We start from the raw sequence: 83,828 nt of genomic DNA, 5'->3' as shown, positions 1-83,828 counted from the left end.
CCGAAGGAAAAAAACGAAAAAAAACAACTTTCAATGAGCGTCCAAAACAACAACCTTCGTTGTTTTTCGGGCTGCAAATGTAACACCATTTCCCATCCCCGCAACTATTTTTTCAAGGTTTTTTTTAGGTTAAATTCAAACTAACTGAAAAGCAACACGTTAATCAGAAAAAAACTTTCTACTATTATGAAAAGAAGTTCCAAACCAAACCAAATCGGATTACAAAATCGCGATAAGGATAATTTGGGGCGGAGTAAAAATCATTGGTTTCTCCCATAGAAGAATTAAAATGTTCTGCCTTTAAATAGATCCGTGTTTGCTGCACGCGGGCATTGATAAAGAAGTCAAGCATAGGATAAGCCCCAAGTTTTTCGATATTCTGAATATAAAATTCACCCAAAAGCGGATTGTATGCATCCATATGATAGGATGAAAAATACTTTAAGGTCACACCTGTTTGCAAGTACATAGCTTTTTTAAATACATCTGAAGAAAAATAAAGTGTATTTCTAGTTACGAGCTGTGGAATGTTCAATACCTGATTGGCTTGTGAGACGTTTTGGTACATGACCGTATTGTTCAGGGCCCATTTACCCAACTTAAACTCCTTTAGATACTTAATTTTAGTGTGATTGAGCACATTTGATTCCTGAAACGGTTTTACGATGGAGGTTTCATTGGTTGTGGCGGCTGTCAAATCTGGCTCCTCGCCAAAATAGGTGTAGTTATCCACCGTGGTATAATCCAAGGTAAGCTGACCCCACTTTCTGGATTTGACCCCAATGTTGACCGAATAAATCTGTTCCTTTTCAAACTCTTCAAGATTGTACCAGTTGTAATTGGAAAAATCACTTTGATTCAATAGAAAATTGAAATTGGGCATTTGAGACGACACTTGCGCCCCTGCATTCAATTCTAACTTATCATTTAAATTATAGCTTGTGGAAGCTCGTAGTAGATTCCCGCCCAGGTACCCTGAAATATTATATTGTCCGGAGGCCCTAAAATCAAAACCCTTTATCCTTTTTTCATATTCAGCCCCTACAGCTACCTCCTCCCCTTTTAAACGATTGGGAATTAAACTTCCGTCTTCCGTAATCAAAAGGCTATTGAAGAAATAATTGTAATTATAAAGAGAAATATTCCCTTCTAACCTACCTAAAGTCTTATTGTAAAATTGTGCATTAACTTGATTATACATTGTTTTTAAATTGGCCCTATCCGATATTGGTGTTACCAGTTCATCACCCAAATAGGAAGAAGCAGCCGTCTTATTAAAACTATGATATTTGGTCTGGTAGGTAAATTCGTGACCAATACCCAAAGAGGTTTTCTCAACCCTGCTGGAGTCATTATTCTTCTTTACCAATTTATATAAATGGTCCAAGTAATACCTTTTACCCAAAATTCTGTTTAGGGCATCCCTAAAACGTACGTCTATGTTATTTCTAGTGGAGAAATCAGGATCTTTACTTTCAAACTGAGTTTCTGCATTGGATAAGCCACCGTTTGCTTGAAGGTCTATATTCTGTGCAGCCACATGCGCCCGTAGACTGTAACGTCCATTTTGGGTCACATAATTGGTGGTGGTTCTAAAATTACCGGACTCCGCCTGGTTATAGGCATACTTACCAAGAGAGCGAAATCCTTTGTAAGCGATGGAAAAATTGAGTCGGCGAGAGGTATTGAAGGCCAGGTTAGCATCCAATAATTGCCCTTGGTCAAAAGTGGTTTTGAACAATAGATCGGACATGGGGGTAGCTACATTATAATAATCAATATCTGCCACTTCCATATAATTATAGTGCAGCGCAGATGCCCCCAAAGAAGGATAAAAGGTCTTCCTCTTCAAATCTACACCCAATTTGTTATAAGGCTGGCCAACATTGGCAAAGGGCATAAGCTCAAAATCATCTTTTCGTAAATAGTTATACTTATATTCTTTCTGAATGGTAAGGGTGGTATCCAGATAGGTAGTATCCCTTTCATAGGAGATAATCTTATAATTCTTAATTGTAATTTCCTTCTGTGTTGAATCTGCCCCAACAGGCATGCGGTCAAAATTTCGTTTAGAACTATCGACTTTTATAGAGTCATTAGAACTTGGTGGAGGACCATTCCTTCTTTGGGAAAATGCATAGGAGCCTAGAAGGCAAAACAAAATTATACTTAGAAATCGACTCATTTATGAAGATTACGGCCGTAAAGTTAATTTTTTTAGTTCGTAATTAAATGTGAAAGTTTAAACTACGGGATTAACGTTTTTTTTAGTTCCATAATAATGGTAAGTTGCTTGCATTTATTTTCAACCACATCCTATGTTGTTACCTTATCATCACCTGAAGAATTTAGAGGCTGGAACCGATGAGGCCGGGCGTGGCTGCCTTGCGGGACCGGTCACCGCAGCCGCTCTTATACTACCGGACACCTTTAAAAATGCTTTACTAAACGACTCCAAGCAACTTTCACACACCAAAAGAGAAATCTTAAGACCTTTAATTGAATCCGAAGCACTCTGTTATGGTGTTGTACATGTATATCCAGAAGAAATAGATCAAATCAATATTTTAAATGCATCCATTTTGGCCATGCACCGGGCGCTAAAAAAACTAATTGTATCTCCGCAGTTTATAATAGTGGATGGCCATAAGTTTAAACCTTTTTCAAATATACCTCATGAATGCATTATCAAAGGAGATGGAAAATATATGAGCATTGCAGCAGCCTCGGTATTGGCCAAAACACATCGAGATGCCTATATGGAAAAAATTCATGAAGAATTTCCCATGTACAATTGGAAAAAGAATAAGGGTTACCCTACTAAAGAACATCGTGAGGCCATCATAAAATATGGAATCTCACCCTATCACCGAAAAAGTTTTAGACTACTTCCTGAGCAATTAAGTCTTGAGCTTTAAAGTTTTCCTACAAAGGCAAAAGTCTAATTCACAACCATTCACACAAAAAAATAGGCCAATTATACAATTATTAGGAGCCGATTGCACAAGATTCCTTTCGACGCCTAGCATAAAACTTAGTTTTGGTGTTAACCTATGAGGTTGATTGTTCATTAACTAGTGAGAGCTGATTGGGATTTTCCCCCTTCGATTCCTCCACGAAAATTTCACAACACTAAAATTATGTAACAATGAAACGCTTGCAACAAATTATCAAATGTACCCTCACCTTATCTCTTTTTGGATGTATGATGCCTCAAGCCAATGGGCAAATTCTTAAAAGGCTGGGGAAGGCAGCGGAAAGAGCTGCGGAAAGGACTGTTGAACGTAGGGTAGAAAAAGAAACGACTGAAAAGACAGACCAAGTTCTTGACAGTATTTTAGAGCCCGGAAGTTCTAAAAAAACCAAGCCTCCAAAACATAAGGCTCCGAGTACGAATTCAGATACAGAATCCGTAGACATCAGGGAAGTTGAAAACGACCCTTCTGCAGTCCTAACTTCCACGGACCCACAATCAATAAAAATCTATAGCAAATTTGATTTCGTTCCCGGTGATGAAACCCTGTTTTTAGACGCCTTTGAAAATGATTTTGTGGGCGACTTCCCCAGTAAATGGAACACCAACAGCAGTGGTGATCTGGTAACGATTGATGGGCATGATGAAAAATGGTTGAAAATTCTACCGGGCTTTAAAACGGCCTATATACCTGATGTAACCGAATTACCCGATGATTTCACCTTGGAATTTGATGTGATTGCCCAAGGGCTCGACAAAAAAACCTCATCCCAATCTTTTTTGGAAGTAATGGTCAGTGACACCAACAGTTTTGATGAGGGTGCTAATTGGGGCTCGGTTTCGTATTCCTTTTGTCAATTTATCGATGTTGGCATTGTGGTAGAAAACCACATTAACGGGGCCCGTGTTATAAGAAACACCATCGCAGCAGATTTAAGACCTACCGTTTTGGATAAACATCATATTTCGGTGGCCGTAAACGGACAAAGATTCCGGTTTTGGATCAATGAAAACAAATATGTAGACGTACCGAGATTGCTTCCGGAAGGGGTACAAATACAGGGAATCAAATTTTCCCTTAGGGGAATTGACACCAATAAAGAAGGAATTTACCTGAGTAATTTCAAAATTGCCAAAGGTGGCGTTGACCTAAGAAGAAAGCTATTGGCAGATGGAAAAATATCCACCAACGGTATTTTATTCGAAAGTGGCTCGGCCAATATTCAACCCATGTCAATGGGCGTTATACGTCAAATCTATCAAGTGCTTCAACAAGATAAGTCATTAAAACTAAGAATTGTAGGCCATACGGATAGTGACGGCGATGACCAGAAAAACATGCAACTTTCCCAAAAGAGGGCAGCATCCGTAAAGAACGCCCTGGTCTCCATTTATAATATATCAAGTGATAGGCTAACTACCGAAGGTAAGGGTGAAACCCAACCGATAGGTGATAACGGTTCTTTTGAAGGGAAAGCGCAAAACAGAAGAGTAGAATTCATCAAAATATAATTATTGAAATACATTATTAAAATGAAAAAGACAATTTTAGGATTTATAGCACTTATCATTACTACCGGACAAATTATAGCTCAAGATAGCTGTAGTAAGTTTTATCCGCTTACAGAAGGCAGTTCTTTTGAATATACCAGCTATAATAAAAAAGGAAAGGAAGACGGTGTCATTAATTATACGATTAGTGAAGTGCGCTCGGAAGGCGCTGCAACGGCGGCCACTTTTGATATGAAATATACGGACAAGAAAGGTAAAGAAGTATTCGCTACCGATTATTCGTTTACCTGTGAAAACGGACTGGTGAAAATTGATTATGAATCGTTATTTCCCTCGCAGATGATGCAGCAATATTCTGAAATGGGTCTTGAAATGGATATTTCAGGCACCGATATTGAATTGCCCAATGATTTGGAAGTAGGTCAAGAACTGTCAGATGCCAACGTAAGCATGGCCATGAACATGTCTGGTATTAAAATGAACGTAAGCGTTGACCAAACTGATAGAAAGGTTGAGAAAAAGGAAACCATCACCACTCCTGCAGGTTCTTTCGAGTGTTATCTTCTAACGGAAAACAGCACCGCAAAAACCATGGGCGCTACCATTGAAACAAAATCTAAATTGTGGCTTGCCGAAGGTATTGGCATGATCAAACAAGAAACCTATAAAAGCAATGGTAACTTGATGAGCAGTACAGAGCTTACGAAATTTACTAAATAACAAACCTTAAAATATCAACACTGATGAAAACCAAGTTAATTTTCTTAACGGCCTTAGTTATCGGCTTATCTTCCTGTGATAAATGGCACTACGGAAACGATGGTGGCGAAGACCCTATTGATAATGATGTTGACCCCGATGCAATTATTGTAGATGAGGGCGCTAGTAGTGAAATGGATAAAATTACCCTTTCACCCAACGAAGTAATAATATCATATGACGGAGTGAGTGAACAAAGAAAAACGGAAATTAGGGATAGTGTATCCACCGAATACCCTGGCTTAGAAATTTTGAAATGTGCTTGTGGCAGTGACGATATTGAAATGTGGCAATTTGACCCCGCTACACCAGATGTGGAGGTCATAATTGAGGGAGTAGTCGACCGGTTACCAAGAAGAAGCCCTAGAAATAGGATAGAAGGTCAGCAATCGTTTATAGTCTCTTTACCCGTGATGCCTTCATATGCGGCACAAGGACAAAGTGGTGGAGAACCTGATTTAATTGCCCCGATTGACGAGAACTCAGTCAACATCGCTATTCTTGATACTGGTGTTGATTATTTTCGACCCGAAATTGTCTCTTCTTCAAGAAACGTTCTTTACCCCAGCAGCACCTATAGTGATTGTATAAGCACCCAATCTGGGTGGAATTTCATCGAAGGCAATCAAGATATTTTAGATGAAAACGGCCATGGCACCTACGTAACTAAAATTATTACTGACATTCTCGATGCTGAAGATGACCCTGTGAATTATCAAATACTACCTCTAAAAGTTTTTGATGCTAGTGGAAATGGTTCTTACTGGAATATATTATGTGCTTTGGCATACGTAAAATCTATCAACGAGAATGGGGGTAATATTGACATTGTAAATGCCAGTTTCGGCGGCGCGGTCGATCGTGAATATTTCAGCTCTGGCAATAATATTTACGCCCACTTGTTAGGTGAGTTGAATGACCTCGGAGTTCTTGTGGTAACTTCGGCAGGCAATGAGGGTACTGATAACGATAGTGGTACTGAAGGTCACTTTCTTTCATCTTACAGAAGTCAAAATATGTTATCTGTAGCCGGTTACAATGATGTTGACGATGATACTTCTGAACCCAAGCTGCATGAAAAATCAAATTTTGGTATTGAAAGCGTTCAGGTCGCTATGGCCTTTAATGGGTATGAAATTTCACTAGGAGACGCTAGTGGTTCGAGTCAAACCATATTATTGGATGGTACATCATATTCTGCTGCTGCCATGACCGCTCTTGCGGCCATTACGCATCGTGAAACCGGTCTGGTATCAGAAAGTTTGAAATCTCAAATTTTAGATTTGCCCATAGTGACCAACTCCTCTGAGCTAGATGGAAAAATAGAAGAAAGTCGCGTTATTGTTCGCGAATAATAATCTTAGCTTATAATTAATTGGAGTCCCTTGGTATATAACCAGGGGACTTTTTATATACAATATGGAAATGCCTTATGCTCTTTTTGCCTGCTCAAATTAACTTATTTCCTTGCAATTATTGTATTTTGTAGGCTACATTATGTTATAAATGTTTAAGCAAGGCCCTCCGTATTTGTTTCTCGTCTTTTGGAGCATCACACTTCAACTATTTTTTTATCCAATAGTAGCGATATCGCAACAAGATGAATTGTTGAAAATCATCAATAGTCAACAACCCCAAGATTCCATTGAAGCCCATCTTACCCTCTTTTTCAATAAATACAAATCAAGGCTTAACAATAATGATCTAGCAGATTGTTATCATGACGTGGCAAGCAAATGGTACTACGAAAATTGGTGGAACGATGGCAATGATACAGACCTTGATAAAGCCATTACATTTACAGAGAAAGCACTAACATTAAAAAAACAAATCGATGAATTACCAATTGGGTCACTTGAAAAAACGGCCTATAACCTTGGTGCTTTTTACCACATAAAAGGGGAAGTTTTTAAGGCCGAAGAAGCCTTTCTCTATCTTGTAAATAACGGACAGGATGTTTCTAAAATAGAAAATGCAAAGGTAGAACTTGGCACAATATATCTTGAAACAGGGGACTTTTACAAAGCCCTAGAGCAATTTGACCAAATTATCATCTCAAATTCCGAAAAAGAAATTTCAGAAAACCTTATCGATGCCCACATCATAAAAGCCGAGATTTTTTCGATAATGGGTATTGCCCAATTTTCAAATCAAATTAGCGCCAATCTTAACACGGCAGATTCTTTATTAAGCAGTTCAGGAATAGAAGATAGCTATTATTATAATAGAATTTACCAAACTGAAGGTAATCGGTTAATTGAGCTTGGCAAGTACGAAAAGGCCTTAGAATACCATAAAAAAGTTTTGTCAGATTCATTGGCCCTCTACCCTAATGAATTGGCCAGAGTATACAACAGTCTCGGTTTTTCGGAAGTGAAGCTCAACCATTATGATATTGGGGAAATCTACCTAAACAAATCAACTAGCTATGACCCTAATTATTCCCTCCCTTATGAAAACTTAGGCGACCTATATTTAGCGAAAAAGGATTTTAAAAGGGCAATGAACAATTACCAAAAAGCCATTTTCTGGCTCATTGACAAATCACCACCGATTGATATTACCATTTTACCTTTGATTAAGGATATTGAAGTAGTACCCGATAAGATTTACCTGTTGAACCATTTGATTACCAAGACCAATGGATGGTTAAGTTACTACGAAGAAGAGTCCAATGAAGACTTTTTGCAATATGCCTTAGAAACGGTACGGCTGTCCGATCAATTGATCGACTTGATTAGAAACGAGAGTTCGGAAAACCGTTCTAAATATTTCTGGAGAGAAAAGGGAGCATCTCTTTATTCAAAAGCTGTGGAAGTCTGTTACATGCTGAACCTGACCGAAGAAGCCTATTATTTTATGGAGCGTAATAAAGCCTTACTGCTCTTAGAAGATATCAGCGAAGAACAGGCAAAGGAACTTGCTCAAATACCTCAAGAGCTTTCACAACGCGAATTTCTTCTTAAAAAGGATATTTTCCTGTTTGAAAATCAGCTTCAGAACGAAACAGATGCGGCTTTAAAAGACTCCCTAAAAAAAATAGTTTATGACGTAAAGCAGGGGTATCACCTTTTTGCCGATTCTTTAAAAAAGGCTTATCCTGAATATGAAAATTTAAAGAGACAAATTCAAATCTTACCTTTTGAAAGCTTCAAATCGAAGTATGTAAAAGAAAACCAGACCGTACTTCAATATATACTGAACAAAAATCAGGGCTATGGGCTATTGAACAGCCACGAATCGACGGCATTCTTTAAAATTGAAAATCCGCAACAACTCGAAAAAGAATTAATCGACCTCTACGGTCAGATGACAGACCTTGAAGTATCCCGACCCAAAATGGAGCGGTATAAAAACAGCTCCCATAAACTATTCACCAAATTGATACCTCCCTCTGTTTTTGAAGAGCTGGTTGATAAAAAAGTAATCATAGTAACCGATTACCTCTTACAACAAATTCCTTTTGAGGCCTTTGTTTCTGACATAGACACTTCTCGCTATTTAATTGAAGACAGTGAAATTTCGTATGCCTACTCCATCTCCTATTTGGATGCCAAGCAGCAGGTAGAAAATAAACCCACCCATGATTTTTTAGGTTTGGCTCCTGTTGAATTTAAAAATCTTGGTCTTCAAAAATTACATTTTAGTCCCTTGGAAATCGATGCCGCCCACGCACATTTTAAAGGCGACACCTACTTAAACGATTCCGCAACTAAAAATATCTTTTTGGAGAACTTACCAGACTACAAAGTAATTCACTTATCTACCCATGCAGATGTCGGAAATGACGGAAACCCTTGGATTGCCTTTAGTGACAAAAAGGTTTATTTAAATGAGTTATACGCAACCACAACAGAGGCCCAAATGGTCGTTTTGAGCGCCTGTAATACTTCTATAGGAGAGTTAAGAAAGGGCGAAGGGGCCATGAGTTTAGCGAGGGGCTTTTTTCATGCAGGAGCCAAAAGTGTTATTTCATCGCTCTGGTCGACCAACGACAAAAGTAGTAAGGAAATCATGGCCCGATTCTATGAAAATCTTGATCAGGGATTTAGCCAGTCGAAAGCTTTACGGGAGGCAAAACTTGACTATTTACACGCGAACAAAGACGCCAATTTCGGACCGGGCTACTGGGCTGCCTTGATTGTAATCGGCGACAATGCCCCATTGGTACAAAGCACAAATAAATGGTGGTTATATGGGGGCTTGCTCTTTGCCCTTTCCATTACACTTGCGGGATTTATTGTAGTACGCAAGCAAAGAAAACATTAATCAATCCAGCTCATTTACAAGACCGGTAGCTTCCGTTTTTTTGTACCTACCATCTTCAACAAGGGCATTCAAGCTTACAAGTGCCTTATCTTTCTTCTTCAATTTTAAATAAGCCAGTGATTTATACCACAGTGCCTGTGGCTTGAATTCCCCATTTACTTGAATAACCTTGTCTAACAAGGTAATGGCTTCTTGGCTTTGGTTTGCTTGCAAATATGATTGTGCTAAGTAAAAGTTGACCGTTTCAGAGTCCTCTTTTTGTTGAAGCCTTGTAAAAAGTGAAATAGCTTCATTGATATTATCGGTTTCATAGGCCACAAAGGCTTCCCGTTTCAATGTATCTTCATCAGTTTCACCTCTGGTGATGGCATATGCGGTATTCGGGTAATTCTGAAAATTCTCCTCGTAAAGTCGATTATAGTTTGGTCCGGATAAATTATCGAATCCCAGATAACCCAATCCCATTAAAAGGGCAATTGAGGCGGCAATCATCCATTTTTTATAACTATTGAAGCTACCCTCTGGCTTTAAAGTAACCACTTTCTCATCTGTATTGATTTCACTTTCAAAACCTTTTAACTTCTTTTTTAAATCAGATGATTTTTGGTCTCGAATTACTTCTTGCACACTCCGCTCAAAATCGAACTGCTCTTTAAATTCAGAATCGGTTTCCAAGAGCGCATCAAAGGCTTCCTGTTCTTTAGGTGTCAATTGATTTGAGAAATATTGATAAAGTAATGTTTCTTTATCCATGGCTAGTAGGTATTAGATTTGATTTTGTCCTTCAACGTTTTCATACATCGCGATTTAGCGGCTTTCACCACATTTTCGCTGTTGTAGTTTTCAGAATCCATTATTTCTTGGATCGTAAAACCCCGGTAATAGAATAGGGTAAGCAACTGCTGGCATTTTTCTCCCAAACTTTTAAAGTGTTGCTGTAAAAGTCGCTGTTCATGGCTAAGTACGGGCGCATTCAATTCAAAGGAATTTACCTGTTCGTCGGCATCACCCACCCTACTTAGGTCGTACGTACCTGAAACCGATTTTTTGTTCTTTCTCATTCGATCAAAGATTAAATGTTTTCCAATAGAGATCAAATAGGTAGAAATACTACTATTTAAACTCTCTAGCTTGCCCGACATTATATTGTTGTAAAAAATGATATAGGCATCTTGATAAATATCTATGACATCGTCATTAGGCAATTGATAGCGTCGCGCAAAGTTTAAAAACTTGGCTCTGTTGTCTTCGTAGATTTTCTTAAGGTCTTTATCTGCACCTTTTCGCAATTGATCTAAAGAAATGTCTACCAGTTCGTTTTTCATTTAATGTATATCTAATGAGAAGGTTAACAGGGTATTTAGCTAAAATAATATTTTTTTGGCACCATCATGCTGTCGATTGGTCCGAATAGCCCTCTGCATAAGGCTTTGTAGTAAACCTACTACACTAAAATTTTCTGGTTTTTTCTTCCAATGTTAACCTTCTACTTCATTCTACATAAAAGATTGAACCCTAAAAATTGAAAATGATGGAAACGTATGAACGATTGGAAATTATTAAGTGGCTGCTCATTATTGCCCTAGTGGCAGTTCTCGCCTTGTATCATAAAATCTTACTTTAGAGTACGCCTCAATTATTTAAAAAACATTCTTCTCAATGTTAACCCTTGGGTGAATAGAACATAAAAAAGCATAAAATAAAAAATACCTCACTATGAAAACATATAAGACCACACTATCAGTTCTACTTATTTTTTGGTGCCTGTGCAGTTTTGGGCAAGAGACCAAAGCCAATAAAAGAGAACAAAGCTACGACTCTGAAAATCTAATGGATATGCAGGCCAATTTTTTAACGGACCTATTCGGTTCAGACCTTTCAGGAACACCAGATGGCCAACGCCTAGGCTATCTAGAAATGTTGGAAAACTCAGATTTGCCCGAAAAAGAAAAACAGGGTTTAAGAAGAATGTATTATCTACAATCTGGGCATCTTACCCAAAAGCAAAAAGATTCTTTTTCCCTTGCACTTCATAAAAAGATGCAAAAGGCAATGATTAACAACCATTAAAACTTAGGACAATGAAAACTTTAAAATTGATAGCCATTAGTATTATACTCCTTTGCATTTGCTATTCTTGTGATAAGGATGAAGTGGAAAAGGAAGAGGCAATTATAGTGGAGACTGAAAACAAAGGCATACCGAAAGGTCCTGCTGCAACAGAAGGCGATTCGGTTGTTCTAGACATTACGGTGGAGACATTTGAGGATCAAATGGGGAGTTTTTGGGATAATGGCATTGTAGAATTTAACGATAAAGTATGGGCCATAGCTGGACACAACGGTTATAGTAAACTGTACAGATGCGGTATGGAATAGTGACGATGGGGTTAATTGGGGAAGTGTGGCCTACAATGGATTTGGAGCAAGACGGGCGCATGCTACCGCCGTTTTTGGCGATAAAATTTGGGTCATAGGTGGCATCAATACCGACGTTGACCCATGGGTGGAATATGACGATGTGTGGTCCTCGACCGATGGTGAAAATTGGATTCGGGAATTAGAGCATGCACCATTTGGGCATATGTTTTACCCAACTTTGACGGTTTTTAACAACAAATTGTTTCTTATTGGGAGAGCACGTTCTTCCACAGTATCACTTTGGCCAATGCAAGTATGGTCCTCGACCGATGGCACGACTTGGACATTAGAAGTTTCCAACCCTTTTCCCGAGAGAGAAGGACATAAAACCTTGGTCTTTCAAAATCAACTTTTTGTTATTGGAGGTACAGCCGCTGGCATTGATTATGCTGATATATGGACTAGCCAAGATGGGAATAGTTGGTCACAACTAACATTAACAGGTGATTTATTTGAAGGTAGGCACCACCATGGAGCCATAGTTTATGATAATAAAATTTGGGTTATGGGCGGGGCACAAATATTAGGTACAGGTGGTTACTCAGATCACTTTTATTCCTCCAATGGCACCGAGTGGTATGAGTATACCGACCTAGGCACCGACCCTGATATTTTAACAAATTTTGGGGTACTTAACTATAATGACGCTATTTGGGTTTTTGGCGGTTATAAAATAGGTGACAGTGGACCTACAGGCGAAATAGTCAGTTTACGCATAAGGGAATAAAAGTCTAGACTTTTAAGAGTTAATCTTTCACCTCAATAGAGATAAATAGAAAATTCACATTCAATAAAAATAACTATTATGAAACCTAACATTTATCTAAGTACAATTTTATTCATATGCTGTTTCTATTTACACGCCCAGCAACTAAAACCTAACGAAATAAAAAAACTCTCCAGCTTAGATTTGCAATATGATATAGCGGCTTGGCATGATAATCAGGTTTACCTAGATTTTAAAAAAATTATGAGGTATGACAAAAAGACTAAAGGAAAGAAAATAGCAGGATTTGTTGTTGGCGGTGTGGGCGCAGCAGCCCTTGCAGGTTCTTTATCCATATTAAACAGTAAGGTCACCAATCGGGATACTGGTGAAGAGGAAACTCCTCTTACCGCCAGTATTATAGGTGCCCCCATGTTAATTGTTGGTGCCGGTTGAATTGGCACCTCAATTCCGCTCTTTATCTCATCGAGCAGGTCAAAAAAGCGAAGGGATAAACTGATAGCATCCTATAATCAATTAGACCTACAAAACACCTGCGAATTCCCTCCAACATTTCAAAAACAATGATTAATAAAACCTCGGCCTAAGTCGAGGTTTATTTTACCCCCATGTTAACCTAAGTGTTTTTCTACCATTAAGTGATATAACTAAAAAATAAGATTATGAAAAATTCAGTCTTTTTAATCGCCTTTGTCATTCTTACTTCTGTAATGTTCACGAATTGTAAAAAGGATGATGATTCACCACAACCCGTAATTGAAAATACCTCTCCGGAAGAAACAACCGAAGAAGAGATACCTGAAGAAGAACCGCCTAAAATTGATGGTACTTGGGCCGTTAGCTCCAGTGACTATTATGGGTATAAAAACACCAGTTACTTTATCATTAACCCAGACAACACCTTAACCATACTTAACGAGAATGAAATGGGCTTTAGAGACCTGAGCAATGCCAACTACACCCATGACGAAGAAAACAGTCAAATTACCATCAATTTTGGTTATGGCTCTTCCTTGGCCAATTATACCTTAACGGAAGAGGAGTTGGTATTAAGTTTTCCAGATGGTTCAGTAACACTAAGTAAAAATGAAACGATTGATGACAGCCAATGGGTAGAGGAGCTTACCATTCTCGAAGAAGGTGATGCTCCGTGGACCGATAGAGTTGATATTGCTTGGAACGGTAGTCAAATTTTGATAGGCAATGGATATCAAGCTGAGGACATAGGCCTCGTAAACCCTGAAACCTTTGCTTTAGATGGCACAATAACTACCACAAGGAGTGCTTTTGCTGTAGAAATCGAAAAATATGACGACCCAGCAAAATACATCTTTCAAACTGACAACGGTAGTTCTAAGTTCTTTATCTATTCAGAATCCGACAACTCTTTTGAAAAGGAGTCCATAAATCTAGGATCTTGGCTTTATGGATTAGCTTCAGTGGATTTTCAGAAAATTTGGGCCGCTAGCGGTAACGAAGATGCCCTATACCTCTACAACTACAATACCGATACCATTGAACAAACCATTGAACTAGATGGCACAAGACCATACGGCCTCGATTATCAAGACAATCATCTCTATATATGCACCGGTTACATGTTATATAAATGTGATGTTAGCGATGGTTTAAAAGTGGTCAATTCATACACCATACCTGATGTTCGAATATACGGTGTGGCCTATGACGGTTCTAATTTCTGGGTCTATGGCGAACGAGGTAATGAAGGCAAGCTTATAAAAGTTGATCTCTCCATTTAAGTGGAAAAGTCTTTTTAAAAGGGCTTTAAAAGCGACTACGATAATTAATTTATAATGTTTAATTAAAAGAAGTACTTATGAAAACAGTTCAAATGATTGTGGCCGTATCGTTATTGATGATAACACAGGCCTGTGAAACAGAAATACCGGAAACCGATGTTGACCCGCCCACTTTCTCCATAAAAATAACCGGAGACGGCTTTGACGAAACTTTTGATCAGGACACTGATTTTGACAGCTTTCAATTAAACCTACGGGAAGGCACGGAATATACCTTTCTTATTTCAGGTGGGGACAGTGGCGGACTCAAACGATTTGAGGTATATTTTGCCCCAGACTACATTCAAATGAACCCCAATCTAGGAGGTAACTGGGCGCGCACCAGCTTAAGTGGCCTTACCGATATGCTTTACTGGACCGGCAATGCGTCATCACCGCTTACTGGCACCTTACTGAACGGAACCTTTATAGCCGATGGAGATTCCGTATCTTCTCCGATAACTTTTTACTTAACCGATTTTGGAGGTAGCGAAGGTAGTTCCAATGCCACAGGAGCCTCTTTAAATGTTTACTCTGGTAATCATACCACAGAGGTAATCTACTTCTAGCCCATAGCAGCCTCTAGAAAGGTATTTTTACCTTCATAGAAGACCTGTTTTCAAACCTCAGTAGCTACTGAGGTTTTTTATGCACATATGTTAACCTTTACTTTCTGTAACCATTAAAGGGAAACTAAAAAAATTTATTATGAAAGCTATAATTAAAAGTTCACTTTTTCTTGTTCTAGGCATCATCCTAATCAATACATCTTGCTCTAAAGATGGTGATGTAGGACCAATTGGACCCGCAGGACCGCAGGGTGAACAAGGTATTCAAGGTATTCAAGGTGAGCAGGGGCCTCAAGGAGAACAAGGACCCGCTGGGGAAGATGGCCAAGACGGATTTGACGGAGAGGATGGGAAAGATGGAGAAGACGGCAACGCAGAAGTGTACTACAGTGAATGGATACCTGCCAATTTTACCGGAGACTCAGAAACTAGTAAGTATATGAGAATCGATTTTCCTTCCCAGATGGAATCCGCTTTTTCGATTAAAAACACCCATATCGTTTTAGTTTACTTCACCGGTTTTGGCGATGGCAATGTTTACCAACTACCTGTTCTCAATTTTAGAGGTGCCCAATTCACTTTTGGTTACGGCTCCGGTGGCGCGGTTTCAAAGGATATCAACATATATGCAAAATCAACAAGTACCAACGCCCTAAGCGAATACGCCATAAGCCCAGATCGGGGCAACAGATTTCGTTATCTTATCATTCCTCCGAACATACTTATCTCTTCAAAAGGAAACAAACCCAATTTTTATGACATGACCTACGAAGAAGTTATACAGTATTTTGGCATGCAATATTAAAGTGTTTTCTAATCAAACAAAAAACTTCGGTTACACCGAGGTTTTTTGTTTTTCTATCATTTCAGCCTCAAAAAGCGCCGCAAAATGTTGAAGCAATTTTCCCTTAACCTCATCCAAATTAACTTCTTGCTGTCCTAACTCTACATTTAAAGACGTAACGGCCTTATCCTTGATTCCACAGGGAATCATTAAATCAAAATACCCCAAATCTGCATTTACGTTCAAAGCAAAACCGTGCATAGTAACCCAACGGCTGGCCCGCACACCCATGGCACAGATTTTTCTAGCAAACGGAGTACCCACATCCAGCCAAACTCCGGTTTCTCCTTCGGAGCGTTCTGCTTTTAAACGATACTCCCCCAAGGTGAGAATCACCATTTCTTCCAATAAACGGAGGTATTTATGAATATCGGTAAAGAAATTATCCAAATCTAAAATGGGGTAGCCTACTATTTGTCCGGGGCCATGATACGTGATATCACCCCCCCTATTAATTTTATAGAATTGGGCATTCTTGGCGGCCAACTCTTCTTCATTGACCAGAAGATTCGATAGGTCGCCACTCTTTCCCAACGTATATACATGTGGGTGCTCTACGAACAAAAAATGGTTGGGGGTGGGTGTATTTTCGCCCTGTCTACGATTGTTGATTTTTAAGTCTACGGTCTGCTTAAAAAGAGCCTCTTGGTAATCCCAAGTTTCCTTATAATCCTTTAGCCCTAAGTCTTCTAGAAATACCGTTTTGTTCATCGTACAAAGATACGAAATCGTAACGGCTATTTTTCTAGCTCTACTTCTATCAAAAATGCTTCTGGGTCTTTGGACATTTCCAAGAAGTTCACCTCATAAATCATGGTCTTTCCATCCATGGAAAAAGTAGCGTCTTCCACATTGGTGGCTTTTACCCGTTTGGGAAAGTGATATTTAAAGGTATAAGTTGAGCTTCCTAAAAACATTTCTGAACCGGCCAAACTGTCCAAACTTTTTTGAAAGGCCTCGCGATCGGTAATTTCAATTTTACGGGTAAACTTATTTCGCTTAAAGGAATAATTTACTTGGGTCCCCTCTCCTGTTGGCCCTGCCTGCATACCGCCCGTATTACTATTGGGCCCTATGGAACTGGCTTCCTGAAAGGCGGAAAAAGCATCGTTTACTTCAGCTACATCCTTAAAATCGGTAAACATATTAAACTTCATTTCCCCTTTTTCGGGGTCCATCAGCATGTGAAGACTAAATGGTTCCAACCTTTTGATGGCAGCTTGCTCCTCGGGTGACAATAAGGCGATACTGTCTTTCTTTTCCCGAATCAAATCCTTAAAAACCATGGTAGAATCCACCTTTTCCTCCGTACGTATGGAATCGGACTCCGGCATCATTTGCATCATTTCGCTCCCATCCATACTTATGCTTAGTTTTCCGCTTCCATTTTTATTAAAATGGATTTCCTCCGTAAAATTGCAGGCGATAAAACAAAAGGTGACCAAGAATACTACCGAGATTTTCAATAACTTCATTACGAGCGAATTATTTGGGATTATTCAAAATGACCAAGGCGGCTATAACACCGGGCACCCAGCCACAGAAGGTCAAAAGTAGTACAATTAAAAAAGAGCCACAACCTTTTCCGATGACCGACAAGGGTGGAAAAATAATGGCCAATAAAACTCTAAAAAAACTCATTTTTGATGATTGATTTAATGATTGATGAATGACTAATACTACTGGTAAGACGCTTTTTTATCAACTTCGTTACAAATACCAAACCAAACCAAGGCAACTTATTTACGTAATTAGGGTATGAAAACATCCATTTTAAAATATATGGGCAGTTTGTTGGTTATTTGCAGCTTATTTTCTTGCAGTAAACGGACCTTGTCCCCAGACCCGGTTGATGATAACAAGGCCTTGGAAGAAACCGATCCAACACCCTCTGGTAATCTTACCTATGTAGCTTTGGGCGATAGCTACACAATTGGCACGAGTGTAGCATACCAAGACAATTATCCCTCTCAATTAAGTGCCGCATTGGAAGGTGAACTAAAACGCCCCATATCACTAAAGATTATTGCAAAAAATGGATGGAGGACCGATAACCTTTTAGAGTCCCTAAAAACGGAACAACTTGAGCCTAACTATGATCTGGTTACTTTATTAATTGGCGTAAATAATCAATACCAGGGCGAACCACTTAAGAAATACGAAAAAGAGTTTACCCAACTTTTGCAACAGGCCCTGGAATTGGCAAATCAAAAAACAGAGCGGGTCTTTGTCATTTCAATTCCCGATTGGGGCTTTACGCCCTATGGTAGCGGGTGGGACCAACAAAAAATCAGCCAAGAAATAGACGCCTACAATTCTTTTGCAAAAGAAACGGCCGAAAAGGAAGGGGTTACCTTCATTGAAGTTACGGATATTACCAGAAAGGGTTTGGATGATATGGAATTGGTTGCCTTAGATGGACTCCACCCCTCAAAAAAAGCCTACAAACTATTTGTGGAAAGGATGTTGCCAATTATCACTTCTTCATTGAAAAATTAACGCATATCAGTTATATTTGCGGGCTTAATTCATATGCACATGCAACTTTCGGAACAAGAACAGATTAGAAGGGAAAAATTGACCAAATTGAGAAGTATGGGTATTGACCCGTATCCGGCAGCATTGTATCCGGTGAATGCCACTTCAAAAAGTATAAAGGCCGATTATTCCGAAGGAAAAAAAGTAATTATTTCCGGAAGATTGATGTCGCGCAGAATTCAAGGAAAGGCCTCCTTTGCAGAACTTCAAGATAGCGAAGGTAGAATACAGGTTTACTTTAACCGCGATGAAATTTGTCCTGGCGATGATAAAACGCTCTATAACGACGTCTATAAAAAGTTGTTGGATATTGGGGACATCATTGGTGTGGAAGGTGAACTTTTCACCACCCAGGTAGGGGAAATAACAGTAATGGTGAAGAATTTTAGCTTGCTGAGCAAATCGCTTCGCCCATTGCCCTTACCTAAAAAGGATGCCGAAGGAAATGTGTTCGACGAATTCAATGACCCCGAGCAGCGGTACCGTCAGCGCTATGTAGATTTGGTAGTGAATCCTAAAGTAAAGGAAAACTTTATCAAGCGTACCAAAATTACGAACACCATTCGCCAGTTTTACAATGAAAAAGGATATTTGGAAGTAGAAACCCCTATTTTACAGCCCATACCCGGGGGTGCTGCGGCAAGACCTTTTTTAACGCACCACAATGCCCTGAACATTCCGTTATACTTACGCATCGCCAACGAGCTTTATCTAAAAAGATTGATCGTAGGTGGTTTTGATGGGGTATATGAATTTGCAAAGGATTTTAGGAACGAGGGTATGGACCGCACCCATAATCCTGAGTTTACCGTAATGGAACTCTATGTAGCCTATAAAGACTACAACTGGATGATGGAAACCACAGAGCAGCTTTTAGAAAAAGTGGCCTTGGAAGCAACCGGAAGTACCAAAGTAACCGTTGGCAAAAACGAAATAGAATTTAAGGCTCCGTATCCCAGAGTGCCTATTTTAGAGGCCATTAAAATTCATACCGGAGTTGATGTTTCTGGTATGGAGGAAGACGAGCTTAGGGAAACCGCCAAAAAATTAGGTATTGAAGTAGATGATACCATGGGCGTTGGTAAGTTGATCGATGAGATTTTTGGCGAAAAATGTGAGCACCACTACATACAACCTACCTTTATTACCGACTACCCGAAAGAAATGAGTCCGCTTACAAAGGCACACCGAAGCAAACCCGGACTCACAGAGCGTTTTGAGTTAATGGCCAACGGAAAGGAATTGGCCAATGCCTATTCTGAGCTGAACGACCCCATCGATCAACGCGAGCGTTTTGAAGACCAATTGAAGCTTTCTGAAAAAGGGGATGATGAGGCTATGTTCATTGACCAAGACTTTTTACGTGCCTTGGAATATGGTATGCCCCCAACTTCTGGTATCGGAATCGGCATCGACCGCTTGGTCATGTTGATGACCAATAATTCTTCCATTCAAGAGGTATTATTCTTCCCGCAAATGAAACCGGAGAAAAACAAAGTAGAACTTACCCCTGAGGAAAAAATCATTCTGGATTTGCTAAAACCGGCCGGAGAGATGGATTTGAACGAGTTGAAATCAAAGGCAGGACTCAGCGGCAAAAAATGGGATAAATCGATGAAAGGCCTTTCAAAAAATGGATTGTTGAAGGTCAATGTAGAAGGTGCTGATAAAACGGTTGTTTTAAATTCGTAATTTAAGAATAATGCATATCTTCAGAGGGGCCAAATGGCCCCTCTACTATTTTATTTGGCATGGATTTTTCAGAAATTATAAAAAATTTAAAACATCCAGGAAAAAGCTCATTCAAGTATAGCCATCAAGAATTTTCCTTCCTAGGGGAAACTTTTAATGCAAAATCCATAGGTAGCATGGTCATTGAAATCGAGTTTCTTAATTGCATATTCAGGGGAGCAGAGTTGTTTTTTGAGAGCATTAAAAATACACGGCTAAGTATTAGGTTTATTGATTGTAGGTTTGAATGTAAGATTGAATTCAATAGTTGCATTCTCTCCTCTCTTAAATTTATTGACACCAAAATAAGCAAGCATCAACTAACAATTACTTGCAATACCATAGACCACTTCTTCCTTAAAAATCGAAACAAAAAAACGGAAGATTCATTGGATGGAGATATCAGCATTACATTAAACACTTTCAAGCAACAAGTGAACCTCGATAACCTTAAACATGTCAATGGTAATTTCGAGTTTCATGACAATGTAATGGAAACAGATGTTCGAAAAAAAGGAAACCATAGAATCATTGTTTCCTTTAAAAACAGCCGATTTAACAATGCAGATTTTTCATTGAATAATTTCGGTGCTGAAGCTAGTTTTGATAACATGCAATTATCTGGGAATTTAGGAGAAAATAGTTTTCAAGATAATACTTTCGGAAATGTCTATTTTAATAATACTAACTTTGGAAAGCATGCTTTTTTTAATGGAAGCATATTTAATGGTCTCACTCTTTTTGTTGGCTGTCGAAATTTGGAAACAGAAACGGATTTCTCCAGTATAACTTTCAATAGCGACGTTTATTTTGACAAATCAAATTTTAAAGACCTAACCATTAAAAACACTGTCTTCAAGCAAAAATCTTCATTTGAAGACACAACATTCGAGAGTGTTAGTTTTAGCCAAGTAATCTTTCAGAGTCAAGCGTTCTTCCAAAACATTAAAATCAAACAAATAAAACTTTGTAGCCGAAAAACAATTCGAGCAATCAAGGCTCAGCTACAAAAAACCGACAATCGAATAGATTACAACAGATTTAAGGCATATGAATTAGACGCTTACCGAAGGGAACTAAAACCAAATCAATGGAAAGAAAAATTTATTCTATGGCTGAATTCTATTTCATCTAATCATGGACTTGATTGGACCAAGAGTGTTGCTTTCACCTTAGGGGTGGCACTCCTATTTTATCTAATATACTTCTATTCCGAACATTATTTATATGACTTGGATTTTACTATAAATTCTATCAATAGATTTGTAGTAGGATACCTTAAGTACCTAATTCCTTCATACAAATCACCTTTCGAGCATGGATTCTCTAAATGGTTTCAGTTATTAATTTATATGGTTGGTAAAATTTTCATTGCCTATGGCATTTATCAAACAATCGTATCCTTTAGAAAATATAGAATTTAACTTTTTCATATCACACCTCTATTGTAAATGGAAAAGAAAATAGGCAAGCGTTGATTTTTAGGGCAAAGGGTTCTTATTTTACCGAGTTCCATTCAGCAAAGTCTTTCAAAAAATACCATTACCAAGCCTTTTTTTATTACCGATATCGGTTTTTACCCAAGAGCCGAAGGTCATTTTATTCATCGTAACCAAGGGTCTAAAGAGTACATTTTCATCTACTGTGTAGAGGGCAGTGGAAGAGTTACCTTTGAAAATCAAGATTTACATCTTCAGCCCAATAGTTTTTGTATAATTCCTATTGCGACGAAGCACGAATACGAGGCTACTAAAAATGACCCGTGGAGTATTTATTGGATGCATTTTAAGGGCCATCTTTGCCCAAGCCTATACGAAAGACATTTAGAAGTAAATGAATACGCCCAGAAGATACCTTTTGATAGTGAGCGTATTGCCATGTTTGACCGTATCTTTCAAATGCTTTCTAACGAATATGCATCCCAGCAATTAGAGTTCGCCAATATACTGGGGCTGCATTTTCTATCTTCCTTTATTTATTTATCCGTGGATGGATTAAATACACATTCCAAAAGTAACCTCATCGAAAACATTATCGCCTATCTGGACCAAAATCTTGATAGTACCTTAAGAACGGAGGACATAGCCCAAAAGTTCAACTACTCTACTTCGTATGTACTCAACCTCTTTAAAAAGCACACAGGATATTCACTTATACAGTTCTTTAACTTAAAAAAAATGCAGAAAGCTTGTGAATATTTAAAATACAGTGATTTGAGCATTAAAGAAATCAGTTTCAAACTTGGCTTTCAAGACCCTTTTTACTTCTCACGGATCTTTAAGAAAACAATAGGGCAATCACCCAGTGAGTATCGGGAAGATGTCTAAATCCGCTCTCTTATTTTATCTAAGTTTCGGAATATATCCTTTCCTCAGTAAATCTGAAAATCCTTTATATTTTTTGTAAATTGAAACATGCATAATTGAAATAACCATACCTGAAAAAGTATTATCCATTATAATTGTAAAATTTACATTTAATTTTAGGTCCAATTTTTCAAGCCATCACCGTTTGTCCCTACCAAGGGACATTAGTTCAAAACCAAGAATGAAGATTAATATTCTCAAAATAGGTCCGTACCCACTTTTCTTTGCTTTGTTGATAGTTCTCCAATCCTGTCAAACAAAAGAGCAAGTAGATTTTAATGCCCAAATAAAACCCATACTTAATAAAAGATGTATCTCGTGCCATGGCGGCGTCAAAAAAAGTGGAGGATTTAGTGTCTTATTCGAAGAAGAAGCATTTGCAGCTACAGAATCTGGAAAACCGGCCATCATTAAAGGCAATGCGTCGGCAAGTGAATTTATAAAAAGGTTGCATTCTGATGACCCTGAGCTTCGCATGCCCTATGAAGCAAAAAAATTACCCGAAGAAGAAATCGAATTGCTGACCAAATGGATAGACCAAGGTGCTGAATGGGGCGAACATTGGGCATATTCACTTCCCGAAAAAGTAGCGGTGCCTGCTATTACTGCAGAGGCCAGTTTTGTTCCCGAGGATGCGTCCGATTTTCTCAAAAATGACATCGACCATTTCATTTTAGCCAAACTAAACACTAAAGATATTTCTCCCAATGGCCCGGCCCCAAAAAACGTTATTGCCAGAAGGGCGGCTCTTGATATTATCGGCCTACCTCCGTCAGAGAAAGAATTACAAGATTTTGAAGCCGGTAACATTTCATACGAAACCTTAATAGATTCTTTATTGAACGATTCTGCATACGGGGAAAAATGGGCGACTTGGTGGTTAGATTTGGCCAGATATGCCGACTCCAAGGGGTATGAAAAAGACCGAGGAAGAGAAATATGGAAGTATCGTGATTGGGTCATTGATGCCTTAAATCAAGATATGCCCTATAATCAATTTACCATTGAGCAACTTGCGGGAGACCTCTTACCAGACCCCTCTGTTGATCAACTAATTGCTACAGCTTTTCATAGAAACACCATGAATAATGATGAGGGAGGTACGGATGATGAGGAATTTAGGGTAGCCGCGGTTATGGACCGTATCAACACTACTTTTTCTGTTTGGCAGAGCACCACCATGGAGTGCGTTCAGTGCCACAGCCACCCCTACGATCCCTTTGTGCATAAAGAGTATTTCAACCTTATGGCATTTTTTAATAATACCAGGGACGAGGATGTTCCTACTGAATCTCCTGTCCTAAAAATGTACACACCGGAACAGCAAGATAAAGTAAATAAGGTAGTTGACTGGATTGCTAATTATGGCGATAAATCTAGAGTCAAAAAAATAAAGGATTTTTTACAGTTTACAGAACCCGTTTACAAATCGCATTTCTTCAAGGAGTTCAAAAACAGTGTATATGATGACCATGCCTCGGTAGTTTATTGGGATGACGGCAGCACCATTATCGAAAATGCCTATACGGAAGAAGCTAGTTTTGTATATCTAAATTATCGCTCTCATTATAATGGTACTAAAATGACCATTAGAAAAGGAGATGCCAACGGACCTATATTGGGTCAGTTTTCGATCAACAAAGCTAAAAACAACACCACTTCCCGATTTCCTATTAAACCGATATCCGAAAAAACGAATATCTACATTGAAACGCAAAATAATTCGGTAGCCAAAGAAGTTAATATCCTAAACCTCTATTGGGTGGGTTTTATTCCTGATATACCGGGAAAAAATGAGTCTGGTTGGAACAACATAAATGCAGACTTCCTAGAACTCTTGAACACAAACCCGCTCACCGTTCCCATTATGGCCGAAAACCCGGAGTATATGAAGCGAACTACGCAGTTGTTCGACCGAGGAAGTTGGCTCACCAAGACCGATACCGTGGAACCCGGTGTGCCAGCAAGCTTAAATGCCTGGAACAATGACTGGCCCGACAATCGACTGGGGCTTTCTAAATGGATGGTAGACAAAAAAAATCCGCTAACGGCCCGTACTTTGGTGAACCGCGTATGGCATCAAATTTATGGCCGGGGAATTGTATCTACGGTAGAAGATATTGGTTCGCAATCCGAACCTCCCTCCCATCCGGAACTTTTAGATTGGCTCTCCCTCCGGTTTATGAACGAAATGAACTGGAGCCTTAAAGCACTTATAAAAGAAATCGTCATGTCCGGAACGTACCGCCAAAGTTCTGAAAGCAGCCCCGAAATGTATCAAATAGACCCGGAAAACGAATTGTACTCCCGTGGACCTAGAATTCGTTTAGGGGCGGAACAAATTAGAGACCAGGCTTTGGCCGTAGCCGGAATTTTAAGTGATAAAATGTACGGTCCAGGGGTTATGCCCCCACAACCTGATGGCGTTTGGCAAACCGTTTACAATGGTGCTAAATGGGTAGAAAGCAAAGGCGAAGACCGTTACAGAAGAGGGGTTTACACCTATTTAAAACGAACAAGCCCCTACCCTTCTTTTCTCACCTTTGATGCAGGCTCACGAGAAGTTTGTACCATTAGAAGAACGGTAACCAATACACCTTTACAAGCACTGGTTACACTCAACGACCCCGTGTATTTAGAGGCTTCCTACCATTTAGCAAAAAATAGTTTTAATGTTGCCGATATTGAAAAAAGTATTGGCACAGCGTACGAAAAAGCTACCCTTTCCAAAATAGAAGCTCAAAAACTAAATGCCCTTGTGGAGCTTTATGAAAGTTCTCTCACAGAGTTTAAAAAAGACCCTACCGCGCACGAACTCTTTTTACATTTTGAGGAAAAGCCAAGCCCAGAACTGAGTGCCCTTACCGTTGTGGCCAATGCCATAATGAATTTGGATGAATTTTTAATTAAAGCCTAAAACTAGAAAAGTGAAACACCATACCGATATCGTAAACAGATTATTACGGGAAAAGCTCGAAAGAGAAACCCAAGCCAAGACCAGAAGGCACTTTATCAAAAGTTGCGCCCAAGGCATGGGTGGTTTGGCCTTGAGTTCTATTTTTATGGGTTGTGATCCGCTGCAAAAACCAAAAGCAATTGCCCAAAACAGTTTCACAGAAAGGGATTTGAATCCACTTGCTACCTTGGCTCCTCATTACGGACCTAAAGTAAAATCGGTAATCTACTTGCACATGGCCGGGGCTCCTTCGCAACTGGAAATGTTCGATTACAAACCGCAACTGCAGAAATACCATGGGCAAGATTGTCCGCAATCCTTACTGGAAGGTAAAAAGTTCGCTTTTATCAAGGGTACCCCCAAACTAATGGGGCCTCAAGCCGAATTTAAACAAGAAGGCGAATCAGGCAATTGGGTGTCCAACTTTCTGCCGCATTTTAAAAAGGTAGTTGATGAAGTAGCATTTTTAAAAGCGGTGCATACAGATCAGTTCAATCACGGTCCCGCACAATTGTTCATGCATACGGGTAGTCCAAGATTGGGCAGGCCTAGCATTGGTGCTTGGGCAACATACGGTTTGGGTTCGGAGAATCAAAATCTGCCGGGTTTTGTGGTGTTAACCTCAGGTGGAAACACCCCGGATGCGGGTAAAAGTGTTTGGGGAAGTGGCTTTCTACCCTCCGTTTATCAAGGCGTGCAATGTCGCTCTAAAGGCGACCCAGTGCTTTATATTGATGACCCGGACGGAATTTCCCGAAACCTAAAGAAAAGCACTATTGATGCCATTAATAAAATCAATAAAGAGGAATATGCAAAATACGCTGATCCGGAAATTTTAGCGCGTATTAATCAATATGAAATGGCCTACCGCATGCAGATTGCGGTTCCAGAGGTCATGAACATTAACAATGAACCCGAGCAAATTAAACAAATGTACGGCGTGGAGCCCGGAAAAGAATCGTTTGCTAATAACTGTTTACTGGCCAGAAAATTGGTTGAAGATGGAGTACGCTTTGTACAATTATTCGATTGGGGATGGGATACCCACGGTAACGTCCGTGAAGGTTCTATTGATTTGGGATTACGCAATAAATGTCGTGAAATTGACCGCCCTATGACGGCTTTAATAATGGATTTAAAGCAACGAGGCCTTTTAGAAGACACCCTTATTGTTTGGGGAGGCGAATTTGGTCGTACGCCAATGCAGGAGAACAGAGGTAACAAAGAAATGGCCTACAAAGGTAGAGACCACCACGGTGATGCTTTTACCATGTGGATGGCCGGCGGAGGCATTAAAAAAGGTGCTTCGCACGGTGCTACGGATGACATTGGGTTTTCTGGAATAGAAGGCCGGGTCTCCGTGCACGATGTACATGCCACCATTCTACATTTACTTGGTTTTAACCATGAAGAATTTACTTTTGATTTTCAAGGCAGACCCTTTAGATTGACCGATGTAGAGGGAGAAATTATTAAAGAAATACTGGCATAGACTACTCACTAAACCAACCAAAACATGATACTTAAAAAGATTTTGACAGCTTTTGCACTGTCGTTTTTTACCCTTTTGGGGATGGCACAGTCCACAAAAAAAGTACGTTTTTTTCAAACGGACTGGGGGCGTTCCGTTTCTTGGGATGCCTTTTGCGAAAGAACAAAAGCCTCTGGTTATGACGGACTGGAAACTTGGTTTCCCAACAACGAAAAAGAGCAAAAAGAGTTAAAAGCCGCTTTAGAAAAATATGACCTGTTGGTTGGTTTTCTAAACGGAACCAATAAGTCCATTCCCTTTGAAGAAAGTTTATCGGCGTACACTAAAAACTTTGAAAAAATTGCGGCTTGGAAACCTGCCTACATCAATTGCCATACGGGCAACGATTTTTATTCTTTTGAACAGAACAGGGCTTTTATTGAAGCTGCAAACGAAGCCGCAAAAAAATATAATATACCCGTATACCACGAAACCCATAGAGGTAGATTTAGTTTTAATTTGGTAGATACCAAGAAATACCTAAAAGCCATCCCTGAACTAAAATTGAATCTTGATATTAGCCACTGGATGGTGGTGCACGAATCCCTCTTAAATGCTCAAGAAGACGAGCTTGAGGATGTGATGAAAAGAACCCATCACATTCATGCCAGAGTTGGCCATGCAGAAGGTCCCCAAGTTAGTGACCCACAAGCCCCGGAATGGAAAAAAGCAGTGGATAGGCATCTAGATATTTGGGAGAAAATCATCCGAAGTAAATGGAAAAACCAAGATACCTTTACGGTAACAACCGAATTTGGACCACCAAACTATATGCCCACTTTGCCCTATTCCCATTTACCGGTTACGGACCAATGGGAGGCAAATGTGTACATGATGCAAGCCCTAAAACAACGTTTAGATTTGGAGTAGCTTGTTTATGGAAATGATGCAACAATTACTCGGGCGCTTGCACCCCTTAATCGTACACCTACCCATTGGGTTTATTATTTTGGCGCTGCTTCTGCAATGGTATGACCGAAAAGCGAATGATTGGTCAAAAATTATTTCTCTCGTTTATTTCTGGGCAGGCATTTCGGCAGTAATGGCTTGTATTTCTGGCTATTTGCAATACCAAAGCGAAGGATATTCCTATGACTCCGTAAAATGGCATTTATGGTCCGGGATTATAACTGCTATTTTTTGTTTCGCCATGCACCTAAAACTCGTCCCGAAGAAAGGAGCTAATTTTTTGGTCGAGGCACCCATTTCTATCTTAAGTGTTGTGGCCTTTATTTTAATTTCCTTTACGGGGCACCAAGGCGGTAACATTACCCATGGCGAAGAATATCTGGTAGAACCATTGCCTAACGCGGTAAAATCTATGTTAGGCTATGAGGTGATTGAAGAAAAAGAATTGGCACTCACCGAAGAAAACTGGGAAAAAGCCCTCGTTTACGAGGAAGTGATTCAACCTATTTTAAGCAGTAAATGCGTTAGCTGCCACAATCCTAAAAAAGACAAAGGTGGCTTGCTGTTACATTCCAAGGAAGGTATTCTAAAAGGTGGTGAAAGCGGAGATGTTTTGGCATCGCATAGCGAAGAGAGCGAACTGTTCGCCCGTATGGTATTGCCCATGAAAGATGATGACCATATGCCGCCAGAAGGCAAAAAACAACCTACCAAGGAAGAAATTAAATTGATAGCCGCTTGGATGGATGCTGGGCATCCGTTTGAAGGAACCGTAAAAGAAAGTGGGTTAAAAAAGGACCTTTTCACCTCCTTTTTTCCTAGTAAAAGCTATAAAGGCCATCCGGAAATGGAAGTTCTTGAAGCATCGCAAGACAGTATTCAGAGCATTGAAAAATTCGGAATTTATGTGGATCCTATCAGCGAGTCTACCCATTTTTTAAGCGTATCCTGCATCAACAAACCTGATTTTAAAGATGAAGATTTTGAAAAATTAATCCCGATTAGACAACAAATTGCCCAACTCGATTTAGGAGGAACACAAGTAACGGATGCCATCTTTGAAAAGTTGGTACAACTCCCTAACCTTTCCACCCTAAAACTGGACAATACTTCACTAACAGGCAATGGTATAGTGGCTTTAAAAAATTTAGAACACCTGCATATCATCAACTTATCCGGCAGTAGTTTTGACCAACCAACGGATATTTTTAACTCCTTTAAAACTTTGGAAAAAGTCTATCTATTTGAAACGAAAGTGGACAAGAACGGACCGAAGTCTTTAAAAGATGGGCAAATTGTCTTGGATTACGGAGGATACGATTTACCGCCTATTCCATCAGATTCTATCATCTATTAAAATCAGGCTTTTATAAGAAAGAGAAAAAAACTAGTTTAGGGGACTTATACTGCCAACTATGGATTTAAGTAAAAGAATCGGCTTATTTATCGGCCCCCTATTGTTTTTCATCATCTTATCACTGCCCTTTGAAATGGTCTCCGAAAATGGTGACCGCGTGATTGCCGTTGCCGTTTGGATGGTCACTTGGTGGATTACGGAGGCTGTAAGCATTTCAGTTACCGCATTATTGCCCCTACTGCTGTTTCCCATCCTTAAAATCATGGAAATCGGGGACGTAGGAGCCAATTATGGGAGTCCCATCATCTTTTTGTTTTTTGGAGGATTTGTACTGGCGTTAGCCCTAGAGAAAGTAAATCTTCATAAACGTATTGCACTCAACATCATCAGAATTACGGGTACCACGCCCAACAAAGTGGTATTGGGCTTTATGATAGCCACGGCATCCTTGAGTATGTGGATCAGTAATACCGCCACCACGGTAGTGATGCTGCCCATCGCCATGTCAGTTATTGGACTGCTAGTTAATGATGCCGACGGGTTTACGAAAGACGATAGAAATTTTGCACTGAGTGTGATGTTGGGCATCGCATTTTCGGCCAATGCCGGTGGCGTTGCCACCGTAATTGGCACTCCGCCCAACTCCGTAATGATCGGACTGTTGGAAAACGAGTACAACATTGAAATATCCTTTCTAAAATGGATGGTCATTGGAGTTCCCTTTTCAGCATTAATGATTTGGATCAGCTATTTGGTATTGGTAAAATGGATGTACTCCAACAAAAATTTAAAATTTTCAGCCTCTAGAGAAGTTATTGATCAAGAGCTAGAGAAATTAGGTCCTATGAGCGGAAAAGAAAAGCAGGTCTTGGCCATTTTTGGCGTAACTGTCTTTCTTTGGATTTTTAGGACCGTGATCAACGGAATATTTCCGGTTTTGAAATTGAACGACACTATGATCAGTATTGCAGCCGCTATCGCCATGTTTGCCATTCCCTTTAACCTGAAGAAAGGGGATTTTATTATCGAATGGAAGGACACCTCAAAATTGGCATGGGGAATTTTAATCCTTTTTGGCGGCGGACTCGCCTTGGCAAAAGGGATGTCGGTAAGTGGTATTGTAGATATGGTTTCGGGTGCCATTGGCGAGAGCCATATCAGCATCTTCTTTACCGCCGTTCTACTTATCACACTCATGTTGTTTATGACCGAACTCATGAGCAATGTAGCGCTCATAGCCGTTTTGGCTCCCGTAGTGGCCGGTATTGCTATTGGCCTAGACCTACCAATTCTTTATCTTTTAATACCAGTGACCATAGCGAGTAGTTGTGCTTTTATGCTGCCCATGGCCACCCCGCCCAATGCAATAGTCTTTGCAAGCGGCTACGTAAAGGTTAGTGAAATGGCCCGTGTGGGTGTCATATTAAATATAATTGCCATCTCTATTTTGGTGGTAATGTTTCAGTTTATATTGCCGATGGTCTTCTAAAAACAAAACCCCCTGCCTTTTAAAGGCAGGGGGTTTTAAGCTTATTCAAATATCGAGACAAATTATCTCTTTATATACGGGTTAAATCCTTCAGGTAGATTTTCTTTGGTGTCAAAATTTAATTTTACCTCATCTAAAGCATCGATATAATTGAAATCGGCCACATGACTAGGATATGCAAAAGCGTCAAAACCTTCCGGAAGGTATTTTGAAGTCTTTATTTTAAAGGCTTCCTCTTCCTCGATAAAATCGATAGCCTGCAAATCCACATACATTTTATAGGGATCAAAATCTTCAGGTAAATAATCGGCAGTATCGAAACCTAAATCAAAATCGGTTTCCTCTTCGATATAATCTACAGAATCGAGTACCAATTCATCTATTTCACTTATTGGGGTACTGGCAAATGCTGCATTCGCCACTAAAAGACCCATTATTAAATTCGTTTTCAAACTCTTGCGTTTCATAACATTGTAGGTTTGTTGTATGAGTTTATATAACGCCCTATTATCTCATTATTGCATTTCTTATTTTCCTTTTAGATAAATAAAAGTGGCAAAGGATGAAAATGTTAAAATAAATGAATTCAGGATATAAAATCTATATTTTAAAGCTTGGGTTATTAGCATTTTAGCACTAAAGTAAGGTTATTTTTATGCCGCCATTTTTCAAAATTTTCAAGCGATTTCTAAGAGGAATGATCTTTAGTGACCATTCATCCGATTTTTCGGGCATTTATTTTCACATAAAAAAAATAAAGCCATTGCAATGCAACGGCTTTATACCCCACTAATCTAAATAGTAATAAATGATAATTACTATTCTATGAGACTTATTAGATGTGATTTTGTTACAATATTACCTACTTGAATTAGTACCTTACTTTCTTTGGAAATCGATTTGAATAGATTAGGTTATGATTTAGTTAACAAAAACTTAAATTAATTTTTCAGTTCTTTGAAAATATCAATTTTATTAAACTAAGACCAAACTTCTTACGCATGTTTAAATACATTATTGCGCCTTTGGCCCTTTTGTTGTTTTTCTCAAATAGTACAACAGCCGAAGCCCAGATTTTCAAAAAAAAGAAAACGGAAAACTCCAATAAAAAAGGAGGTGATAAAGATGAAAAGATAAAACCTTATGATAAGGTTATTACCAAAGAGGCTACCACGGACCAAGGACTTTTTAATGTCCATATGGTCAAGGATGACCATTTTTACGAGATTCCAGATTCTCTTTTTAATAGGGAAATGTTGATGGTCAGTAGAATTAGTAAGACTGCAACAGGAATAGGATTTGGTGGTGGAAAAATAAATACCCAGGTTTTACGATGGGAAAAGAAACCCAAAAAAGTATTGCTGAGGGTGGTTAGCCATGACATTTATGCCGCAGATTCCTTACCCATTCATGAAGCCGTCGTAAATTCTAATTTTGAACCGGTTCTTTATGCTTTCGATATTAAGGCATTCAAAAAAGATTCTGTACATCCAGCGACGGTCATTCAGGTAAACGATTTTTTTGAAAAAGATGTTCCTGCTTTAGGAATGCCGGACGGCTACCGAGAAAATTATAAGGTTTCTCGACTGGATGAACCCAGAAGTTACATTGAAAGCTTAAAAAGCTACCCGCTTAACGTTGAGGCAAGGCACGTAAAAACCTATCTGGCAAAGGAGTCTCCTAGCAACGGCAGTTTGGGTTCTATTTCCATAGAAATTAACAATTCTATGATCCTACTGCCCAGAGAACCAATGAAAAGAAGGTATTTTGATGAGCGCGTTGGGTGGTTCACCAGTGGCCAAACAGATTACGGACTGGATGTACAAGAAAGTAAAACGGTTACTTATTTGGACCGATGGAGATTAGAAGTAAAAGACGAGGATTTAGAAAAATTCAAAAGAGGCGAACTGGTAGAGCCCAAAAAACAAATTGTCTATTATATTGATAGGGCCACTCCCAAAAAATGGGTGCCCTTTATAAAGCAAGGTATTGAAGATTGGCAAGTTGCCTTTGAGGAAGCCGGTTTTAAAAACGCTATTATAGCAAAAGACCCACCCTCTGTGGAAGAAGACCCGGAATGGAGTCCGGAAGATGTTCGTTATTCCGTGGTGAGGTATTTGGCTTCTCCCATACCCAATGCCAACGGACCTCATGTGAGCGACCCAAGAAGCGGGGAAATATTGGAATCGGACATCAATTGGTACCATAATGTGATGACCTTATTACGTAACTGGTTTTTTGTCCAGACTGCGGCAATAAATGACGAAGCTAGAGGTATAGCCTTTAAGGATGAAATTATGGGTAGGTTAATTCGTTTTGTGTCGGCACATGAAGTAGGTCATACTCTGGGTCTTCCCCATAACATGGGGAGTAGCGTTGCTTATCCCGTAGATTCATTGCGTTCGGTGTCCTTCACTAAGAAATATGGCGCTGCGCCCTCCATCATGGACTATGCAAGATTCAATTACATAGCGCAACCTGAAGATGGAGACGTAGCCTTAATGCCAGATATAGGCATTTACGACAAATACGCCATTAAATGGGGCTACAAGCCCATTTTAAATACTTCTGCTGAAGACGAGGAAAAAGTTTTGGACCAATGGATTCTAGAACATGCCGGTGATCCTCTATATAGATTCGGGCACCAGCAAGTGGGCGATGTAGTAGACCCCAGTTCCCAAACAGAAGATTTAGGGGATGATGCCATCAAAGCAAGTGCTTACGGAATTCAAAATTTAAAGCGGATAGTTCCCAATTTAATCACTTGGACACAAGAAGATGGTAAAACATATAAAGACCTTGAAAAACTATATGAGCAAGTAATTGCCCAATTCAACCGCTATATGGGTCATGTTTCCAATAATATTGGAGGGGTTTATGAGCATCATAAAACATACGATCAAGCAGGACCGGTATACACAGCAGTTTCAAAAGAACATCAAGAAAACTGTTTGTCTTTTCTACAAGAGCAACTTTTTGCTACCCCGGAATGGCTTTTGGACCAAAACATTTTTAATAAGGTCCAATATTCCGGATTTGTAGAGGATGTTAGAAAAATGCAAGTTCGTACTTTAAACAATATCCTATCGTTAGGAAAACTACAACGCCTTATTGAAAACGAAACGGCTAATGGTGCCGAGGCATATACATTGGTAGAAATGATGAAAAACCTACGTGACGGAGTGTGGTCTGAATTACGTAATGGTAAAACCATTGACACCTACAGGAGAAACTTGCAGAAAGCGCACGTAGATCGATTGGAATTTTTAATGACAACCGAAAACCAGAACAAGCAACCTGATTTTGGTGGATATCAAAAATCTACTGTAGTAAACACTAGTCAATCTGACATTAGGTCAGTGGCCAGAGCAGAACTAAGCAATCTTCAGCGAAATATAAAAGGTGCCATTAGCAGAACCCGGGACGCTATGAGCAAATACCATTTGCAAGATGTTGAAAAGAGAATTGACTTAATTCTAAACCCAAGATAAACTAAGCATTCACCTTAAAACTAAAGGAAAGCCATGTGAACATATTTATTCACATGGCTTTCTTATTAACTTTCACCACAAAACACCCTACCCAAACTACCGAAATATCGATGAAATACATTTTTTAAGGATGTAAGAAATATCTTAACCACATTTTTGGCATTCTTGACCACACAAATACCTCCCTACACAACAACTTGATATTTTGAGTCTTCCTTTTGCCTAATTTAGTATCAGAATTAAAAAACACATCCCATGTCTGAAAGATTAAAAAGTTCCCTGTACTTAGCCGCATTTATAGTTGCATCCTTAGTTTATTATAACGAAACTACAACTGAACAGCCAGAAGCCACGCAAATGGCTTCCGCAGATATTGAACAGATTACTACCGCAGAAGCAGTAGATTAAAAATACACAGAACAACCTACTTATAGAGGGTGTGAGCAATCACACCCTTTTTTTGTGGTCAAAAACGACCATGAAGTTTTGTTAAACAATTGATAAATAATATATAGCGATTAAACCTAATACCGCATTCAATGTCCTATTGGTGTAAACATTTAAAAATAAACTAATGAAAAGAGCAATTTTAATTTTAATGTGTCTAGTTGGATTCACGGCCATGGCACAAAAAGGAGAAAGACACCAAGGCAAAGGAAAAATGGACTTAACACCTGAGCAAATAGCAACATTACAGACCAAAAAAATGACTTTGGCCTTGGATTTAGATGAAAAACAACAAAAGAAAATCATGTCCATGAATCTGGAGCGCGCAGAAATGAGAAAAGCCAAAATGGAGGAGAGAAAAGCGGCCAGAGATAATGATGAAGCAAAAAGGCCTACGGCGGAAGAGAAATATGTCATGCAGAATGAGCGTTTGGACCAAATGATTGCACATAAGGCAGAAATGAAAGATATATTATCTGAGGAACAATTTCAAAAATGGGAGAAAATGAGGCACCACCAAGGTAGAAAAATGAAAAAGCGAAAAGACGATAGAAAAGAACGTCATTCCAGAAGATAATGAAAACCGCCAAGAAGGCGGTTTTTTTTATTGTGTAAAAATAAAACTAAGGTTTTGGTTTTATTTTTGACCAACATTAGTATGTTTAATGACAAATTAAATTGATTTATGAGAACCTTTGTTCGAATCTTAGTTCTTGGGTTTATAATATCCGTCATCTCTTGTGCCTCGCATTCCAAAAATTCTTCTTCGGCTTTATTTGAAAGCCAATGGGAGCTACAATATATTACGGGACCCAGAATTGCCTTTAACGGACTCTACCCCAATAAAAAACCAAAAATTAGTTTTGACCGAGCCACTAAGATTGTTCAGGGAAACAATAGTTGTAATGGGTATCGTGCCGATTATTCCTTGGATGCCTTTAAAATAAGCTTTGGAGAACCTGGTCCTACCACGATGATGTACTGTGGCGAGGGCGAAAAAGTTTTTCTAAACATGATGAAGAAAGTAAATGCATATGGTTTTGATACTTCCGGGAATTTGGAATTGAAAATGGACGAGGTAGTTTTGATGCGTTTTTCCAAATCACCCAAATAACTGATTGCAAACCTGACAAAGCTTGACTATACATGAAAAACATTCTACTTATTACTGTGCTTGCTATGGCTATTTCCTGTGGAAATATAACTCATTCCCATATTAACTTTGTAATAACCAATGAAACTACAGAGGCGATTCAAGATTTAAAGTTTTATACGTCAGAAAAAGTAGATACAGTTGTAATTGAAATGTTAGAGGAAAGGAATACTCTCTCAGGAAATCTTACTATGGAAAACAATAAAACGGACGGACATTACATTTTGGAATTTAAAAGGGAAAACGGTCAACCAGTTACATTAAACCACGGCTATTACACCAATGGTCAGCCGCAAGAGAATAAAATTGTTTATACCATTCAATCGGATACGGTACTAGTAAAATTTGAATAATTTAGTAGCATCAACCTCAAATTCCTGTTATGCTAATAAGAAGTGCCACCGAAAAGGATCTTTCGGCTATTCTGAAGATTATCAATCACGAAATTCTCTATACCACTTCACTTTACCATTATGACCCTAGAACCGAAGCGCAGCAGTTGCATTGGTTTCGAGAAAAACAGGAAAACAACTTCCCTATTATCGTAGCTGAAATTGAAAACGAGGTAACAGGTTTTGGCTCTTACGGCACCTTTAGACCTTGGGCCGCTTATCGCTTTAGTGTTGAACACTCCATTTATGTTCATAAAAATATTCAGGGTAAAGGAGTGGGAAAAGTTTTAATGGCCCATCTGATAGAGTTGGCGAAAAAAGAAGGCTACCGTACCATGCTGGCAGGTGTAGATGCCTCCAATGCCGCTAGTGTGGCATTTCACAAAAAATTTGGCTTTGAGGAAGTAGGCATATTTAAACAGGTAGGTTACAAATTTGATAAATGGCTAGACCTTAACTTCTTACAACTTATTTTAGAGGAGAAACCAAGTAGTTAATTGTCGATTTTCTTAAAAAACATCTAGTACAATTTGGTAAACTAATTTATTTAATCGTAATATTGCAATGTAATAATAAAGGAATGGGATTAGCCAAAACAGAAATATTTACCGATGAGCAAAACCAAATAGCTCTTTTTGCCAAGGTATTTGGTCATCCTGCCCGTGTAGCCATTTTACAGTATCTATTTAAATTGAACACCTGTATCTGTGGAGATCTAGTAGAGGAAATTGGTTTGGCACAACCGACCATTTCACAACATTTAAAAGAGCTTAAAAACTTGGGGCTAATCAAGGGAAATGTTGAAGGTACCAGTGTTTGCTATTGCATTGACCATGATAATTGGTCTAAAATGAAAGAGACCATGCAAAATTTTCTTGATCAGGATATCTCTGGACAAGGGGATTGCTGCTAAAAAAATTTAAATTCATTCATCGTAAAATTACAATAAAACAAATTATATGAAACTTTCAGAAATCAAAACCCATTTGAACGGCCTTTCTAAAATAGCTTTTCAATTACCTAATGGAGAATTAGTCCCCAATCACTTTCACGTAACGGAAGTTGGCAAGGTTACCAAACATTTTATCGATTGCGGGGGCACCGTAAGAAATGAGGAAGTCGTTAACTTCCAACTCTGGAATGCCGATGATTATGACCACGAGCTGCACCCAGAAAAATTAGTTCATATTATTGAACTATCCGAAGAAAAACTCAACATTGACGACCTTGAAATAGAGGTGGAATATCAAGGTGGAACCATTGAAAAGTTCGCCCTTGATTTTGACGGTACCAACTTTCTTTTGGTCAGTAAAGAAACCGACTGTCTGGCCAAAGACCAATGTGGTGTACCTGAAAGCAAACCGAAACTGAAGTTCGCAGATTTAAGTACGGGCGATTCGTGTACTCCCGGAAGCGGCTGTTGTTAACCTCTAATTTTAAAAAAAATGCCTTTATTCCCAACTATTTCAGACGCTATTTCATCATTTAAAATTGATAGCGTAAGTGAAGAGCGAAAGCAAACCCTTCAACCTCTTGTTGCTTATATTCAAGAAAAAGTGAGCTCAGATAAGCCTATTAGAATCAACTTTATCTGTACGCACAATTCTAGAAGAAGCCATTTATCACAAATTTGGATGCAGGCAATGGCAAGTTATTTTGCCTTGAAAAACGTTACCTGTTATTCTGGTGGTACGGAAAGTACGGCACTTTTTCCCATGGTAGCCGAAACCTTGCACAAAACAGGATTTCAGATTGATAAAATTGCTGAAGGCGACAACCCGATTTACAGCATTAAATTCACTGACAATGAGCATCCAGTCATTGGTTTTTCTAAAAGGCTGGATAGTGATTTTAACCCGAAAAGTGAATTTGCCGCCATCATGACCTGTTCACAGGCCGATGAAGGATGCCCTTTTGTACCCGGTGCCGAAAAACGTATTCCTATCACTTTTGAGGATCCAAAAGCTTTTGACGGCACACCACAACAAGCGGAAAAATACGAAGAGCGGAGTACGCAGATTGCTACCGAAATGTTTTATGTCTTATCACAAATCCAGAAGTAAATGGCAGCAAAAAAACTAGGCTTTTTAGACCGCAACCTCACCCTATGGATTTTTGCCGCCATGGCCATAGGGGTTGGTTTGGGCTACTTTTTCCCAAACTTCCCGAACTTTGTCAATTCATTTAATAGCGGTACCACGAATATTCCGATAGCTATCGGACTAATTCTTATGATGTACCCTCCTTTGGCAAAGGTGAATTACGCATTGCTCCCAAAGGTGTTTAGAAATGTAAAAATCCTCTCTATTTCACTGGTGTTAAACTGGATTATTGGCCCTGTCTTGATGTTCTTTTTGGCCATCACCTTTCTATCGGACTATCCTGAATACATGGTAGGTCTTATCCTAATTGGTCTCGCCCGCTGTATTGCTATGGTTTTGGTTTGGAACGATTTGGCCGAAGGAAGCAGCGAATATGGGGCGGGCTTAGTGGCTTTGAACAGTATTTTTCAAGTTTTTGCTTATAGCTTTTATGCCTACATTTTTATTACGGTGCTGCCTCCCTATTTCGGTTTTGAAGGGGCCATTGTAGATATTTCCATAGCCACCATTGCCGAAAGCGTAGCTATCTATTTAGGGGTGCCATTCGCCTTGGGTATTTTAAGTAGGCTAGTTTTGGTAAAATTAAAAGGTGAAGATTGGTACACCAACAAATTCATCCCAACGGTATCCCCACTCACCTTGATAGCACTATTATTTACCATTGTCATTATGTTCTCGTTGAAAGGCGAATTGATTGTTCAAATTCCGATGGATGTCCTGATTATAGCCGTACCACTACTTATTTATTTTACGTTGATGTTCATTATTGGATTCTTCGTTACAAAAGCCGCGGGAACAGAATATGATAAAACAACTTCTGTAGCCTTTACAGCTGCCGGAAATAATTTTGAACTGGCGATTGCCGTAGCGATTGCTGTATTCGGACTCAATTCTGGGCAAGCATTTGCGGGTGTCATTGGTCCCTTGGTAGAAGTACCGGCACTAATACTTCTGGTAAGAGTAGCCTTTTGGTTGCGAAAAAAATATTATCCAAAGACCGTAAGCGCTCATTAAAATTTAAATACATAATTTTTAATTGCATCCGGCTAATACCCAATAGCCGGATTTTTTTGCTCCAATTGACAAGATTGTACGACAACATCATAAGTCATTAAAAATCTTATCTTTATGTAATCGATTATCTAAAACCACTAAACTCCACTCTATGAAACGAAATTGGGTATTATGGCTCCTAGTAGTTATTTCATCGGGAGTTCATGGCCAAAAAACCATGGGTATTTTCACCAATTCCCAAGATATTGGCGCAGTACATAAAACAGGAACCACAACGTACGATGGAAACGAGCAAATATTTGAAATTTCCGGTGCAGGTGCCAATATTTGGTTCGACAAGGATGAGTTTCAATTTGCTTACAAAAAGACTTCCGGAAACTTTATTCTAAGAACTCGAGCCAAATTTATTGGTGAAGGGGTAAATCCGCATAGAAAAATGGGCTGGATGGTTAGAGAATCCACAGATACCGATGCCGCCATGGTCTGTGCAACAGTTCATGGTGACGGACTCACATCGCTGCAGTACCGAAAGGAAAAAGGGGGACAAGTAGAAGAAATACTTTCTCCTATAAAACATCCTCAGATAATTCAGCTCGAAAGACGAAGCGGAAGTTTTCTAATGAGTGTGGCTAAATCGGGCGACCCTTTTTGGACGGTAGAACTCCCGCATTTACAATTCTCGGAAGAAATGCTTACTGGCCTTTTTGTTTGCTCCCATGAAGAAAATGTGGTGGAAAAGGCACTATTTGAAAACACACGCATTGTCATACCTGCCCCAAAAGAATTGGTTCCTTATCGCGACTATTTAGGAAGCCACCTTGAAATTATGAACGTTAAGACCGGAAAACGAAAAATTCTACATTCGGTAACCAATTCCATTCAAGCTCCTAATTGGACGCCGGACAGTAAAACGTTGATTTACAATTCCGAAGGTCTCCTTTTTAAGTACGACCTGGAATCCGGCGAGATTGAAAAACTAAATACCGATTTTGTACAAAGCAACAATAACGACCATGTACTCTCCTTTGATGGTAAAATGTTAGGAATTAGCAGTGCAAGTGGAGAAGAGGAATACGGCTCCCTTATTTATACAGTTCCTGTGGAGGGCGGAACCCCAAAAAGGATTACTCCCATTGGCCCCAGTTATTTGCACGGTTGGTCTCCCGATGGCAAATGGCTTACCTATACCGGTGGCAGAAACGGGGTTTACGATATATATAAAATTCCTACGGACGGCAGCGGCAAAGAAATTCAACTTACCCAACAAACTACCTTGGACGACGGGTCAGAATACAGCCCCGACGGAAAGTATATCTACTTCAACTCAGCAAGAACAGGCTCCATGGAGCTTTGGCGTATGCTTCCGGATGGCAGTAAACAAGAACAATTGACCCAAGACGCCTATCAAAATTGGTTTCCCCATATTTCACCAAATGGAAAGAGTATCGTCTTTATTTCCTACATGCCAGAAGTACCGGCAGGTGACCATCCTTTTTACAAGCAAGTATATTTAAGAAGTATGCCTATTAACGGAGGTCCCATAAAAGTTATCGCCTATCTCTACGGAGGCCAAGGAACCATTAATGTTCCTAGCTGGTCTCCAGACGGTAAATACATCGCCTTCATCAGCAACACTCAATTATAAAACTACCACAAATGACCCGACCGACATACCTTTTATTGATCCTCCTTTTTATGGCACCCTTCCAACTTATCGCTCAAGACAATATGCTATGTGTAGGCCGCTATTGGACGGAAGATGAGGGCAATCTCATGTTGAAGGAATTCGCTTTAAAATGGAATGACAAAGCATCTTGGGAGGCAAGGGCACAGACCATCAAAAAAGGAATAATCGAAGGCATGCAATTGGATAAGATGCCCAAAATAAAGGGTGATTTCAATGCCATTTTAAGGGATAAAAAGGTAATGGACGGCTACACCATTGAGAATATAGCCATTGAGAGCTTCCCAGGTTTTTACATCACCGGAAATCTATATCGCCCTACCGAGGAGCGAAGTTCCTATGCCGCCATTCTTTCACCACATGGTCATCTGGCCAATAAGAGGTTTACGCATTATATGCAAAAAAGAGCGGGGGTTTTGGCCAAAATGGGCGCTATTGTTTTCGCCTATGATATGGTAGGCTATGGGGAAAGTATACAGGTAGAGCACAAAATGCCTATTGCGCTGTTGCTACAGACCTATAACAGCCAACGGATTTTGGACTACCTATTGTCCTTACCTGAAGTAGACCCTGAACGAATTGGGATGACCGGTGGTTCCGGAGGAGGAACCCAAACTTTTGTTCTAACGGCAATTGACGACCGGATCAAGGCATCGGCACCGGTAGTACAGGTTTCGGCACATTTTTTTGGAGGATGCGTTTGTGAAAGTGGCATGCCCATCCACAAAAGTGAAGATCATCAAACCAGCAATGTAGAGATTGCCGCCCTTTGCGCCCCAAGACCTCTGTTAGTGGTTTCCGATGGAGCGGATTGGACCCGCAATACTCCGAGAGTGGAATTCCCATACATTCAGAGGGTCTACAGCTTGTACGATGCCCAACACAAAGCCGAAAATGTGCATCTTCCCCTTGAAAAACACGATTACGGATATTCCAAAAGGGCCGCCGTTTACAACTTTTTTGGTCACCACCTCAACCTACGTATAGGCAATGTGCCCTATGATGATGGCTACCAAGAAGACTTTATAAAAGTTTTAGAAGCCGACCAACTAAAAGTCTTTTCCGAAGCCAATCCCATGCCATCCAATGCTTTAAATGGCAATCAAGCAGTTATGGACTACCTCAAGATTTCCGGGCCTTATTAGATTATAAATCCAAGGAGTCTAATGCCGCAATGGTGGTATCCAAATCCTCATAGCTAAGGGCATCGTTTAAAAAGTAGCTCTCAAATGCACTTGGAGGCAAATAAATACCTTGGTCCAGCATTCCGTGAAAAAACTTTTTAAAAGTTTCATTGTTTCCCTTTGCCGAAGAGTTGAAATCAACCACAGGTTCATCTGTAAAATGAACGGAAATCATACTCCCGAATCGGTTGATCTGGTAAGCGATGCCTTTTTTATCCAAAACCTTTTGAAAACCTTCATGTAGGTATTCCGTTTTTTTGGCCAAGCTTTCAAATACTTCAGGATGGTTATCAAGCTCCGTTAACATGGCCAAGCCTGCGGCCATGGCCAAAGGATTTCCACTTAGAGTGCCAGCTTGGTACACCGGACCTTCAGGAGCCAAGTGCGACATGATTTCGGCCCTAGAGGCAAAGGCGCCCACCGGCAAACCTCCACCAATTACTTTTCCAAAACAAAGTATATCCGCATCCATTCCCAAGGCCTCTTGAGCCCCACCCTTTCCTAAACGGAAACCGGTCATCACCTCGTCAAAAATGAGGAGAATCCCTTTTTCAGTACACAGCTTCCTCAATCCCTGAATAAATTCATCCGTAGGAACAATACACCCCATATTGCCAGCGACGGGTTCAATTATAATAGCCGCAATTTCCCCTTCATTGGCCTTTACCAATTCTTCAACCCCTACCAAATCATTGTAATTCGCCAACAACGTATCTTTGGCCGTGCCTTGGGTAACACCGGGACTATTAGGTGACCCAAAAGTGACCGCTCCGCTACCTGCTTGAATTAAAAACGAATCAGAATGTCCATGATAACATCCGGCAAATTTGATGATTTTATCCTTTCCCGTGTATCCACGAGCGAGCCTAACTGCACTCATACAAGCCTCGGTACCACTATTTACAAATCGGATTTTATCAATATTAGGAACCATGGAAACGGCCAATTTGGCCAAATGGGTTTCAATTTCCGTAGGCATACCAAAAGAAGTACCTTTTTTCGCCTTAGCAACTACGGCATTGATAACCGGTTCGTAGGCATGACCTAAAATTAAGGGTCCCCAAGAAGCAATAAAATCAATCAATTGGTTACCGTCTTCATCAAACAGATAAGCTCCTTTTGCTTCTTTGACGAAAATAGGGTCTCCTCCTACGGCCTTAAAAGCCCTTACTGGGGAATTCACTCCACCAGGAATTACTTTTTGGGCTTCTTTGAATAGGGCACTACTTCTTTGATAGATCATAAAGGTTTGAGAAATTTTAATGGATTTTTAAATACTTTTTCAACGAGAAAGTATCTTACTATTTATTGTAGGTTTCCGTCTTAACGGTCAATTTTTGCCCCACGGCAAGATCCGTGTTGTACATATAATTCCAACGCATTAAATCATCCACAGAAACGGCGTATTTTTTGCTTAGGGAATACAGAGTATCGCCGGGCTGTACCACATGGTAATCATTTTTAGCCTTAGCAATTACCGGTTCTATACTTTTTTTACCATAACCTTCTGCAATGACGGACTTGTCATAATTGAACAATTGGTGACGCTCAATAAGTGCAATTAGCTTTTCAGGATAGCGTCTGTCCGTTGCATAACCCGCTTTTCGTAGCCCTCTTGCCCATCTTTTATAGTCATCAGAGGCATAATCGAACAAAAAGGCGTAACGAGACCTGTTTTTCAAAAAGATACTGTGGTCGCGATAGGAATACATGGGGTGATTGTATTTGCGAAAACATTCTCCTTTTTCGTCATCGTCATGAAAATCATAATCGCCTTGCCAACCGGTGTGGCACTTGATACCAAAATGGTTATTGGTCTTCATGGCCAATTCCCCTTTTCCAATACCACTTTCCAATAACCCTTGGGCCAACGTAATACTCGCAGGAATACCATATGCCTTCATTTCCATTTGAGCTATTTCAGCGAAAGTTTCCACATATTCTTGGGGCGAATTGATATCAAACCGAATAAACTCCCCGGTATCCTCCGGCATGGGATACAAGCCATCATCCTTCTTTTTTTCTTCCTTCTTACTCGCTACAACCGTTGGGCGGGGTTTTTCACGATGGGTACGTTGTGAAACGGTTCGCTTGGTTTTACATCCAACAAAAAAAATCGCCATTAAGGCCAATGGCAGCAGTCTACGTATTAAACGCATAGCAATGGAAGGTTTTTCTTTTTCAAGTTCTCGTTCATTCCCTTTATACCTTGAAGTCCGCCGGTATGAACGGCCAGTATTCGTGAGTTTTCCCTAAAAAACCCTTTATTGACCATATCTAAAATACCGTACATCATCTTCCCCGTATAAATGGGATCTAGGGGAATTTCAGTCTCCTTTTTGAAATCATTTATAAAGTTTACCAAGTTTTCATCTACTTTGGCGTAGCCCCCAAAATGGTAGTTTTCAATAAGTTTCCAATTTTCCCTTGGCGCAAATTTACAAATATCTTCTTGTAAAAAATTGCCTTTAAGGGCCGGAAACCCTAAAACCTTTTGATGGGAAAATGCCGCGTTGCTCATACCGGAAATAGTGCCCCCAGTGCCAACCGCTACACAGATATAATCGTAATCCCTATCCGCATCGGAAATAATCTCTTCACAACCTTTGATCGCCAAGGGGTTGGTACCGCCTTCTGGAAGCAAATAAAACGCACCGAATTCCGACTTCAATTTCTCAATAAATTCCGGTTCATTTTTTAAACGGAATTGCTGTCTGCTCACAAACTTGAATTCCATTCCATTCTCATATGCCTGCATCAATGTTGGATTTTCCCTCCATGAACTGGCCAATTCTTCACCCCGAATGACCCCAACTGTACTTAAACCATATAACTTTCCGGCATAAGCCGTGGCTGCAATGTGATTGGAAAAAGCCCCTCCAAAAGTCAAAAGTCTCTTAACCCTTTTCTTCTGGGCTTCTAAAATGTTGTATTTAAGCTTTCGGTATTTGTTCCCCGAAATTTGTGGATGTAGTAAGTCTTCCCTTTTAATCCACAGGGATACCTTTGCCTTTTTTAATGGAGGTAAATGTATTTCTTGATTTTCGGCTTTCACTTGGGCGTTTAGGAAGCCCAAAGGTATTTAATAAAACTAAAAGCCCTGCGTTCTGACGTATAGTCTAGATTCTTTTCGTTCTCATACGCCTCTCGCTCAAAACTTATGTTTTGATAGGCTTTATAACTATCAAAATACATAACTGTTCTTATGAGCCATTCGGCGATGTAAAAAATATAGAAGAAAACCACCAACAATTCCAACTGCTGTCTCAAATGAATGCGTTCGTGGTTAATGAGGACCATATCTTCCTTTAAACCATGATGCTTTATAAAAATAAAGGGCCAAAGAGATAGGCCCACGTAATTTTTATAAAAGAAATGTCTAAAGACTAGAATCATATCACTGTTTAAACGAATTCCCCTACCTATAATTGTAAAAGATTCAGTTTTTTACCAAACACAAAACTACGGTCGAAGATTGTAATCATTCGTTAAAATCACCATAAAAAACGATGACCTACCTGTCTATGATGTTAATTTTGGGGCATTTCCATAAAAATCCAGTAACTTAAATTTGCAAAGACGATTGTGGACATTTCCTATTTAAAGGGTTAAGAAATCTTTTTATAAAAGTGCTTTCATCGACTTTATTTGATTAAAATGAAGAAAATAATTCCGGTTGAGGATGGAGATTTCTATTTCTCCAAAGAAGGATATAGGGTATTTACCGAAAAATATCATCTAAAACGGGGGTATTGCTGCGAAAGTGGTTGTAGACACTGCCCTTATGGTTTTGATATTACAAAAGGCGGTTGACTTTTATTTCTTTCGGCATGATTTTTGAGCCTGTTTTAAAAGAAAATTGTTCCTTAACTCCAAACAATTAATGTTATGAAAAAGATTAAATTTTTAGTTGCTCCCTTATTGGTTTTGCTGTTTCTAAGTTCTTGTTCTTCAGTGCAAGTATTATCTGATTATGATAGGGAAGCAGATTTTAATACCTATAAGTCCTATGCGTTTTATAAAACAGGGATAGACAAGGCACAAATTTCAGATTTGGACAAGAAGAGAATTTTAAGAGCTATAGAATCTGAAATGTCCAAAAGAGGATTTGTAAAGTCTGAAAACCCCGATATCCTGGTGAGTATTTTTACAAAGGAAAAAGAACAGGTTGATATTTATAACAATTACTGGGGCGGAGGCTTCGGTTGGGGATGGAGCCCTTATTACTGGGGTGCCGGATGGGGACCTGGCTGGGGAGGCAACAATGTTAGCACCCGCACGGAAGGCTCTTTGTATATTGACCTTATAGATGCGAATAGTAAAGAACTGGTTTGGCAAGGAAAAGGTGTTGGCAATCTAGGTAACATTGCCAATATTGAGAAGAAAGAAGAACGTATTAGAGAATTTGTATCTGAAATCTTGATGCAATATCCACCAAACACAGTGGCCGCAAGATAATTAGAGTTACGTATTTTAAAAATGCCCTTCACTTGAAGGGCATTTTTGTGTGAAAAAAATTCAATAAATAAGTAAATCCGCATTTTGTAAATTTGTGTAAAGACCGTTCATATGACCTATGAAAGCAATCCTGTTTTAGACAAGCTGCCCAAACATTTGAGGCAGTATATCAAACCTCAGAATTATAGCGACTATACGGCCATTAATCAGGCAGTATGGCGTTATGTAATGCGCAAAAATGTCGATTATCTTAGTAAAGTTGCGCACAGCAGTTATTTAGAGGGATTGAAAAAGACAGGTATTTCCATTGACCATATTCCAAATATGTACGGTATGAACCGAATTTTGAAGGAAATTGGTTGGGCGGCGGTGGCTGTAGATGGTTTTATTCCTCCGGCTGCTTTTATGGAATTTCAGGCGTACAATGTGCTTGTGATTGCTTCAGACATTCGCCAGCTTGAACATATAGAATACACCCCTGCACCGGATATTATTCATGAAGGTGCGGGACATGCACCTATTATCGCTAATCCCGAATATTCCGAATATCTCAGACGCTTTGGGGAAATAGGTTGTAAGGCCATTTCAAATGCCAAGGATTATGAACTCTACGAGGCCGTTAGGCATCTATCCATCATAAAGGAAGCTGCCGATACTCAGCAAAAAGAAATTAAGGACGCCGAACAAAAAATTGATAAGCTACAGCAGAATATGGGCGAACCAAGTGAAATGGCCCTTATTCGAAATCTGCATTGGTGGACGGTAGAATATGGTCTCATTGGAGAAGTGGAACGACCTCAAATCTATGGCGCGGGACTACTTTCTTCCATTGGGGAAAGTGCCTGGTGTATGACGGATAAAGTTAAGAAAGTACCCTACTCCATTGAGGCGGCGTATACCTCCTTTGATATCACCCAACCCCAACCCCAACTATTTGTCACCCCCAATTTCGCTTTTTTAAGTCAGGTTTTAGAGGATTTTGCCAATACCATGGCCTTAAGAACGGGAGGGTTATTGGGAATTAAAAAATTGATCGACTCCAAAGAATTGGGTACGATTGAACTGAGCACAGGACTTCAGATATCCGGAAATTTCGAAAGTGTTATTGAGCACAATGGGAAACCGGTTTACTTTCAGACCAAAGGAAAAACAGCCTTATCCTTCCGCGAGAAAGAATTGGTAGGTCACAGTACCAAAAGGCATTACAATGGCTTCGGCTCGCCCTTAGGAAAGTTAAAAGGCATCAATATTGCCATTGAGGACATGAGCCCAAGAGACCTGAAAGCCTATAACATTTTTGAAGGGCAAACAGTTAGTTTAGAGTTTGAAGGTCATATCACTATTTCAGGTGAAATTATCACTGGTACAAGAAACCTTCAGGGTGAAATTATCTTAGTGACCTTTAAAAACTGTATCGTAAAACACGAAGACAGAACACTTTTTGAATCGCAAGATGAACTTTATAGCATGGCCGTGGGCCAAGAAGTCGTTTCTGCCTTTCATGGTATAGCCGATTTGCAAAGTTTTGACCTCAGCAGTCATGAATTATCGGCCACTCCGCCTAAAAACAAAGAAGATCACAAGCAAACGCAGTTAGAATCCTTTTATGAACAAGTAAGACATTTTAGGGAAGGTAAAAACAAAACCATCTCTAGACACAAAGTCTTTGAGGAAGTCAAGGAAAACTTCCCTACCGATTGGCTTTTATCGGTCGAGCTATACGAATTGGCGACTTCCAATGGCGACACAGATTTTGCTGAAGAAATAAAAGCACACCTAGAGAACGTAAAACTTGAAAAACCCACAGTGGGCCATTTAATTGACGATGGTCTCGATTTGGTTGACAAAAGTTTTCAGAAAACAACCAGCTCATAAATTAAAAAACCAACCCTACCCAATAGACCAATGAAAATTCAAATCAGCCTCGTTTTAATAATTATAAGTTGTATGGGCTTTGCGCAAGGAGATGCTAATTACGATGAGACCAAGGTTCCTAAATTTACCTTACCGGATTTAATGACTTCTTTTAGCGGAAACCCGATTACCACTGAAAAAGAATGGGAGGAAAATAGACGCTATGAAATACTGCAGTTTTTTGAAAAACAGGTGTATGGCAAGGTTCCTGGAAGATTGGATGAATACAGCTATAAGCTCATTGAAGAAAATAATAAGGCCTATAACGGCAAAGCTCGCAGAAAGCAGGTAGCAATTACTTTGAAGAAAAACAAAAAGAGCGTTACTTACAACATTTTGATATACCTCCCTAAAAAGAATCCAACAGCGCCTGTTTTCTTGGGATATAACTTTTACGGCAACCATACCGTCACCAATGATCCGGAAGTACCCATCACCAAGGCCTGGGTAGCAAATAATGAAGCCTTCGGTATAACGAACCATAAAGCTTCGGAAAGAACAAGGGGTGTCCGTACGCATCGATGGGCCATTGAAAAAATGCTTGATAATGGTTTTGGATTGGCCACTATCTATTATGGGGAAGTGGACCCGGACAAAAATGACTTTAATGACGGTGTGCATCCATTATTCTACCGCGAAGAACAATCCCAACCCAAAACCAATGAATGGGGCAGTATTTCTGCTTGGGCCTTTGGCTTAAGCAAGGCAATGGATTACTTGGAAAATGATGCCAATATTTCCAATGTAATCGTATTTGGGCATTCCCGCCTAGGAAAGGCTGCCCTTTGGGCAGGTGCAACCGACAAGCGCTTTGCAGGTGTTATTAGTAACAATTCCGGTTGTGGCGGGGCTGCGCTCAGCAAACGTAAATTTGGGGAAACCGTGGAAAGAATCAATACTTCTTTCCCACATTGGTTTGCAGATAGTTTCAAAAAATACAACAACAACGAACGAACCCTTCCGGTAGACCAGCATCAACTATTGGCCTTGATTGCTCCCAGACCGCTTTATGTTGCCAGTGCAGCAGAAGATACTTGGGCCGATCCCAGAGGGGAATTTCTTTCTGCCCACTACGCCTCAAGCGTATATAAATTATATGGAAAAAGCGGAATCGATACAGCGGAATTACCTGCTGTAGACCAGCCCGTTCAACATACCGTTGCCTACCATATCCGAACCGGAAAACATGATGTTACGGATTATGATTGGGAACAATACATGACTTGGGCAAAGACATTTTTGCCTTAAAAATCAATCCTTAAAAATAAGTTCCGGTAGGTTTTCGTTCACTGGTTCGTTTTTATAAACCAGTTTCCAATCCATTGAATTGGTTAGGATGTAAAACTTTTGAAGCTCGCTCAACAAACGGTTTTGAGCATTTTTATTTAATGACGATTGCTCAATTTTATTCAGTAGGGAGGCCCTTACATTATTCCTGATTTTGTTATAATCAGAAGCATCGAACATATTGAGATAGTCCGATGTTACATCGTAGTATTCAAAATCCGGATTGATTTTCACTTCCGGTTCCGGGATAGTTTTGATGAACAAGGTTTTAGAAGCCTCGTCTACTTCAAACTCAATTTTGCTTAGGTCATAAGCCACCGTCACATCGGCATTTACCACTACCAAAGCTTTTTTTTCGGCTGAAATTAGAGGCCCAAACAACATTTTAGAATCCTTGTAATTGTACACTTCGGCAAAATGGCCTTCGGTAACGATTAACTTGGAAACATTTTCAATTTGTTGCTGAATAAGCATGGAGTTTTCTTGAAGAATGGTTTTCTCGTTCTTATCATCGGTACAAGTCCTAAAAACGAAAACACAGGCCAAGGCCAAAAGAGCTCCTAAAAGTATCTTTTTCATAAATTGAAGTTACAATAGATTCCGTTTTTAGAAAACAATATGCGTACCAAAACCGGATATAAGAGGTAGAAATCAGGCAAAATCCATAAAGGGGAATCCTTCCTTTAGCTTGGTTATTTTTTCTTGTAGTTTCTCTTTAAACTTCAGATGTTCTGCAGATAAAGGTTGAAAAGGTTTGTGGGCCAAACCTCTTTGAATTTGAGCAACCTCCTCCATGGTTTTATATACCTCTTCTGCCATCCATACTTCCTTAAATTTATCCCAGATATAGGAAACTGCCATGGCGTTTGGGTGCACCATATCCTCTTTATAAAAACGATAATCCCGTAGCTCATCCATCTGAATTTCATAACTGGAAAAATAAGAAACGCCGCAATTCTCTTCTGCTTTTTTTGAAATCACTTCATGAACGGCCGCAATTAAATGAGATTTGCTTCGCTGATTTTCCACAAAACCATCTTTTAAATGACGTACAGGGGAAACGGTCAGTATTACTTCTACAGCTGGGTTAGCTTCCTGGACCAATCGGATACAATTTTCAAGACTCTGAACTATTTCAGCAACTGAAAGTAACTCCTTATCAAATGCTCGTTGAGGAACTTTATGACAATTGGCCACCACTTTCCCCGAATCTTTATGACGATACACCCAAGCCGTTCCCAAGGTTAGAATTACATGGCTTGCGGTTTTTAGAAAATCATTGGTTTCCTTAACGGCAGTATTGAGTCGACCTAAAACCTTCTCTTTTTTCTCCGAATCAAGGGAAGAATGCGCCTCATACGAGTGCCACAACCCATTATGTTCAAAGAGTTCGTCTGGTGAAAAAGAAACTAGATTTTTTGCCCTATTAAGTAAATTTTCAATCGCCAGCGGGTGAAAAAGAATGCCTAAGGGATTTCTCAAATGCTGAAATTGATGGTAAGCCATCTTTTCTCCCATATTCTCTGAAAAACAGCTTCCCAACAGTAGTGTTTGACTGTAATAGTCAATGGGAACATCTGCTTTTTTTAATGGAATTTGGGTTTGGAGTTTCATTTATTCCTCTTTATACAAATTAGATAACGGACTTAACTTATGAAAAACCTGGTAAGGGTAAACTTCGTAGACCACCTGATCTTCATTGATGGTATTGTCCGATTCTTTCTTGGCCTGGTTTAAAAAAGCCTTGGCTTTTTCCGAATCGCTCAAAGCATAATGGCAAGAAGCTTTATAATACAGAGCATCAGCAAATTTTTCATAAACCATTAGGGCTTTGTCAAAGCTTTCGATGGCCTTCTCAAAATTCTCCATTTCCATAAAAACGACGCCTAAATAAAACCAATCCATATAGTGACATGCTTCATGGGGCGGGTCATTAGGAAAATCTTTGAATTGTTGCTCCTTACTTTTTTCCAGAAACTCCTTAGCTTTTTCAAATTCATTCAATTGCAAGTAATCCAATCCTAAATAAAAATTGTAGGTATGGTCTATTACGTAGCTATCTCCATATTTTCTTTTTACCTCCAAAAATTCGGCTATTGATTCTTTATATTCCTTAGAAAACAGACATTTCATAAATGCACTATATGGAAGCCAACGCAGAGAATCATATTTTACAGCTTTTGCCAAATAGGGTTTTCCTAATGAATATTTTCGAGCTTTGTATAGGGGCATTGCCTTCTGATGCCAGAAATAGGCGGAATCTGGTTTTATATCCAAAATGGAATCTAAAATCAATTGTCTTTTTTGTGAGTACAATGAAACGCGGTTCGCCCGTTTCCAAAGACTATCTATCCTCTTCTTTTCCTCAATGGAGATTTCATCCTTCGCCCTAGATTGATTCCCATGTGAAGAAAAACCATTATATTTTTTGTCCACACAAGACGAAAAAACCAAAAGAAGCAAAATCAATTTTTTCGTCATATGTAATGTTTTTAAGTCTCTAGGAAATATACGTCTTGGCCTGGCTAAGTGCCTCTTCTATCCCTGCCGGATTCTTACCTCCCGCGGTGGCAAAGAAAGGCTGACCACCTCCACCACCTTGAATGAATTTGCCCAATTCACGAACAATGGCCCCGGCATTCAGTTCTTTTTCGGCTACCAAGTTTTTGGAAATGTAGCACGACAATAAGGCCTTGCCATTTTGCTCAGTACCGAACAAAAGGAAAAGGTTCTCCATATTGCTTCCCAATTCAAAAGACAGATCTTTAATACCCGCAGCATCCAAGTCTACTTTTTTGGCCAGGAATTGTACTCCGTTTACTTCTTGTAACTCGTCTTTCAACTCGCCCTTCAGGTTTTTGGCTTTGTCCTTCAACAACTGCTCCACTTCCTTTTTTAATCTGGAGTTCTCCTCTTGTAAAGAAGCAACCGATTTTACAGGATCTTGGGCATTGTTCAACAAATCTTTTATTTCGGTAAGCACCTGATGGTTTTCGGTGTAAAAATCTTTGACCGCATCGGAAGTTATGGCTTCTATTCTTCGAATACCTGCTGCCACCGCACCTTCTGACCTGATTTTAAAATGCCAGATATCCGCCGTGTTTTTAACGTGAGTTCCCCCACATAATTCAATGGATTGACCAAACTTGACCGTACGCACCGTATCACCATATTTTTCTCCGAAGAGGGCCATGGCACCTGACTCCATTGCTTCTTTCATGGGTACATTGCGACGTTCTTCAAAAGGCAATTGACCATCTATACGGGCATTCACAAAGTTTTCGACTTCCCTCAGCTCATCCGACGTTAATTTGGAAAAATGGGAGAAATCAAATCGCAAATATTTAGAATGTACCGCAGAGCCTTTTTGTTCTACATGGGTACCTAAAATTTCGCGTAGTGCCTGATGCAACAAGTGGGTCGCCGTGTGATTAGCTTCGGTTCTTTGTCGCTGTTTTTTATCTACTACGGCCTTTAACCTTTCATTTAAATTTTTGGGAAGGCTTTTACTAAAATGTACAATTTCATTGTTTTCTTTTTTAGTATCAATGATGTAAACTACATCCCCATTAGATTCTTCCAAATAGCCCTTATCCCCTACTTGACCGCCTCCTTCGGCATAAAATGGGGTAAGATTGAAAACCAATTGAAACTGTTCGCCCTGTTTTTTGGAAGTCACCTTACGATACTTCACCAAGCGCACATCGGCTTCGAGCGTATCATAGCCCACAAATTCCTGTTCCACGTCATTGGACAAAACCACCCAATCTTCCTTCGCAACTTCAGAGGCCGATTTTGACCTGTTTTTCTGTTCTTGCATGGCCTCATTGAACCCAGCCTCATCTAAGGAATATCCTTTTTCGGATAAAATTAGAGCTGTTAAATCTATGGGGAATCCGTACGTATCATAGAGCTCAAAAGCCTTGCGCCCATCTACTTCCTTACCCTGAGAATTGGCGATTACTTGATCTAAAAGCACTAGACCTTGTTCCAAGGTATTTAAAAAGGAATGTTCTTCTTCCTTAATGACGTTCTCAATCAGTTGTTTTTGTTCTTTCAACTCCGGAAAGGCTTCTCCCATGGAATCGGTAAGTACATTCACCAAACGGTACATAAACGGACCTTTGGTGTCTAAAAAGGTGAATCCGTACCGAATGGCCCTCCTCAAAATTCTTCTAATGACATAGCCAGCACCTGTGTTACTGGGCAATTGCCCGTCTGCTATGGAAAAGGAAACCGCACGAATATGATCGGCAATCACCCTTATGGCAATATCGGTTTTTTCGTTCTTTCCGTATTTATGATTGGTAATAGTTTCTATTTCCCGAATAATCGGTTTGAAAACATCGGTATCGTAGTTCGATTGAACTCCTTGCAAGACCATGCATAGACGTTCAAAACCCATCCCTGTATCTACGTGTTTGGCAGGTAGGGATTCTAGGGAGCCGTCCGCTTTGCGGTTATACTGCATAAATACCAAATTCCAGATTTCCACCACTTGAGGATGGTCTGCATTTACTAAGGATGCTCCTGAAATTTTCGCCTTTTCTTCCGCTGAGCGGATATCTACGTGAATTTCGGAACAAGGTCCGCACGGCCCTTGATCGCCCATTTCCCAAAAGTTATCCTTCTTATTACCCATGATAATGCGATCTTCGGGCACAATGGTCTTCCAAAGATCAAACGCTTCTTGATCTAGGGAAAGTCCGTCATCATCACTTCCCTCAAAAACCGAAACATAGAGGCTATCCTTATCAATTTTAAAAACTTCGGTAAGCAGTTCCCAAGACCATTTGATGGCTTCAGGCTTAAAGTAATCACCAAAACTCCAGTTGCCCAGCATTTCGAACATGGTATGGTGGTAGGTATCCTTCCCTACTTCCTCCAAATCATTGTGTTTACCACTTACACGCAGACATTTTTGGGTATCGACTACACGGGTATTTTTGGCAATGCTATTCCCTAGAAAAAATTCCTTAAATTGATTCATGCCCGCATTGGTAAACATCAACGTTGGGTCATCTTTGATTACCATGGGCGCTGAAGGCACGATTTTATGTCCTTTATCAACGAAAAAATGAAGAAATCTTTTTCGGGTCTCTTTTGAAGTCATAAGAATTTATAAGGTTTTTGTAATTTTAACGTTATAAACAAAACAATTTTTATATTTGTTTGTTACGCCAAAACGCCACAAAAATAGGATAAAATAGATACATGTCTAAAGTAAAGTATTATTACGATCCCGATACGCTTTCGTACCGGAAAATAGAGCCCAAAAAATCAAGGCGCTACCGTAACATCGCTTTATTTATATTGGGTTCGTTTCTCTTTGGATTGCTCTCCCTTGTGCTTCTAATGAATACCAACCTCATCAACACTCCTAGGGAACTATCCCTGCAGCGTGAGGTAAAGAATTACGAGTTACAGTTTGAACTACTGAATCGTAAAATGGGGCAAATAGAAGAGGTTCTGGCCAATATCGAAGATCGAGACAACAATATTTACCGTCTGTACTTCGAGGCCAACCCTATTCCTGAGGAACAAAGGCGTGCCGGTTTTGGTGGGGTGAACCGCTATAAGTCTTTGGAAGGCTTCAACAACTCAGAAATGATCACTGCCACAACCAAGCGATTGGATATCATCAAAAAACAAATGGCCATACAGTCCAAATCGTTGGATGAGATTACCAAACTGGCCGAAGAAAAGGAAAAACTTTTAATGGCCATACCTGCCATACAACCGGTAAAAAATGAGGACTTAAAAAGAATGGCTTCCGGTTTCGGGTGGCGTTCAGATCCTTTTACGAAGGCGCGAAAAATGCACCGTGGCATGGATTTTTCCGCACCCAAGGGCACCCCTATTTACGCTCCGGGAGACGGTAAAGTGATTAGGGCAGATAATGGTTCTTCCGGTTACGGTAAGCACATTCGTATTGATCACGGTTACGGCTACAAAACGCTGTACGGTCACTTAAGCAAGTACAATGTGAGGAAGGGCCAAAAAGTGAAACGTGGAGACCTGATTGGCTTTGTTGGCAATACGGGCCGTTCAGAAGCACCTCACTTGCACTATGAAGTTTGGAAGGACGAAGAACGCATCAACCCCATTAATTTCTATTACGGAAGTTTAACGGCAGAAGAATTTGAGAACATGCTCAAATACGCCGCACAAGAAAATCAATCTCTCGATTAATGCAGATAGAACTACCTGAAAAAAGATACTATGGAATTGGCGAAGTGGCCAAGGCCTTTGGGGTAAATACTTCTTTGATCCGTTTTTGGGAGAAAGAATTCGACGCCATTAAGCCTAAAAAAAATGCCAAGGGCAATCGCAAGTTTACACCTCAGGATATTGACAATCTTAAGCTGATATACCATTTGGTAAAAGAGCGCGGGTTCACCTTGGAAGGTGCCAAGACACACTTGAAAGAGAACCGTCAAAAAACCCTCGACAATTTTGAAATCATAGACAAATTGGAACGTATAAAGGCAGAGCTCGTTAAAATAAAAGAGCAATTGTAACTTTATCTTTCTTTTGGCGTCCTATGGTTGAAAGAAAAAGTATCCGCATTGCGAAACCTTAACTATTCACTATAATTTTCTAAAACACTAGCAACATGAAAAAAGGATTGATCGCCCTCATTGTATTGGGTGTTATTGCATTTGGTATTTACCAGTGGGCCGTAGGTTTTAACAACACCGCCATAGCCCTTAAAGAAACTTCAACTAAAACTTGGGCCAATGTGGAAAGTGCCTACCAACGCAGAAACGACCTTATTGGCAATTTGGTAAAAACCGTTCAAGGAGCGGCAGATTTTGAGCGAAGCACCTTGACCGAGGTCATTGAGGCCCGCGCCAAGGCCACTTCCATCAATATTGACCCTACCAACATTACACCTGAGCAATTAGCGCAGTTCAATCAGGCGCAAAGCGGACTAAGTGGAGCTTTAAACAAACTTTTGGTCACCGTGGAGCGGTACCCAGATTTAAAAGCGAACCAAAACTTTTTGGAGTTGCAATCGCAGTTAGAAGGAACGGAGAACCGAATTAATGTGGCACGCGACCGTTTCAATGCAACCGTAGAGCCCTACAATCTTCATATCAAGAAATTCCCGAATTCAATACTGGCCGGAATTTTCAACTTTGATGAGTTAGCTTACTTTAAGGCAGAAGCAGGTGCGGAGCAAGCACCGGATGTGAACTTTGAGTTTAACTAGCCTATGTCGCGAGTAGAGGATTTTCTAACGGCAGAAGAGGAAAAAGAGGTGGTGCAGGCCATTATCGAGGCAGAAAACAGAACTTCTGGCGAGATTAGGGTGCATTTGGAAGCCCACACCCGACAGGAAACCATGGAGCGCGCCAAGGAGTTATTTCACCAATTAAAAATGGACAATACCCAAGACCATAATGGTGTGCTCATTTACGTGGCCGTGAATGATCGAAAATTCGCTATTTGTGGGGATAAAGGTATCGACAAGGTGGTACCTAAAGGTTTTTGGGACAGTACCAAAGACACCATTCAATCACACTTTAAAAAGAGGGAGTTTAAACAAGGCCTTGTAGAAGGTATATTAAAAGCCGGCCACGAACTGAAAGTACATTTTCCTTGGCAACAGGATGATAAAAACGAACTTAGTGATGAGATTTCAAAAGGCTAGCTTTTTTCTACTCTTCCTGTGTTGCTTTTCGTGGGTTCAGGCGCAATTTGAAATTCCTGAAAAACCTGCGAAGGAAACCAGCGTTTACGATTATATAGACTTGTTGCAGCAAGGGCAGCAAAAGGCATTGGAACAAAAACTGATTCGGTATTCAGATAGTACCTCAACTCAGATTGTAGTAGCGATTATTAGCAGTACTAAAGGCGAAAACATTAATTATCTGGGTGCCCAATGGGGCCATGAATGGGGTATTGGCCAAGCCGGAAAAGACAATGGTGTACTTATTTTATTGGCCAAAGACGATAGGCGAATTGCCATCAATACGGGGTATGGAGTAGAAGGTAGCCTTACCGATGCGATGTCTAGACGTATCATCGAAAATGTAATCGTACCCCAATTCAAAAATGCCGATTTCTATGGTGGATTGGATAAAGGTGCCGATGCTATTTTTCAAGTGCTGACCGGTGAATTTAAGGAAGACCGAAGCTTTGATAACCAAAGAGGCTTTCCTTTTGAAGCCCTGCTTCCTTTTATCATATTTTTTATCATTTTGGTCATTCTCTCCAACCGAAATAAGCGTGGTGGTGGCCGAAACGGTGGAAAACGTTCTGGTGGACTCGATATTTGGGATATGATTATCCTAAGTAACATGGGCAGAAGTTCAGGTTCTGGCGGGTTTGGCGGAGGTTCCGGTGGTAGTTTCGGAGGTGGATTTAGCGGCGGATTCGGTGGAGGAGGCTTCGGCGGAGGTGGTGCTTCTGGCGGATGGTAACTAGTTTTCCGTTTACGAAAGAGTTACTTTTACGAACATGAGAAAGCGGCTACTTTTATTGCTTTCATTTCTATTATTAATTTTTCTTTCCTGCAAGAATGAAGAGAGAAAAGAAGTTAAAAAACCGACAGATGACATCCTAACGGAGATTCCTTTTCCTGGTGGAAAAAACACCGCATTGCCCCACTTATTTACCGGCAAGGAAAGAACTTTGCTTTCTTGGGTGGAAACCATTAACGATTCTACCAGCAAACTTAAATTTTCCTTCTTTGATAATGGACAATGGAGTCAACCCTCCGAAGTGGTATCCGGAAGCAATTGGTTCGTGAACTGGGCCGATTATCCTATGGTTACCGAAAATAATGGCAACCTACTGGCCCATTACTTAAAGAAATCGGCACCTGCCACTTTTGCTTATGACATCGATCTAAGATTACGTCAGCGAGACGGGCAAAAATGGTTGGTACAAAACGAATTGCATACAGACGGTACCCCTACGGAACATGGTTTTGTTACCGCCCTACCCTATCAAACTGACAGCTTTTTTCTTACTTGGTTAGATGGTAGGGAAACAGCCAAAAAAGGCCATGAAAAAGAACAGGAAGGCCATCAGCACCATGAAGGGAATATGACCCTTCGCTCTGCTATTGTTTCTGCCAATGGAGAAGTATCGGAGCCTACTTTGCTCGATTCAAAAGCTTGTAGTTGTTGCCAGACCACGGCTGCCATGACCGAAAACGGACCGGTAGTGCTGTACCGAGACCGCAGTGATGAAGAAATTAGGGATATCGTCATAACCCGAAGGGTAAACGGTAAATGGACTGAACCAAAACCCATTTTTGATGACCACTGGAAAATTCATGGTTGCCCCGTAAACGGACCAAAAGTATCAGCTTTGAACAATCTTTTGGTAGTTGCATGGTACACAGCTGCCAATGACAAACCGGAAGTCAAAGTAAGCTTTTCACAAAACAACGGGAAAGATTTTGATATGCCCATTATAGTAAGTGGACCCCAACCCTTAGGCCGTGTAGATGTGGTTTTATTAAATGAAGAAAATGCCGTAGTCAGTTGGATGGAAACTTCTAATAACAACACCTATATAAAAGCCACGCGGGTTCACCAAGATGGTAAGAAATCCGCTGCCATGACCATAGCCGCTTTGGACGCCTCACGGAAAACCGGCTTTCCGCAAATGACGCTAGTAGAAGACCAACTTGTTTTTGCTTGGACTAGCCTTTACGAGGATAGTACCATCATCAAAACGGGGAAAGTAGCAGTTGCGATTTTTGATATATTGGATTAATTGATGGTAACACTTCAAACTAACCAATCGACTTTAAATATTCTTCTGCGGTCATTACAGGTAACAACGATTTTTTAAAATCCTTTCCATTCCTAGTCACAATTACGTCGCAACCTGCCTCTGTAGCCCCAAAATATTGCAAAGCGTCTTCAAAGTCTTTAAATGAAGAATTTAGCGCTTTTTCTATAGTTCGCTCACCCAAAGTACAGATTTCGCAGATAATTTTGAATTTCCTCAACTTCTCCTTTGCGATATTCCCATTCTCAAATTTGGATAGAAAATAGTTTACAGTTGCAAAAGAAATTGGAGATACCACCATTTGCAATTTACCTTTCTCAGACAAGGTTGCCATTCTAGCAATCGCGTCATAAAATGGTTGACGTTCCCCTAAAAAATCGAGCATTATATTAGTATCGACAAATACCCTTTTCATCATTTATACTTATCGCTTAAATGATTTGCATAATCCTTTTTGTAATCCAAATCAGATGGAATTTGTGTGCCCGTTGCAATACTTTTTACAAAAGGAGAAATTTCAAAGTCAGCGTTTTCTTTTTCAGATGTCAAATGTTGCAAATATGCCTCAACAATTCTAGAAAGACTCATCTTTTTGTTGGAAGCGTAGGCCTTGGCTCTGGCAATCACCTCCTCATTCAATTTTAAGGTCAATTTTGTATCCATAAAAATTTTTATACGTATAAAAATAATAAAAATATACGTATTGATTAAAGTTTTATGATTCTAATTTTGAAATAACGCCTCCTTTATAAACTCAAATGCAAGTCTTTCGGTTACAGAATGATCAACAGCCACCAAAAAAAAGAGGACAAAAAAAGCGGAAGCTTTCGCCTCCGCTATTATAACTTTTATAAAATATGAATTCTAATATCCTTCGGTCTGTACCATTCCGGAAGCTTCAATTTCACTTGCGGGAATGGGGTAAATAGTTTTGGGAGCAAAGGCTTCTGCATTCAAATTATTGACATTAATACCGGTGTTGACATGGTCGGTCTCTGGTCGAACGATATTTTGGCCTGTTCTAATGAAGTCGTAAACCCCATGACCTTCCAGGGCCAGTTCCTTTCTTCTTTCCAAAGCTATTCGTTCTTTTAGTGCTTCCCCAGTTTCAGTGGCCTCATGGGCTGCAAAATCAGTGGTCCGTTTGGCAATCAGGGTGTTCAAATAGGTCAAGGCTTCGGTATCACCACCTCCCGCGCCATTGGCACAGGCTTCGGCAGCTATCAAATAAATCTCAGACAACCTTATAATCGGAATGTTGTGAATACTAAGTCCGGCCCCACCTTCCCTATTGATATACTTCACAAACTGGGCATTGGTTCCTTCTTTATCTTCGGTGAGCAGCAAGGCCCTTGGGTCCCCTGTATATTCTTGTAGCAAATCCACAAAAGTTTGGGTAGCGATAACATCGCCTTGTCCACCGTCCCTAAAATCAAATTGGGCGCCCAGGCCGTTACTTCCTACTGAATTTTCGCTCTCCACACTCATTTCAAAAAGTGATTCCGATGTATAATCGTTAAAGACATAATTTTCTACATCCATCAAATCATTTTCATCTTTTACCGCCAATACTTCTTGGGCCGCAGCCAAAGCATTGGTAAAATCTTGCTTGTACAAATAGACCCTGGCTAAAAGCGCATTCAACCCTAACTGGGTGATGTATTTGGTACTGCCCTGCGTCTCAGAATCAGCATTGAGCATCTCCAAAGATGCGGTCAGATCAGCTATAATTTGGGCATAGGTCGCTTCTAAATTGCTACGTTCAATGACCACTTCCTCTGAGTTCAATTTTAAGGGAAGCCCCTGGGCATTACCCTGTTCTTTAGCCCAAGGATAGCAAAAGGTACGGGCCAAATCAAAATAGACCATTCCGCGTAATCCCAAAGCCTCCGCTTTCACCTGCTGCCGTACATCATCATTGCCTTCGGCTTCGTCGATATTATCAAGAATCAAATTCAGGTTTCCGATAACTTTGTAGCATTGCAACCACAGTAATTCAGCACTACCATTGTTGTTGCTACTTTCTTCGTAACGATATTCGGTCTGCTCATAATCACGCGGGTCATAAATGGTCTGTACAAACCTAAAATCAGGACTTTTAACCGCAGCGCGCTTATACAGCACCCTACCGATATAATTTCCGGTAGAGATTTCGTTGTAAGACCCGGTTAACAAACTTTGTAGTTTTTCTACGGAATTGGTTACTAAGTCTTCCGATATCACATGGTCCGGAGTTTGTGTAAGCACATCTTCATCACATGCTTGAAAGACAAATACCGCACACATTAAAAGAAGGCTCTTTGTATATTTAGAATATTTCATTTCTTTTTCTTTAAAATTTTAATTGAACCCCTAAAACAACACTGGTAGCTGTTGGTGTTTGAAAGAAGTTAACGCCATTGGAAATTGCTTCCGGATCATAATCGTTGAGCTCGGTGAACAACAACAAATTATCACCCTGCACATAAACGGAACCGCCTTGTAGCAGTCCGTAATTAGGCAGACCATAGCTCAACTTTACGTTTCTAAGCTTCAGGTAATCGCCATTGTACAGATGCCTTGTAGAAACATCGTTGGAAAAGGTAGGGTTACCATTAATTCTAATAGGTACCGTCGCATTGGTGTTGTTCGGATTCCAAGGGTTCAATTGTGCCGTGGTGTTCGTAAATTGAGGAGCAAAACCATCATCATCTCTTTTAAAAGCGGTACGGTCATAGGCCTCTCCGCCAATTCCGAAGGTAAAAAGGAAATCCAAAGAAAGATTTCTGTACGTTAATTGATTGTAGAAACCACCCTGCACATCTTGCAGGGCCTTCCCGAAGACACCAAACCCAGCCTCTTCAGCATTGGTGGTAATAGCACCAGTTCTTTGTCCGTTTTCAAGTACATAATACTGTGCCAATCCATTTTCTGGATTCACCCCGGCATAATCCCTTAAATAAAAAGAGTTTAGACTTTCACCCACCTTTATAATAGTTGGGTCTTGCCCATTGGTAGCATTATAACTCGGTGTCAAATCCCCTTTTAACTTGGTGATTTCGTTGGAGAGCATGGTCAAGTTCAAACGCGTATTCCAAGAAAAATCTTCTTGCGCAATGGCATTTAAGCCTAATGAAACTTCCCAACCCGTATTCTTCATTTCCCCAAAATTCTGCAATTGATTGCTAAATCCAGTAGTAGAGGAAACCGGAATATTCAATAACAAGTCTTCCGTTTGTTTGGAGAAATATTCAACAGTAAGATTGAGCTTATTCCAAACAACGGCGTCCACCCCCACATTAAAATTCTTGCTCTGCTCCCAAGACAGTTCTGGATTTGCGAGTTGCCCGTAGGTCAAACCGGAAGAACCTCCATATCCTAGTCCATCGGAATTAAAGAAGGCCAAATGCGCATAAAAATCAGGTGGAAGATTTCCGTTGGTACCATAACTTCCTCGTAATTTCAAGTAGTTGATCACATCATTCTGTAAAAATTCCTCTTCGGTCAGAATCCATCCCCCGGAAACCGACCAAAAACCACCCCAACGGCTATCTTTCCCAAAACGGGAAGAACCATCACGTCTGTAACTGGCGCTAAGGAAATACTTCTGGTCAAAATCGTAATTAAACCTTGAAAAGTAAGACAAGAGGGAATAATTCTCGGAATAGCCGGACCACGACCAAAGGGAACCCAAACTACTGGAAGAGAGTAAATCGCTATCCAAAACATCATAGCCCGCATTACGAATAGACTTCATTTTAGATTCTTGCTGTTCTACCCCTAAAAGAGCGCCTACGCCATGCTTTCCAAACTGCTTGTTATAGGTTAAAAGATTGGAAGTAGTGTATTGAAATACATCGCCCTGGGCCACATAGAGCACCCCGTTCCAAACACCGCCACCGGCACCAAATTCCTTGTTATCATATAACGACTCTTCGTTGGATTGATGGTCGATACCAAAGGTGGTCTTAAAATTAAGTCCGTCATAAATAAAGAATTCTGCAAAGACATCGCCCCGAACCCTTACTTCGTTGTTATCATATTCCCCCACTTGAATTACCCCAATGGGGTTGGCGTTTTTCTCAATATCGTTAGGAAGATCTGCAATACCCTCATACCCATTTGGGTCGTAGATAGCGGCTGCTTGTGGCAATACCCTCGCCATATACAACGGATTGAGTCCGCCTGCATACGAACCATCATATTGGCCCGTATTTCTTTCTGATTTTGCAACGGATAAATTGGCGCCAATAGTTAGCCAATCCTTCGCTTTGTTTTCCAGATTAAGCCTTCCGGAATAGCGCTTGTAGCCCGAACGGATGATAGTACCTTCTTGATCCAGCACATCGCCCGATATATAGAACTTGGTCTTCTCGTTTCCGCCTCGAGCGGAAAGATTATATTTCTGGATCGAACCCGTTTGATAAATAGCATCCAACCAATCTGAATTCCTTAGTTCGTTGCCATAGACCGCGGTATAATCTGCCTGAGCCATGGCCAAATACTGGTTATAAAGCGTACCATCATTGTACACCCTACTGAACTCCCCGTTCTCATTGTTCTGAATATATTGGTGTAGCTGGCCTTCTTCCCACAAATCCTTAAATTGTTGGTTGCTGATCGTCTCTTCTTTGGTCAGGTTACGAGTGAGTCCGAATTCTGAGCTCAAGGTCAGCTCCGTTTCGCCTTTTTTTCCTTTTTTAGTGGTAATGACCACAACGCCATTAGCAGCTCTAGATCCATAGAGGGAAGCAGCTGCGGCATCCTTCAAAACGGTTATACTCTCAATATCGGAAGTATTCATGGTCGATAAGGGATTCAGGTTATTGACCGCTCCGTTACCGCCAATTCTCGAATTATTATCGGTATTAATGATCACCCCATCGAGTACATACAGCGGTTGGGTAAGACCATTAATGGAGCCAACCCCTCTAATTTGCACGCTAGAACTACCCCCGGGCTGGCCCGTAGTGTACACGTTTACCCCGGTTACACTTCCTTGGAGGGAGGTCTCAAAACTGGCCGCCGCCGTACGGCTCAAAGTTTCGGTGGCTACTTTGGTTGCCGATCCGGTAAAACTCCTTTTATTAGTAGTTCCGTAGGCCGTAACTACCACCTCATCGAGCCCCGTTGCATCTTCTGATAAAGTAATGCTCAGGTTGGTTTGCCCGTTCACTGCAATTTCTTGGGTGGTGAAACCCAGGTATGAAATAATCAAGGTTGCATTATCAGGTACGGAGAGCGTAAAATTTCCGTCAAAATCAGTCAAGGCACCATTGGTAGTACCTTTCTCTACGATATTGGCACCAGCAAGGGGTATGCCCTCTTCAGTAAAAACAGTACCATTTACCTGATTTTGCACTACTGTTCTGGATAACGGATTGATTTCCGGTTTGGCGTGTACCATACCGGTAGTTGCTAATGCCATAATTAGCATAGAGCATAACGAAATGACCTTATCTTTTGAGGCCAAATTAATTGGTATCATATAAAAATTTGTTTTTGGCAATGACATAAGTGTCCCAACCACTCGTAGGATTGTTAAACTTCAATAAGTATTGAACATTTTGCAGTTACAATAAACTGCTCTGAAAAGTTAAACAGACGTGATTTCCGGGGGTCGGGTGAAGTCGAGGGAGTAAAGAATACCGCCGTTCATGACCAAATTTTCGAAGATTCTTTTTTCACTCAGTTCAAATTCAATTTCTAACGATTCACTTTCATGAAGCAATAGCGGAATTTCATATTTAGACAGCTTTTCAGAAAAAGGGTTGCTTTCATCATCTGCTTCTTCTGCCAACAGTTTGGACAAATAACACTTTCCGTTACACTCCAGCATGGGCTTTTCTTTGTTTTCACAAAGCACTTTTACAATGTAATCGTAATTCTGAAAATAATCGACTACCGGCAATAAGGGCTTTGCGAACATCAGCAGCACAATGACCCCCAGAAAGAACTGTGCACTATAATGAGCACCATTTCTTTTCAAATGTTGCAGATATGTTACGTTCTTAGTGCCCATTGAAATACCCGTACATTTGATAAGCAAATAAGCCTACACCCGCTATTATCAGATAAAAGTTGGCTGCCTTATAAAAAGCATCGTAACTTCTTTTTCCTTGCCATTGGGTAATAAGAAAAACAATAGGTATCAAAGCCAGTACCTGCCCTAGTTCTACCCCCACATTAAAGGAGACGATTTTTGCCAAAAACTGTTCTGAACCTACATCAAACGACTGTAATCTTGTAGAAAGGCCAAACCCATGTATCAAACCAAAAAGAAGGACCATCAATAATAGATTGGGCGACTTGATGCCCAATTTCTCTTCAAAGCCTCCTAGATTTTCAAAACCTTTGTACAAAACACTGAGAGCGATTACCGCATCGATTAGATGTTCATCGGCCCTAATACCCAAATAAGTGGCTCCTATCAAGGTAATACTGTGCCCCAAAGTAAAAACGGTAATAAATTTTAGAATGTCTTTAAAACCCTTGAGATAGAAAATAACACCTGCCAAGAAAAGCAAGTGGTCGTAGCCCGTAAGCATGTGTTTGGCGCCCACATAAATATAGGAAAACAAGCCTCCTTCATCTAAAATGGCCTGATCGCCAGAGCTTACCCCGTGTGCCATTAACAACACCGGAAAGAGAAACAGGGAAAGAGATAGAATAAAATTCTGATGGGATTTCATCCTATTCTTTTTTCTTGTTGAACCACCAAAACAATCCGCCGATAATAAGCAAGCTCCCTATCCAAAAAATGTAGGTCGGGAATTCATCTTCTTCTGCATGCGCATGTGCGTGGGTATCTTCTTCGTGACTATGGCCGTGAACTACTTCAAAAGTTAAGGTTGCCCAATTGCTTTCGTGTGTTAGCCCTTCTTCATCGGAGTGTGCCAGATGAATCGTTCTTAAATAATAAATGCCGTCAGTTGACAAATCCACGCTTACAACTCCGTTCACATCCGTTCGTAATTGTTGCCCGTCAGTATGTACGTGGTCGTCTTTGTGCTCTTCTTCTTCGTGCGAGTGTGGTTCACCGCCATCATGACTGTGGGTATGCCCAGCTTCTTCCTTTTTATGGGAATGGGAGTGCTTTTCGCCATTGTCGTGACTATGCACTTCCTCATTATGTGTATGCGCTTTGGCATCCTCATGGGAATGCGCCTCGTCCTCATGACTATGAGCGGAACCCTCATGAGAATGGCCGTGTTCTTCTTCTGAGTGGGAATGATGATTTTCGGTCACTTTATAATTGGCATATACCAATTGGTTCGCCAAAGGTTTTCCACCGAACAATAACTTCACCTCTAATTGATCCCCTGTATGCTTCTCATACGGATTGCTCAAAGGAATAAATTCAATAGGATAACCAAGAGCGGTCTTCCAATCCTCGGAAGTTTTATCTCCCACCTGAAAAATAGCTTTTACATGCTTGGAATATTTCTCAACGGCGTCTTTATCTAGCGCATCATTTTCTTCCCTCCATTTAAGCATATCCAAAACTCCATCATGACGTAAATACCCATTAAAAGCTTCGGCATCCATTTCAATATTTCTAGGCTTGGTAGAAACACCGGCCACCCAAGTGGCAGCTTCCCCGGTCTTAAAATTTAAGAAGGTAATACTGTCCTTCTCGCTCCATTGATTTTCAGCAACTTTAAAGCGCTCCCCATTGCCTAAAAGACTTGCATCGATCATTCGGTCACGATCGATAACGTTTTCACTTTTATCAAAAGTTCCATTAAAAAGTTGAATGGTTGCTGAAGTATTGGGCTCCAAAAAGAATGTATCTAACTTAAGATACATATCATGGCTTAAAAAAAAGGCCGCTAGGACCAAGAGGGCAAAAACTTTCTTTTTCATATGGCTGGTTCTCGTAAAACAAGTCAAAACAGACTCGCCTTCCAAAAATATACAAAAACCTGAATCTAGCCGTCTTCTATCGATTAAGTAACATTAATTCTGGATTTTAACATTATTGCCCTCAATAAGAATTTAGGAAAGTGTGATTTCCCATAAATTAATCAAAAAACGATATCACAAAGCATCAAGTGCTTTTTCCCAGTGGTTTCCCAAACAAATCCAAAATAGGCTTGCCATGACCATCTGGGGTCGTGTAAAACGGTCTACCTTCGATTGTGTACTCCGTCTGAGGGTGAATACCCAGGGCGTGATAAATGGATTGATGTACTTGATCGATGACCACTGGATTTTCAATGGAAGAACAAGGTCTTTCATCGGCGGTCTTTCCATACACCAACCCTTTTTCAATACCACCGCCCCATAAAAGAATAGAGCTGCCGTCCGTGAAATGACGGTGCATTCCGTAGAATTTTTCATCTTCGATGATATCCGGTTGGTCCACTTGATCCTTTACTTTTTCACCCGGTCTTCCTTCTAGAATGGCATCACGGCTAAACTCACTTGCCAAAACAACCAAGGTTCTATCCAAATGCCCGCTTTCATCCAAATCCTTTATCAACTGGGCAATGGGCCTATCGATCAACTCCTTCATTTTCTTGGCTCGGGTATGTCCGTTTTCGTGCGTATCCCATCCTAAGAAAGGCTCGTATTCCGTAGAAACACTGATAAACCTGCCCCCATTTTGGGCCAACCTTTTTGCCAAAAGACAGCCAAGGCCAAATCTGCCGGTATTGTACGTATCGTACACCTCTTTAGATTCTTCTGACAAATCAAAAACTTTTGCCTCCGGGGAGTTCAATAGACGGTATGATTGCTCCATAGAACGCATAAGCGATTCCTTCTGGTAATCACTGCCCTCTTGCATGAAGGAACTTTTATTGGCCAACTCTTTATAAAGCTTATAACGGGCCTCAAAACGTTTCAATGACATACCTTTTGGGGGACGCACGCTATCAAGTCCGCCCGCCGGGTCCGGTATTAAAAACGGACCAAATTCGGTGCCCAAAAACCCTGCCGAATGAAATGCCTTCAATTCTTCCGCTTCGCCCACCGTAAACCGTTGCCCCATGGCTATAAAAGGAGGAATGACAGGATTGACCGGCCCTAATTCTTTCGCTATCCATGCTCCTATATGAGGTGCCTGTACGGATTGGGGCGGTTCATAACAGGTATGCCAGTGATACTGGTGCCGGGTATGCAGAATATGACCCAAATCGGCCGATTTATAAGACCGAATAATGGCACCTTTGTCCATTACGCCACTTATGGATTCCAACCCCTTGGAAAAATCAAGGCCATCCACTGCCGTGGGTATCTTGGGAAATGTACTTAAAACCCTTTTACTCTCTACCCCCTTTTCATAAGGTACATATGCCTTTGGGTCAAATGTTTCGGTGTGGGCCATACCACCTGCCATCCAAAGGAGAATGACCGTATCTGCCGTTGATGGCAGGGAAGAAGGGCTTTTTGAACAAGAGCTCAAAAAACTGGCCAATGGTATACTCGTAGCGGATGCCGCCAAACTGGCTGCGGACATTTTCTTAATGAACTCTCGTCTTGTATTATTCTCTTTCATCTTTCTCAAACTTTATATGCGAAAAACCCATTACTATCTTTAATTGATAAACTGAAACTCTGGTAAGACCAACGTAGACCAAAATACATCTTGCAAACCTTCTTTACTGGCATTCTGACCTAGAATGCCCATCAACAATTCACTTTCTTCTTCAGAGGGATTTCTACCGAAAGATTGTTGATATAGATTGTCTACTATTTTCTGACTATCCTTATTATATGCTTGCAACCACCGTTCGGCACCCTCCTCTAGCACTCCATTGAAAAACTCCCCATTCGTAAGCTCCAAGGCTTGTAATAAAGTGGCATTATCATCCCTCGTTGTAGCGACATTTTCGCGACTTGGCCTTCCCAATGCTTTCATGAACGGGTGCTGCTTTACCAAACTGGCCCGTGCGAACTTTTCACTATTCCCATAGAAATTGAAATTCACCAATTTGCCCCAATTGGCACTACCATAGTTTCTGGCCTCACCCCAGGCCGTATCGTCAAAATTGATAGCGGTCCATTCATCATCAGGAGGTGTACTATAACTTTTCCACGAGGTGTCGGAATCAATTTGAACTTCTGTATTGTTATCGTATTTTACTTTCATAGAGAACAGCACCCCTGCCGGATTGGCAATAGTTCCTTCATTTTCCCCTTCTATAGCGATTACATTTTTACCTGGTTTTAAAAATTGGGCCACATCATATTTTCCAACCCTTTTCCAATCATTTCCTGAACCCATTTTTTCACCATTTACATATAGCGCATAGGAATGGTCGACAGACACTAAAGCAATAGCTTCGGAAATAGCGCCGTCCGACAGACTAAATGTCTTACGAAAATACCTTTTGCCGGGCTCGGGAAGCACGTCGCGGTCAAACTTGACCTCTCTATGCCATACCCGATGCGCTTTCAATTCTGCATTTGTAGGGTCGTACTCTACCGTATGGTATACCGGAAATACGATTTGACTCACCGCATCGGAAAACTGCTCGGCACTTAAGCGTCTAACAATCGGCCCATTAAAGACATAATCAGATTTTACATCCTCTATCTTATCATATTTCGCCGCACGCAATTGGTACGATTTGGAAGTCATGATTCGCTTGATCAAATGCTTCAAATCATAACCTGATTCAATAAAATCGGCGGCAAGCCAATCGAGTAGGTCGCCATTCCATGGTTCATTATCCATTTCATCTAGAGGTTCAATAATACCCCGGCCCATTAGTCTTTGCCAAATTCTGTTGGTTATGGTTCGGTACAAGCGGCCATTATCGGGCTGCACCATTACTTTTGCCAAGTTCAACAACCGTTCTTCTAGGCTTTCGCCCTCTACTTCCCCCAATTCAGGGTACAGAAAGTTAACCTTGGCCATTCTACCCAATGGTTTGTCGCAACGGTTCAATTCTAAAACCGAATCGGCAAATATCGAGGCAAAGCCATAAGATTGCTCCAACGTAAGATTACTCTCAAAACTGTTATGGCAAGAGGCGCATTTTACGTTCACACCCATTAAGGATTGACCTATATTTTGAGCGGCCTGCATTTCGGTACGTTGACTGGCGTTGACCACACCTCGCCATTCAATGCCTTTGATAAAGCCTTCGGAAGCCTCGGACGGGTTTACCAGTTCACTCACCATTTGGTCATAACCCTTATTTGTAAGTAGTGAATTATACAGCCAGTCGGTAATCTGCTTTCTTCCGCCTGTAATAAAACCTGTTCCACTATAGTCATTACGCAATAGATCGTTCCAGAAACTGATCCAGTGCTGGGTATAATTGTGATTATCGTTCAAAAGGGAATCGATTAGAGCTTCCCTTTTATTGGAATCGGAATCATTTACAAACTCCTCCATTTGTTGGGTTGATGGCAACAACCCGACAATATCTAGATACGCCCTACGAACAAATAGGTGATCATTTACTTTTTGGGGCCATTCGGCCCCCTTTTCCTCAAAATACGAGTCAACCAATTTGTCTATCGGGTGGGATTGCTCAGAGGTTGGCAAAGAAGGCATGTTCAATGCCAATTCGGCCTCAGGAAACACTTTTAATGTTTGGTCTGACCAATGGGCCCCGTTCTTGATCCACATTTCAACCAATTTGATTTCACTGGATTTTAAGACTTTTCCCTTTTTTGGCATTACCTCATCATGATCGGGAGTCAACGTAATTCTCCGGAAAAGTTCACTTTCTTCCGGTTTACCGGCCACTACCGATAAGCCGGATTCGCCACCTGCAAAAACTCCTTCTTTACTATCCAAAACCAAACCGCCCTTTTGTTTGTTCTGGCTGTGGCATTGATAGCAGTTATGGGCAAAAATGGCCCTTACCTCTAAATTTAAACGGTCTTGCTGCGCGGTATTCAAGGAATCGACCTGCTTGAGTTCGGCCAATAAAGCGACCCCTTTGCTATCGTCATAACCTTCCTCGTTACCGGGCAAAACACCTGTTAAAAAGTCTTCACCATGGGTGAGGTTGGCACCTAGATGCCCTGTGATGGTCAGTAAAATGACCGTGGTGGTCAAAATCCCTCTGTATAGGCGAAAATCTTTGATTTTTCCTTGAAGGGTTCGTTGTAGCAAAAATGATGCGGCGATGGCAAAAACAGCTGTGGCTATACCTATATATTGGTGGTTATCGACCAAATCTCCGCTGTAGTCATCCTGGGTTTTCAAGAACCACCCAAAGAGGGTGGATAATATAGCCGAAATGGCACCGATAATGACCATCCAACGGATACCTTCACGAAGACCCGGTCTCTTACCGTTTAAAGTAAGTATTTCCAAAAACAGGGCCACTACCAATAAGCCAATAGGAAAATGCACCAATAAAGGGTGTAGTCTACCAAGAAATTGAAGTATCCAATCCATTCTGCTAAAAATTATTCAATTAATAATTATCCATTCGCTGATCCCGATAGATTTGGTAATTGCTTAAACCCCTATCGCTTTGCAGCGATAAGGGCATAATTGTCTTAAGATAAGCAATAGTTCAAAAGATTGTTCAAGTCAAAACTGCATACCTACATTTGAAGGTGTAATCTTTTAAACACTACCTGAGAACTTATCTGTTCCAACCAGGATTTTGCTCCAAAACATTACCGGAGTTTCTATCAATTACGGTTTGGGGAATGGGCCACAAATTATAGTCAAAAGTAAGTGAAGTAGCTACGTGCGGGTGCATAGCATACTCCCTTATCCGATCCACGGCCACCGTACCCCCCATCCTAAGTAGGGTATGCCACCTACTTTCTTCTGTAAGGAGCTCCCTTGCCCGTTCATCCAAAATAAAATCGATATCGATATCCCCGGCAGTTGCCAAGTAATCGCATTGAGCGCGGGACCTTAATTGATTAATATCATTTGCAGCTGCCTGATTATTACCTAACCTATGATAGGCCTCCGCCCGCAATAAAATAGTTTCTGCCAGTCTTATTGCGTATTCGTCCCTAAATAGATTACTCCTATTTTCACCTTGATCCACCCCAACAAAATTATCAGTGGTCAATTTTTCAAAAATGGGGTATATCCAGCCGTTATTCTCGTTCGCTTTTGCAATGGTATCCTGAGGAACAACTTGACCTATAAGGGACCCTGGATCACTTTCGGGATAGGATTCATCATTATAATAGATTGTTCTGCGAATGTTATGTTCTGCATTTCTTTGGTCATTGGAAGAGATGGCCGGGTCCCAAATGAGATCAGTCACATACTCGGTGGGAGCCAAAAAGGCAACACCCCTACCTCCCACATCTTCCGCAACCCCGGTAACGCCAGGAATGGCTCTATAAACGGGCATAAAATTCCTTGGGTAGGGAAGAACGGCAGCACCATCCTCAGCTATATAAGCATCAAAATCTACCTGAATACTCCAAATACATTCCCTGTTACCATCATTATAGTTCACATTATTGGCGCGGAACAAATCCCACCAAACATCTTTGCCCTCTTCGTCCATTCTTTCGCCAAAACGATCGGTCATTAGGGAGAAGGTTCCTCCATCAATCACTTGAGAGGCATAGTCTACAGCTTTCTGATAATCGGCATCACTTCCCGTTAAAATTCCCAGCCCTAGGTAAAATTCGCTTAAAAAGTGCAGGGCTGCCCCTTTAACGACTCTACCATCCTGCGCAGTAGTTTCTGGCAAGCCATCTAAGGACAACTCCAAATCCGCTATTGCAAATTGATAGGTTTCCTCCCTAGTCGCTCTCTCAAAATCAAACTTGGGTTCTTCAAAAATTTCAGTTACTAAAGGCACCCCGCCAAAGACTTCGGCCATAGAACCATAGGCATAGGCCCTAAAAAATTTAGCCTGGGCAACAGCAAAAGCCCTTTCATTTTCAGACGGCCAATTAATATCTTCCCTATTTGCAACTTCAATAACCGTATTGGCCCTAGATATCAGCCGGTAATAAAACTGATAAAAGGTATTGAAAACCCCACTCTCTGGATTTATTCTACTATAATCCGTAAAGCTATCACCCAATCTAAACTGCGGAGAATCAAAAACATCTGTTCCGTGACCTTTACTTTGCCAGTTAAAGACCTTTAGATTTCTATAATCACTGTACAAGGTGATTAGAAGCTGATCCACCTGCGCAGAAGATGTGAAAATGTTATCTACCGTATTAAAGGTTTTGGGGTCCTCAGTCAAAAATTCTTCATCATCACAAGCAGTGAGCAGCACTAATGGTAGGATGAAGAAATAAAGTATTTTATGAATTTTCATCTTTATATCTTTTATTGTTTTAGAAACTAGTTTTTACACCAAGGGTAATGGTGGTAGGTACAGGGTTAATGTTATCAAACGGCCTTATCCCATTTTCAAATTCTGGGTCTCCCCCACCAAACCAATCCGTAAACACATATAGGTTTTTGGCACCTGCAAAAATTTCGAGGTTGCTTACGCCCAAATTATCCAAAACGGTTTGTGGCATGGCATAGGATAGCGAAACATCCTGTATTCTTACAAAACCTCTGGACTGGAGTCCCAAGTATCTATTTCCCACATAATTGGATCGCAAATATTCCTCGCTTTGATTTTCAGGGGTCCACCAATCATGAACTACTTCATTGGTGTCAAATCTACTTCTAAAGGAATTTCTGAACGGATTCTCACGAACATAGAAATTGTCTTTTCCTCCACCGAAAACCCCGGTAAGAAGAGCATATAAAGTGAAGTTCTTATAAGTTAGGGTATTGGAAAAATTCATGCGAAAGTTGGGTTTTCTGAAACCCAAAATGGTTCTGTCATTATCCGCATCTATAACCCCGTCCCCATTTAGATCACGAAACATTGGATCCCCAGGTACAGCACTGTTATTTTCTATATAAGCCGTATCATCTTCCTGTACAACACCCACGTACTCGTATCCGTAGATGGCGCCTAATGACTCTCCTATGAATAAACTATTGGCTACGTCATCATCTTCTACGCCATCACCATCATTGTCATCTCCATAAAGACTTTGAACAATATTTCTATTTTGCCAGAATGAAAAGTCCGATTGCCAACTTAGATTTTCCTTATCTATGTTGATAGTTCTTAAATTGATTTCAATCCCTCTGTTGTCAACTTGTCCTAAACTTGTTATAATGGACGAGAAACCCGTCATGATTGGGATATTTCTAGTAAATATCTGATCTGTAGTCTTTGAGAAATAAAAATCCAAATCCAGAAACGCCCTATTGTTGAACCAAGCTGATGAAAACCCTCCATTAAAAGAGGTGGTTTTTTCCCACCCCAATTCTGAGTTAGCTAAATTTTGCACGGCGATTCCATACAATACTTGGGAAGGATTGTCACCAAACTCATACCGGATTCCTCCATCTTGTCCGCTAATAGCAGCACTAAGTGTTGAATAGGGACCTACACCCTGGTTTCCATTTTGACCGTAGGAAGCTTTAAGTTTCAAATAATTGAGCGTTTCATTTCCTTTTAAGAAATTTTCTTCGGATACGGTCCAAGCAACCCCTAGGGATGAAAAAGTACCCCACTTTCTATTTGCTCCAAATACAGATGCCCCATCCCTTCTTACGGAGCCAGTTAGATTATATCGATCCTTAAATGCGTAATTTAACCTTGCCAGATAACCTACATTCGCTCTTTCTGTAATGTTCTTTGAATAAATAATATTATTGGACTTTTGTAAACCATCTACTCCTAAACTAGTACTTCCTGCAGCAGAAAAATCATTTCCACTAACACGATTATCCTTGATAGAAGTAAAATCCCTTGTGGCTACGAGCGTAGCCCCCAAATAGTGATCTCCAAACCTTCTATTGTAGTTTATGATATTATCGAAGACATAATTAAAATCAACCCTTTTATAATTATAACCATTGGCTTGGGCCAATAGTTTTTGAATTTCGGCATCCTCATATCTCTCGATATAAAAGTTAGTGGCTACTTCGGGAATGTAGTAATCCTCATGATAGAAACGGTCTTGGGTTCTGTCTTCCGTATAAGCGGCATAGTTGATCTTATATGAAAGCCCTTTTATTTGAGGAATCTCCACATTGGCGTATCCTGCAAACCTAAAGAAGTTTCTTTCGTCTACATCGTCCACAGTTCCATCGGTACCCCATAATGGACTTTGTTTGGACTGTCCTAACGGCCATCTCTCCAATAAGGTTTCGGAGTTGGAACTTACATCGTAAGGCATACCTTCATATCTGTAAGGATAACCCAATGGTCCCATGGTAATGGCATCAAAAACATTGGCTTGAATCCCGGAATAATCGGTTCTGTTATAACTCCCACTTACACCAACTTTTAGCCAATCAGTAATATCGGCATCAAGTTTGGAACTTATGGAAATCCTATTGAATTCATCACCAATAATAACCCCTTCCGATTCATTATAGCCTCCAGAAAAATAGTAATTGATTTTATCCGAACTACCTGAAACATCAATCTGATGGTCTTGGAAGAAGCCTTGACGTGAAATGAGGTCTAGCCAATCTGTATTTACGCCCTGTCTTAAATTCTCTGTAGGCGTTAGATCATCAAAAACAACATCACCGGTGGAGTCCAATTCTCGTTGGTCCGCAAATTTCTCAAGCCATTGATCGGTTTCCATTAGATTGAACTTATTGCCCCACCTATTAAAACCAAAGGAAGTAGCATACGTAATCTTTGGTTTACCAATTTTACCTTTTTTTGTGGTTATAACAATAACCCCATTGGCAGCCCTTGATCCATAAACCGCAGTGGCGGATGCGTCTTTTAAAACATCAATTTTAGAAATATCCTGTGGGTTAATGTTGGTCAAGTTACCTAGGTACACTATCCCATCTAAAATAATTAAGGGTGCATTGGAACCATTGATGGAGTTTTGCCCACGTACAATTAAACTTGGGTTGGTACCCGGGGAGTTCTGTATTCCTACGTTCACTCCAGACATACCTCTTAAATTCTGTAAAACGTTTGTGGTAGGCAATTTAGATTCTGGTGAATCTTCCAAGTTTTTGGAAATGACCGAACCGGTAATATCTTTTTTTCTTGCTGTCCCGTAGCCTACGACTACCACCTCTTCTAGACCGGCTGCACTCGCTTCCAAAATAATCTGAATATCCGTTTGTCCGTTAACGGAAATGTTCTTAGTGGCATATCCAATATAGGACACCTCTAAAATGGCATTTTCATCAGCTACGTTTAATTGAAAGTTACCATCAAAATCAGCTGTAACTCCATTAGCAGTTCCTTGTTCCACAATATTGGCTCCAGATAAAGGAATATTGTCATTATCCAATACAGTACCTGAAACGGAATACTGAACCACCTCTTTTGCTTGGGGAGGGCTTTTTCTTAATACAATAGCGTTATTTTCAGTAAAACTATACTCAAAATCTGAGGTTTCTGCGCATCGCTCCAATAGTTCCCCAACCTTAACCCTGCCCTTGTTGACCACCATTTTTGGACTATTGGCAAACAGGTCTGATCGGTAAATAAAATTATAATTTGTCTGTTTTTTTATCTCATCCAATATCTCCTCTACGGTAAGGGAAACATGGGAATCAAACCTAATTCTTTCATTTTGGGAGAAGCCTTTTTCAGAGCCTAAGCCGAACGAAACAAGCGTAAATAATAAAATGTAGATTTTCATAAATAATAACAGGGGCCTGGTCAAAAGGCGAAAATTGCCCCCGAGTGTTGTAGTTTTCATAAATTTGAGTATTGGTTAAAGTTTTAATCAATTAGTTAGGGGATGGAGGTTTAAATTTGTCCGATCTAGACTCCGTCCCTTTTTTTCAATTTGTTTATTTCATAGTTATTGAATTTTGGTTGATTTTATAAGTGACTTCATTGGTTGCCTCAATTATATTCAGAATCTCCTCTATACGCTCTACCCTCCTAAAAACACCATTAAAGGTTATTTTGCCCACATCTCTGTTGTCAAAGGTTATTTGAAAATCATACCATCTAGAAAGTACCTTCATGATTTCTTCCAATGGCATATCCTTAAAACTAAAAAATCCGTTTTTCCAAGAAATTTCATTGAACACATCAACCTTAGAAACTTGCACCTCCTCGGTCTCCTTTGAATAAGCCGATTGTCTACCGGGCTGTAATTTTTTAGAAGTCTCCCCTACAGTTACCGTCACCTTTCCTTCAACCAAAGTGGTGGTTACCTCTTTTTCATCTGCATATGCTTTTACGTTGAACTGTGTTCCAAAAACCTCCACATCATGATTACCGGTACGCACCACAAACCTTGCCCCTTTATGCAATTCACTGGGCGACACTTCAAAATAGGCCTCTCCATGTACCAGCTCTACCGCTCTAGTTTCACCATCTATAAAGGACACGGGATATTTTAGTTTGGTTTCGGCGTTCATCCAAACTTTGGTGCCATCTGCAAGAACAACAAAAAACTGACCTCCCCTAGGAATATTCAAGGTATTGTTCTGAATCTCTACTGCAGCATTTTTCACTGTAGAGCCATAAACAAGTTGCTCTCCATCACTGGAAGCATTGGCAGATTTAAAATCATTTCCTTTTTCCAAAACCACCTCTGAGCCATCTTCCAATGTCAACACCGCTTTATCACTACCGGGTTGAATTGTGGTTATGCTTGTTTTGGATACTATCTTGGGCACACCATCCTTCTCAATATTAGTAGCCTGAAAATAGTATAAGGAAGCCGTTACAGAGATTAACACCAAAAAAATGGCAGCATATTTTAAGAAGAAGAAACGGGGCTTTCCAGGAGAAATTCGGGTTGAAAGTTTTGTCCAGGCAGTTTCAATATCAACCTCCTTTGGGTTTTGAGCATAATCCCGCTCCACACGATGGAAATAAGCGCGGTGCTCTTTGGAAGCTGCGTACCAATCCTTAAAAACTTGCGCTTCAGCTTCTGTTAAGGTGTTGTTGATTTTCTTGATAATAAGCTCAAATTCCATATAAGAACAGCTAATACTTTCTTATAGGACAATCAACTTCACAAAATGGGTGACAAATTTTTAAACTTTTTTTAATTTCTTAACCTCATAAATTTGTTTCCCACAAAATTAAAGGCCAAAAAGTAACAGAATGGCAAGTACTACTTCAGAGAATTTAGCTTTTGCCCTTTGTAGTTGGGTTTTTACGGTGTTGACCGAAAGGTTAAGTTCTTCGGCAATCTCTTTATACCGATATTGATTGATAAAACGCAGTTCAACAATAGCACGCATTTTTTGGGGCAGCTCATTCATGATTGCATGTACCTGCTCCAATGCAACGTCTTTTGAACTTTCTTCCTCCATAAAAATCCTTGGACTGATAATAGGATGAGATTCTTCTAAAACTTTGGAGTAATCCGTAATATGGTACTTTTTTAGATGGTTCAAACAGCTGTTACGGACCATTGCGTACAAATAGGATTTTTTATTTTTCTTTATTTGATATACGGTTGATTTTGTCCATAGTTTCACAAAAACATCCTGAACAACATCTTCACTTTGAGACATATCATACAAGTAAGAATTAGCATAGTTTACCAAATCCCCATAGTACAGATCAAACAAGTTCTTAAAAGTCGCTTGCCTCCCTATGTTATTTTCTTCGTGTTCTAAATCAACAATCCTGAGCATCATATACTTACATACACTGTATATCATCGAAAAATCATTATGAACAAATGACCTTTCATAAAAGATTCATTGGCTATTATTTCAATGATAGAACCTCAATTTAACGTAAAGTTTACACTTATCAATTATAAAAAATACAAATATTTTAAGTATCCTGTACTATGCTGCTCCTTTCGCTAGTAGTTGACCCTTACCCCTCCTTCTATTTTAACTCCATCCAAAAAAAGGATATCCTTAATAGTTAAATTTGTCTAATGTATTACACAAATAGTTAAACGTTTTGTAAATTTAACCTATCTAAAGAAAAAGATATGGCCACAAAAAAGGAGCTTACGGAACAAGGCTTAATTGGTAAGTACATGAACTATGTATTGGAAAACGAACACTTTCCCAGTTCCATTTACAAGTTTTGTAAGGAAGAAAAAATAAAGGAGGAGGAATTTTACAGGTTCTTTGGCTCTTTTGATACTTTAAAAAAGGGGATTTGGAAAGCTTTTCACACACAAACCATTTCCCTCTTGCACAAAAACAAAGATTTCGAGAACTACACCAATAAGAACAAGCTTCTCTCCTACTACTTCACTATGTTTGAAATGCTCACACTTAACAGGAGCTACGTTCTTTTTGTTCTTAATGAACATGATATGATGCTCAAAAATTTGGAGCAACTGAAAGGGCTAAGAAAACATTTTAAGGAGTTTACGGCCCAATTAGTTGAAAATGGCAATGAACAGAAGAATTTAAAAATACTTAAACAACCCAAAGGCGTATTTTCGGAGGCCGCTTGGTTTCAATTTATGTTTCTTTTACGGTTTTGGGTCAAGGATGATTCCCCTGCCTTTGAAAAAACGGATGCTGCCATTGAAAAATCAGTGAATACAGCTTTTGACGTTTTTGATAACACTCCTCTAGAGAGTATTGTAGATTTTGGAAAATTCCTTTGGAAGGAGCAAATGGCCTAGATGAAAACATTAGATAGTATACCTACAGGTAAATTAGAGCGCGCCAGTAAATTGGTGGGCACTGGTGCCAAAATTGGTGTGAATTACCTCAAATATTATGGTAACAAATTAACGGCCAACGAAGGTGCCAGAGAGCAATTAGATCAGGAAAATGCCAAAGATATTTATGACGGCTTAAAGCAACTAAAGGGTAGTGCGCTTAAGGTTGCCCAAATGCTGAGCATGGAAAAAAGTATTCTTCCCCAAGCATATGTAGAAAAATTTTCATTGGCCCAATTTTCCGTTCCGCCACTATCAGCTCCCTTGGTACGGAAAACTTTCAAAAAGAGTTTCGGAAAATATCCGGAAGAATTGTTTGATGAATTTACCTCAGAATCCGTAAATGCCGCTAGTATTGGTCAAGTTCATAGGGCGAAAAAAAGCGGTAAGGAGTTAGCGGTCAAAATCCAATATCCCGGGGTGGCAGATAGTATTTCATCTGATTTGGGCTTGGTTAAACCTATTGCCATTAAAATGTTCAATCTTAAGGGTAAGGATAGTGAAAAATATTTTAAAGAGGTAGAGGGAAAATTACTGGAAGAAACCAATTACGAACTTGAATTGGAGCAAAGTAAGGCTATTACCAAAGCCTGTAAGCACCTGCCCAACCTTAAATTTCCCAATTACTATCCAGAACTATCCAACCAAAGAATTTTGACCATGGATTGGATGAAGGGTATTCACCTTGCGGAGTACACCAAAACGGATTTTAATAGAACCGAGGGAAATAAAATTGGCCAGGCCCTTTGGGATTTTTATATGTTTCAAATCCACGGGCTACGAAGCGTTCACGCAGATCCACATCCGGGGAATTTTTTAGTGAATGGGCAGGGCGAATTAATTGCCATTGACTTTGGTTGCATCAAACAAATACCGGACGACTTTTACAATCCCTATTTTGAGTTGGCCAAAAAAGAGAATATCAATAATCCGGACATCTTTCAAGAAAAAATGATGGAACTTGAAATTCTATTGCCCACAGATTCTCCAGAAGAGCGGGCATTTTTCTCCAAAATATTCCATCAGATGCTCAGTCTGTTTACCAGACCGTTCAACAGCGCAGTTTTTGATTTTTCCGATGAACATTTTTGGACCGAAATAGCTTCGCTTAGCGAGCAGTTCCAAAATGATACACAATTGAGAAAAATGAATGGAAATAGAGGGTCTCGTCACTTTCTCTATATGAACAGAACTTTTTTTGGGCTATATAATCTTTTGCATGACCTAAAGGCAAAAATTGAGGTAACTAATTTTCATAAATACCTACCAAAAGAAAAAAACCTTAGTATAAGTGCATAAGAAATTACACTTGCCTACAAAACTTTGTCCAATTTGTGACCGGCCTTTTACCTGGCGGAAAAAATGGGAGAAGGATTGGGACAACATTAAATATTGCAGTCACAAATGCAGGACCAGCAGAAAACAAGCTTAGTTTGGTTTCAAAACGACTTACGCACCCATGATCAAATTTCCTTAGCCAAGGCCATGGCCAAAGGAAATAGGGTTATTGGAGTCTACTTTTTTATTCCCTCTCAGTTTGAGATTAGCGCCTTTGGATTCAAAAAAAATGAAAAATTCAGGGCGAAGTTCCTATTGGAAACGGTACACCAACTAAAACAAAATTTAGCTCAGCTGAATATTAGCCTTCTAAGCTTTTTCGACACCCCAAAAAAGGTTTTCCCTCACTTGGTAAAGGAATATGGGGTAACCGAAGTGTTTCTTCAAAAAGAATGGACGCAAGAGGAATTGGACCGCCTTAAAAAAGTAAAAGATGCGGTAGCACCAAATGTTACTTTTACAGAAAGTTTCAATCAATTTTTATTTCATCCTGAAGACATTCCCCTTTCGTTCAATCGAATACCACAGATCTTTACGCAGTTCAGAAAAATTTGCGAAAAGAAGGCATCCGTTAGAGAGGTATGTGCAATTCCTAAGGCAATGCCCAAGAAAAATACGATTCATCAGCATACAACCATACCTACTTTAAAAGAATTGGGTTATGAAGCATTTAATACCGATGCCAGAACCGCTTTTCCTTTTCAAGGAGGAGAGAATGAAGCCTTGAACAGACTTGACCACTATTTTTGGGAAAGCAAAAAGCTTTCCGTCTATAAAAAAACCCGAAATGGTCTCATAGGTACAGACTACAGTTCCAAATTTTCACCTTGGTTGGCAAACGGAAGTTTATCTCCCAGAACCGTCTACCACAAAATAAACCAATACGAAAAAGAAGTAGTCAAAAACGACTCCACCTACTGGTTGATTTTTGAACTAATTTGGCGCGATTATTTTAAATACATCTCCCTAAAACATGGCAATGTCATTTTTAAGCAAAAAGGAATTCTTGTAAAGGAATACGAATGGAAAACGGATTTGAAACTGGTCAACAAATGGATCAATGGAGAGACCTCATCTTCCTTCGTCAATGCCAATATGCTGGAAATTAAAAATACCGGGTGGATGAGCAATCGCGGAAGGCAAAATGTAGCCAGCTATTTTGCCAAGGAGATGTTATTGGATTGGCGCATTGGTGCAGCCTATTTTGAAGCCATGCTTTTGGACTACGATGTACACAGTAATTATGGCAATTGGATGTATGTAGCCGGAGTGGGCAACGACCCTAGGGACCGAAAGTTCAATGTTGCCCTACAAGCGGAACGATATGACTCTCAGGGAAAATTTCAGAGATTATGGCTCCAGAACAGCTTATTCTAAAAGGGGAATTTGTCCATCCTTCAATTATAATTTCTCGAACCACTCCCTGGCAATAGGAACCGATTGCCTAAAGGCTTTTTCCTTGCTATACCCATATACCTTGATCATTCCATTGGCCAAAAGAAAAACTTTGTCCACCAATTTAATGGGTTCGTTTTCCAATAGCATTTTTAGCTCACCCTTTGTAAATGTATTCATGCAATAACAATAAGAACGGAATAGTTTAGTTTCGTTCAGATGGGTTAAGTTACCACTTTTAAAAAAAGAGAGAAAACACCGTTTTTTAAATTCGATAAGTGATTCAAAATATACGACTGATAGCACAGCGTACGAGGTAAATCATATGTTTCAATTATCCGTTTACTCCAGACATCATTTCTTGAAACCGCTCAATGAACTGGCCCACATGCAATCCATCCATTAAGGCATGGTGTACATGGACAGATATTGGCATTGTACGCTTTCCATCCATTTCTGTCATCTTCCCGAATGAAATTTTAGGACAGCTATCCATAAATTTAAAATGCCTAGCATGTGATATGGACGTAAAATCTATCCATGGCAATGATGAAAAATGAATTACGTTCTCACCAGAAACCGCCGGCATCAAGCCCGTGGAGTTTCTAACTCGTTCCATTTCTATACGGGCTACCTCACAGAACATCTTAAAATCTTCCTGATATTCAATGTATGAAAAACCAAAGGTTCCGTTCTCCCTATTGATGGTAGGTGATCCGTTCACAAAATCATATTCAAAAACTTTCCCTTCGGATATCCTATATTTAAAAGACGCTATTTCATTGGCCGCCATTAACGCCTTATGCAGGTAGTAGAGAAAAAAAGAATATCCATATTTCTTACTTTCCTCATAAGCTTCCGTACAATCGATACGCACCGTAACCCCAAAAAAGGGTTCATCAAATTGAGAAAAAAA

77 protein-coding genes (1 of these 77 cut by a window edge) are annotated in these 83,828 nt (G+C 40.1%); 47 read left to right on the top strand and 30 right to left on the bottom strand.

Annotated features, from left to right (window positions below; translation table 11 throughout):
- Positions 1–184: 184 nt before the first annotated feature.
- The gene (locus IL355_RS16670; protein ID WP_192463246.1) at positions 185–2,185 is read right to left on the bottom strand and encodes a putative porin; all 2,001 of its coding nucleotides are present in this window, start codon (positions 2,183–2,185) and stop codon (positions 185–187) included.
- 133 nt (positions 2,186–2,318) lie between these two features.
- On the opposite strand from IL355_RS16670, the gene IL355_RS16665 reads away from it, so the two are divergent.
- The 5 genes from IL355_RS16665 (at position 2,319) to IL355_RS16645 (ending at position 9,514) form a co-directional block, all read left to right on the top strand.
- Entirely contained in the window at positions 2,319–2,918 is a 600-nt protein-coding gene (locus tag IL355_RS16665) for a ribonuclease HII (RefSeq protein ID WP_192463245.1), read from the top strand.
- Between the two features lie 230 nt (positions 2,919–3,148).
- A complete protein-coding gene (locus IL355_RS16660; protein WP_192463244.1) occupies positions 3,149–4,486 on the top strand; it encodes an OmpA family protein in 1,338 nt (445 codons plus the stop codon).
- A 21-nt stretch (positions 4,487–4,507) separates the two neighbouring features.
- The gene (locus IL355_RS16655; protein ID WP_192463243.1) at positions 4,508–5,206 is read left to right on the top strand and encodes a TapB family protein; all 699 of its coding nucleotides are present in this window, start codon (positions 4,508–4,510) and stop codon (positions 5,204–5,206) included.
- A gap of 23 nt (positions 5,207–5,229) precedes the next feature.
- Positions 5,230–6,600 (top strand): S8 family serine peptidase, encoded by a 1,371-nt coding sequence (locus IL355_RS16650; protein WP_192463242.1) that lies wholly within the window; start codon positions 5,230–5,232, stop codon positions 6,598–6,600.
- A gap of 175 nt (positions 6,601–6,775) precedes the next feature.
- Positions 6,776–9,514, top strand: coding sequence for a CHAT domain-containing protein (locus IL355_RS16645; protein ID WP_192463241.1), 2,739 nt, complete (start codon positions 6,776–6,778; stop codon positions 9,512–9,514).
- On the opposite strand, the gene IL355_RS16640 is transcribed toward IL355_RS16645, so the two are convergent.
- Positions 9,515–10,267 carry a CDC27 family protein gene (locus IL355_RS16640; protein WP_192463240.1) on the bottom strand — a complete coding sequence of 251 codons (753 nt, stop codon included), beginning with the start codon at positions 10,265–10,267 and terminating at the stop codon, positions 9,515–9,517.
- A 2-nt stretch (positions 10,268–10,269) separates the two neighbouring features.
- Positions 10,270–10,839 carry an RNA polymerase sigma factor gene (locus IL355_RS16635; RefSeq protein ID WP_192463239.1) on the bottom strand — a complete coding sequence of 190 codons (570 nt, stop codon included), beginning with the start codon at positions 10,837–10,839 and terminating at the stop codon, positions 10,270–10,272.
- A gap of 391 nt (positions 10,840–11,230) precedes the next feature.
- Here IL355_RS16635 and IL355_RS16630 point away from each other — a divergent pair, with 391 nt between their 5' ends.
- The 7 genes from IL355_RS16630 to IL355_RS16600 all read left to right on the top strand — a co-directional run bounded on the left by IL355_RS16630 (position 11,231) and on the right by IL355_RS16600 (position 15,834).
- A complete protein-coding gene (locus tag IL355_RS16630; protein ID WP_192463238.1) occupies positions 11,231–11,584 on the top strand; it encodes a hypothetical protein in 354 nt (117 codons plus the stop codon).
- An 11-nt stretch (positions 11,585–11,595) separates the two neighbouring features.
- The gene (locus IL355_RS16625) at positions 11,596–11,892 is read left to right on the top strand and encodes a hypothetical protein (protein ID WP_192463237.1); all 297 of its coding nucleotides are present in this window, start codon (positions 11,596–11,598) and stop codon (positions 11,890–11,892) included.
- A 25-nt stretch (positions 11,893–11,917) separates the two neighbouring features.
- Positions 11,918–12,661, top strand: coding sequence for a Kelch repeat-containing protein (locus tag IL355_RS16620; RefSeq protein ID WP_192463236.1), 744 nt, complete (start codon positions 11,918–11,920; stop codon positions 12,659–12,661).
- Positions 12,662–12,739: 78 nt separating this feature from the next.
- Positions 12,740–13,096 (top strand): hypothetical protein, encoded by a 357-nt coding sequence (locus IL355_RS16615; RefSeq protein ID WP_192463235.1) that lies wholly within the window; start codon positions 12,740–12,742, stop codon positions 13,094–13,096.
- 227 nt (positions 13,097–13,323) lie between these two features.
- Positions 13,324–14,421 carry a YncE family protein gene (locus IL355_RS16610; RefSeq protein ID WP_192463234.1) on the top strand — a complete coding sequence of 366 codons (1,098 nt, stop codon included), beginning with the start codon at positions 13,324–13,326 and terminating at the stop codon, positions 14,419–14,421.
- Between the two features lie 77 nt (positions 14,422–14,498).
- A complete protein-coding gene (locus IL355_RS16605; RefSeq protein ID WP_192463233.1) occupies positions 14,499–15,029 on the top strand; it encodes a hypothetical protein in 531 nt (176 codons plus the stop codon).
- A gap of 139 nt (positions 15,030–15,168) precedes the next feature.
- The gene (locus IL355_RS16600; RefSeq protein WP_192463232.1) at positions 15,169–15,834 is read left to right on the top strand and encodes a collagen-like protein; all 666 of its coding nucleotides are present in this window, start codon (positions 15,169–15,171) and stop codon (positions 15,832–15,834) included.
- A gap of 30 nt (positions 15,835–15,864) precedes the next feature.
- On the opposite strand, the gene lipB is transcribed toward IL355_RS16600, so the two are convergent.
- From lipB to IL355_RS16585, 3 genes are read right to left on the bottom strand one after another with little or no spacing between them, the layout of a single operon-like run.
- Complete coding sequence (gene lipB, locus IL355_RS16595; RefSeq protein WP_192463231.1) at positions 15,865–16,584, bottom strand: lipoyl(octanoyl) transferase LipB; 720 nt, start codon at positions 16,582–16,584, stop codon at positions 15,865–15,867.
- A 26-nt stretch (positions 16,585–16,610) separates the two neighbouring features.
- Positions 16,611–17,348: a hypothetical protein gene (locus IL355_RS16590; RefSeq protein WP_192463230.1), complete on the bottom strand. Its 738-nt coding sequence runs from the start codon at positions 17,346–17,348 to the stop codon at positions 16,611–16,613.
- Positions 17,349–17,358: 10 nt separating this feature from the next.
- Complete coding sequence (locus tag IL355_RS16585; protein ID WP_192463229.1) at positions 17,359–17,514, bottom strand: YqaE/Pmp3 family membrane protein; 156 nt, start codon at positions 17,512–17,514, stop codon at positions 17,359–17,361.
- A gap of 117 nt (positions 17,515–17,631) precedes the next feature.
- Between IL355_RS16585 and IL355_RS16580 the strand changes: the two genes are divergently transcribed.
- From IL355_RS16580 to IL355_RS16540, 9 genes are all read left to right on the top strand, one after another.
- Positions 17,632–18,372, top strand: a complete 741-nt coding sequence (locus IL355_RS16580; protein WP_192463228.1) for an SGNH/GDSL hydrolase family protein — start codon at positions 17,632–17,634, stop codon at positions 18,370–18,372.
- Positions 18,373–18,411: 39 nt separating this feature from the next.
- Complete coding sequence (gene lysS, locus IL355_RS16575; RefSeq protein ID WP_192463227.1) at positions 18,412–20,103, top strand: lysine--tRNA ligase; 1,692 nt, start codon at positions 18,412–18,414, stop codon at positions 20,101–20,103.
- 59 nt (positions 20,104–20,162) lie between these two features.
- Positions 20,163–21,566 (top strand): hypothetical protein, encoded by a 1,404-nt coding sequence (locus IL355_RS16570; RefSeq protein ID WP_192463226.1) that lies wholly within the window; start codon positions 20,163–20,165, stop codon positions 21,564–21,566.
- Positions 21,567–21,641: 75 nt separating this feature from the next.
- The gene (locus IL355_RS19395) at positions 21,642–22,469 is read left to right on the top strand and encodes a helix-turn-helix domain-containing protein (protein WP_317175509.1); all 828 of its coding nucleotides are present in this window, start codon (positions 21,642–21,644) and stop codon (positions 22,467–22,469) included.
- A 220-nt stretch (positions 22,470–22,689) separates the two neighbouring features.
- Positions 22,690–25,425, top strand: coding sequence for a PSD1 and planctomycete cytochrome C domain-containing protein (locus IL355_RS16560; RefSeq protein WP_192463224.1), 2,736 nt, complete (start codon positions 22,690–22,692; stop codon positions 25,423–25,425).
- Positions 25,426–25,435: 10 nt separating this feature from the next.
- Positions 25,436–26,956 carry a DUF1501 domain-containing protein gene (locus IL355_RS16555; protein ID WP_317175508.1) on the top strand — a complete coding sequence of 507 codons (1,521 nt, stop codon included), beginning with the start codon at positions 25,436–25,438 and terminating at the stop codon, positions 26,954–26,956.
- 24 nt (positions 26,957–26,980) lie between these two features.
- A complete protein-coding gene (locus IL355_RS16550; protein WP_192463223.1) occupies positions 26,981–27,865 on the top strand; it encodes a sugar phosphate isomerase/epimerase family protein in 885 nt (294 codons plus the stop codon).
- A 13-nt stretch (positions 27,866–27,878) separates the two neighbouring features.
- The gene (locus IL355_RS16545) at positions 27,879–29,261 is read left to right on the top strand and encodes a c-type cytochrome domain-containing protein (RefSeq protein ID WP_225621300.1); all 1,383 of its coding nucleotides are present in this window, start codon (positions 27,879–27,881) and stop codon (positions 29,259–29,261) included.
- A gap of 58 nt (positions 29,262–29,319) precedes the next feature.
- Complete coding sequence (locus IL355_RS16540) at positions 29,320–30,750, top strand: SLC13 family permease (RefSeq protein WP_192463221.1); 1,431 nt, start codon at positions 29,320–29,322, stop codon at positions 30,748–30,750.
- A gap of 62 nt (positions 30,751–30,812) precedes the next feature.
- On the opposite strand, the gene IL355_RS16535 is transcribed toward IL355_RS16540, so the two are convergent.
- Positions 30,813–31,217: a hypothetical protein gene (locus tag IL355_RS16535; RefSeq protein ID WP_192463220.1), complete on the bottom strand. Its 405-nt coding sequence runs from the start codon at positions 31,215–31,217 to the stop codon at positions 30,813–30,815.
- A gap of 534 nt (positions 31,218–31,751) precedes the next feature.
- Between IL355_RS16535 and IL355_RS16530 the strand changes: the two genes are divergently transcribed.
- The 12 genes from IL355_RS16530 to IL355_RS16475 all read left to right on the top strand — a co-directional run bounded on the left by IL355_RS16530 (position 31,752) and on the right by IL355_RS16475 (position 42,178).
- Positions 31,752–34,241, top strand: coding sequence for a zinc-dependent metalloprotease (locus IL355_RS16530; protein WP_192463219.1), 2,490 nt, complete (start codon positions 31,752–31,754; stop codon positions 34,239–34,241).
- 255 nt (positions 34,242–34,496) lie between these two features.
- The gene (locus IL355_RS16525; protein ID WP_187458383.1) at positions 34,497–34,649 is read left to right on the top strand and encodes a hypothetical protein; all 153 of its coding nucleotides are present in this window, start codon (positions 34,497–34,499) and stop codon (positions 34,647–34,649) included.
- A 166-nt stretch (positions 34,650–34,815) separates the two neighbouring features.
- The gene (locus IL355_RS16520) at positions 34,816–35,265 is read left to right on the top strand and encodes a hypothetical protein (RefSeq protein ID WP_192463218.1); all 450 of its coding nucleotides are present in this window, start codon (positions 34,816–34,818) and stop codon (positions 35,263–35,265) included.
- 108 nt (positions 35,266–35,373) lie between these two features.
- Positions 35,374–35,802 carry an META domain-containing protein gene (locus tag IL355_RS16515; RefSeq protein ID WP_192463217.1) on the top strand — a complete coding sequence of 143 codons (429 nt, stop codon included), beginning with the start codon at positions 35,374–35,376 and terminating at the stop codon, positions 35,800–35,802.
- A gap of 32 nt (positions 35,803–35,834) precedes the next feature.
- Positions 35,835–36,194: a hypothetical protein gene (locus IL355_RS16510; RefSeq protein WP_192463216.1), complete on the top strand. Its 360-nt coding sequence runs from the start codon at positions 35,835–35,837 to the stop codon at positions 36,192–36,194.
- Positions 36,195–36,223: 29 nt separating this feature from the next.
- The gene (locus IL355_RS16505) at positions 36,224–36,730 is read left to right on the top strand and encodes a GNAT family N-acetyltransferase (RefSeq protein WP_192463215.1); all 507 of its coding nucleotides are present in this window, start codon (positions 36,224–36,226) and stop codon (positions 36,728–36,730) included.
- Positions 36,731–36,813: 83 nt separating this feature from the next.
- The gene (locus tag IL355_RS16500) at positions 36,814–37,146 is read left to right on the top strand and encodes an ArsR/SmtB family transcription factor (RefSeq protein ID WP_192463214.1); all 333 of its coding nucleotides are present in this window, start codon (positions 36,814–36,816) and stop codon (positions 37,144–37,146) included.
- Positions 37,147–37,192: 46 nt separating this feature from the next.
- Positions 37,193–37,660 (top strand): DUF6428 family protein, encoded by a 468-nt coding sequence (locus IL355_RS16495; protein WP_192463213.1) that lies wholly within the window; start codon positions 37,193–37,195, stop codon positions 37,658–37,660.
- 18 nt (positions 37,661–37,678) lie between these two features.
- Complete coding sequence (locus tag IL355_RS16490) at positions 37,679–38,296, top strand: arsenate-mycothiol transferase ArsC (protein ID WP_192463212.1); 618 nt, start codon at positions 37,679–37,681, stop codon at positions 38,294–38,296.
- Positions 38,297–39,349, top strand: a complete 1,053-nt coding sequence (arsB, locus tag IL355_RS16485) for an ACR3 family arsenite efflux transporter (protein ID WP_192463211.1) — start codon at positions 38,297–38,299, stop codon at positions 39,347–39,349.
- Between the two features lie 151 nt (positions 39,350–39,500).
- Positions 39,501–40,994 (top strand): TolB family protein, encoded by a 1,494-nt coding sequence (locus IL355_RS16480; protein ID WP_192463210.1) that lies wholly within the window; start codon positions 39,501–39,503, stop codon positions 40,992–40,994.
- 11 nt (positions 40,995–41,005) lie between these two features.
- Positions 41,006–42,178: an alpha/beta hydrolase gene (locus IL355_RS16475; RefSeq protein ID WP_192463209.1), complete on the top strand. Its 1,173-nt coding sequence runs from the start codon at positions 41,006–41,008 to the stop codon at positions 42,176–42,178.
- A 1-nt stretch (position 42,179) separates the two neighbouring features.
- Here IL355_RS16475 and hemL read toward each other — a convergent pair whose 3' ends face one another.
- From hemL to IL355_RS16455, 4 genes are read right to left on the bottom strand one after another with little or no spacing between them, the layout of a single operon-like run.
- Entirely contained in the window at positions 42,180–43,460 is a 1,281-nt protein-coding gene (gene hemL / locus IL355_RS16470) for a glutamate-1-semialdehyde 2,1-aminomutase (protein ID WP_192463208.1), read from the bottom strand.
- A gap of 58 nt (positions 43,461–43,518) precedes the next feature.
- Positions 43,519–44,376, bottom strand: coding sequence for a glucosaminidase domain-containing protein (locus IL355_RS16465; RefSeq protein ID WP_192463207.1), 858 nt, complete (start codon positions 44,374–44,376; stop codon positions 43,519–43,521).
- On the bottom strand, positions 44,367–45,272 hold the full coding sequence (locus IL355_RS16460; protein ID WP_192463206.1) for a 1-aminocyclopropane-1-carboxylate deaminase/D-cysteine desulfhydrase: 906 nt from the start codon (positions 45,270–45,272) through the stop codon (positions 44,367–44,369). Before IL355_RS16460 ends, IL355_RS16465 begins: the two co-directional genes overlap by 10 nt.
- 8 nt (positions 45,273–45,280) lie before the next feature.
- A complete protein-coding gene (locus IL355_RS16455; protein WP_192463205.1) occupies positions 45,281–45,613 on the bottom strand; it encodes a hypothetical protein in 333 nt (110 codons plus the stop codon).
- A 261-nt stretch (positions 45,614–45,874) separates the two neighbouring features.
- Between IL355_RS16455 and IL355_RS16450 the strand changes: the two genes are divergently transcribed.
- The 4 genes from IL355_RS16450 to IL355_RS16435 all read left to right on the top strand — a co-directional run bounded on the left by IL355_RS16450 (position 45,875) and on the right by IL355_RS16435 (position 49,837).
- Positions 45,875–46,030, top strand: coding sequence for a DUF5522 domain-containing protein (locus IL355_RS16450; RefSeq protein ID WP_192463204.1), 156 nt, complete (start codon positions 45,875–45,877; stop codon positions 46,028–46,030).
- 75 nt (positions 46,031–46,105) lie between these two features.
- Positions 46,106–46,675 carry a DUF4136 domain-containing protein gene (locus IL355_RS16445; RefSeq protein ID WP_192463203.1) on the top strand — a complete coding sequence of 190 codons (570 nt, stop codon included), beginning with the start codon at positions 46,106–46,108 and terminating at the stop codon, positions 46,673–46,675.
- A gap of 111 nt (positions 46,676–46,786) precedes the next feature.
- The gene (locus IL355_RS16440) at positions 46,787–48,550 is read left to right on the top strand and encodes an aromatic amino acid hydroxylase (protein WP_192463202.1); all 1,764 of its coding nucleotides are present in this window, start codon (positions 46,787–46,789) and stop codon (positions 48,548–48,550) included.
- Positions 48,551–48,622: 72 nt separating this feature from the next.
- Complete coding sequence (locus tag IL355_RS16435) at positions 48,623–49,837, top strand: glucuronyl esterase domain-containing protein (RefSeq protein ID WP_192463201.1); 1,215 nt, start codon at positions 48,623–48,625, stop codon at positions 49,835–49,837.
- A gap of 3 nt (positions 49,838–49,840) precedes the next feature.
- Here IL355_RS16435 and IL355_RS16430 read toward each other — a convergent pair whose 3' ends face one another.
- The 4 genes from IL355_RS16430 to alaS form a co-directional block, all read right to left on the bottom strand.
- On the bottom strand, positions 49,841–50,455 hold the full coding sequence (locus IL355_RS16430; protein WP_192463200.1) for a DUF4230 domain-containing protein: 615 nt from the start codon (positions 50,453–50,455) through the stop codon (positions 49,841–49,843).
- Between the two features lie 72 nt (positions 50,456–50,527).
- Positions 50,528–51,490, bottom strand: a complete 963-nt coding sequence (locus IL355_RS16425; protein WP_192463199.1) for a GSCFA domain-containing protein — start codon at positions 51,488–51,490, stop codon at positions 50,528–50,530.
- Positions 51,491–52,357: a tetratricopeptide repeat protein gene (locus IL355_RS16420; protein ID WP_192463198.1), complete on the bottom strand. Its 867-nt coding sequence runs from the start codon at positions 52,355–52,357 to the stop codon at positions 51,491–51,493.
- A gap of 19 nt (positions 52,358–52,376) precedes the next feature.
- The gene (alaS, locus tag IL355_RS16415) at positions 52,377–54,989 is read right to left on the bottom strand and encodes an alanine--tRNA ligase (RefSeq protein ID WP_192463197.1); all 2,613 of its coding nucleotides are present in this window, start codon (positions 54,987–54,989) and stop codon (positions 52,377–52,379) included.
- A gap of 101 nt (positions 54,990–55,090) precedes the next feature.
- Between alaS and IL355_RS16410 the strand changes: the two genes are divergently transcribed.
- The 6 genes from IL355_RS16410 (at position 55,091) to IL355_RS16385 (ending at position 59,611) form a co-directional block, all read left to right on the top strand.
- Positions 55,091–56,068 carry a M23 family metallopeptidase gene (locus IL355_RS16410; RefSeq protein ID WP_192463196.1) on the top strand — a complete coding sequence of 326 codons (978 nt, stop codon included), beginning with the start codon at positions 55,091–55,093 and terminating at the stop codon, positions 56,066–56,068.
- Entirely contained in the window at positions 56,068–56,397 is a 330-nt protein-coding gene (locus IL355_RS16405; RefSeq protein WP_192463195.1) for a MerR family transcriptional regulator, read from the top strand. Before IL355_RS16410 ends, IL355_RS16405 begins: the two co-directional genes overlap by 1 nt.
- A gap of 95 nt (positions 56,398–56,492) precedes the next feature.
- The gene (locus IL355_RS16400; RefSeq protein WP_187458360.1) at positions 56,493–57,092 is read left to right on the top strand and encodes a LemA family protein; all 600 of its coding nucleotides are present in this window, start codon (positions 56,493–56,495) and stop codon (positions 57,090–57,092) included.
- 3 nt (positions 57,093–57,095) lie between these two features.
- Entirely contained in the window at positions 57,096–57,533 is a 438-nt protein-coding gene (locus IL355_RS16395) for a TPM domain-containing protein (protein WP_192463194.1), read from the top strand.
- Positions 57,514–58,305, top strand: a complete 792-nt coding sequence (locus IL355_RS16390; protein ID WP_192463193.1) for a TPM domain-containing protein — start codon at positions 57,514–57,516, stop codon at positions 58,303–58,305. Before IL355_RS16395 ends, IL355_RS16390 begins: the two co-directional genes overlap by 20 nt.
- A gap of 37 nt (positions 58,306–58,342) precedes the next feature.
- Complete coding sequence (locus IL355_RS16385) at positions 58,343–59,611, top strand: hypothetical protein (protein ID WP_192463192.1); 1,269 nt, start codon at positions 58,343–58,345, stop codon at positions 59,609–59,611.
- Between the two features lie 19 nt (positions 59,612–59,630).
- On the opposite strand, the gene IL355_RS16380 is transcribed toward IL355_RS16385, so the two are convergent.
- The 13 genes from IL355_RS16380 to IL355_RS16320 all read right to left on the bottom strand — a co-directional run bounded on the left by IL355_RS16380 (position 59,631) and on the right by IL355_RS16320 (position 79,205).
- Complete coding sequence (locus IL355_RS16380) at positions 59,631–60,047, bottom strand: type II toxin-antitoxin system VapC family toxin (RefSeq protein ID WP_192463191.1); 417 nt, start codon at positions 60,045–60,047, stop codon at positions 59,631–59,633.
- Positions 60,044–60,292 (bottom strand): DUF6364 family protein, encoded by a 249-nt coding sequence (locus IL355_RS16375; protein WP_192463190.1) that lies wholly within the window; start codon positions 60,290–60,292, stop codon positions 60,044–60,046. Before IL355_RS16375 ends, IL355_RS16380 begins: the two co-directional genes overlap by 4 nt.
- Before the next feature lie 201 nt (positions 60,293–60,493).
- The gene (locus tag IL355_RS16370; protein ID WP_192463189.1) at positions 60,494–61,951 is read right to left on the bottom strand and encodes a RagB/SusD family nutrient uptake outer membrane protein; all 1,458 of its coding nucleotides are present in this window, start codon (positions 61,949–61,951) and stop codon (positions 60,494–60,496) included.
- 10 nt (positions 61,952–61,961) lie between these two features.
- Positions 61,962–65,096, bottom strand: a complete 3,135-nt coding sequence (locus IL355_RS16365) for a SusC/RagA family TonB-linked outer membrane protein (protein WP_192463188.1) — start codon at positions 65,094–65,096, stop codon at positions 61,962–61,964.
- 108 nt (positions 65,097–65,204) lie between these two features.
- Complete coding sequence (locus IL355_RS16360; RefSeq protein ID WP_192463187.1) at positions 65,205–65,630, bottom strand: hypothetical protein; 426 nt, start codon at positions 65,628–65,630, stop codon at positions 65,205–65,207.
- Positions 65,620–66,300, bottom strand: coding sequence for a HupE/UreJ family protein (locus IL355_RS16355; RefSeq protein ID WP_192463186.1), 681 nt, complete (start codon positions 66,298–66,300; stop codon positions 65,620–65,622). The genes IL355_RS16360 and IL355_RS16355 overlap by 11 nt, the downstream gene beginning before the upstream one ends.
- A gap of 1 nt (position 66,301) precedes the next feature.
- The gene (locus tag IL355_RS16350) at positions 66,302–67,474 is read right to left on the bottom strand and encodes a DUF4198 domain-containing protein (RefSeq protein ID WP_192463185.1); all 1,173 of its coding nucleotides are present in this window, start codon (positions 67,472–67,474) and stop codon (positions 66,302–66,304) included.
- A 184-nt stretch (positions 67,475–67,658) separates the two neighbouring features.
- Positions 67,659–69,110 carry a DUF1501 domain-containing protein gene (locus IL355_RS16345; protein WP_192463184.1) on the bottom strand — a complete coding sequence of 484 codons (1,452 nt, stop codon included), beginning with the start codon at positions 69,108–69,110 and terminating at the stop codon, positions 67,659–67,661.
- A 39-nt stretch (positions 69,111–69,149) separates the two neighbouring features.
- Entirely contained in the window at positions 69,150–71,975 is a 2,826-nt protein-coding gene (locus IL355_RS16340) for a DUF1553 domain-containing protein (RefSeq protein ID WP_192463183.1), read from the bottom strand.
- A gap of 193 nt (positions 71,976–72,168) precedes the next feature.
- Complete coding sequence (locus IL355_RS16335; protein ID WP_192463182.1) at positions 72,169–73,833, bottom strand: RagB/SusD family nutrient uptake outer membrane protein; 1,665 nt, start codon at positions 73,831–73,833, stop codon at positions 72,169–72,171.
- A 19-nt stretch (positions 73,834–73,852) separates the two neighbouring features.
- The gene (locus tag IL355_RS16330; RefSeq protein ID WP_225621298.1) at positions 73,853–77,272 is read right to left on the bottom strand and encodes a SusC/RagA family TonB-linked outer membrane protein; all 3,420 of its coding nucleotides are present in this window, start codon (positions 77,270–77,272) and stop codon (positions 73,853–73,855) included.
- A 94-nt stretch (positions 77,273–77,366) separates the two neighbouring features.
- Positions 77,367–78,509: a FecR family protein gene (locus tag IL355_RS16325; RefSeq protein WP_192463181.1), complete on the bottom strand. Its 1,143-nt coding sequence runs from the start codon at positions 78,507–78,509 to the stop codon at positions 77,367–77,369.
- Between the two features lie 108 nt (positions 78,510–78,617).
- Positions 78,618–79,205, bottom strand: coding sequence for an RNA polymerase sigma factor (locus IL355_RS16320; RefSeq protein WP_192463180.1), 588 nt, complete (start codon positions 79,203–79,205; stop codon positions 78,618–78,620).
- Positions 79,206–79,489: 284 nt separating this feature from the next.
- Here IL355_RS16320 and IL355_RS16315 point away from each other — a divergent pair, with 284 nt between their 5' ends.
- The 4 genes from IL355_RS16315 to IL355_RS16300 are packed head-to-tail and all read left to right on the top strand — an operon-like array spanning position 79,490 to position 82,894.
- On the top strand, positions 79,490–80,140 hold the full coding sequence (locus IL355_RS16315) for a TetR family transcriptional regulator C-terminal domain-containing protein (protein ID WP_192463179.1): 651 nt from the start codon (positions 79,490–79,492) through the stop codon (positions 80,138–80,140).
- A complete protein-coding gene (locus tag IL355_RS16310) occupies positions 80,141–81,478 on the top strand; it encodes an ABC1 kinase family protein (RefSeq protein ID WP_192463178.1) in 1,338 nt (445 codons plus the stop codon). It abuts the gene before it with no gap.
- Positions 81,471–81,611, top strand: a complete 141-nt coding sequence (locus IL355_RS16305; RefSeq protein WP_192463177.1) for a DUF2256 domain-containing protein — start codon at positions 81,471–81,473, stop codon at positions 81,609–81,611. Before IL355_RS16310 ends, IL355_RS16305 begins: the two co-directional genes overlap by 8 nt.
- Positions 81,584–82,894 (top strand): DASH family cryptochrome, encoded by a 1,311-nt coding sequence (locus IL355_RS16300; RefSeq protein ID WP_192463176.1) that lies wholly within the window; start codon positions 81,584–81,586, stop codon positions 82,892–82,894. Before IL355_RS16305 ends, IL355_RS16300 begins: the two co-directional genes overlap by 28 nt.
- Before the next feature lie 24 nt (positions 82,895–82,918).
- Here IL355_RS16300 and IL355_RS16295 read toward each other — a convergent pair whose 3' ends face one another.
- Positions 82,919–83,092 (bottom strand): hypothetical protein, encoded by a 174-nt coding sequence (locus tag IL355_RS16295; RefSeq protein WP_192463175.1) that lies wholly within the window; start codon positions 83,090–83,092, stop codon positions 82,919–82,921.
- Positions 83,093–83,246: 154 nt separating this feature from the next.
- Positions 83,247–83,828 carry the 3' portion of a chloramphenicol acetyltransferase gene (locus tag IL355_RS16290; protein WP_192463174.1) on the bottom strand. 51 nt of this gene lie beyond the right edge of the window, so the window shows 582 of its 633 coding nt (coding positions 52–633); its start codon lies beyond the right edge, outside the window — the gene reads right to left on this strand; it ends in the stop codon at positions 83,247–83,249.

The sequence above is a fragment of the Euzebyella saccharophila genome (genome assembly GCF_014855495.1).
GTDB classification, from domain to species: Bacteria; Bacteroidota; Bacteroidia; order Flavobacteriales; family Flavobacteriaceae; genus Euzebyella; species Euzebyella saccharophila.
The sequence above is the reverse complement of the archived record's forward strand: the minus strand, read 5'-3'. Positions and strand labels throughout refer to the sequence as shown.

Bases quoted from the DNA above. Each gene is read 5' to 3' on its own strand.
- IL355_RS16585 (WP_192463229.1), bottom strand. From the start codon at position 17,514: ATGAGTTTTTTTAGAGTTTTATTGGCCATTATTTTTCCACCCTTGTCG.
- IL355_RS16465 (WP_192463207.1), bottom strand. From the start codon at position 44,376: ATGCGTTTAATACGTAGACTGCTGCCATTGGCCTTAATGGCGATTTTT.
- IL355_RS16490 (WP_192463212.1), top strand. From the start codon at position 37,679: ATGCCTTTATTCCCAACTATTTCAGACGCTATTTCATCATTTAAAATT.
- IL355_RS16610 (WP_192463234.1), top strand. From the start codon at position 13,324: ATGAAAAATTCAGTCTTTTTAATCGCCTTTGTCATTCTTACTTCTGTA.
- IL355_RS16550 (WP_192463223.1), top strand. From the start codon at position 26,981: ATGATACTTAAAAAGATTTTGACAGCTTTTGCACTGTCGTTTTTTACC.
- IL355_RS16325 (WP_192463181.1), bottom strand. From the start codon at position 78,509: ATGGAATTTGAGCTTATTATCAAGAAAATCAACAACACCTTAACAGAA.
- IL355_RS16385 (WP_192463192.1), top strand. From the start codon at position 58,343: ATGAGAAAGCGGCTACTTTTATTGCTTTCATTTCTATTATTAATTTTT.
- hemL (WP_192463208.1), bottom strand. From the start codon at position 43,460: ATGATCTATCAAAGAAGTAGTGCCCTATTCAAAGAAGCCCAAAAAGTA.
- IL355_RS16615 (WP_192463235.1), top strand. From the start codon at position 12,740: ATGAAACCTAACATTTATCTAAGTACAATTTTATTCATATGCTGTTTC.
- IL355_RS16600 (WP_192463232.1), top strand. From the start codon at position 15,169: ATGAAAGCTATAATTAAAAGTTCACTTTTTCTTGTTCTAGGCATCATC.
- IL355_RS16650 (WP_192463242.1), top strand. From the start codon at position 5,230: ATGAAAACCAAGTTAATTTTCTTAACGGCCTTAGTTATCGGCTTATCT.
- IL355_RS16475 (WP_192463209.1), top strand. From the start codon at position 41,006: ATGACCCGACCGACATACCTTTTATTGATCCTCCTTTTTATGGCACCC.
- IL355_RS16590 (WP_192463230.1), bottom strand. From the start codon at position 17,348: ATGAAGTTATTGAAAATCTCGGTAGTATTCTTGGTCACCTTTTGTTTT.
- IL355_RS16405 (WP_192463195.1), top strand. From the start codon at position 56,068: ATGCAGATAGAACTACCTGAAAAAAGATACTATGGAATTGGCGAAGTG.
- IL355_RS16535 (WP_192463220.1), bottom strand. From the start codon at position 31,217: ATGAAACGCAAGAGTTTGAAAACGAATTTAATAATGGGTCTTTTAGTG.
- IL355_RS16315 (WP_192463179.1), top strand. From the start codon at position 79,490: ATGGCCACAAAAAAGGAGCTTACGGAACAAGGCTTAATTGGTAAGTAC.
- IL355_RS16335 (WP_192463182.1), bottom strand. From the start codon at position 73,833: ATGAAAATTCATAAAATACTTTATTTCTTCATCCTACCATTAGTGCTG.
- IL355_RS16435 (WP_192463201.1), top strand. From the start codon at position 48,623: ATGGGCTTTGCGCAAGGAGATGCTAATTACGATGAGACCAAGGTTCCT.
- IL355_RS16455 (WP_192463205.1), bottom strand. From the start codon at position 45,613: ATGATTCTAGTCTTTAGACATTTCTTTTATAAAAATTACGTGGGCCTA.
- IL355_RS16375 (WP_192463190.1), bottom strand. From the start codon at position 60,292: ATGGATACAAAATTGACCTTAAAATTGAATGAGGAGGTGATTGCCAGA.
- IL355_RS16425 (WP_192463199.1), bottom strand. From the start codon at position 51,490: ATGAAACTCCAAACCCAAATTCCATTAAAAAAAGCAGATGTTCCCATT.
- IL355_RS16300 (WP_192463176.1), top strand. From the start codon at position 81,584: ATGCAGGACCAGCAGAAAACAAGCTTAGTTTGGTTTCAAAACGACTTA.
- IL355_RS16390 (WP_192463193.1), top strand. From the start codon at position 57,514: ATGAGATTTCAAAAGGCTAGCTTTTTTCTACTCTTCCTGTGTTGCTTT.
- IL355_RS16500 (WP_192463214.1), top strand. From the start codon at position 36,814: ATGGGATTAGCCAAAACAGAAATATTTACCGATGAGCAAAACCAAATA.
- lipB (WP_192463231.1), bottom strand. From the start codon at position 16,584: ATGAACAAAACGGTATTTCTAGAAGACTTAGGGCTAAAGGATTATAAG.
- IL355_RS16655 (WP_192463243.1), top strand. From the start codon at position 4,508: ATGAAAAAGACAATTTTAGGATTTATAGCACTTATCATTACTACCGGA.
- alaS (WP_192463197.1), bottom strand. From the start codon at position 54,989: ATGACTTCAAAAGAGACCCGAAAAAGATTTCTTCATTTTTTCGTTGAT.
- IL355_RS16660 (WP_192463244.1), top strand. From the start codon at position 3,149: ATGAAACGCTTGCAACAAATTATCAAATGTACCCTCACCTTATCTCTT.
- IL355_RS16480 (WP_192463210.1), top strand. From the start codon at position 39,501: ATGAAACGAAATTGGGTATTATGGCTCCTAGTAGTTATTTCATCGGGA.
- IL355_RS16510 (WP_192463216.1), top strand. From the start codon at position 35,835: ATGAAAAACATTCTACTTATTACTGTGCTTGCTATGGCTATTTCCTGT.
- IL355_RS16545 (WP_225621300.1), top strand. From the start codon at position 27,879: ATGATGCAACAATTACTCGGGCGCTTGCACCCCTTAATCGTACACCTA.
- IL355_RS16410 (WP_192463196.1), top strand. From the start codon at position 55,091: ATGTCTAAAGTAAAGTATTATTACGATCCCGATACGCTTTCGTACCGG.
- IL355_RS16625 (WP_192463237.1), top strand. From the start codon at position 11,596: ATGAAAACTTTAAAATTGATAGCCATTAGTATTATACTCCTTTGCATT.
- IL355_RS16520 (WP_192463218.1), top strand. From the start codon at position 34,816: ATGAAAAGAGCAATTTTAATTTTAATGTGTCTAGTTGGATTCACGGCC.
- IL355_RS16495 (WP_192463213.1), top strand. From the start codon at position 37,193: ATGAAACTTTCAGAAATCAAAACCCATTTGAACGGCCTTTCTAAAATA.
- IL355_RS16640 (WP_192463240.1), bottom strand. From the start codon at position 10,267: ATGGATAAAGAAACATTACTTTATCAATATTTCTCAAATCAATTGACA.
- IL355_RS16525 (WP_187458383.1), top strand. From the start codon at position 34,497: ATGTCTGAAAGATTAAAAAGTTCCCTGTACTTAGCCGCATTTATAGTT.
- IL355_RS16635 (WP_192463239.1), bottom strand. From the start codon at position 10,839: ATGAAAAACGAACTGGTAGACATTTCTTTAGATCAATTGCGAAAAGGT.
- IL355_RS16320 (WP_192463180.1), bottom strand. From the start codon at position 79,205: ATGATATACAGTGTATGTAAGTATATGATGCTCAGGATTGTTGATTTA.
- IL355_RS16560 (WP_192463224.1), top strand. From the start codon at position 22,690: ATGAAGATTAATATTCTCAAAATAGGTCCGTACCCACTTTTCTTTGCT.
- IL355_RS16365 (WP_192463188.1), bottom strand. From the start codon at position 65,096: ATGATACCAATTAATTTGGCCTCAAAAGATAAGGTCATTTCGTTATGC.
- IL355_RS16330 (WP_225621298.1), bottom strand. From the start codon at position 77,272: ATGAAAACTACAACACTCGGGGGCAATTTTCGCCTTTTGACCAGGCCC.
- IL355_RS16450 (WP_192463204.1), top strand. From the start codon at position 45,875: ATGAAGAAAATAATTCCGGTTGAGGATGGAGATTTCTATTTCTCCAAA.
- IL355_RS16360 (WP_192463187.1), bottom strand. From the start codon at position 65,630: ATGGGCACTAAGAACGTAACATATCTGCAACATTTGAAAAGAAATGGT.
- IL355_RS16395 (WP_192463194.1), top strand. From the start codon at position 57,096: ATGTCGCGAGTAGAGGATTTTCTAACGGCAGAAGAGGAAAAAGAGGTG.
- IL355_RS16430 (WP_192463200.1), bottom strand. From the start codon at position 50,455: ATGAAAAAGATACTTTTAGGAGCTCTTTTGGCCTTGGCCTGTGTTTTC.
- IL355_RS16530 (WP_192463219.1), top strand. From the start codon at position 31,752: ATGTTTAAATACATTATTGCGCCTTTGGCCCTTTTGTTGTTTTTCTCA.
- IL355_RS16380 (WP_192463191.1), bottom strand. From the start codon at position 60,047: ATGATGAAAAGGGTATTTGTCGATACTAATATAATGCTCGATTTTTTA.
- IL355_RS16630 (WP_192463238.1), top strand. From the start codon at position 11,231: ATGAAAACATATAAGACCACACTATCAGTTCTACTTATTTTTTGGTGC.
- IL355_RS16505 (WP_192463215.1), top strand. From the start codon at position 36,224: ATGCTAATAAGAAGTGCCACCGAAAAGGATCTTTCGGCTATTCTGAAG.
- IL355_RS16605 (WP_192463233.1), top strand. From the start codon at position 14,499: ATGAAAACAGTTCAAATGATTGTGGCCGTATCGTTATTGATGATAACA.
- IL355_RS16345 (WP_192463184.1), bottom strand. From the start codon at position 69,110: ATGAAAGAGAATAATACAAGACGAGAGTTCATTAAGAAAATGTCCGCA.
- IL355_RS16580 (WP_192463228.1), top strand. From the start codon at position 17,632: ATGAAAACATCCATTTTAAAATATATGGGCAGTTTGTTGGTTATTTGC.
- lysS (WP_192463227.1), top strand. From the start codon at position 18,412: ATGCAACTTTCGGAACAAGAACAGATTAGAAGGGAAAAATTGACCAAA.
- IL355_RS16445 (WP_192463203.1), top strand. From the start codon at position 46,106: ATGAAAAAGATTAAATTTTTAGTTGCTCCCTTATTGGTTTTGCTGTTT.
- IL355_RS16355 (WP_192463186.1), bottom strand. From the start codon at position 66,300: ATGAAATCCCATCAGAATTTTATTCTATCTCTTTCCCTGTTTCTCTTT.
- IL355_RS16310 (WP_192463178.1), top strand. From the start codon at position 80,141: ATGAAAACATTAGATAGTATACCTACAGGTAAATTAGAGCGCGCCAGT.
- IL355_RS16400 (WP_187458360.1), top strand. From the start codon at position 56,493: ATGAAAAAAGGATTGATCGCCCTCATTGTATTGGGTGTTATTGCATTT.
- IL355_RS16540 (WP_192463221.1), top strand. From the start codon at position 29,320: ATGGATTTAAGTAAAAGAATCGGCTTATTTATCGGCCCCCTATTGTTT.
- IL355_RS16670 (WP_192463246.1), bottom strand. From the start codon at position 2,185: ATGAGTCGATTTCTAAGTATAATTTTGTTTTGCCTTCTAGGCTCCTAT.
- IL355_RS16665 (WP_192463245.1), top strand. From the start codon at position 2,319: ATGTTGTTACCTTATCATCACCTGAAGAATTTAGAGGCTGGAACCGAT.
- IL355_RS16350 (WP_192463185.1), bottom strand. From the start codon at position 67,474: ATGAAAAAGAAAGTTTTTGCCCTCTTGGTCCTAGCGGCCTTTTTTTTA.
- IL355_RS16440 (WP_192463202.1), top strand. From the start codon at position 46,787: ATGACCTATGAAAGCAATCCTGTTTTAGACAAGCTGCCCAAACATTTG.
- IL355_RS16370 (WP_192463189.1), bottom strand. From the start codon at position 61,951: ATGAAATATTCTAAATATACAAAGAGCCTTCTTTTAATGTGTGCGGTA.
- IL355_RS16295 (WP_192463175.1), bottom strand. From the start codon at position 83,092: ATGAATACATTTACAAAGGGTGAGCTAAAAATGCTATTGGAAAACGAA.
- IL355_RS16340 (WP_192463183.1), bottom strand. From the start codon at position 71,975: ATGGATTGGATACTTCAATTTCTTGGTAGACTACACCCTTTATTGGTG.
- arsB (WP_192463211.1), top strand. From the start codon at position 38,297: ATGGCAGCAAAAAAACTAGGCTTTTTAGACCGCAACCTCACCCTATGG.
- IL355_RS16420 (WP_192463198.1), bottom strand. From the start codon at position 52,357: ATGACGAAAAAATTGATTTTGCTTCTTTTGGTTTTTTCGTCTTGTGTG.
- IL355_RS16570 (WP_192463226.1), top strand. From the start codon at position 20,163: ATGGATTTTTCAGAAATTATAAAAAATTTAAAACATCCAGGAAAAAGC.
- IL355_RS16515 (WP_192463217.1), top strand. From the start codon at position 35,374: ATGAGAACCTTTGTTCGAATCTTAGTTCTTGGGTTTATAATATCCGTC.